At 38.2% G+C, this 115,343-nt stretch carries 109 protein-coding genes, 1 tRNA gene, 1 pseudogene and 1 other annotated feature (2 of these 112 cut by a window edge); of the genes and pseudogenes, 63 read left to right on the top strand and 48 right to left on the bottom strand.

From position 1 onward, the window contains the following. Nucleotides 1–1,027 carry the 5' portion of a hypothetical protein gene (locus F985_RS18850; protein ID WP_004703657.1) on the bottom strand. Its footprint begins 131 nt before the window's first position, so 1,027 of the gene's 1,158 nt are visible here — the first part of the coding sequence; the start codon lies at nt 1,025–1,027; its stop codon lies beyond the left edge, outside the window. Between the two features lie 207 nt (nt 1,028–1,234). Here F985_RS18850 and F985_RS18845 point away from each other — a divergent pair, with 207 nt between their 5' ends. Both F985_RS18845 and F985_RS18840 read left to right on the top strand, forming a co-directional pair. Next, on the top strand, nt 1,235–2,395 hold the full coding sequence (locus tag F985_RS18845; RefSeq protein ID WP_004703656.1) for a tyrosine-type recombinase/integrase: 1,161 nt from the start codon (nt 1,235–1,237) through the stop codon (nt 2,393–2,395). Nucleotides 2,396–2,680: 285 nt separating this feature from the next. Then, a tRNA-Pro gene (locus F985_RS18840) sits at nt 2,681–2,757 on the top strand. 150 nt (nt 2,758–2,907) lie between these two features. Here the strand turns inward: F985_RS18840 and add are convergent. Continuing rightward, nucleotides 2,908–3,903, bottom strand: a complete 996-nt coding sequence (add, locus tag F985_RS18835) for an adenosine deaminase (protein WP_004703655.1) — start codon at nt 3,901–3,903, stop codon at nt 2,908–2,910. 400 nt (nt 3,904–4,303) lie between these two features. On the opposite strand from add, the gene F985_RS18830 reads away from it, so the two are divergent. Then, nucleotides 4,304–5,479, top strand: a complete 1,176-nt coding sequence (locus tag F985_RS18830) for a zinc-binding dehydrogenase (protein ID WP_004703645.1) — start codon at nt 4,304–4,306, stop codon at nt 5,477–5,479. A gap of 87 nt (nt 5,480–5,566) precedes the next feature. Here the strand turns inward: F985_RS18830 and F985_RS18825 are convergent, their stop codons facing one another. After that, on the bottom strand, nt 5,567–6,514 hold the full coding sequence (locus tag F985_RS18825; protein WP_004703643.1) for a LysR substrate-binding domain-containing protein: 948 nt from the start codon (nt 6,512–6,514) through the stop codon (nt 5,567–5,569). 245 nt (nt 6,515–6,759) lie between these two features. On the opposite strand from F985_RS18825, the gene F985_RS18820 reads away from it, so the two are divergent. The 3 genes from F985_RS18820 (at nt 6,760) to F985_RS18810 (ending at nt 10,807) form a co-directional block, all read left to right on the top strand. Next, complete coding sequence (locus F985_RS18820; protein ID WP_004703641.1) at nt 6,760–7,980, top strand: acyl-CoA dehydrogenase; 1,221 nt, start codon at nt 6,760–6,762, stop codon at nt 7,978–7,980. 223 nt (nt 7,981–8,203) lie between these two features. Further along, nucleotides 8,204–9,526, top strand: a complete 1,323-nt coding sequence (locus F985_RS18815; protein WP_004703639.1) for an MFS transporter — start codon at nt 8,204–8,206, stop codon at nt 9,524–9,526. A 51-nt stretch (nt 9,527–9,577) separates the two neighbouring features. After that, entirely contained in the window at nt 9,578–10,807 is a 1,230-nt protein-coding gene (locus F985_RS18810) for a CaiB/BaiF CoA transferase family protein (RefSeq protein ID WP_004703636.1), read from the top strand. A gap of 86 nt (nt 10,808–10,893) precedes the next feature. On the opposite strand, the gene F985_RS18805 is transcribed toward F985_RS18810, so the two are convergent. Further along, on the bottom strand, nt 10,894–11,553 hold the full coding sequence (locus F985_RS18805) for a VOC family protein (RefSeq protein WP_004703635.1): 660 nt from the start codon (nt 11,551–11,553) through the stop codon (nt 10,894–10,896). A gap of 14 nt (nt 11,554–11,567) precedes the next feature. Next, nucleotides 11,568–12,116, bottom strand: coding sequence for a TetR/AcrR family transcriptional regulator (locus tag F985_RS18800; protein WP_004703632.1), 549 nt, complete (start codon nt 12,114–12,116; stop codon nt 11,568–11,570). 97 nt (nt 12,117–12,213) lie between these two features. Here F985_RS18800 and F985_RS18795 point away from each other — a divergent pair, with 97 nt between their 5' ends. Beyond that, nucleotides 12,214–12,747 carry an HPP family protein gene (locus F985_RS18795; RefSeq protein ID WP_004703630.1) on the top strand — a complete coding sequence of 178 codons (534 nt, stop codon included), beginning with the start codon at nt 12,214–12,216 and terminating at the stop codon, nt 12,745–12,747. A gap of 76 nt (nt 12,748–12,823) precedes the next feature. Here the strand turns inward: F985_RS18795 and tcuB are convergent, their stop codons facing one another. From tcuB to F985_RS18760, 7 genes are all read right to left on the bottom strand, one after another. After that, the gene (gene tcuB, locus F985_RS18790; RefSeq protein WP_004703629.1) at nt 12,824–13,957 is read right to left on the bottom strand and encodes a tricarballylate utilization 4Fe-4S protein TcuB; all 1,134 of its coding nucleotides are present in this window, start codon (nt 13,955–13,957) and stop codon (nt 12,824–12,826) included. Then, nucleotides 13,947–15,353: an FAD-dependent tricarballylate dehydrogenase TcuA gene (tcuA, locus tag F985_RS18785; RefSeq protein WP_004703628.1), complete on the bottom strand. Its 1,407-nt coding sequence runs from the start codon at nt 15,351–15,353 to the stop codon at nt 13,947–13,949. Before tcuA ends, tcuB begins: the two co-directional genes overlap by 11 nt. A 103-nt stretch (nt 15,354–15,456) precedes the next feature. Next, nucleotides 15,457–16,386, bottom strand: a complete 930-nt coding sequence (locus F985_RS18780; RefSeq protein WP_004703627.1) for a LysR family transcriptional regulator — start codon at nt 16,384–16,386, stop codon at nt 15,457–15,459. Nucleotides 16,387–16,517: 131 nt separating this feature from the next. Next, a complete protein-coding gene (locus F985_RS18775) occupies nt 16,518–17,312 on the bottom strand; it encodes a substrate-binding domain-containing protein (RefSeq protein WP_004703625.1) in 795 nt (264 codons plus the stop codon). 90 nt (nt 17,313–17,402) lie between these two features. Beyond that, nucleotides 17,403–18,713 (bottom strand): MFS transporter, encoded by a 1,311-nt coding sequence (gene tcuC / locus F985_RS18770; protein WP_004703623.1) that lies wholly within the window; start codon nt 18,711–18,713, stop codon nt 17,403–17,405. 278 nt (nt 18,714–18,991) lie between these two features. Further along, on the bottom strand, nt 18,992–19,921 hold the full coding sequence (locus F985_RS18765) for a LysR family transcriptional regulator (RefSeq protein WP_004703620.1): 930 nt from the start codon (nt 19,919–19,921) through the stop codon (nt 18,992–18,994). A gap of 204 nt (nt 19,922–20,125) precedes the next feature. Continuing rightward, a complete protein-coding gene (locus F985_RS18760; RefSeq protein ID WP_004703619.1) occupies nt 20,126–20,734 on the bottom strand; it encodes a LysE family translocator in 609 nt (202 codons plus the stop codon). Nucleotides 20,735–20,990: 256 nt separating this feature from the next. Here F985_RS18760 and F985_RS18755 point away from each other — a divergent pair, with 256 nt between their 5' ends. From F985_RS18755 to F985_RS18740, 4 genes are all read left to right on the top strand, one after another. Then, entirely contained in the window at nt 20,991–21,863 is an 873-nt protein-coding gene (locus F985_RS18755; RefSeq protein ID WP_004703617.1) for a LysR family transcriptional regulator, read from the top strand. Nucleotides 21,864–22,232: 369 nt separating this feature from the next. After that, on the top strand, nt 22,233–23,219 hold the full coding sequence (locus F985_RS18750) for a DUF1852 domain-containing protein (protein ID WP_004703610.1): 987 nt from the start codon (nt 22,233–22,235) through the stop codon (nt 23,217–23,219). Between the two features lie 21 nt (nt 23,220–23,240). Further along, a complete protein-coding gene (locus F985_RS18745) occupies nt 23,241–24,284 on the top strand; it encodes a methionine synthase (RefSeq protein ID WP_004703605.1) in 1,044 nt (347 codons plus the stop codon). A 186-nt stretch (nt 24,285–24,470) separates the two neighbouring features. Beyond that, nucleotides 24,471–24,962 (top strand): flavin reductase, encoded by a 492-nt coding sequence (locus tag F985_RS18740; RefSeq protein ID WP_004703604.1) that lies wholly within the window; start codon nt 24,471–24,473, stop codon nt 24,960–24,962. Nucleotides 24,963–25,014: 52 nt separating this feature from the next. On the opposite strand, the gene F985_RS26340 is transcribed toward F985_RS18740, so the two are convergent. Next, complete coding sequence (locus F985_RS26340) at nt 25,015–25,431, bottom strand: NF045616 family extracytoplasmic (lipo)protein (RefSeq protein WP_004703602.1); 417 nt, start codon at nt 25,429–25,431, stop codon at nt 25,015–25,017. Between the two features lie 697 nt (nt 25,432–26,128). On the opposite strand from F985_RS26340, the gene F985_RS18730 reads away from it, so the two are divergent. Next, the gene (locus F985_RS18730) at nt 26,129–26,683 is read left to right on the top strand and encodes a TetR/AcrR family transcriptional regulator (RefSeq protein ID WP_004703600.1); all 555 of its coding nucleotides are present in this window, start codon (nt 26,129–26,131) and stop codon (nt 26,681–26,683) included. A gap of 164 nt (nt 26,684–26,847) precedes the next feature. Beyond that, nucleotides 26,848–27,354, top strand: a complete 507-nt coding sequence (locus F985_RS18725; protein ID WP_004703599.1) for an Imm26 family immunity protein — start codon at nt 26,848–26,850, stop codon at nt 27,352–27,354. 239 nt (nt 27,355–27,593) lie between these two features. Here F985_RS18725 and F985_RS18720 read toward each other — a convergent pair. Then, nucleotides 27,594–28,753, bottom strand: a protein-coding gene (locus F985_RS18720) for an IS3 family transposase (RefSeq protein WP_085945698.1) whose coding sequence is annotated in 2 segments (ribosomal slippage) — nt 27,594–28,519 and nt 28,519–28,753 — 1,161 coding nt in all. Because the reading frame shifts where the segments join, the coding sequence is not laid out codon by codon here. 352 nt (nt 28,754–29,105) lie between these two features. On the opposite strand from F985_RS18720, the gene F985_RS18710 reads away from it, so the two are divergent. From F985_RS18710 to F985_RS18700, 3 genes are read left to right on the top strand one after another with little or no spacing between them, the layout of a single operon-like run. After that, nucleotides 29,106–29,414 carry a hypothetical protein gene (locus F985_RS18710; RefSeq protein WP_004703595.1) on the top strand — a complete coding sequence of 103 codons (309 nt, stop codon included), beginning with the start codon at nt 29,106–29,108 and terminating at the stop codon, nt 29,412–29,414. Between the two features lie 50 nt (nt 29,415–29,464). Continuing rightward, the gene (locus F985_RS18705) at nt 29,465–29,704 is read left to right on the top strand and encodes a hypothetical protein (protein WP_146162868.1); all 240 of its coding nucleotides are present in this window, start codon (nt 29,465–29,467) and stop codon (nt 29,702–29,704) included. A 15-nt stretch (nt 29,705–29,719) separates the two neighbouring features. After that, on the top strand, nt 29,720–30,127 hold the full coding sequence (locus tag F985_RS18700) for a hypothetical protein (protein WP_004703592.1): 408 nt from the start codon (nt 29,720–29,722) through the stop codon (nt 30,125–30,127). Nucleotides 30,128–30,393: 266 nt separating this feature from the next. Here F985_RS18700 and F985_RS18695 read toward each other — a convergent pair. Beyond that, nucleotides 30,394–31,326 (bottom strand): annotated as a pseudogene (locus F985_RS18695) (IS5 family transposase). Nucleotides 31,327–31,493: 167 nt separating this feature from the next. Here F985_RS18695 and F985_RS18690 point away from each other — a divergent pair. The 3 genes from F985_RS18690 to F985_RS18680 all read left to right on the top strand — a co-directional run bounded on the left by F985_RS18690 (nt 31,494) and on the right by F985_RS18680 (nt 33,273). Further along, nucleotides 31,494–31,730, top strand: coding sequence for a hypothetical protein (locus tag F985_RS18690; RefSeq protein WP_004703589.1), 237 nt, complete (start codon nt 31,494–31,496; stop codon nt 31,728–31,730). Between the two features lie 193 nt (nt 31,731–31,923). Beyond that, on the top strand, nt 31,924–32,523 hold the full coding sequence (locus F985_RS18685) for a TetR/AcrR family transcriptional regulator (protein WP_004703586.1): 600 nt from the start codon (nt 31,924–31,926) through the stop codon (nt 32,521–32,523). Between the two features lie 222 nt (nt 32,524–32,745). Next, on the top strand, nt 32,746–33,273 hold the full coding sequence (locus tag F985_RS18680) for a hypothetical protein (RefSeq protein WP_004703585.1): 528 nt from the start codon (nt 32,746–32,748) through the stop codon (nt 33,271–33,273). Between the two features lie 24 nt (nt 33,274–33,297). Here the strand turns inward: F985_RS18680 and F985_RS18675 are convergent, their stop codons facing one another. From F985_RS18675 to F985_RS18665, 3 genes are read right to left on the bottom strand one after another with little or no spacing between them, the layout of a single operon-like run. Further along, entirely contained in the window at nt 33,298–34,077 is a 780-nt protein-coding gene (locus F985_RS18675) for a tetratricopeptide repeat protein (protein WP_004703580.1), read from the bottom strand. A gap of 17 nt (nt 34,078–34,094) precedes the next feature. Continuing rightward, complete coding sequence (locus F985_RS18670; RefSeq protein ID WP_004703575.1) at nt 34,095–34,874, bottom strand: hypothetical protein; 780 nt, start codon at nt 34,872–34,874, stop codon at nt 34,095–34,097. A 33-nt stretch (nt 34,875–34,907) separates the two neighbouring features. After that, nucleotides 34,908–35,594 (bottom strand): hypothetical protein, encoded by a 687-nt coding sequence (locus F985_RS18665; RefSeq protein WP_004703573.1) that lies wholly within the window; start codon nt 35,592–35,594, stop codon nt 34,908–34,910. Nucleotides 35,595–35,688: 94 nt separating this feature from the next. Between F985_RS18665 and F985_RS18660 the strand changes: the two genes are divergently transcribed. Then, on the top strand, nt 35,689–36,390 hold the full coding sequence (locus F985_RS18660; RefSeq protein WP_004703572.1) for a hypothetical protein: 702 nt from the start codon (nt 35,689–35,691) through the stop codon (nt 36,388–36,390). A gap of 109 nt (nt 36,391–36,499) precedes the next feature. Here the strand turns inward: F985_RS18660 and F985_RS18655 are convergent, their stop codons facing one another. Continuing rightward, nucleotides 36,500–36,832 carry a darcynin family protein gene (locus tag F985_RS18655; RefSeq protein WP_004703571.1) on the bottom strand — a complete coding sequence of 111 codons (333 nt, stop codon included), beginning with the start codon at nt 36,830–36,832 and terminating at the stop codon, nt 36,500–36,502. Nucleotides 36,833–36,954: 122 nt separating this feature from the next. Here F985_RS18655 and F985_RS18650 point away from each other — a divergent pair, with 122 nt between their 5' ends. The 3 genes from F985_RS18650 (at nt 36,955) to zapE (F985_RS18640) (ending at nt 39,328) form a co-directional block, all read left to right on the top strand. Then, nucleotides 36,955–37,554 (top strand): TetR/AcrR family transcriptional regulator, encoded by a 600-nt coding sequence (locus tag F985_RS18650; RefSeq protein WP_004703570.1) that lies wholly within the window; start codon nt 36,955–36,957, stop codon nt 37,552–37,554. 216 nt (nt 37,555–37,770) lie between these two features. Next, complete coding sequence (locus F985_RS18645; RefSeq protein WP_004703568.1) at nt 37,771–38,673, top strand: ArgP/LysG family DNA-binding transcriptional regulator; 903 nt, start codon at nt 37,771–37,773, stop codon at nt 38,671–38,673. Continuing rightward, nucleotides 38,666–39,328 (top strand): cell division protein ZapE, encoded by a 663-nt coding sequence (zapE, locus tag F985_RS18640; protein ID WP_004703566.1) that lies wholly within the window; start codon nt 38,666–38,668, stop codon nt 39,326–39,328. Before F985_RS18645 ends, zapE (F985_RS18640) begins: the two co-directional genes overlap by 8 nt. Here the strand turns inward: zapE (F985_RS18640) and F985_RS18635 are convergent. Further along, a protein-coding gene (locus tag F985_RS18635; protein WP_085945696.1) for an IS3 family transposase occupies nt 39,325–40,544 on the bottom strand; the annotation gives its coding sequence in 2 pieces (ribosomal slippage) (nt 39,325–40,268 and nt 40,268–40,544; 1,221 coding nt in all). The two genes, zapE (F985_RS18640) and F985_RS18635, sit on opposite strands and share 4 nt — an antisense overlap. Continuing rightward, nucleotides 40,153–40,269: a sequence feature (AL1L pseudoknot), on the bottom strand. It overlaps the preceding gene by 117 nt. A 21-nt stretch (nt 40,545–40,565) precedes the next feature. Here F985_RS18635 and zapE (F985_RS0104590) point away from each other — a divergent pair. Next, a complete protein-coding gene (gene zapE / locus F985_RS0104590) occupies nt 40,566–41,060 on the top strand; it encodes a cell division protein ZapE (protein ID WP_025469195.1) in 495 nt (164 codons plus the stop codon). Between the two features lie 39 nt (nt 41,061–41,099). On the opposite strand, the gene F985_RS18625 is transcribed toward zapE (F985_RS0104590), so the two are convergent. The 4 genes from F985_RS18625 to F985_RS18610 are packed head-to-tail and all read right to left on the bottom strand — an operon-like array spanning nt 41,100 to nt 45,498. Continuing rightward, the gene (locus tag F985_RS18625; protein WP_004703559.1) at nt 41,100–41,627 is read right to left on the bottom strand and encodes a cupin domain-containing protein; all 528 of its coding nucleotides are present in this window, start codon (nt 41,625–41,627) and stop codon (nt 41,100–41,102) included. 20 nt (nt 41,628–41,647) lie between these two features. Further along, nucleotides 41,648–43,360, bottom strand: a complete 1,713-nt coding sequence (locus tag F985_RS18620; protein WP_004703558.1) for an FAD/NAD(P)-binding protein — start codon at nt 43,358–43,360, stop codon at nt 41,648–41,650. A gap of 49 nt (nt 43,361–43,409) precedes the next feature. Beyond that, on the bottom strand, nt 43,410–44,690 hold the full coding sequence (locus tag F985_RS18615) for a pyridoxal phosphate-dependent aminotransferase (protein WP_004703555.1): 1,281 nt from the start codon (nt 44,688–44,690) through the stop codon (nt 43,410–43,412). 25 nt (nt 44,691–44,715) lie between these two features. Then, a complete protein-coding gene (locus F985_RS18610) occupies nt 44,716–45,498 on the bottom strand; it encodes an iron-containing redox enzyme family protein (protein WP_004703554.1) in 783 nt (260 codons plus the stop codon). Between the two features lie 180 nt (nt 45,499–45,678). Here F985_RS18610 and F985_RS18605 point away from each other — a divergent pair, with 180 nt between their 5' ends. Beyond that, complete coding sequence (locus F985_RS18605; protein ID WP_004703552.1) at nt 45,679–46,437, top strand: sulfite exporter TauE/SafE family protein; 759 nt, start codon at nt 45,679–45,681, stop codon at nt 46,435–46,437. Nucleotides 46,438–46,685: 248 nt separating this feature from the next. Here F985_RS18605 and F985_RS18600 read toward each other — a convergent pair whose 3' ends face one another. From F985_RS18600 to F985_RS18570, 7 genes are all read right to left on the bottom strand, one after another. Further along, nucleotides 46,686–47,969: a ribonucleotide-diphosphate reductase subunit beta gene (locus tag F985_RS18600; protein WP_004703550.1), complete on the bottom strand. Its 1,284-nt coding sequence runs from the start codon at nt 47,967–47,969 to the stop codon at nt 46,686–46,688. Nucleotides 47,970–48,107: 138 nt separating this feature from the next. Then, nucleotides 48,108–48,242, bottom strand: a complete 135-nt coding sequence (locus tag F985_RS18595; protein ID WP_002120013.1) for a hypothetical protein — start codon at nt 48,240–48,242, stop codon at nt 48,108–48,110. Nucleotides 48,243–48,807: 565 nt separating this feature from the next. Further along, nucleotides 48,808–50,202 (bottom strand): CD-NTase-associated endodeoxyribonuclease Cap4, encoded by a 1,395-nt coding sequence (gene cap4, locus F985_RS18590; RefSeq protein ID WP_004703546.1) that lies wholly within the window; start codon nt 50,200–50,202, stop codon nt 48,808–48,810. Next, on the bottom strand, nt 50,202–50,666 hold the full coding sequence (locus F985_RS18585; protein WP_004703545.1) for a Mov34/MPN/PAD-1 family protein: 465 nt from the start codon (nt 50,664–50,666) through the stop codon (nt 50,202–50,204). The genes cap4 and F985_RS18585 overlap by 1 nt, the downstream gene beginning before the upstream one ends. Nucleotides 50,667–50,671: 5 nt before the next feature. Next, a complete protein-coding gene (locus tag F985_RS18580) occupies nt 50,672–52,384 on the bottom strand; it encodes a ThiF family adenylyltransferase (protein ID WP_004703543.1) in 1,713 nt (570 codons plus the stop codon). Next, the gene (locus F985_RS18575) at nt 52,384–53,394 is read right to left on the bottom strand and encodes an SMODS domain-containing nucleotidyltransferase (protein WP_004703539.1); all 1,011 of its coding nucleotides are present in this window, start codon (nt 53,392–53,394) and stop codon (nt 52,384–52,386) included. The genes F985_RS18580 and F985_RS18575 overlap by 1 nt, the downstream gene beginning before the upstream one ends. 462 nt (nt 53,395–53,856) lie before the next feature. Further along, nucleotides 53,857–54,096 (bottom strand): helix-turn-helix domain-containing protein, encoded by a 240-nt coding sequence (locus tag F985_RS18570; RefSeq protein ID WP_004703538.1) that lies wholly within the window; start codon nt 54,094–54,096, stop codon nt 53,857–53,859. Nucleotides 54,097–54,166: 70 nt separating this feature from the next. On the opposite strand from F985_RS18570, the gene F985_RS18565 reads away from it, so the two are divergent. Then, on the top strand, nt 54,167–54,439 hold the full coding sequence (locus F985_RS18565) for a hypothetical protein (RefSeq protein WP_004703537.1): 273 nt from the start codon (nt 54,167–54,169) through the stop codon (nt 54,437–54,439). Here F985_RS18565 and F985_RS18560 read toward each other — a convergent pair. After that, on the bottom strand, nt 54,434–55,036 hold the full coding sequence (locus F985_RS18560; protein WP_004703536.1) for an HAD family hydrolase: 603 nt from the start codon (nt 55,034–55,036) through the stop codon (nt 54,434–54,436). The two genes, F985_RS18565 and F985_RS18560, sit on opposite strands and share 6 nt — an antisense overlap. Before the next feature lie 161 nt (nt 55,037–55,197). Here F985_RS18560 and F985_RS18555 point away from each other — a divergent pair, with 161 nt between their 5' ends. The 3 genes from F985_RS18555 to F985_RS18545 are packed head-to-tail and all read left to right on the top strand — an operon-like array spanning nt 55,198 to nt 61,344. After that, nucleotides 55,198–56,679, top strand: coding sequence for a type I restriction-modification system subunit M (locus F985_RS18555; protein ID WP_004703535.1), 1,482 nt, complete (start codon nt 55,198–55,200; stop codon nt 56,677–56,679). Beyond that, complete coding sequence (locus F985_RS18550) at nt 56,676–57,872, top strand: restriction endonuclease subunit S (RefSeq protein ID WP_004703533.1); 1,197 nt, start codon at nt 56,676–56,678, stop codon at nt 57,870–57,872. The genes F985_RS18555 and F985_RS18550 overlap by 4 nt, the downstream gene beginning before the upstream one ends. Before the next feature lie 31 nt (nt 57,873–57,903). Beyond that, entirely contained in the window at nt 57,904–61,344 is a 3,441-nt protein-coding gene (locus F985_RS18545) for a DEAD/DEAH box helicase family protein (RefSeq protein ID WP_004703531.1), read from the top strand. Nucleotides 61,345–61,402: 58 nt separating this feature from the next. Here F985_RS18545 and F985_RS18540 read toward each other — a convergent pair whose 3' ends face one another. The 5 genes from F985_RS18540 to F985_RS18520 all read right to left on the bottom strand — a co-directional run bounded on the left by F985_RS18540 (nt 61,403) and on the right by F985_RS18520 (nt 69,521). Then, nucleotides 61,403–61,819, bottom strand: coding sequence for a hypothetical protein (locus F985_RS18540; protein WP_004703529.1), 417 nt, complete (start codon nt 61,817–61,819; stop codon nt 61,403–61,405). Nucleotides 61,820–61,855: 36 nt separating this feature from the next. Then, complete coding sequence (locus tag F985_RS18535) at nt 61,856–63,913, bottom strand: hypothetical protein (RefSeq protein ID WP_004703527.1); 2,058 nt, start codon at nt 63,911–63,913, stop codon at nt 61,856–61,858. Between the two features lie 3 nt (nt 63,914–63,916). Continuing rightward, a complete protein-coding gene (locus tag F985_RS18530; RefSeq protein WP_004703526.1) occupies nt 63,917–65,311 on the bottom strand; it encodes a site-specific integrase in 1,395 nt (464 codons plus the stop codon). Between the two features lie 4 nt (nt 65,312–65,315). Then, nucleotides 65,316–66,551, bottom strand: coding sequence for a tyrosine-type recombinase/integrase (locus F985_RS18525; RefSeq protein ID WP_004703521.1), 1,236 nt, complete (start codon nt 66,549–66,551; stop codon nt 65,316–65,318). 135 nt (nt 66,552–66,686) lie between these two features. Next, a complete protein-coding gene (locus F985_RS18520; RefSeq protein WP_004703519.1) occupies nt 66,687–69,521 on the bottom strand; it encodes a ribonucleoside-diphosphate reductase subunit alpha in 2,835 nt (944 codons plus the stop codon). Between the two features lie 329 nt (nt 69,522–69,850). On the opposite strand from F985_RS18520, the gene F985_RS0104585 reads away from it, so the two are divergent. The 3 genes from F985_RS0104585 to bfmS are packed head-to-tail and all read left to right on the top strand — an operon-like array spanning nt 69,851 to nt 72,452. Further along, a complete protein-coding gene (locus F985_RS0104585) occupies nt 69,851–70,057 on the top strand; it encodes a hypothetical protein (protein ID WP_019457085.1) in 207 nt (68 codons plus the stop codon). Beyond that, nucleotides 70,054–70,770: a response regulator transcription factor BfmR gene (bfmR, locus tag F985_RS18515; RefSeq protein ID WP_000076440.1), complete on the top strand. Its 717-nt coding sequence runs from the start codon at nt 70,054–70,056 to the stop codon at nt 70,768–70,770. Before F985_RS0104585 ends, bfmR begins: the two co-directional genes overlap by 4 nt. Nucleotides 70,771–70,802: 32 nt before the next feature. Then, on the top strand, nt 70,803–72,452 hold the full coding sequence (gene bfmS / locus F985_RS18510) for a sensor histidine kinase BfmS (protein ID WP_004703516.1): 1,650 nt from the start codon (nt 70,803–70,805) through the stop codon (nt 72,450–72,452). 21 nt (nt 72,453–72,473) lie between these two features. Here the strand turns inward: bfmS and F985_RS18505 are convergent, their stop codons facing one another. Continuing rightward, the gene (locus F985_RS18505) at nt 72,474–72,827 is read right to left on the bottom strand and encodes a hypothetical protein (protein ID WP_004703515.1); all 354 of its coding nucleotides are present in this window, start codon (nt 72,825–72,827) and stop codon (nt 72,474–72,476) included. Nucleotides 72,828–72,920: 93 nt separating this feature from the next. Continuing rightward, nucleotides 72,921–74,342 (bottom strand): sensor domain-containing diguanylate cyclase, encoded by a 1,422-nt coding sequence (locus tag F985_RS18500; RefSeq protein WP_004703513.1) that lies wholly within the window; start codon nt 74,340–74,342, stop codon nt 72,921–72,923. A 425-nt stretch (nt 74,343–74,767) separates the two neighbouring features. Between F985_RS18500 and ndhC the strand changes: the two genes are divergently transcribed. The 16 genes from ndhC (at nt 74,768) to F985_RS0104580 (ending at nt 91,593) form a co-directional block, all read left to right on the top strand. Next, complete coding sequence (gene ndhC / locus F985_RS18495) at nt 74,768–75,319, top strand: NADH-quinone oxidoreductase subunit A (RefSeq protein ID WP_004703510.1); 552 nt, start codon at nt 74,768–74,770, stop codon at nt 75,317–75,319. Nucleotides 75,320–75,325: 6 nt separating this feature from the next. Further along, nucleotides 75,326–76,003 (top strand): NuoB/complex I 20 kDa subunit family protein, encoded by a 678-nt coding sequence (locus tag F985_RS18490; protein ID WP_000878003.1) that lies wholly within the window; start codon nt 75,326–75,328, stop codon nt 76,001–76,003. 83 nt (nt 76,004–76,086) lie between these two features. Further along, a complete protein-coding gene (gene nuoC, locus F985_RS18485) occupies nt 76,087–77,874 on the top strand; it encodes an NADH-quinone oxidoreductase subunit C/D (RefSeq protein WP_004703507.1) in 1,788 nt (595 codons plus the stop codon). Between the two features lie 13 nt (nt 77,875–77,887). Further along, a complete protein-coding gene (gene nuoE / locus F985_RS18480) occupies nt 77,888–78,397 on the top strand; it encodes an NADH-quinone oxidoreductase subunit NuoE (RefSeq protein WP_003653477.1) in 510 nt (169 codons plus the stop codon). Then, entirely contained in the window at nt 78,394–79,725 is a 1,332-nt protein-coding gene (gene nuoF, locus F985_RS18475; protein ID WP_004703505.1) for an NADH-quinone oxidoreductase subunit NuoF, read from the top strand. The genes nuoE and nuoF overlap by 4 nt, the downstream gene beginning before the upstream one ends. Before the next feature lie 11 nt (nt 79,726–79,736). Continuing rightward, the gene (gene nuoG / locus F985_RS18470) at nt 79,737–82,421 is read left to right on the top strand and encodes an NADH-quinone oxidoreductase subunit NuoG (protein ID WP_004703501.1); all 2,685 of its coding nucleotides are present in this window, start codon (nt 79,737–79,739) and stop codon (nt 82,419–82,421) included. A 3-nt stretch (nt 82,422–82,424) separates the two neighbouring features. After that, complete coding sequence (nuoH, locus tag F985_RS18465; RefSeq protein ID WP_004703499.1) at nt 82,425–83,441, top strand: NADH-quinone oxidoreductase subunit NuoH; 1,017 nt, start codon at nt 82,425–82,427, stop codon at nt 83,439–83,441. 18 nt (nt 83,442–83,459) lie between these two features. After that, on the top strand, nt 83,460–84,002 hold the full coding sequence (nuoI, locus tag F985_RS18460) for an NADH-quinone oxidoreductase subunit NuoI (RefSeq protein ID WP_004703498.1): 543 nt from the start codon (nt 83,460–83,462) through the stop codon (nt 84,000–84,002). After that, nucleotides 84,002–84,520, top strand: a complete 519-nt coding sequence (gene nuoJ, locus F985_RS18455) for an NADH-quinone oxidoreductase subunit J (RefSeq protein WP_014205902.1) — start codon at nt 84,002–84,004, stop codon at nt 84,518–84,520. Before nuoI ends, nuoJ begins: the two co-directional genes overlap by 1 nt. Then, nucleotides 84,520–84,828, top strand: a complete 309-nt coding sequence (gene nuoK / locus F985_RS18450; protein ID WP_000529822.1) for an NADH-quinone oxidoreductase subunit NuoK — start codon at nt 84,520–84,522, stop codon at nt 84,826–84,828. Before nuoJ ends, nuoK begins: the two co-directional genes overlap by 1 nt. Then, a complete protein-coding gene (gene nuoL / locus F985_RS18445; RefSeq protein WP_004703496.1) occupies nt 84,825–86,714 on the top strand; it encodes an NADH-quinone oxidoreductase subunit L in 1,890 nt (629 codons plus the stop codon). Before nuoK ends, nuoL begins: the two co-directional genes overlap by 4 nt. A 1-nt stretch (nt 86,715) precedes the next feature. After that, nucleotides 86,716–88,314: an NADH-quinone oxidoreductase subunit M gene (nuoM, locus tag F985_RS18440; RefSeq protein ID WP_004703495.1), complete on the top strand. Its 1,599-nt coding sequence runs from the start codon at nt 86,716–86,718 to the stop codon at nt 88,312–88,314. Nucleotides 88,315–88,316: 2 nt separating this feature from the next. Continuing rightward, on the top strand, nt 88,317–89,813 hold the full coding sequence (nuoN, locus tag F985_RS18435; RefSeq protein WP_004703492.1) for an NADH-quinone oxidoreductase subunit NuoN: 1,497 nt from the start codon (nt 88,317–88,319) through the stop codon (nt 89,811–89,813). Nucleotides 89,814–89,913: 100 nt separating this feature from the next. Further along, a complete protein-coding gene (upp, locus tag F985_RS18430) occupies nt 89,914–90,549 on the top strand; it encodes a uracil phosphoribosyltransferase (RefSeq protein ID WP_004703485.1) in 636 nt (211 codons plus the stop codon). Between the two features lie 114 nt (nt 90,550–90,663). Continuing rightward, a complete protein-coding gene (locus F985_RS18425; protein ID WP_004703483.1) occupies nt 90,664–90,957 on the top strand; it encodes a cold shock domain-containing protein in 294 nt (97 codons plus the stop codon). Between the two features lie 159 nt (nt 90,958–91,116). Continuing rightward, a complete protein-coding gene (locus F985_RS0104580) occupies nt 91,117–91,593 on the top strand; it encodes an excalibur calcium-binding domain-containing protein (RefSeq protein ID WP_004703482.1) in 477 nt (158 codons plus the stop codon). Between the two features lie 11 nt (nt 91,594–91,604). On the opposite strand, the gene gigC is transcribed toward F985_RS0104580, so the two are convergent. Beyond that, nucleotides 91,605–92,492 carry a LysR family transcriptional regulator GigC gene (gigC, locus tag F985_RS18420; RefSeq protein ID WP_004703480.1) on the bottom strand — a complete coding sequence of 296 codons (888 nt, stop codon included), beginning with the start codon at nt 92,490–92,492 and terminating at the stop codon, nt 91,605–91,607. 86 nt (nt 92,493–92,578) lie between these two features. On the opposite strand from gigC, the gene F985_RS18415 reads away from it, so the two are divergent. Next, nucleotides 92,579–93,340 (top strand): ferredoxin--NADP reductase, encoded by a 762-nt coding sequence (locus F985_RS18415; RefSeq protein WP_004703479.1) that lies wholly within the window; start codon nt 92,579–92,581, stop codon nt 93,338–93,340. A 48-nt stretch (nt 93,341–93,388) separates the two neighbouring features. Here the strand turns inward: F985_RS18415 and F985_RS18410 are convergent, their stop codons facing one another. After that, entirely contained in the window at nt 93,389–93,808 is a 420-nt protein-coding gene (locus F985_RS18410) for a hypothetical protein (protein ID WP_171057774.1), read from the bottom strand. A gap of 292 nt (nt 93,809–94,100) precedes the next feature. Between F985_RS18410 and F985_RS18405 the strand changes: the two genes are divergently transcribed. The 3 genes from F985_RS18405 (at nt 94,101) to F985_RS18395 (ending at nt 96,520) form a co-directional block, all read left to right on the top strand. Further along, a complete protein-coding gene (locus F985_RS18405) occupies nt 94,101–94,328 on the top strand; it encodes a hypothetical protein (RefSeq protein ID WP_004703475.1) in 228 nt (75 codons plus the stop codon). Nucleotides 94,329–94,555: 227 nt separating this feature from the next. Further along, the gene (locus F985_RS18400) at nt 94,556–96,223 is read left to right on the top strand and encodes a mechanosensitive ion channel (protein ID WP_004703473.1); all 1,668 of its coding nucleotides are present in this window, start codon (nt 94,556–94,558) and stop codon (nt 96,221–96,223) included. Nucleotides 96,224–96,349: 126 nt separating this feature from the next. Next, complete coding sequence (locus tag F985_RS18395; protein ID WP_004703471.1) at nt 96,350–96,520, top strand: hypothetical protein; 171 nt, start codon at nt 96,350–96,352, stop codon at nt 96,518–96,520. 12 nt (nt 96,521–96,532) lie between these two features. Here F985_RS18395 and F985_RS18390 read toward each other — a convergent pair whose 3' ends face one another. From F985_RS18390 to F985_RS18370, 5 genes are all read right to left on the bottom strand, one after another. Then, the gene (locus F985_RS18390) at nt 96,533–97,732 is read right to left on the bottom strand and encodes a BaiN/RdsA family NAD(P)/FAD-dependent oxidoreductase (RefSeq protein ID WP_004703469.1); all 1,200 of its coding nucleotides are present in this window, start codon (nt 97,730–97,732) and stop codon (nt 96,533–96,535) included. Between the two features lie 115 nt (nt 97,733–97,847). Then, nucleotides 97,848–98,729, bottom strand: a complete 882-nt coding sequence (locus tag F985_RS18385) for a 1-aminocyclopropane-1-carboxylate deaminase/D-cysteine desulfhydrase (protein WP_004703468.1) — start codon at nt 98,727–98,729, stop codon at nt 97,848–97,850. A 65-nt stretch (nt 98,730–98,794) separates the two neighbouring features. After that, nucleotides 98,795–99,928, bottom strand: a complete 1,134-nt coding sequence (locus F985_RS18380) for an HlyD family secretion protein (protein WP_004703466.1) — start codon at nt 99,926–99,928, stop codon at nt 98,795–98,797. A 40-nt stretch (nt 99,929–99,968) separates the two neighbouring features. Beyond that, nucleotides 99,969–101,612, bottom strand: coding sequence for an MFS transporter (locus F985_RS18375; RefSeq protein WP_004703464.1), 1,644 nt, complete (start codon nt 101,610–101,612; stop codon nt 99,969–99,971). A 1-nt stretch (nt 101,613) separates the two neighbouring features. Further along, nucleotides 101,614–102,177 (bottom strand): TetR/AcrR family transcriptional regulator, encoded by a 564-nt coding sequence (locus F985_RS18370; protein ID WP_004703463.1) that lies wholly within the window; start codon nt 102,175–102,177, stop codon nt 101,614–101,616. Between the two features lie 179 nt (nt 102,178–102,356). Between F985_RS18370 and F985_RS18365 the strand changes: the two genes are divergently transcribed. From F985_RS18365 to F985_RS18355, 3 genes are all read left to right on the top strand, one after another. After that, entirely contained in the window at nt 102,357–102,980 is a 624-nt protein-coding gene (locus F985_RS18365; protein ID WP_004703462.1) for a LysE family translocator, read from the top strand. Between the two features lie 162 nt (nt 102,981–103,142). Continuing rightward, the gene (locus F985_RS26015; protein ID WP_004703460.1) at nt 103,143–103,331 is read left to right on the top strand and encodes an NF038215 family lipoprotein; all 189 of its coding nucleotides are present in this window, start codon (nt 103,143–103,145) and stop codon (nt 103,329–103,331) included. After that, nucleotides 103,312–103,647: an EF-hand domain-containing protein gene (locus F985_RS18355; RefSeq protein WP_025469193.1), complete on the top strand. Its 336-nt coding sequence runs from the start codon at nt 103,312–103,314 to the stop codon at nt 103,645–103,647. The genes F985_RS26015 and F985_RS18355 overlap by 20 nt, the downstream gene beginning before the upstream one ends. Before the next feature lie 81 nt (nt 103,648–103,728). Here F985_RS18355 and metG read toward each other — a convergent pair whose 3' ends face one another. After that, entirely contained in the window at nt 103,729–105,795 is a 2,067-nt protein-coding gene (metG, locus tag F985_RS18350; RefSeq protein ID WP_025469192.1) for a methionine--tRNA ligase, read from the bottom strand. A 356-nt stretch (nt 105,796–106,151) separates the two neighbouring features. On the opposite strand from metG, the gene F985_RS18345 reads away from it, so the two are divergent. From F985_RS18345 to F985_RS18335, 3 genes are all read left to right on the top strand, one after another. Next, nucleotides 106,152–106,652 carry a hypothetical protein gene (locus F985_RS18345; RefSeq protein ID WP_004703453.1) on the top strand — a complete coding sequence of 167 codons (501 nt, stop codon included), beginning with the start codon at nt 106,152–106,154 and terminating at the stop codon, nt 106,650–106,652. 146 nt (nt 106,653–106,798) lie between these two features. Next, nucleotides 106,799–108,028 (top strand): iron-sulfur cluster carrier protein ApbC, encoded by a 1,230-nt coding sequence (apbC, locus tag F985_RS18340; RefSeq protein WP_004703452.1) that lies wholly within the window; start codon nt 106,799–106,801, stop codon nt 108,026–108,028. Nucleotides 108,029–108,171: 143 nt separating this feature from the next. After that, a complete protein-coding gene (locus F985_RS18335; protein WP_004703449.1) occupies nt 108,172–109,044 on the top strand; it encodes a 5'-methylthioadenosine/S-adenosylhomocysteine nucleosidase in 873 nt (290 codons plus the stop codon). 30 nt (nt 109,045–109,074) lie between these two features. Here the strand turns inward: F985_RS18335 and F985_RS18330 are convergent, their stop codons facing one another. Next, complete coding sequence (locus tag F985_RS18330; RefSeq protein ID WP_004703446.1) at nt 109,075–109,641, bottom strand: DUF2062 domain-containing protein; 567 nt, start codon at nt 109,639–109,641, stop codon at nt 109,075–109,077. A gap of 355 nt (nt 109,642–109,996) precedes the next feature. Here F985_RS18330 and F985_RS18325 point away from each other — a divergent pair, with 355 nt between their 5' ends. The 5 genes from F985_RS18325 to F985_RS18305 all read left to right on the top strand — a co-directional run. Further along, nucleotides 109,997–110,590 (top strand): LysE family translocator, encoded by a 594-nt coding sequence (locus tag F985_RS18325; protein ID WP_004703445.1) that lies wholly within the window; start codon nt 109,997–109,999, stop codon nt 110,588–110,590. A gap of 115 nt (nt 110,591–110,705) precedes the next feature. Next, complete coding sequence (gene dcd, locus F985_RS18320; RefSeq protein WP_002120290.1) at nt 110,706–111,275, top strand: dCTP deaminase; 570 nt, start codon at nt 110,706–110,708, stop codon at nt 111,273–111,275. Between the two features lie 299 nt (nt 111,276–111,574). After that, nucleotides 111,575–112,882 (top strand): hypothetical protein, encoded by a 1,308-nt coding sequence (locus F985_RS18315; RefSeq protein ID WP_004703443.1) that lies wholly within the window; start codon nt 111,575–111,577, stop codon nt 112,880–112,882. A 224-nt stretch (nt 112,883–113,106) separates the two neighbouring features. Next, on the top strand, nt 113,107–115,239 hold the full coding sequence (locus F985_RS18310; protein ID WP_004703441.1) for a hypothetical protein: 2,133 nt from the start codon (nt 113,107–113,109) through the stop codon (nt 115,237–115,239). A gap of 15 nt (nt 115,240–115,254) precedes the next feature. After that, nucleotides 115,255–115,343: the beginning of a DUF6160 family protein gene (locus F985_RS18305; RefSeq protein WP_004703439.1), read on the top strand. Its footprint extends 637 nt past the window's final position; 89 of the gene's 726 nt are visible here — the first part of the coding sequence; the start codon lies at nt 115,255–115,257; the stop codon falls past the right edge of the window.

Below are 115,343 nucleotides of genomic sequence, written 5' to 3'. Positions count from 1 at the left end.
TACTTAGAACATATCCAATAAAATTTTCAACTATTAGCATATCATCATATATTTTTTCATATTTTACTGAGTCTAAAGATATACCAATTGATTTTTCCCAAAAGTCTTTATATGAAGTAAAAATAGGAGTTCTTTTATTAAAATAAACCTCACCGAAAGCTAACTTATTAATATTTATATTGCCATGTAATAAGTCATTTCTCTCATTTATTAAAGTATGGAAATCTTTACATTCAGGCGAATCATAATCAACGCATTCCGTAAAACCTTCACAATGTAAGTGTAAAGATTGAATACGTATATCAATTGGGTTTCTTAGGAATGAGTTAAATAACCTTTCATTCTTTTTTATTTCTGGTTGACATAATGTGAAAATCAATAAATTTATAAAGGACTCAGCCATTACGGGTAACATTGATCTTAGACCATAAATTAGACCTGTAGCAAACATGTATTTTTCGCTACGGTCATTCCAAACTCTTTTTACTTCTTCTATATCTTCACTATACTTAAATGGACTCGCGATCTTATCATTTTCTGGATCTATATTTAATTCTTCAAGTTTTCCAAAAAGAATACGTATGGTCTCTTGCAATCTAGCGAAAGGATTAATAAATTCAGTCCACTTTTCTAATTGTTTTTTAAACTCGGACATTTCTCGACCATAATTTTTAAAGTCAGATTTTATTTGATTAATAAAGTCATCTACTGTTATTCCCTTTTCTATTAAATCTTTAGTTACATGAACCTCTGTTCTAAAGTTATGTCCTTCAATATTTATATTGCCAAGATCAGAAATTAATGCCCAATCCCAATGAATTAAATTATTAGAAGTATCATTTCTTAGGAATGTTAATAATCCGTTAGGCGGTCCAAACTTTACATTTAAATAACAATATAAATCAATAGGCTTAATTTCATTAGTAAATTCCCAGACCTCTTGATTATTGTGAGGACCATTATCCTTTAGTTGCTGAAAATAAGTTAATGGTTCTATATATTTCATGTTAGTAAATATATCAATCATGATCTGACCTAAGTTACTTTTTTAAGATTGGAATTTTTTGATTATAAATCTTATTTTATGTTTAACTAGAGATAAATTTTGACCTATAACAATCACAAACTTAATTATATGTAAAGGTATATCTAATCACCTATTATTCGTCTTCGATATAAAAATCCCTCCAATAAAATTAAACCCAATAGTACCAGTACTTAATAAAGGTTTTTTATGTCAGCAGGACTCGAAATACGTGGAAAATCGTTGCGAATTTGGATGCGACCGATAGCCACAGAACCGGTAATTAAAGAAACTCTAGACTGGGAATTTACTCCAGAAAATCAAGATAGAGCCGAAAAACTAGCGAGCCTAATCAAATTGGAGATACAACTTGGCCAGTTCAGTTTGGCTAAACATTTCCCAAACTCGAAGTATTTAAAAAAGAACCAAATAAGTTATTACGCACAGCTTTATCTGAGCCAGACAATAAAAGAAGTAGCTCCAAGTACTTACGATTCTTATAAGGGCCATGTATACAATCACATAATCCCAAAGTGGGGACAAACTAACCCTAAAGACATCAATACGAATATGCTTAAAAAGTGGATTGAGCATTTAAAAGAAAATTTGAATAACAAAACTGTCAGGGAAATTGTCACTCGTTTTTCACAGATCCATTCGATTTGGCGTGATGAAAGACAAATGCCCTATAACCCTTTTGAAAATATCGTAATTCATCAGGTCGACACTCCTGAGCCAGATCCGTTTAGTAAAGTCGAAATAGCGATGATTTTAAATACTGAAACTGACTTAGATATTCAGCATTTACTTCCGTGCTTATTCTGGACGGGGCTTTCAATGTCCGAGCAAATTCCAATTGCGTGGGAAGATATCGATCTCGAAAAAGGAACCATTCAAATTTCTAGATCGTATGTCCGGGGAATTTATCGCGTCACTAAGAACAGACGTAGAAAGCGAAGAATCAAGCTACTGGAACCGGCAATAACTGCACTCAAGAAACAGTATCAAATCACCGGTAATGCCAGAGCCAAGACAATTGAAGTCCTTCAGCGGGATAACAAAACGAAGCGAACTGAAAAGGTTCGTTTTGTATGGATCAATCACGAACGGTCAAACCACTTTGAATATCATGAATTACGGTATCGCTGGAACAAGCATTTAAAGAAAGCAAAAGTTCGTAAACGAGGTATCAATCAAGGCCGCCATACATTTGCCAGCCAACTTCTAACCTCTGGCCAAGTTCCACCGGAATGGATCGCTGAGCAGCTTGGACATAGTGATACATCTATGATTTATAAACACTACGGTAAATTGATTGCTGAAGATATGCCGGACTACATTACAAAGCTAAACAACTACATCATGATGTAATAAAGCTTACTAGGGCATTACTTCAAAAATTACATCTTAATAACGTATAAGTGCTTATAAACATAAGCACTTTTTTTATTTATTACTTCATTACTTCTTTTTTAACTAAAGCCAGAAAAAGCACAGATAAAAATAAGAAAAAGAATAGAGCTATTTTTAGTTATTTTGGCCACTTTATTCCCATATCAAATACTTTTGTAGATAGAGAAACACGTAAGTTATTAATTTATATAAATCTATAGGTCAAATTGTGGTGGGTTCGAATCCCGTCATTCACCCCAATTTCGGAGCATAGCACAGCCTGGTAGTGCACCTGGTTTGGGACCAGGGGGTCGTAGGTTCGAATCCTACTGCTCCGACCATATTTAAAAGCGTTTAAGCTTTGAAAATATTCCAAATATTGAAAAGAATTTCTTCTAGTCTTAAAGATAGAAGGAATTTTTTTGTTTTTATATATTTTAATTTATACACACTCCAATATTTGAACTTATTTATATAAGCTCTGTTCTCTGTTATTGATATTTCTGCCTTAACTCATCTTTTTCTTGATCTGACAAAAATGTGATTTTAAGACCATTTTCTTGAGCTGTATAAATTTGCTCAGGGCTTAATCCTGCTAAAGGGGCAGCAGTTAAATATTCATGTTGTATCTCAATGCCCTCTACCGCTGGGTCATCTGTATTAATGGTGGCAAGCACACCATGTTCTAAAAAAGTCTTTAATGGGTGCTCTGCTAAAGAAGGTACTGTGTTGGTTTGAATATTTGAGGTGAGACAAGATTCAATACCAATCTGGTGTTTTGCTAAATAATCTAAAAGTTTTAAATCTTGAACTGCTTTAACGCCATGTCCAATTCGTTCAGCACCTAATTCTTCAATGGCTTGCCAAATACTTTCTGGGCCAGCAGCTTCGCCTGCATGTACTGTAATGTGCCAACCTGCATCACGTGCTTTTTTAAAGTGCTCAATAAATAAATTTCCCGGAAAACCAAGCTCATCTCCAGCAAGATCCAACGCTTTGATATTATTTTTATGGGCAAGCAGAGCATTTAATTCTTTTTCACAGGCTTCTTGACCAAAAGTACGACTCATAATGCCAATTAAATTCGCTTTTACCCCGTATGCCTGGCTGCCTTCTTTTACACCAGCAATCACAGCTTCTACAACGCCCTCAAGTGGAAGCTGATGTGTCATTCCCATATAACCCGGTGAAAAACGTAGTTCTACATAGTCTAGCCCTTGTTGTGCTGCGTCTTGCATGTTTTCAAAAGCAATGCGTTTGCAGGCATCTAAACTGGCTAATACTTTTACGCCCCAGTCGAGCTTAGATAAAAAACTTAATAAATCTGGTTGGTTATCCATCACTTGTACGTGCGGTCGTAAAGATTCAATGTCGTAGGCGGGTAAATCTAAATGGTATTGTTGCCCCAACTCTAAAATGGTTTGAATGCGGATGTTGCCATCAAGGTGGCGGTGTATATCTGTAAGGGGGAGCGTTTTTGTAATCATAGACTTCTTCTTATCTGTTGCTATTAATTCATCATGCCTGTTTAGGACTGCTGATAAAAGTTTGGATTTGCTATGTTTTTGTGAAAAGCGTTGAGTTGAGTTTTTTGAATTTACTATATTTGTATAAGTTTTAATTTTGATGACATTGTTCTGGCCTAAGAAGACAAAGCAGTCTGTGTAAGATACAAGTACCAAGATTTTTATTGTTTTTAATTTCGCTGAGCCTGTTTTTTTGACTCTTTAAGAGTGGATTGGCTGAAGAATGGTCATTGGTATTTTGCCTTTTAGTTGTAAAGATGAATAAAGGCTTGCTAAAGACCAAACTGATAAAGCGATTAATTTATCTGTAGAAATCTATTTCTGGTAAGTAAATGAAAAAGAAGAAATAGGAAGCACACAAATGAAGTCGGTACTTTGTCATCAAGCAAAACTACAAGTGGTGGACCAACCGAAATTAACGCCTGCAAAAGGACAAGTGTTATTAGAAGTGGTTCGATGCGGGATTTGTGGTTCAGATTTACATATGCAGCATCACTGCGACCATATGCATGATTTAGCTGCACGTGTCGGGTTTCATGGTTTAGCTAAGTCTACAGATCCATTTGTACTAGGGCATGAGTTTTGTGGCAAGGTTTTAGACTATGGCCCAAAAACACGTCACAAATTTAAAACCGACACACTGGTTTGTGCAATGCCACTTTTAAATGTAGATCAGCATGGTTATTTATCTACAGGGCTTTCTCCAAATGCTTCAGGTGGTTATGCAGAGCAAGTACTGGCTCAATCAAGTTTGATGTTTGAAGTACCCAATGGTCTAGATGTCGATAGTGCAGCTATGACTGAACCGATGGCAGTTGCATTGCATGCCGTTCGCCGTAGCCGTGTGAAAACTAATGAACCTGCTATTGTGATTGGCTGCGGTCCTGTCGGGTTAGGTGTCATATTAATGCTTAAAGCAGCGGGGGTTAAAACCGTGGTTGCCAGCGACTTTTCACCAAACCGTCGTAAGCTTGCTGAGCAATGCGGTGCCGATATAGTGGTAGATCCTAAAGAGACATCGCCATTTGCCAACTGGAAAGAATTTGGTTTGCTTGGCAATGTTTCTGACGCCATTAATATGGGCATGGGGCTGTTTGATAAGTTACAAGCGACACGCTTACCTTGGTGGCATGGATGGCGCATGATTGATAAGTTGGGTGCTTTGCCAAAACGTCCTGTTATTTTTGAGTGTGTGGGTGTACCGGGTGTTTTGCAGCAAATTATTGAAGGTGCACCTTTGTTTTCGCGAATTGTCGGGGTGGGCGTGTGCATGCAAAGTGACAAAATAGAGCCCGCACTTGCGATCAATAAAGAGTTAGAAATTCAGTTTGTATTGGGATACACGCCGCTTGAGTTCCGAGATGCCCTACACATGATTGCAGAAGGTAAAGTGAACTGCTCACCACTCATTACCGGTGTTGTTGGCCTAGAAGGTGTTACCAATGCATTTGAAGCATTACGTGATCCTGAACAGCATGCCAAAATTTTGATTGACCCGAAGCATCGTGGTTCTGATATTCAATTGATGATTCATTAATTCAAGGTCATTTATGCTTACCTAAAAGGTTGTGATCTGATTAATCACAATCTTTTTTATGCGTATAGATCGTACAAAGTGGCTCAGCTAATTTGTATTGCTTTTTAGTTGTTCTAGTTCTTGGTAAATCCACTCAACAAATTTTTGAATGGTTGGGGTTATGTCTTGGCTCGAATGGATGAGGTAATACTTTCGACTGCCTTTTAGTTTTTTATTGGAAACAATCACCAGTTCTTTTTTTTGTAGTTCAGATTCAATCAACATTTGTGGAATTAGAGCCATTCCCATGTCATGGCTAGCAGCAACCGCAAGCATTGAAAATAACTCATGGCGCTGTCCATCAAAAGGTTTTGGGTGCTGCATGTGATGGGTGATAAACCATTCTTGCCAAATACTAGGCCGAGTGGTTTGTTGTAGGAGAGGGATTTTTAATAAATCTTCTGGGCTTAAATCATAGGTATTTTCATTGATCATGACTGCATCTGGAAAATACTTTTCAATCAGTCTTGGTGAGCATACAGGTACAATTTCTTCATCCATTAAATAATGCGCTTGTATGCCAGGCCAGTGGTCAATTTGCTGCTGTGTACCTGCAAAAATCGCAGCATCAAAAATATTGTCATTAAATAAAAAAGGCTTGGTACTGGTTTCTAAGTGAACCGTAATTTCAGGGTGTTTTTGATTTAAAAGATGAAGTTTGGGTAGCAGCCAACGCGTTGCAAAGGTAGGAACCACACCTAACTTTAATGTTCCACCTAAACCTTTATGAGAAATCACATTGGCCGTACATTTCTCTAAACCCAATAAATAGGGCTTAATACTTTTAAAATATTGTTGTCCTGCAATGGTGAGTTCAACGCCATGCCGAGTACGTATAAAGAGTTCAACGCCCAAGAAATCTTCTAATTGCTGAATTTGGCGAGATACTGCACTTTGGGTAATACATAACTCTTGGGCAGCATAGGTATAACTTAGATGTTTCGCTGCACTTTCAAAGCAAATCAGGCCCTGAATGGACGGGATACTTCTTCGCATAAATAAATCCTTTTATTTGACGTCATATTTCAAAACAGCATATGACCTAAATGCAGATAGCCGAGTTTAGTATAAAAATAAGCCATTTTTAATGAAATACAACCAATTAAATATCTAGAGTTAAACCTTCTTGTTTTAAATATGCATAAGTCGCATATCTGCATGAACATTTATCGTTTGATTACTGCATTTTTCACGCATAACATCGAGTTAAATAAAGAAAATCAAATCAAGCAGAGGATGCGATGAATCACATGGTGACAACAAAAAAAGCAAAGGTTCAATTTAACTGGCAAGACCCATTTTTAATTGAGCAACAGCTTAGCCCAGATGAGCGCATGATTCGTGATGCGGCTCATGCCTATTGCCAAGAACGCCTGCAACCCCGTGTACTTGAACAATTCCGTCATGAAAAAACAGATCCTTCTATTTTTCGTGAAATGGGAGAGCTTGGCTTACTGGGCCCAACCATCCCTGAGCAATATGGCGGCGCGGGTTTGAACTATGTGAGTTACGGTTTGGTCGCACGTGAAATTGAATATGTGGACTCGGGCTATCGCTCTATGGCAAGTGTGCAAAGCTCATTGGTGATGGTTCCAATTCATGAATTTGGTACCGAAGAGCAAAAGCAAAAGTACTTACCTAAACTAGCTACTGGTGAATACATTGGTTGTTTTGGTTTGACTGAACCTGACCATGGCTCAGACCCAGGCAGTATGATTACCCGTGCTAAAAAAGTTGATGGTGGTTACCGTTTAAGTGGCGCAAAAATGTGGATTACCAACAGTCCAATTGCCGATGTATTTGTGGTCTGGGCAAAAGAGGTTTCTGCTGAAGGTAATGTTGGTGATATTCGCGGCTTTATTTTAGAAAAGGGCTGGGAAGGTCTATCTGCACCAGCAATTCATGGCAAGGTCGGTTTACGTGCATCAATTACAGGTGAAATCGTAATGGATAACGTATTTGTACCCGAAGAGAATGCATTCCCTGAAATTCGTGGTTTGAAAGGTCCATTTACCTGTCTAAATAGTGCCCGTTATGGCATTGCATGGGGTGCGATGGGTGCTGCTGAGTTCTGCTGGCATACTGCCCATCAATACACCATGGACCGTAAACAATTTGGTCGTCCGTTAGCTGCAAATCAGTTGATTCAAAAGAAACTGGCAGATATGCAAACTGAAATTGCTTTGGGTTTGCAAGTGGCTTTACGTTTTGGTCGTATGAAAGATGAAGGCATTGCGTCGGTTGAAGGTACATCTCTCATTAAGCGTAATAACTGTGGGAAAGCACTTGATATTGCCCGTATGGCACGTGACATGATGGGTGGAAATGGTATTAGTGACGAGTTTGGCGTAGCACGTCATTTGGTCAATCTTGAAGTTGTGAATACCTACGAGGGTACACATGATGTTCATGCCTTGATTTTAGGTCGTGCACAAACAGGCATCGCGGCATTTAGTAACTAATTCATTTTTAAAAGATCGAGGTGTTCTTTCGAGAGCACCTTTAGGGATTTTTACGCAAAAATTTATGGAAAATGACAAGATTCATCGTAAGGATACTCATGTAAAGATATACCTCTGTGTACTTAAAACTAAATGTAAGATGATGAAAAGTATAGAAGATTAAGTCATGCAGAAAACATAAGTATGCTACCGATGACTCATTTGGGAAAATGAGGAACTAAAGATGAACAATGACGTTCAAGTAATATCGAAAGAGTTAAGAACCACATTTCCAAGTAACCTTGGAACATACGAAAAGATCGGACCTCATACGTGGAAATGGGCGTTGTTATTTGCTTATTTTGCGATGGTGGTCGATGGCGTTGATATTATGCTGCTATCTTATAGCTTGACCAGTTTAAAGGCAGAGTTTGGTTTGAGTACCTTTCAAGCGGGTGCCTTAGGCAGTGCTTCTTTGGCGGGTATGGGTATTGGCGGTATTTTGGGTGGTTGGGCATGTGATAAGTTTGGTCGTGTACGAACCATTGCCAACTCGGTGACTTTCTTTTCTGTAGCGACCTGTTTATTGGGCTTTACGCAAAGCTTCGAGCAATTTATGGCTTTACGTTTTATTGGTGCTTTGGGTATTGGAGCACTCTATATGGCCTGTAATACCTTAATGGCTGAATATGTGCCAACCACTTACCGTACAACGGTATTGGGCACGTTACAGACGGGGCAGACGGTAGGTTATATTGCGGCAACCCTTTTAGCAGGGGCAATTATTCCAGATCATGGCTGGCGCGTTTTATTCTTCCTGACCGTGGTACCTGCTTTTATTAATATTTTCCTGCAACGATTTGTGCCAGAGCCAAAATCTTGGCAGCTCACCAAAATTGAAAGCTTACAAGGCAACAGACAACCTAAAGAAATAGTCATGGCTGAAACGCCGAAAAGTGGCAGTATTTATAAGCAAATTTTTAATAACTTTAAACACCGCAAAATGTTTTTGTTGTGGATGATCACAGCATTTTTCTTGCAGTTCGGTTATTACGGCATTAACAACTGGATGCCAAGTTATTTAGAAACAGAAGTACATATGAACTTTAAAAACTTAACCAGTTACATGGTGGGTTCATATACTGCAATGATTCTAGGCAAAATTTTAGCAGGTTATCTTGCTGACAAATTTAACCGCCGTGCTGTTTTTGTGTTTGGAACAATTGCTAGTGCCGTGTTCTTACCAATCATTATTTTCTTCAATACCCCTGACAACATTTTGTATTTATTGATCACCTTTGGCTTCTTATATGGCATTCCATACGGTGTAAATGCGACTTATATGGCTGAAAGTTTTTCAACTGATGTACGCGGAACAGCCATTGGCGGTGCTTATAACATTGGTCGTGTCGGGGCAGCGATTGCACCAGCCACCATTGGTTTCTTGGCATCGGGTGGAACTTTTGCTATGGCCTTTATTGTGATGGGTGCTGCGTATTTTGTTGCGGGTGTATTGCCAGGATTATTTATTAAAGATCGTCAGTACGATCCGCAAAAACAATCATAAACAATGACAGGGAGGTGCATTGAGTACCTTCTAAAAGATAAGGGTATCGTTATGGGTGCATTACAAGGAATTCGGGTTTTAGATTTAAGTCGTGTACTTGCCGGGCCGTGGTGTGGGCAAATCTTGGCAGATCTTGGCGCGGAAGTCATTAAAATTGAACGTCCTCGAGTAGGTGATGACACCCGTATGTGGGGGCCACCATGGATGCCCGATCAAGATGGAAACATGACCCGTGAATCTGGTTATTTTCAGTGTACTAACCGTAATAAATATTCAGTTGCGGTGGACATAACCACACCCGAAGGTCAGGCTTTAATTTATGAAATTGCCAAGACTGCCGACGTGGTAATTGAAAATTATAAGACAGGGTCTTTGGCTAAATATGGTTTGGACTATGCTTCCTTAAGTGGGCTGAACCCGAACATTGTGTATTGCTCGATTACTGGTTTTGGGCAAGATGGTCCACGTGCAGAAGAACCCGGTTATGATTTTATTATTCAGGGTATGTCTGGCTTAATGAGCATTACCGGCGAGCCTGATGCTGCTGCAGGCGGTGGTGCACAAAAGGTTGGTGTGGCTGTGGTAGATATTCAAACGGGACTGTATTCCACCATTGCCATTCAAGCGGCCTTGATTGCACGTTCGCACACAGGACGCGGTCAGTATATTGATATGTCACTCCTTGATGTGCAGGTCGCGGCACTGGCAAATCAGGGAATGAATTATTTAGCTTCAGGTAAAGCCCCACAGCGTATGGGCAATCAACACCCAAGTATTGTGCCGTATCAAACTTTTAAGGCTAGGGATAAAGAATTTATTATTGCTTGCGGTAACGACAAACAGTTTAAAGATCTGTGTATTGCAATTGGTTATTCAGAGTTACTCGAAAATGAAAAGTTTGTCCGTAACCAAGACCGCGTAAAGTATCGAGATGAACTAATTCCTTTTTTGTCGGAGCACTTTTTGCAAAAAACTGCCAAAGAATGGGTTGAGATGATTCATGCGCTTAAAGTGCCAGTAGGTGTTATCAATTCTATTGAAGAAGCTTTGGCTGAACCACAAATCGTCCATCGTAATTTGGTGGTGAATATTCCTCATCGTTTAAATGAAAACTTTCAAACCATAGGCTCACCAATCAAGCTGTCTGATACTCCAGTTGAATATCATCATGCACCGCCAGAGCTAGGTGAACATACGGCTCAAATCTTATCGAGATTTAAAACAGCAGAAGAACTGGCTGCGCTAAAAGAGAAAGGTATTATTGATGGAAAAATTGCTTAAGCTATTGCCGTTTTTAATGTGATTCAATTTAAATTAAAACTGTGATTTGCCATAAATCACAGTTTTTTTATTAAAAAATAAGACACTTAATATTTAAAAATAAGCGGCAGTTCTGGTCTGAAATCATGAATCATTCCTTGAGGTTCATGATCAAAACTAATTTCCATTAAATGCTCCGTTCCATCAGTCACTTCAAAATTATCAACTGTATTGAATTGTAATGAAGTAGGGTGCTGCTTCAGGTTTGGAATAGAAACCTTAATTGAAGTGATTTCTGATAAATCTTTGCTATGCATAAGGGGTTGTTGTTTTTCTTTCGCAGCAAGGTCTGGTCGTGAAGCAAATGAGAGGAAGAACCACATTGGCTCAGATACCACAGAGTCTTGGGCAACATTTACTTCTAAGCTGGCAGGTAAATAGCTTGGCTTGTAAACCCAATTAGGAAATTTTGCGCCGTTATCATCTTTATTTTTAGGGCGAAAACAAATACCAAAAGGGGACGCGATATTATTTTGAGCACTGAGTCGTTCAAAAAGCAGAGTCGGTTTTGTGAGATCACTTGAAGCTTCTTCTGGATTATTTAAAAAAATTAATTCGATAAAGCTATTTTTAAAGAAAAAGCGTCTGTTTTCGGTACCTTGACCCGGGTGCTTGTTGGATGAACCTTCTGTTAGACCGAATTTTTTTAAAGTTTCAGCTTCTGGAGCGCCTGATTGTACACAAATAAAAATATGGTCCACTTCCATTTTAAGTTCTCATGCTAATGTTGATGAATATTAAATAATTGATTAATAGAATTTTTCATGTTTATCGCAAGTGTTTCATCGAAACCATCGACTAAAAAGCGGCTAATTAAGCCTTCAATCACCGTATAGATCAGCTCAGATAAAGCTTCACCATTCGGTATATTGCAGTTTTCCGCAATCAACACTTTAATCCATTGTTTATGGGCTTTAGAAATAGAAATAATGTCTTGATCATCTTGGTTAGATTCAGCGACCGCTCTAACAAATAAACAGCCTTTAAAAAAATCTTGTCTAAACCAGTTGGTGTGCCAATCCAGAATTTTATTGATGGCTTCTAATCCTGTTGCATTTCCCACATAGCCCAAAAGGCTTTGCTTAAACCGTTCATCACGTGCAACGAGTACAGACTTAACTAGTTGATTTTTATTTTTATAGTACGTGTACATGGTAGTTTTAGAGCAGCCAGATTCATCGCGAATCAAGTCAACGCCAACCCCGACAAAACTATTTTCGTTAAATAACTTTTCGGCTGTATCTAATATTTTTAAGGCAGATTTTGACATAAAACTTTTCCAAAAAATAAAATAGTACAGATCTGTACTATTTGGAATTTTATCTATATGCTTTTTAAAAAGCAATGTCTGTTTAAGGAATAAAACCATGTTCTCGATCTTTTATGGCAAAGAAAAACTGGCTCCATCGCCCACTAAAGTTGATGTTTTAAGAAGCCTTATTGGGGGAACGGTCAGTATTTTTATACTTTTGTGGTTGAGTAAGCTCACACACAATATCTTCATCATGGCGCCGTTTGGTGCGACCTGTGTATTGCTCTATACCGTGTCGCAGTCACCTTTGGCACAGCCGAGAAATATTATATTTGGGCATCTTATTTCGGCTTTTGTGGGTTTGTTTTTTCTAAAATTTGTTGGTGTTTCCATTTTTACAATTGCTTTTTCAGTGGGCTGTGCAATTGCACTCATGCAAATTTTTAAGTGTATTCATCCACCTGCTGGGGCCAATCCTTTGGTTATTTTGCTTACTGCGAGCAGCATACATTATCAGTGGAGCTTTTTGATTTTCCCTGTTTTGGTCGGCGCAGTTTCTTTAGTTTTGGTGGCAATGCTGATTAATAATATTAAAGCGAGTACCAAGTGGCCGATGTATGGCTTGGGAATTTTAAATAGTAAAAAGTAGGCAAGGTATGAAGTATTTTGATCTTAAAATAATGAAGTATTCACTACGCCAAGATAGTGAATACTTTTGAATAAAATTATGACTTTTTAGAAATACGTTCTTCGATGGCAAATTTGAGTAAAGAAGCGCTGCGGTAAAAACCGTGTGCGAACTTTCCAAATGGCATGGTAATAAAAAACGTCATGACCGTAGCTAAATGGAAAATCAGTAAAAGTGCCATATACGGTGTATTGCGAAATGCCATGAGAGCTAAGCCTGAAGCACTGACTAAAATTAAAAGGAAAATAAAGCCTCGATCTACAGGTTTTTGCTCGCGGTCACCATGTAATGGATGGCGTTTAAGGTTTAAATAGAGCAAGCCAGATGGTCCAATCACTAAGCCAAACCCACCCAAAGTACCCAAAATAACAGGCAAGCTAAAGATAGGGTACGGCGCATGTAGGTTAAGGAAATAGTGATATAAAGTCGCTACACCTGTGGCTGCAAAGCAAAGCATAAAGCCATAAAAGGTGAGGTGATGGAACACACGGCGGATTTGTGTATAACGATCATCTTGTTCATTACAGCCTTTGCCATGTCCACCATCTAAATATTTAAGCGTTAATACATTTTGAGAGGCTTGAATAAGGTCGGGTTTCTCAACTTTGCCGTGAATAACTTTAGATGTTTGTCGCCAGAATTTGCTAATTCCAATGCCGAGCAGAACAACTGCAACTGTAAAGGTCGCTCCAAACAGTAGCGCTAAAAAGTTATGCGGGAAAATCGCATAGAAATTACCTTGATAGCCTGCAAACAGGTCTGTGCCTTTGTACCACACCACAGCTAACATGCATAAAAAGAAAATAGCTGATAATGCTGAGACAAAAGGAATGCCGACAGACTTATAAAGTCGGCCTAAAGGCTGAGGGGTTGCAAACTCTTGGTAAGTTTCCAAACGTACTTGCGCCATCGCTTTTGGAATGTTTACACCAAACTCATGTGGCGGGGCATATTGGCAAGCGTGTAGACATGCACCACAGTTATGACACAGGTTTGCGAGGTAATGAATATCGGCTTGATTGAATTCAAGACGCTTGGTCATGGCCGCAAATACAGCACAAAAAGACTCACAGTAACGGCAAGCATTACAAATTTGTAGGGCTCTTTGAACTTCCTGCTCATGGTCAGAGAGCTGAACAACTGGAATTAGGGCTTTAGTACTAGCATTCATGTTCAACTCCTTGTGAAAGTGCATAGTGGGCTGCATTTTTTCCGGCAATGCGTCCAAACGTTGTGCCAATCGACATGCCAACGCCTGCGGTATAACCCTGACCCAGTACGTTACCTGCCATCATTTCACCAGCGACAAACAGGTTGCGGCTGGCTTTATTGTTAAAACGCACAGCAGCATCGTCTTCGACTTTTAAGCCTAAATAGGTAAAGGTAATGCCGGGTTTAAGCGCATAGGCATAGAAGGGTGGGCGATCAAGAGGAACGGCCCAATGGGTCTTGTTGGGAACAATATTTTCGGTTGTGCAGTCGTCTAAAACCGTGTGGTTAAAGGTGCCTTGCACACAAGCTTGGTTAAATTCTTCTACGGTGTGGCATAAGGTTTTTGCATCAAGTCCGATTTTTTCGGCCAGTTCTTGAATGCTATTTGCTTTTACACCCGCAAACACAGGTGGCATAAAGCGCCCGATGGCTTTTGAGTCGATAATCGAATAGGCGATTTGCTGAGGTTGTTTGGCAACAAGACGGCCCCAAATTGCATAACGTTTTGGCCAGAAGTCTTCGCCCTCATCGTAAAAACGTTCGGCTTTGTTATTGACCACAATACCTAATGAAACGCAGTCAATACGGGTACAGATGCCGCCATCATATAACGGTGCGCGTGCATCTACAGCGACGCAATGTGATTGCGATGGGTCACCAATAATATCGGCGCCTTGATCTATCATAAATTTGAGTAAGTTGCCTTGATTAAAGCGGGTTCCGCGAATAATGAAATTATCGGCAGGCCATTCGCCGTTTTCATTTTGTCCCCATGCTTCTCTTAACCATTCTAAATTTGACTCAAAACCACCTGCGGCCAATACACAGCTTTTTGCTTTAAATACACGACCATCTTCCGCAATTGCGGCTTCGAAATGTCCTTGGTTTAACTTTAGATCTTTAATTTTTGTGTTGTATAAAATTTCAATGCCAAGTTCTTGGGCACTACGGTAATACGCATTAATGAGGGCTTTACCACCACCCATAAAAAAGGCATTAGTACGTGCAACATGCAAAGCACCCGATAGCGGTGGCTGAAAATTCACACCATGTTTACGCATCCAGTCGCGACAGGTCGCCGTGCTACGAATAACCAGACGAGCTAAGTGCTCATTGGTTTTTCCGGCAGTGACTTTAAGTAGGTCTTGCCAATATTCTTCTTCGGGATAGGCATCGACTAATACATCTTGAGGAGCATCATGCATGCAGCGAAGGTTACGGGTGTGTTGTGAGTTACCACCACGCCATTCTTTAGGTGCTGCTTCTATGACAAGCACAGAAGCGCCACGTTCTTTTGCCGTGAGCGCGGCACACAGTGCGGCATTCCCACCACCAATTACAATCACATCATGCATGGATTTCTCCCTTTCTCAGCTAAGGTTAATGTAGCTTTAAAAAGGAAGGTGAAGTGAGAGGCTAAGCTTGAATGGGTGTTTAGTAAAAATAAACACTAAGCGCTTAAGTGTTTATGAGTTCCGCACCGGGCCAGCGCTTTTCATTAATCAGGTTAGTCACACAAGCACGAATCACTACTTTGGTGGCTAAAGTAGCAGGTGAGAGCTCTTCTTCAGACAAACTAATTAAATAGTTAATGCGTTCAATGGCAGGTTCTACAACGCGTAGCAAACATAAGTCTTGCCGTGAGTTTAATGATGCACCCGCAGGCTGGATGGTTGCCATTTCGAGTTGGCTAATGCTTTCCATTAACAAGTGCAGCCCATCAATTTCATAGGCCACTTTAAGCTGATGAATTTTCTGTTCGAGCAACAAACGTAGTCCATGTCGTTGGCTCGGTAAAATCAGGGGAAGTTCTTTAAGCTGCGAATGGGTAATCGTTTGAGTGTCTATACAGCTTTCAAGATGGTACTGACTCAGCACTTCTTTAGGCGAGATTAAAAACATCTGTTCTTTGACTAAAGGCTGTATGGCCCACTGTGGATCGACATCATCACTAAAGATGATGGCAACATCGAGCTGTCTTGCATTGACTAATGCCTTGAGGTCACCCGATAAGCCTTCAATGAGACGGACTTTAATGTCGGGATAACGGTTTCTCATGAGTTTTAAAAAGTGCGTGCCAATAACCGCTGCAACACTCGGTGAAAAACCGACGGTAACGTGACCACTTAAACGTGAAGAGTGTGCAGAGTCTACCGCATGGTCTAGGTGTCTAAGCGCCAGTTGAACCTGCTGAAAAAAAGCTAAACCTGCAGGGGTGGGAACCGTTCCCAAAGCAGTACGTTGTAAAAGGCGAATAGAAAGCTCGCTTTCTAATTTTGAGATTTGCTGACTTAATGCAGAAGTTCCAATATCGAGATTTTTTGCAGCTTTACCCAAGCTTCCTGACTCGATCACCGCAATAAAATACTTTAATTGTTTGAGTTCCACGGCAAATACTACATTGTCCTTTGTTCATTATTCTACACTGGTTTGTTGCTATACATTTTGTTCTATTGTGCTGAGTAAACCGCTCAAAGAGTAAAGGCAACATCCTCTCAAAATGCTGCCTTTTAGAGCTTTTATTGTTTAACCTGCTCAAGACCCTGTTCTTCAATAATTTGTTTCGCTTGAGGCGATTTCACAAATTGAATAAGTTCTTTTGCGACTTTTGCATGTTCAGAGTTTTTACCAATGCCAGCAGCAAACACGGTGACTTTTTGATAAGGTGCAGGAATTGGGCCGACTAAATCAACTTGACCATATTGGCCAGTAAAAGGTTTGATTTCACTAATTTGCTGGAAACCAATATCAAACTGACCTTCAGCAATACGTTTTGCCACGCGGTCACCGACTACTTTTTCTGCTTTACCAGCAATCACTTTGTACTCGACAGGTGGAAAGCTTGGAAAAACATCTTTTTCAAGATGTGTACCGCTCGCACTTGCCGAATAGCCGATGTGCTTAGCATTTAATAAAACTTTTTCAAACTTTGCCGCAGAACTAATGTCTGGCTTTGGCGCACCTTTAGGTACAGCCATGCCGATGCTTGAATTGACTAAAGCGCTTTGTGAATTTGGGTCGACATAACCTTTTTCTGCAAGCTTACTGAGTTCAGGAGCAGCCAAGACCACCATGTCAAAACGTTCACCACGATCGAGACGGTTTGGAATTGCAGTCGGTGATGCACCCATAGATGAACCAGATGAAAGGTGAACCGTGTGACCAGTTTGCTTTTCAAATATTGGAATGAGTTTTTCCATAGATGAATAGAAACCGCCAGAGCTAATCACTTCGAGGGTATCTGCGTTAGCAAGGGTTGAGCCTAAGCTTGCACCAGCTAGGCAGATGGTCATGAAGATAGGGGACTTTTTCATAGTATCTCGCTTTAATGACAGGAGAGCACAGTACGGCTGCAACATGCGCCGTACTGTTCATTAAAATTTCAGGTTAAGTAGTTAGTTGTTTTAAGCGCTAACCTTTGCAGGTTCAGCAATCGCGTCAGATTTGTTCTGCTTAGAACCGCGACATAAATACAAGCTTGAGATGAGACTACATACCGCAGCAAGCATCAGCCAAAACGCTGGTGTGCTTGCATTGCCTGTGTTTTCAACAAGGTAAGTACATGCCATTGGCGTCATACCACCAAAAATAGCGGCTGCAAGACTGAACGCTAAAGAGAAGCCAACGGTACGAACACGTTTTGGCATTACTTCGGCAAGTGTTGCGACCATAGTCCCGTTGTACATACCAAAGAAGAACGAGAAGTAAGCAAGCGTGATCAGTAAGTTTGAAAAACTAATATCGCTCACCAACCAGCTTAAAACTGGATAACTGGTAAAGATGGCAAGGGTTGTAATACCGACTAAAACTGGACGACGACCAATTTTGTCTGAAAGTAAGCCACCCATTGGTAACCAGAAGAAATTCGATAAACCTACAAACACGGTTGCTAAAAGGCTATCTGTGACCGACATTTCTAAAGTACGTTTTGCATACACTGTGGTGTAAACCGTAATGAAATAGAACGTGGTTGTGGTCATGGCACTCATCATCATACCTGCAAGTACAATGCGCCAGTTACTCGCCAGTGTGCTGAAAATTTCTTTAGTTGAAGGATGAGTTTTTTGTGCTTTAAATGCTTCAGTTTCCTCTAAAGTACGACGGAATAAGAAGATTAAAGGAATGATCAAACAACCAATTAAGAACGGAATACGCCAGCCCCATTCACTCACTTGTGCATGAGTTAAAACGGTGTTGAGCCAATAACCAAATAACGCAGCAAACACCACCGCAATTTGTTGACTACCAGACTGCCAGCTTGTGATAAAACCACGGTTTTTATCGGTTGCAATCTCTGCGAGGTAAATCGACACACCGCCAGATTCAACACCTGCCGAGAAGCCCTGTAACAGACGGCCAATGACCACCAAAATTGGGGCCATAATACCGATGGTGTCATAACCCGGTACAAAGGTAATTAAGATCGTACCAATAGCCATGAGGCTTAAAGTCACAATTAAACCCTTACGGCGACCAATTCTGTCGACATAAGCACCCAAGAAAATAGCGCCGAGAGGACGCATAAGAAAGCCCGCAGCAAATACGGTAAATGTCATCATTAAAGAGACATATTCATTTTCAGAGTGGAAAAATTTTGCTGCGATATAAGTGGCATAGAAACCAAAAAGAAAAAAATCGTACTGTTCTAAAAAGTTGCCACTTGTTACATTTAATATTTTTTTAAAAGTAGCCCTACGGTTATTAACGACATCCATTGGAGACCTCCTTGGCCTGACAAAATGGAAACATTCACGATCTTCAAAGTTTGGACGTAAATTGATTCAATCAATAAACCTAAATAGGAAATGGGTTAGAGATGAGATTTAAAGGTGTCCTTGGTAGAAAATGTGATGCCTTGTTTCCAGTTAAAACTACACATCTATATTTCGATAAACAGAAAACCACTTATCATTCGTATAAAAATGTAATCTTAAAAAGCAGAGAGGAGTGAGAGGCGAAAATTAATTAGGTATTTAGAAAAATTAATGACCCTTTAAACAATAATTTCAGAACACGGCCAAATTTGGTTTTGAATCAACTCTTTCACACATGCCTTAATGGCTGACTTGGCAGCCAGTGCGGCGGGTGATAATTCTTCTTCGGCAAGGCTCACTAAGTAGTTAATTCTTTCCACTTCTGGGTCAATCACCTTAAGCAATTGCAGCTTATGTTTGTACTCTTGCAAGCAAGCACTTCCGGGACGAACACTAGCAAGGTCAAGGTGAATCAGACTGTCCATAAGTAAATGTAAGCCATCAATTTCATAGACGACATTAAGCTGTCCAATCTTGTGTTCAAGTAGCTTTCGTAAGCTATGACGCTGACGTGGCAACACTAACGGAATATCGCCAATTTGCTGAGACTGAATAATGCCGCTTTTAATGCAATCTGCTAGACCGTATTTTTCGAGCACTTCTTTGCGCGCCATTAAATACATTTGCTCGCGTACCAAGGGCTGTATCGACCATTGCTTATCAATCTCATTAGTAAAAATAATGGCAATATCAAGCTGACGCGAGTTAATGTACTGAATGAGATTACCTGACAGGGTCTCCACAATCTCTAAGCGAATGTCTGGATAGCGTTCAGACATCAGTTTCATTAAAGGGATACCAATCAAAGCGGTAATGGTCGGTGGAAAACCAAGGCTGACATGACCAGACAACCGTGCCGAATGCGCAGCATCTATGGCAAAGTTCACTTGACGCAAAATCAGTTGCGAGTGCTTTAAAAAGGCAAGGCCAGCAGGTGTTGGGGTCACGCCAAAAGCATTACGCTGTAATAAGCGAATGCTTAGCTCTTGTTCGAGCTTACTAATTTGCTGACTAATCGCCGAAGCACCGACATCAAGTTTTTGGGCAGCTTTACCAATACTACCCGATTCAACGACCGTCAAAAAATACTTTATTTGCTTGATTTCCATAATAAATGTATTCGCTCATCATCCTTGATTTATAGAGATATGAAGGATTGGAAAATCTATCATGCGTTTTCATATTAACAGCAAAAAATATGAAAGTTTCTGAAAAATTAAATAGCTCTCTTGGAAAAGTCTTATAAAAAGCCTTTTTAAAAGTACAAACTATATATGAGCATAAGCAAATTATTTTTCCATAAAATGAGCTTTTTACTGAAACTTGGTAAAAAGCAGAATCACACCTAATACACATAAAATAGAGCCAATCACCTTATTAATTTGCACTTGCTTGGCTAACATTTTTTGTCTCAACAGCATGGATGAAAACAGTACAGCCACCAGTGAAAACCATGCAAAATGAGCAAAGGACATAAAAAAGCCATAAGCTATAAGAACGCTTTCAGGTGTAGTTAAACTCACAATTTGCGTATAGGTGCTAATCACAAATAGTGTGGTTTTAGGGTTCAGGGCGTTAGTAAAAAAGCCGTATTTTATAGCTTGAAAACTGCCTATAGCGTTTGAAGCAACAGCGTCTAAAACAGGTTTTTGCGTAAAGGTTTTATAGCCAATATAGATCAGGTAAAGTGCGCCAATGTACTTCACAATATTCAAAATTTGCGGCGTATAAGTCATCACAAATGCAACGGCTACAAGTGTATAGGTTACATGTACCAACACGCCAAGCGATATGCCTAGTGAAGTGAACACACCTATTTTTCTGCCGTAAAGATAACTATTTTTGGTCACAATCGCGAAGTCAGCGCCGGGGCTAATCACCGCTAAAATTGTAATGAGAATAACCGCAATAAACTCTGCCATTATCTTGTACCCTCACTGAAAACGAGGGAGTTCATCTGTACTTTTTGGAATGTATTCGAGAGAAGGGTTGTTTTGCTGAAAGCTGTTATTCTTTTTGAGAGAAATGACAAGGTTTTAGGTTTACGAAAATAGATATGGATATTCAATATGTTTTTCATCATCTAAAATGGGGTTTAATCAAGATGATTTTTATTTTTGAACAGAAACCTACAAATAAAAATCGATAAAAACGACTATATATCTATGAGTTTTTGGAATGATTGAAAGAATATCGCTGAATTCACTAAAATTTTTCTACTTTGTGGCGAAGTATGGCAGTGTGACTTTAGCTGCAAAGAAATTATTTGTGACGCAAAGTGCGGTCAGTAAGCAAATTTATAATTTAGAAGAAGCTTTAAACACGCCTTTGTTCGAGCGAAAAAATAAAACCCTTGTGATGACTGAGCAGGGCGAAATTCTACTGAGCTGTTGCCATCAAGTGTTTGGTCAACTCGATGAATGTTTAATACAACTCAGCCAGCCTAAAACTCACAACAAGCAACTGGTCTTGTCGTGTGAACCGACTCTTTCAATGAAATGGCTCATTCCGCGGTTATCAAAATTTAAAAAGCTCGGTCATGATTTTGAGGTTGTGCTACTCACAGCAGGCGGCGTGGTCGATTTTGAAAAAGATAATATTGATATCGCGATTCGCCGAAATGACTTTGATTGGGGAGAGCATATTTATAGCGAAAAGATTGCCGATGAATATATCGCTCTACTTCAAGCAACTAAGCCCCCCGACACAAATGACTTACTCATTTCGACCTCTCGACCAAATTTTTTCAAAAGTATGAGCCGCATTGCTGAGTTAAAGCAAAATTTAAAAGGCTACAGTAAAGTTGAACTCGAACATTTTTATCTATGTTTGGAAGGCTGCTTGGCTGGACTTGGCGCAACCGTGATCTCAATTTATATGATTGAAAAAGAACTTGAGTGGAACGTAATACAAAAAATTTCACCAATCGTTCAAGATGGCTCAGCCTATTTTTTACTTTCTCATGGCGCTTTTGAGGAAGATTCTCGCAAAACTATATTTTTAGAATGGCTAAAAGCAGAGATGAGCGAGATTCAACATAAATTACTTTAGGTTTAGCTGTGCTATTTAAATAAAAATGATTTAATTGATTGAAAGTAATTATAAATTTTTAATATTTTAAGGGTGATTGGTGAGCGCCGTATTTCTCGTTTCTGCTGTCTAAAAAAACTTAAGATGAAAAATATTTAACTTCAAACTTATTTATTAAACTCCAAACATGAATTTCACTCAGTTTTGAATGAGACTAAATCATTTTTATTCATGTTGTGATTGGGGTATAAATCTATTCATGCTCTGAAGCGCTCCAGTAATTCACTTTTGATAAGACCATAAGGCACAAAACTGACAAGTCTGGAAAGTTTAAAAAGAGCAAAAAGTTTTTATTTAGGTTTTATCTCAGAAATTAGGGTACTGATCACAATGAGTAAAGAATTTACATTTACGATTAAGAGTATTTGTTTCGATGAGAACTATCGTCCAGCAGACAATACGCGTATTACCACCAACTTTGCTAACTTGGCGAGAGGGATGAGCCGCGAAGAAAATTTGCGCAACACCTTACGGATGATTGACAATCGTTTCAATGCCTTAGCTCATTGGGACAACCCTAAGGGCGACCGCTATGGCGTTGAACTTGAAATCATTTCGGTTGAAATGAATATTGATGCTCAAAATCGTGCAAGCGGGCTTCCTCTCATCGAAATATTGAAAACCAATATTGTTGATAAAAAAACCAATGAACGCATCGAAGGCATCGTGGGTAATAACTTCTCGTCTTATGTACGTGACTATGACTTTAGTGTGTTGTTGTTAGACCACAACAAAAACCAGTCGACTTTTAGCACGCCAGAAAAGTTTGGTGAATTGCACGGCAACTTGTTTAAGAGCTTTATTAACTCTGAAACTTACAGAGCCAACTTTAAAAAAGCGCCTGTGATTTGCTTAAGCGTTTCGACGACTAAAGAGTACCACCGTACTGAAAACGAACATCCAGTTTTGGGCGTGGAATACAAGCAAGAAGACTATTCACTCACTGATGAATATTTCCAAAAAATGGGCTTAAAAGTTCGCTATTTCATGCCGCCAAATAGCGTTGCGCCGTTAGCGTTCTATTTTACTGGTGATTTGCTGAGTGATTACACCAACCTTGAGTTGATCAGTACCATTAGTACGATGGAAACCTTCCAAAAGATTTACCGTCCTGAAATTTACAACGCAAATTCAGTGGCTGGAAAGTCTTATCAACCAAGCTTGAAACACGAAGATTATTCACTTACTCGAATTGTGTATGACCGTGAAGAACGTAGCCGTTTGGCTATAGAGCAGGGGAAGTTTGTTGAAGAGCAATTTATCAAACCATACCAAGCGATTCTTGAGCAGTGGTCTGCGAATTACGCTCCTAATTAATCAACATACGGGTCATTTAACATGAAAAAATTACTACCGACTTCAACTGCTGGCAGCTTACCAAAACCATCTTGGCTTGCAGAACCTGAAAAGCTTTGGTCACCTTGGAAACTCGAAAACGAAGGTCTGCTTGAAGGTAAAAAAGACGCGCTACGTTTAGCGTTGCACGAACAGCGCCTTGCTGGCATTGATATTGTCAGCGATGGTGAACAAACTCGCCAGCACTTTGTGACTACGTTTATTGAACATTTAAATGGCGTAGATTTTGAGAAGCGCGAAACAGTTCGAATTCGTGACCGTTACGATGCAAGCGTACCGTCTGTGGTTGGTGCGGTGTCTCGTCAAAAGCCTGTGTTTGTTGAAGATGCGAAGTTTCTACGTCAGCAAACTGATCAACCAATTAAGTGGGCATTACCTGGCCCAATGACCATGATTGATACGCTTTACGATGGTCACTACAAGAGCCGTGAAAAACTGGCTTGGGAATTTGCTAAAATCTTGAACCAAGAAGCGCGTGAGTTAGAAGCTGCTGGTGTAGACATTATTCAGTTTGACGAACCTGCATTTAACGTATTCTTTGACGAAGTAAATGACTGGGGCGTTGCGACTTTAGAGCGTGCAATTGAAGGTCTAAAATGTGAAACTGCGGTTCACATTTGCTATGGTTACGGCATTAAAGCCAACACTGACTGGAAAAAGACACTCGGTTCAGAATGGCGCCAGTACGAAGAAGCTTTCCCGAAACTGCAAAAATCTAACATCGATATCATTTCGTTAGAATGTCACAACTCACATGTGCCTATCGATTTACTCGAACTCATTCGCGGTAAAAAAGTGATGGTTGGCGCGATTGATGTTGCATCTAACCAAATTGAAACACCAGAAGAAGTAGCGAACACACTTCGTAAAGCGCTTCAGTTTGTAGATGCCGACAAGCTTTACCCTTGCACAAACTGCGGTATGGCACCTCTTTCACGTGAAGTGGCACGTGGCAAGCTAAATGCCTTAACAGCAGGTGCAGAAATCGTTCGCAGAGAACTAACTGGTTTTGATCTTACTGCTTAATATTTACCAATAAGTGGTATAAAGGGTTACTTTTTTGATGGCTATTGATAATCAAACAATTAACCCTCATTTTACTTACTACATGTCGCTCTAATCAGATCGCATGTCGATAGTACCTTCCTGATGGAGTTGGGCGGTATAGCAAAACACACAGGACAAGGTACGGTTCAATTTAGGAATAATGTCATGGTTCAAGCAACAGACTTTAGAAATGCAATGTCTTTACTCACAAGTGCGGTTAGCGTTGTGACCACGGCAGGCATGTCTGGCCGTTTTGGATTTACTGCCTCTGCTGTTTGTAGTGTGACTGACACACCGCCGACATTATTGGTGTGTATGAACCAATCTGCGAGCTCACATGCACATTTCCTAGATAACAAAATCTTAACTGTGAATGTTTTAGGCGCACACCACGAACATATTTCAAAAGCCTTTTCATCTAAACTTACACCAGAAGAACGCTTTAAACATGGCGCATGGATTGAGTTAGAAACGGGTTCACCTGTGTTAGACGATGCTTTGGTCAGTTTCGATTGTGAGATTGAGCAAATTCAACAAGTCGGTACACATACGATTTTTATATGTCCGATTGTAGCGATTAAACAAAGCCAGCATGACCAAAGTTTGGTTTACTTTAACCGCGCTTATCACCAAGTGGGGCAGACTGAGACTGTCTAAACCCACGCGTTTAGTTGTTTCTGAAATAGCAAATGAGGGTCTAGAAACAAGCCTATTTACAAGTTGTTTCACCGGGTTCAGGCTCTCGGATTTCTAGCTTATTGTTCTGTTCTACTACACAAATACGTGTATCGAAAGTTTTGTATATATCTAAAGTAATGTCATAAGCCACATTCTTTTCAAATGCCTTTAGAGGAATTTTTACACAATCTTTCTCTTCTATTGGCAAAGGAACATTTGAATATTCTTTCTCATAAGTGCTTTTGTAGCCGTTTGTATAGTCAGCTTTCGCCACAAAAATCAAAAATTTATTATCAAAAGAATAATGCGTTTTTTTAGGGTTATTGGTAAAGGCACATACATAATCTTGATGTAATGTAACTTCTAATGGAAGAGGGCCTTGGCTACAGCCATTTAACAAACACCCAGTTGTTAATATTAAAATGGACTTTGAAGATAGTCTTATCATTTATGTTCTCGTAAAGTTCTAAAAAATATTCAAAATCAAAAAGTAAAATTCATGCGGTTTAGCTTACCGTATCTGACTCTTTTTAAAAAATTAATAAATATAATTAAATATAATATCTAGAATAATAATTAAGTTAATCTAATGAAAAACAATAAGAAATTTAATCACTTGTCATAAAAGTGACATTGACACATCTGAACTCTCAGATTATGCTTTGCGTGCTGGCCACATTGCCAGCCGGCTTTGACAGGCTGATCTTTGAGAACATTGAAAAAACTCGTTTTTTTGATGTAGACCCACTCGTCTCCCTTTTTGTAGCGGTAGGACGGAAGGGGGACGCCTTTGTGCGTGCTGGGTTCTCGAAGCCAGTCTGTCAACCCTCTTTCGTTCTGCCACCATAAGTCCAAATAAATGCTCTGGCAGAACTCCAATAATCAGGAGTTGGCTATGCACATCCATTATTTCTTGGCACCCCGTGCCAAAAGCTATAACAACACAGCTTAAAAAATTACAGCAGCTTGAACGCCGTAGGGTTTTCAGGCTTTAAGTCATTACGACTCAAAAAAACTTGCATCAACAATAAAACTTGAGATGTGCCAAGCACCGTCTTGCGGCTTTGCTGTGCCTTTTTTTCTCCCAAAAGGGGCACAGGCTTTTATCTCATTTAGAAACAACAAGAATTTATAACGGTAAAACTATGCCAACTTTAGAAATATCTTCCAGAAAATTACAGGTTATTCAAACCGCCATACAACTCTTTACCACGTATGGATTCCATAATGCAGGGGTAGACCTCATTGTTGAAAAGGCCCAAATAACCAAAACCACCTTTTATAAATATTTTGGCTCAAAAGAACGCCTAATTGAAATGTGCATCGCCTTTCAAAAAAGCCTGCTCAGAGAACAAGTGCTTTCCATCATCTACTCAAGCCGTTACTACACGTCAAAAGATAAACTCAAAGAAATTATTGTTTTACACGTCAATTTAAACAGCCTATACCATTTGCTGCTTAAAGCAGTTTTTGAAATAAAACGGTTGTACCCGCAGGCCTACCGTATGGCAGTTGAATACCGAAAATGGCTACATCGGGAACTTTTTGACCTGATTTTTAGCGGGGAAACTCGTGAGCCAAAATTCGATGCCAACATGGTGGTAAACCTGATCGATGGTTTGCTGCTACAAGTTTTAAGCTCTAACAGTTTGGATGAACGGGATGCGGTGATGGGGAGGTTTTGGGGGAGGGGGAACTGAGGCGAAAAGTTTGAAGTTAAATTTTTATGATGGGGGTGTCTGATTAGCTAAAGTAGAGGATGTGAAGTTTAATTAATCAGTTTAGTCTTGGGTAAAATAGCAGTATGCTATTGAAAGAGAAAATTAATTAGCCCGAAATATTGGGAAAAGTTTGGAATCGAAAAATGATAAGGAAAAACACTAAGATCGGTGATGTCTTTGCTGTTGAATTAGACAATGATAAGAAAAAATATTTTCAATTAATCGCTTTTGATTTAACCCAACTCAATAGTGATGTGATCAGAAGCTTTAAAAAAGTATATCCATTGGAAGCTGATATAGATTTATTGGAAATCGTAAGCGGTGAAGTAGAGTTTTATGCTCACTGTGTGACTAAGTTTGGATTGAAAATGAATTTATGGGAAAAAGTTGGAAATATTAGTGAGCTTGGTGATATTTCTAATATTCTTTTTCGGTGTACGAATGACTATGGAGCAAAAGTAGGGGCAGAGAAGATTAAAGTATCTAAAAATTGGTATGTATGGCATATAAATGATGAAGATTTTACTCGTGTAGGGAGGTTAGAGGGAGAAAATCGTAAGGCAGAAATTGGTGTAGTTGTGAATCCTTACGATATTGTTGAGCGTATAAAAACAGGAAAATACGATTTTGTATATCCTGATTTTGAGTAGTAATTAAATAAAATAACTAGAGTTCTGGGAACTAAAATTCTAAGCAAATTCATTTATTGAACATATAGAGTTAATGATTATGTTGGATAATTTAATTTTAGTAAGTGTTCTAGGGGGAGTAGTCGGAATAGGAGTTGGTTTTTACTACAAAAAGGTATTTGTCCTAACTTTAGATAAAATAAGTGAAATATTTTATAAAATATTTTTTGTTCATAATTTTTTTAAATTGATTTCTGATCCTAGACAGTATCGTGGACAACAAATCCCTCTAAATTCTTAAAATATTTCTTCTCAAAGGCTTCAGGGCTTAACCAGCCATTTGCAGAATGTCTTCTGACCCGATTGTAATAAATCTCAATATAGTCAAACAAGACAGCATTCGCTTCTTTTCGAGTGGCAAACACACTGCCATGGACCACATGACCTTTCAATGTATGAAAGAAGCTTTCAGTCACTGCATTATCCCAACAGTTTCCACGTCTAGACATACTCTGAGTACAATCATTTGTCAGTAACAGCGCTCTAAAATCACGACTACAGTACTGTGAACCTTGGTCCGAATGAACCATAACACCAGTTGGATAACCCTGACGAGCCATTGCATAGTTAAACGTATCACACACCAACTGGCGGTCTATTCGATGGCTGGTTTGCCACCCCACGATACGACGACTAAATAGATCCAGCATCACACATAAATACAGCCAACCTTGCTTGGTACGGATATAGGTAATATCCGTTGTCCAAACCTTGTTAGGCTGAATGACTGTAAATTGACGCTCTAACAGATTGGGTGCTGTAGGCAAACGATGGTTTGAATCAGTCGTATGCTTGTATTTACGCGCAATCCTGCTGCGTAAACCCAGATTTTTCAGCATTCTTCCAACAGTGCGTTCACTCATGCTGTAACCTAAATCATGCATGTCATGTACCAATGAAGGTGCACCCAATCGTGCATGATGCTGCCAATATACGGCTTTTAAATCATTATATTTCTCTACCGTATTGGCCTGACGTTTTCGCCAGGCATAATAGCCTGAAGTGCTGACACCTAGGTATTTACAGGCAGAAGATACCGTGACTTCATTCATATCTAGATCTTGAATTACCGTGTACTTTTCTTGGCATGATCTGTTAGAAAGTACACATGCGCTTTTTTTAAGATGTCATTGGCTTCCTTGAGCTGTTTGACTTCTTTCTCTAATTCCAAGATCCGCTGTTGTTCTGGTGAAAGTTGACGTTTGCTTGAACCCACTGGATTGGTTTCACGAATCCATTTGTCTAAAGTTGAATAACCCACACCTAATTTCTGGGCGATTGCAGCTATAGGCTCGTGTGAGTTTGAAAGTGCATAATCAATTGCTTGCTGTTTAAATTCAGCACTAAAACGTTTGGCCATTTCTTGGATCTCCAAAGTTAACGTTACGTTATCTTTAGAGGGAAGTACTGTCCATTATTTTGGCTAGGATCATTCATTGCTTTTTGCATGTGTTTTTACTTTTTTATTTTTTCTAATAGGGTTGATCTTTTCACCAATTGTTTCTGATAGTTCATGGAATTATTTTTATATATCTTTCTTTATAGGAATTATGATTGGAATAAAAATTAAAAACTTTTTAAATAAATAATTTAGATCTATTTTAAATTTTATTTGGAGTGTTTTGTTAAATTAAGGAGATTAATTTTATAGATAAAGTATAAGTTAGTACTTAATGTAGAAATTTTATTATGGTATTTAAAAGGGAGTAATCATGGATATCTCATTGAACTATTTTAATGAAGTATATCTTCCTATAATTAAAGAAAATTATAAAATAACTTTTACTAGTTTTAAGGAGGGAGAGGTTTTGGTATTTGGTGATTTAGAGCGAGTTGAGGTCGAAGATAGTAAAATTTTAGGGGGAATCGAATTTTGGAGCTCAGGATGGTTGAGCATTCATTTAATTAATCTAGTGAATGATGAGGAGATATTAAATTCTTTGATTGCTCCAGATGATTGTGTGGATAAACTTGAATTATTAGAGATTTTTTGTAGAAAACTAATGGAGTTAAAAGTGTAAAGATAGTTCTTAAAAATTTATGACCTAAACCTAAAGATGGTATGAATAAAATGAATAATAAAATGTTACTTGTGATTAGAGAAATTCTTCAGTCGCGCTCATCTAATAATTTACACTTAGTTAAATGTCTGTCTGAAGGGAGTTGCACAAAAAATGAATACAAAGAGTTAATGAATTTAGTTGCGATTGAATTGTGTGATAAAGGATTTGATGATACTTCTGAACCTACAAGTTATGGACTTGAGCTTGAGAAAATAATCGATCAACTTAATCATTTAATTTGGCAATAAAATGGTGAAATAGAAATGTTTAAATTTCATTTAATAACAGATACAGATTCATATTCTGGTGTTTTAGAAGCTAAACAAAAAATTACTTCTAATAAGTTTTATAAATTAATGGAGTCCGAGTTTTATGGTAGTAGTGTTAGTGGTATAGTAGTTGTTTTGATGTGCCGTGATCCAGATAGTATTTTTAAACAACGATTACGTTTCTCTAAAAAAGAAAAAGTCTTATATATGGATATCATGCTGGATTATCATAAGTTTGTAGGCATGACGTATGAGCAACGTGTTACAGCGTTGTGTGAAAAATTATTGCAAGAAATGCCGCCGATTGTTAGAAAGTATAAGTTTGATGATTTTGATTTAGATAAATTAGAGAGTAATCTTACGACTTGGTTCGTTGAACATGGGTTTATCAATCATTTTTAATAATTTTAGATGTTTCTTATAATATCCTTATTTTTAAATTAATAGTTAAATAAAATCTTATCTTCACATCAATCGTTAAATTTATAGAAGAAATAATTGTAGGGGGGGATTATGTTGAAATTTTATAAAAAAACAAATGTAAAAAATATACATATAAGTGTTGATAAATATGTACCACTCACTGCAAATTTTTCTGACAGTATTAATTCTGAACGGCTTTGTTGCATAAAGATTTTAAAGATAGAGCTTTCCTAAGTTGCTCAAATTTAAGTGACAACTTGGGTATGAGCTCGACCTAATTCTGTAAAATTATTTAAGACGGCCACACGTGCATGGATTTCATTGACCTGACTGTCAAAACTCCTTGCACTGAGTTTATCAGCCAATAATTTGATGCAATGCATCTTAGTTTCAACCAAACTGCGCCGATGATGCCAGATCACTTTTTCCAATGCGCTTTTCCTAGACGTTTGACTGTTTTCAATAATTCATTTCTCTCTAAAGATCCCAATTTCTTATCTTTCCATGGCCTTGCATTTTTTTCTTGGAGGAATTACGGCATGTGCATGACGATCTGAAATCACTTGTCTGCACAATTTCGTGTCATATGTTCCATCGGTATATACAGAATCAATGCGTTCATCGGATGGGATTTGATACAGCAGATCACCCAAGACTTGTGAATCATTGACATTATTTGTTGTGAGCTGTACAGCTCGTATTTGCAAGGTTTTAGCATCTATACCAATATGCAGTTTACGCCATTGCCGATGATATTCAGATTGATGCTTCTTGCGTTTCCATTCACCTTCGCGTAAAAACTTTAGGCTAGTTGAGTCTACCAATAGATGTAGTCCTTCATGACTTTTTTGATAGCTGATCACAATATTAATCTGCTTTTGTCGTCTGCAAAGTGTGGAATAATCCGGTGGTGTCCAATTTAACCCACTGAGTTGAATAAGGCTTTGAACAAAGCCTGTGACCATACGCAAAGAAAGTCGAAAGATAGATTTGATCATCAAACAGCACTGAATTGTTGTATCCGAATAGGTTTGATTTCTTCCATGCTTAGCTTGTGGGTGATCATACGATTGAGTCTGAGGATCGAACCAAATTGAAATATTTCCTTGCTTGATTAGAACTAGGTTATAAGAGGACCAATTCGTTGTGCGATAGATTTTGGATGCAGGCTTCTTCATTTGGAAATTATATTGCTGATGAAGCCTTTAAGAATAACTTTGTGCAACAAAGCATATCAAAATCCAATGTTAGCCCTAATGATCTTAGCAATTTATTAAATAGAGTTAACGGTGCTAAAGCAACAAATATACGTGATATTATTATCATAAATACAGGAAGAAAATGAATGCCTGCAATTCTATGTAAGTGTGGAAATAGATTAAGCCTTGGAGCGATACCCAACCCAAATGAATGGTTAATGATATCGGATATTGAATATGATGAATTTCAAGGTGAAATAGATTCTGAAAAATTATATATGAAGTTTAAATCCCTAATCATCTGCCCAAATTGTAATAGATTAATTTTCTTTTGGAATGATTTTAATCATAATCCTATTTTTTATAAAGTTGATAATGAATGATGTTTATAATAGCTAATAAAATTTTGGAAAATAGCCTTAATAATCTTTTTAACTTATTATTTTGTATTTCTGTATCTGCGAAAAGTGTTTTTATAATATAAAAGATTACAGTTCCTAGCATTTACTTGTCATATCAAGATGACTCAGTCAGTATATGAGTGATTACTCATATTAAATACTCGCATTTCGACTCATGCCAGAAACTCTCCCAGACCCACGTAAACGTCCGCGTCAAGCACGCTCAGTGGCTACCTTTGAAGCTATTTTAGAGGCGGCTGCTCGCATTTTAGAGTCGTTAGGCTTTGCTGGATTTAACACAAATGCCGTGGCTGAACTTGCTGGCGTAAGCATTGGTAGCCTATATCAATACTTTCCATCTAAAGATGCTTTACTTGTCGAGTTAATTCGACGTGAGCGCACTAAACTCTCAAGTCGTATTGTTGAAGCCATAGAGCAAAATGATGCCTCAGACTTAAAAGAAAAACTAAAACTGATCATACAGGCTGCTGTGCAACATCAATTGAGCCGTCCACAGTTGGCACGAACTCTTGAATTTGCTTCTGAACTTATTGGAAAAGACATAGAGGAAAGTGAGCATCAACATGAGCTTGAAACCATAATTTCGGATCTATTTATACATTCTGGTATTTCACATGCACAGATAGCTGCACAAGATGTAATTGCTTTAACTAAAGGAATGATTAACGCAGCAGGCATAGCAGGGGAAAGTGATTTAAATTATTTACAGCAGCGAGTTGAAAAAGCTGTGTTTGGGTATTTGGGGCTGACTTAAATATTATTGATTTGTAGGTATGAAAATGCATAACTTTTTATGACATCTTTAATTGATTAATCAAAAAATTAAAAAGCTAATCAAGGCATAGTTTTATACATAATCTATAGGATATGTTACTAGAGGCTGCTTTAAATATAAGATATATTTAAACAGGATTTCGCTAAATTTTTACAATACTCTCTATTCTGGTTATATGATTTTAGTAAGGCTATTTTGATAATGAAATTATTTATAAAACTTCTTTTATCTTTAGTAGCCATTTTTATTATACTTTTGCTTGTCACATCATCCTTCTTTCTACAATCAAAATTTTTTGAACTTACACATTCGAACTGGATTGAAGTGAAAAATTATAAAATTATAAATTATGAAGTTTATTGTTCAAGTAAGCCTTGGCGAAGAGGGATGGATAGGAATGCTCGCGGAGATATAAAATACCAATATACGTATGATAAAAGTACTAAGGTATCAGAACAAGATGATTTCTTGATTGTATATAGATTGCTGATTTCCGAAAATTGCGAAGAGATGAAAGAGAAAAATATATCTATATTTAATGAGCTAAATAAAAATAATAAAATAAAAGTTTTTATTTCTCCAGATTTAAATGGATCAAAAATATTAATAACAAAAAAAGGTCTATCATTTAGAAATTCATGGATGATAAACCTTATTTTAGAAATCCAATTAATATTTTTAATCTTAATTGGTTTAATTATATATTTAACAGTTACTTCTAAAAAGTAAATTGTTGAACATTACAATCTAAAACTATTGAAACTGTTTTAAAGCTTCTTTTGCTGGTTCATATCCATTGTCAGCAGCTTTTTGGAACCAAAATTTAGCTTTTTCATAGTCTGAGTAAACATTCGCATACATATAGGCTAGATTGTTTTGAGCCTCAGGTATGCCTTTCTCAGCTACTTTTGTATATAACTCTAAAGCTTTTTCATTATCTTGTTTAACTAGGCTACCTTCTGAGTAAATATTTGCCAAATTATATTGAGCCTCAGAAAAATTTTGATCCGCGGCTTTCTTATATAATTCTAGAGCTAAATTAATATCTTTTTTTACTCCATTTCCTAAGAGATAAGCATTTGCTAAATTATATTGAGCTTTAGCATATCCTTGATCAGAAGATAATTTATAAAACTCTAAAGCTTTTGATCTATCTTTGTTTACATAATAGCCATTGTCATACATGAGTCCCATATTATATTGAGCTTCAGGAAAATTATTTTTTGCAGCTTTCTCATACCAATAGTAAGCTTTTTCTTCATTTTTCGGGATTCCAATTCCTTTGAAATACATTCCAGCTAAATCATTTTGTGCGATAGGTGATCCCTTTTCGGCTGCCATTTGGAAGTAGGAAAAGGCTTTTTGATAGTCTTTAGGAACACCTTTGCCTAAGAAATATTTACCACCTTGTTCATATAATTGGTTTGTTTCACCTTGATTAGTATTTTGTGATGACAGTGGTTTTGAGCAGCCTATAGTACCTAGAATAGTGAAACTTAGGAGGCTATAAATTATTAAATATTTTAAACTCATAATATATCTCTTTTAGATTAATCTGCTCCAATTATGTGCCATTCTAACATTGGTTCTCTTTTGATGGCTTCTTGCTTTGCTTTCTCGGCTGCTTTTGTTTCAACTTGATCTAATATATCTACTGCATCGAGAACGCCTTGAGCAGTTTCTATAGCAGTTTTTGTTTTCCCAACTGTATTTCCTAACTCGTCACCTTTTCCTTTTAACCAGTATTTCAAACTTATTGCAGCACCCGCACAAGTCAGACCGACAACTGTAGCCTTTCTAGGATCTAGCCGTTTTATTGCTACTTTAGTACATTTTCCTACAGCAGCAAGCCCAGCGATTTCACCTGTCTTTTCACCTGCTTTAGATAAAACTAATGTAGAAGATTTTGTTGCAAGTGCTTCAGGATTTCTGTCAACTATAGCTAATGTTAACTCTACTCCATCTGCAAAATTACCTGCTTTTGATCCTAATTTATCAACCTTGCTACCGAATTTTTTAGTATCAAAGACTTTTGTATGCTGGTTACCTTTAAAAATTCGCCCTGTCTCAGGATTTTCTTTATAAAATCGGAAGTCTTTAGCTTTTTCTAATCTCTCTTTACTAAACAACGGAGTATTTTTTGAATGAACAAGACCCCATCTAAAATTGTAATTGTCTACTACAGAGGTTCCATCTTTTAAATACCCTAATACATCTGAAGTTTTTGCAGCTACATTACCTGCAGTTTCAAGATGTTCTTTAGTAAACACTGAAACAGGCCTACCATTTTGATTTACTTTCTGTTGTAAATCTTTTTGCTCATTTGCCATCTTCATTACTCACAATACTTTTCGAACATTCAATTATTTATGATAGTTGCTTCTTAAATAATCGCCTTTCTCATTCGTTTCTTGTAATAAATCAATCTCTTTCAAAACCTTAGGACTTACTAAAATTATTTCACGGACTAAATTGTTTTCTATTCTTAATATGGGTTTAAATTCACCACTAATTAAATTTTTAACGGACAATATTGGAAAGTCATCTTTAGGACATACGAATACTGCTTCACCATCTTTATTTGTTCTACATTCCATAAGAATTTTATTATTATCATTGCTTAAGTTAAATTCTAAATTTGGTATAGGATCTCCTATAAAATCTAGGAATTTAATATAAGTATTATCCTCAATAGTTCCACCAAAACGACTAATATAGTAGTGCCATTCATCGCCACCAATTAGAACCTTAACTTTTTCTTTTTCATTAGATTTTATGCGACCAGTCCTACCATACTGGTCAAGGAAGCCAGTTTTCACTTGTCCATTTGAATGTAAAACAGAATATTTAATATTTGATGTATCTGGGAATAGATTATAAACATCTAATTTATTGCTAAAAGGGGATTGAACGTTAGGAATCTCGGGTAAAGAATAATTAGCTTTTTCACCGCTTTTAAAATGATGTTGTCCAGCTTTCGGCTCAAATTTCCCTGGTGTAATCAGGGTAATACCATCTTTATTAATAATGATTTGAGAACCACCAGCCATTAATAACCTCAATTTTTATAAAAATATTCAGAATTTTGCATTGATATAGCCTAAAATAAATGCATATCAAATGTCTCGTTATTTTACGTAAAATATGACTTTCATCATAGCTATTCAATTAAACGATAGCATTATTGTTGCAGCTGACAATAAAAAAGTAACTTTGAATAAAGATTCAAATATAGAATTTTCTACTGCGAATGATTCTAAATTATATGCTTGGGAACAAGGTATTATTACGGGTACTGGAGAATTATATGTTGTTCAGCAAACAGTTGATATATTTAAAAATATAGCAAAATCTAAACTAAAGGCTTTATCTGAATGTTTAGATATTTCTAAGAGATTACGTACCTTAGAATTAGGTCAAAACCTTGATCAAGTTCAGAATGGTAAACTACTTTGCTCTAGTTATGGTCAATCTGGTGCGCAATTATATAAAATTGAAAGATTTGATAAAGAATCTCAGCATACGCTGAAAAAAGTTTCTCCCATGGAGATTATTATTTGGTTGTTTCATCCAAATGTAGACTTGATTGCAGATAATTTGAAGAGGCTCTATTCTGATCTCAGAGATTATTCTTATTTTTCAAATCAAGTTGATTGGATCAATTATTATATCAATAGGCTTACACCAATTTATCAAAAACAAAGTGAAGTCGATCCATTTATGAGTCAAAGCTTTGATGTCTTTTTTCAAACAAAAGATGAGCATTTCTTTGGGCATATCCCTAATACACAAAATATTTCTTTAAGTTTCCAACAAGTTTTTAAAAAGAATAGCTATATTAAATAGAGATAAAAAATTCGAAATAAAGCTAGATTTTACGATGGCTATTACCTTAGGCATAGCTATAAAATTACTGGCTTAAAGCATCACTGGTTTGATAAAAAGTTATACCCGTTTACAGGAAACTTTCTTCATACTTCACATACCCATCTTCAATTGCAGGAATAATCTCTACAAACTCAAAGTAGGGCACTGTACAAAATTCAGAGTCTCGAATCGCATCAATCACAAAATAATAATCTTGCAGAGATGTAGTCTCAAACACAGCAATATCACTGGCTTTAGTACTAAACGCTTCAACGTCATACCACCGAACTTTTACAGTTGGGTACTTCTCAAAAATAGGCCCAAGCTTCTGTGCACTAAACTCAGCCCGCTTTTCACGAGCTAAAGCCAACCAAGCAGGCAAAGCTCTTAAATGAATAAAAAAAGTATAGGTTCTAGACATAACCACTCCATGACTGGACTGAGTTGTAGTTCAACTGAAAAAGACAGCATTTGCTTGTCATCTCAACATGACTCAGTCAGTATATGAGTGATTACTCACATTACATACTCGCATTTCGACACATGCCAGAAACACTTCCAGACCCACGCAAACGCCCACGTCAAGCACGTTCCTTAGCTACTTTTGAAGCTATTTTAGAGGCGGCTGCTCGCATTTTGGAGTCTTTAGGCTTTGCTGGATTTAACACAAATGCCGTGGCTGAACTTGCTGGCGTAAGCATTGGTAGCCTATATCAATACTTTCCATCTAAAGATGCTTTAATCGTCGAGTTAATTCGACGTGAGCGTGCCAAGCTTTCAAATCATATTGTTGAGGCCATAGAGCAAAATGATGCCGCAGACTTAAAAGAAAAACTAAAACTCATCATACACGCTGCTGTGCAACATCAATTGAGCCGTCCACAGTTGGCACGAACACTAGAGTTTGCTTCTGAAATCATTGGAAAAGACATTGAAGAAAGTGAACTTCAACACGAGCTTGAGGCCATAATTTCTGATCTGTTTATACGTTTTGGCATTTCACATGCGCAGACAGCCGCACAAGATGTAATTGCTTTAAGCAAAGGAATGATTAACGCAGCAGGTATAGTAGGGGAAAGTGATTTAAATCATTTACAGCAGCGCGTTGAAAAGGCTGTGTTTAGGTATTTGGATTTGAGCTAAAAAACTTTTTTATTTCCTTCCATAAGCTTGATTTAAAATAAAATAAATTTTACATCATTATTTAGATTTTCTAATTAATTGCATGTGCGATATTCATTTAACTAAAATAAATAATGATTAGTTAGCACAAGTAATACAATTGTAGTATTTCGTATTGCCATACCCATTACTATCATTAAGAAATATAACTTTAATTAATATAGATAACATTTAAAAATGCTAGACAAAATTAAATGCGACGCCTTTTCGGCCGTTGTTGAAACAGGAAGTTTCGAAAAAGCTGGTAAAAAATTATGTGTATCTCAGTCAGCAATTTCTCAAAGAGTTCGATTACTAGAGGAGAGATTAGGAAATGTATTATTAGTTAGAGAAAGACCATGTAAACCAACACCATTTGGAGCTGAGTTATTTGCTTATCTTCAACGAGTATCTTTATTAGAGAATGTTTTTTTAAAATCGGTCATCGATAATAATAAATTTAAGCCGTTACCCATTGCTGCGAGTATCGGTACATTTGAGTCATTGCTTTTCCCTATATTAGCCAAATACTGTCTGTCTGAGTCTATTACAATAGACGTAAAGATTGATACGCTTTGTAATACTATCGAACTCTTAAAAAGAGGAGAGGTTCAGGCCTGCATTACTTCCGAGTCTGAGATAATCAGAGGGTGTACAAGTGTATATTTAGGTAATATGGTTTATTGCCTAGTTGCCTCAGAGAATTTTATTAATAAATGGTTTAAAAATGGAATTAATAGAGAGAGTCTGCGTTTAGCTCCTTTAGTTTTATTTAATGAAAATGAAAGAATATATTTCGATTTTTTAGAATTTAACTTCGGACTAAAAAAATCAATGATTCCTTTTCATATTATTCCTTCGACTGACTCTTATATTTTTGGACTTGCTTGTGATATGGGCTACGGAATAATACCTATATGCAAGATGAATCAGGATTTATCGAATCAGGGCATAAAAGAAATTTCAAAAGAATATAGGATTAAGATTCCATTATACTGGCATCAGCTTTCTTATCTTTCTCCAGCAGTTTTAATAATGAATGATATTATTATTAAGCACTCAACAACAATCTTGGCTACCATAGGGAATGAAGATGCTTAAGCATGAGGGTCAAAGTCCACTCGAGATATACAACTCTATGATTGATGATGGCGTCGTTCTTGCAGATCCGTCTCAGCGACAAGCTATTGAAACATTAAATGAGATTTGGAATAAAATTGAAAACCAGTCTAGTCATTTCTTTAGTCCCCAGATTAAAGGTCTATACATGTGGGGAAGTGTAGGGACAGGCAAGACATGGATTATGGATTTATTCTATAACTCTCTTAATTTTAAAAAGAAAATGAGAGTGCATTTTCATCATTTCCTAAAAGATGTTCACAAGCAGCTTATTGCCTATCGGGGAAATAAAGATCCTTTAAAGCTGATTGCTAATGACATAGCAAGCAACTATAAGCTCATTTGCTTTGATGAGTTTTTTGTATCAAATGTTGCCGATGCAATGATACTTTCAAATCTATTTAATCTGCTATTTTCAAAGAAAGTGATATTGGTTGCTACCTCGAATATTGATCCGGAAGATCTTTATAAAGATGGTTTAAATCGCGATAGATTTTTAGAGACCATAGATCATATCAATAAGAATTGCACGGTCTTGAAAATCGGTAATCAACTCGATTACAGAACCATCAAAGAAAGCAACGCCAATGACCATGAACCGTACCGGGTTTGTCGGAGACTTTTTTATTTAAGTTAGGCCACCTGACCTAACGGGTTAATCTTATCATAGTACATTGCTTCAAACTCAAAAGGCGATACATAACCCAGTGCACTGTGTACACGCTTTTTATTGAACCAATCTACCCAGTTTAGTGTCGCAAGTTGTACATCTGCTAAACCTTGCCAATCTGCTTTTAAATATTCAATCACCTCTGTTTTGTATAAGCCATTCACCGTTTCAGCCAAAGCATTATCGTATGAATCACCAGTTGTACCGACTGATGCTCGTAAATTTGCTGCTTCCAAACGATGGGTGTAACGAATAGAAAGGTATTGCACGCCTCTGTCGGAATGATGAATTACATTCTTTGGCATACCGCGAGCATGTAACGCTTGTTCCAGTGCATCAAGGACCATGTCTGTATTCATCCGTGTTGATACTTTCCAGCCAACAATTGCCCGTGAGAAAACATCAATCATAAAGGCGGTATACACCCAGCCTGAATGGGTTTGAATATATGTGAAGTCTGCGACCCACAGCTGATCTGGATGATCAGCACTAAAATTCCGTTTCACCAAGTCGGCTGCTCGTTTTTGATCATCTCTGCTACGTGTCGTTTGTTTGTTCTTACCACGCCAAACACCTTGTATTCCTAGCTGTTGCATCAATCGAGCAACTGTACAGCGCGCAACAATATAACCTTCCCGTTTCAGTTTTTGCCAGACTTTACGTACACCATACCGACCTGAACTTTCCTGCCAAATTCGTTTAATTTGTTCAGCATGATGCAGGTCATGTAGATCTCTTTTCGCTCGATGTTCTGGATTGTCCGCAAGATCTAAAGTTCGATAATAGGTTGAAGTTGCGATTGGTAGAATTCTACAAATCGCCTCAACACCGTATAGGTCTTTATGGTTATGAATGAAATCCACCATTATTTGTGTGGGCGGTCGAGCTCCGCCTGGGCGAAAAAAGCAGCTGCTTTACGTAGAATTTCATTGGCTCGCTGCAGTTCTTTATTTTCGCGTTCAAGTTGTTTAATGCGTTCTTGGTCTGAAAGCTGCTGTACTTTAATTGGATTCTGTTGATTCAAATGCTTCTGATGCCAGGAACGTAGTGTTTCAGGAGTACAGCCAATCTTGGGAGCAATTGCTGTGATTGCAGCCCAAGTAGAAGGATAATCTTTTTCGGATTCAATCAATAATTGAACCGCTCTATCTCTGATTTCAGGGGTGTATTTTACTTTTTTCATCGGGACATTCTCTCAAGAAAAGTGGTCTCCGACAAACCCGGTACGGTTCACCATTTCTATAGATTTCCATTAAATCAAGAATCAGAACAATGGCTTCATTCGGTTTACCAGCAGCTTACAAATAACCAAAAAGAACTCAAGACGAGCATCTTAATCAACCATAGATCAGTCGAGGTTAAATCTTGCTATAAGAATGTGATTTGGTTCGACTTTGAAAACCTTTGCCGAGAAGCCAGAAGCCCAGCTGATTACATTGAGATAGCAACGCAATATGACTATGTGCTCATCAGTGGAATTGGTGATTTAACAGATAGAATTTATGATACCGTGAGACGTTTTATTTATTTGATTGATGAACTTTATGATCAAAAAATCAAACTATACTTTGCTGCTTCACAACCATTAAATCAATTATATAAAGGTGAGAGACTTAAATTTGAATTTCAAAGAACGTATTCACGATTACAGGAAATGCAAAGCATAAGTTATAACAAGGAACTTCAGGAGCCTGCTTGAATATATAACGATGCTTTGCATGACTAACACGCAGGTGGATTAAGCAAAAAAGTACGATTTCTCTGGAAATTTTGACTTATATCCATTCTGCAAAAATACTTCTAATGCTTGAATTATGTCGGCTTGTTCCTCGGTACTAATTTCCTTTTTTCTATTGTTTTTAAAGTCTTCAATAATATATTGAATGTCAGCGTTATAGTCCTTAATAAAAATATCTGAACTTAGTCGAGTTTTAGGTTCAATATTGGCAAGTAGTGGTTCTATTTCTTCAATATTTTTAAAAAATTCAATACTAAATTCTCCAATTTGAAGAATGATATAACGGCTTTCAACCTCAATATCTTTATTTGCAAATCTATGTCTAACATTGGGGGGAATTTGAAAAAAGTCACCCTGATTAACAATATATTTCTGCTGCAAATCTGGTAACTCAACCTGAATAGCGCCTTTTGAGCAGTACACAAGATCGGGGATATGAGTATGCTTATGAAACGGAAACAGGCTATCTTTTAAATTACACAGCACTATCCTAATATCGCGGTCATAACAAAACTGATGCATTTCCATTGATCATTTTCCTTGTCCGATTAACTAATTTTATAAAGTTGTTCTGGCGTAAATATGGGTTCACTGAGATGCTTTTGAAACAATTCAACCCAATCAGTCGAGACAGAATCAGCCGCATCAACAATCGCTTTGGAAAAGTTACGTTCATTCTGCCAGTATCGGGTAAGCACACCGAAAGAGTAAAAATACTCCGAGGGCTTTATAGTCCCTCTACGGTTTTCCATCAGTTTGTAGGTCTCGAAACCATCTAGCATTAAACCTCCAGTGTTATATTCATCCTCCATATTCGGGACAATATTCTTTTGCTCTAACAATGATTTAACCAATGCTGAGGGATGTTTGTAGATATCAAAGTCTTGACTGATCGTATTCACCACAAGATCAAAATCAAATGAATGCCCTAGATCATCAATGAGCTGTACATGGCTATCCATTATTTTTAGAGGTTTACTGTTATAGCCAAGTTTAAGTGATTGAAGTAGGCCAGCTTCAAATAGGCATTTCAGCTTTTGTGCATTTTCCAGTGGGATTGGTACGGCAAGGCGAATGAATAAGTGATCAAATTCTTGGTCGTAGCGTTTTTTATCATGACTGCTTAAATAGCGGTAAAACTTCATTCTTCGTACTTTAAGAATGATCATATTAATTAAGTCATTAAGCTCTTGGTGCTCCAGATCGTATTTCAACTTTTCATAAGCATTTGCAAATTTCAAGTTGCACAAATCATTGAATGACACTTCACCGTTAGTTGCATTTTTAAGCTCAAGGTCAAGCAGATGAAGAATATCATCTAGTGATAAAACCTGATTTAAGTGGTGCTGCAACTCAGGGAAAGATTCATGAGTGAAATACTTAAAGTCATAGTTAGGCTTATTGCCTCGTACTGCTGGAAAGTATCCCGAACGACTGACAACATAGGCTTTGAAGTTTTCATCTGTCACGGCCTTCTGATAGCTTGAGAAGGCTCCGTTTTCAGTTACAAATGATCCTTCGCTAAATAGAGTGATGACCGTATCAACACCACTAGGGCCCATACCGCGAACAAGAACATTTTGCTTATGATCTTGTCTCATAATGTCATTAAGTCTCATTAAGACTTTTTGAAAAGGGTAGGGTTTTACGAATAAACTTTTTTCGGAGTCTAAACGACTTGCAGTCCAGTGTCCGATAGTCAGTAACAGCTTAGAAAACCCTTTTAATTCAATGGTTCGATTTAAGTTTTGATTCTTAATAACTAAATTATAACCGCCTTTAGCCTCGTAGCCATCGATAGCTTCATAGCCATTGTAAACTTCAACTTTTATACGATTTAATTTGGCTAACTCTAAGTATTTTTTGAATCTATCATTCAGATAGATACCAAACAAAGCTCTAGGGTAAAAAGCGTTAGGATCGGGGAAGACTTGCGATTCACCAGCCAAAGATTTCTTATAAACTAGGTGGGGGTAATGAGTCATCAGATGGTTTTTATTTTCTGCCATCCAATCTACAAAGTCGTTATCCCAAAGCGACATTGAATGGGCAGGGTTATTACACAGATGACCAGCTAACAATTCGTCTTTGTCGTATGGATTCCCATGTCCCATAGATTCACGCATTTCAACAAGAGTAATAGAGCATGACTTATGATCAATCTCTTGATTTAGTAATTTTTTTACAAAGCTGATGAAGGTACACGTACCTGAGAATCCCATTCCAATGATACAGAACTTTTTCAAAGTAATATCGTCCATAAAAATGTAAATTCAGGAAGTTAAAAATTAACTTCCTGAATAATATGAGTTAGTTCAATTTCTGAAGGGCTTCTTTAATACGTGCTGCGGCTGCTTTTAGAGTCACTGGGTCACGTCCGCAATTCATGCGTATGTAATGTCGGAGGCTATCGATGTTTTCACCAAAATGCATGCCTCCAATAGAAGCAACTTTTGCTGTCTCCAAAAGATATTGATCGGCTGAATCAAATCCTAGCTTTTGGATTTTGTCGCCATACTTTGACAAGTCCAAGAATAAGAAAAATCCACCTTCAGGCTCAGTCACTTCTAAACCAGTGCAGCTTTTCAAGTCTTCAATGAATGTCTGCATGTTCTGTCTTGCCACTACCGCACGTTTCTTTGCAACGTCATCCATGTATTCTTGCATTGCTTCATGTGTCGCAATTTGGGCATAAGTCGAAGCAAATGAGTTTAAATTCACCTGTACTTTTTCCATAACTTTAATCAGTTTGTCCGAAGCACAAATATATCCAGATCGGTCGCCGTGCATTCCATAGGTTTTACCGGGACCAGTAATATAAATGGTGTAGTCCCACATAGAGTGTGTTTGGTCTTTAAACTGTTGGGTAATATTTGAAATATTTGCAGGCTTAGTATTCAAAATATGTGATTCATACGGACAATCAAAAAGCACATAGATTGGGCTTAGACCTTTTGATAAACGTTCGGAATTTGCAGTCAAAATTACTTTTGAAATCGACTCTAATTCATCACGAGTATAAATTTTGCCAGAAGGGTTTAGGCAGTCACCAAGAATGATAATTTTGGTCTTATCAGTAATGGTTTTTTCTAACTCAACTATATCAATCGCTTGGTTATAAAAGTCTTTGACATAGATTGGTTTAGCTTTACCTAAGTGCAATTCAATCATGTCTGCGTAATGAGGCCAGTTTGGTACTGGGTAAATCACTTCATCGTCTGGATTTAGAAGTGTATGAAATACCACGGTGATAGCACCCTTAATACCGCCAGGAGTGACCATGATTTCAGTATCTGGATTGAAGCTGATATCACGTAAACGCTTCACACGCTCAGCAATAGACTTTCGTAAGAAAGGGAAGCCTTTGACTGGGGCAAACTCATGGATAATTGCAGCATTATTTGAAATATAACTCTTAACTGCATCATCAATGCCGCTATTGGTCTTTTCATCCAAAGTACCAATACTTAAATCAATAACCTGATCATCTGCGCTAGACTTTTTATTTAATTCTAAAATTTTCGCCTTAGTTCCGTGTGTAATTGATTCACGTAAATTCAAGGCTGCTTGTGAAATACCTAAGTTTTGCATTATGAAATCTCAAAATCCGTTTTAATTAAAGTGATACAGCTTGATCAAACATTGCATTCCACATCTTAAGCTGGGCTTTCAATGTTTCATTTGCACCAAACTTAATCTCATCAAGGTCTTCTTGGTTATTACAGTTGTTATGTACACACTGTTTAGCATCTTGAGCGTGACGATCTTCGACGCCATTTTCGATATGGGCGTTAAAATAGACCTCAACTTTCTTAATGAATTCACTTGGATCAAGGTTTTTGTTATTGAATCGGAACGCTTCGCGGAATACGGTAAGCATCTTATCAGCATGGTTTTCTAGGGCCATGACTGCTCCTAACATGCGAGGATAACTACCCGTAATCAAACCTTGGATAGTATCTCGATACTGCAATGTCTCTGCGATGATTCGATCACTATTCTTAGCCTGTTGAACCTTCATCTCTGGAAGATTGTATTCTGCGGCGCCAAATACATTCAGCGCATTCTCCATAAAGATTTCATGGCACTTGGCTTTTTCACCCATACCAGTTTCTTCACTTAAGATGTGAGTGAATAGGACTAGAGTGTCCATATCGTTTTCAAAAGCAGATCGCGAACATACATGAGCAATCCCTTTTACGGTTAGCTCAGTACGATAGAAGAAATTGTCACGAAATAAGATATATGATTCTGGCGTCCATGAAGTAGAAGTCAAATGCTTGAAATAATTGTTTTGGAAAATTTCATGATCATCCATTTTAGTAATGAATTCATCTAACTCAGCACTAATCGTTTCTTTACAATCAACATTTCCATTGATGATTACTTTAGAGTTCATTCTTGAATTATCCTTTTATAATGAAATTTATTTTTTACAGCGAAATTTTTATAACAAAGAAATAATCAAAAAAAATCAGTATTAAATATTTTAATGTTTGATAAAATTATCTAATATTTATGTGATAATTTATATTTTAGTGTAGTTTGGCTTGGTTAAAAATCAAAAATGGAATTTTAAATGTATCTTTTAGAAGATTTTTCAGTACTGCAACTTTCAATAATGTTAATAACAATAGTATGCTCTTATATTATTTTTGGAATGGTGGGTTTTGGAACTGCATTAATTGCGAGTCCTGTATTACTTAACTTTTTGCCTCTCTCACAAATTATTCCACTATTAGCTTTACTAGATATGTTCGCTGCCATTTCAAATGTCATTAAAGATGGTAAGAAGGCAGACTTTTCTGAATTAAAATTTCTAATACCACTTATGTTTGTCGGTAGTTTTCTTGGCTTTATACTGCTGATGAGAGTTAATGCAAGTTACGCACTGCTAGCATTTGGTATATTTACTCTTTTATATGCGATTTACTCATTAAGTGGCTTTAAGCCCCAGAAAAAACTAGAGAAAAAATTTGTTTTTCCTTTTGGGCTATCTGGTGGTTTCTTAGGGGCTATGTTTGGTAGTGGTGGGTTTTTATATGCAATTTACCTCAATGGGCGAATCGAAACTCCAGAAAAAATCCGTGTCACTCAAACAACATTAATTGGATGCAGTACGGTTTTTCGAGTCATTCTATTTACTACAGCAGGTGTGTATTTTTCTGATAACTTATTGTCACTTGCACTTCTGTTTATCCCATCGATGTTGATAGGTGCATTCATTGGCAAGCGAATTACACTCAAATTGTCTAAGCAGCAATTCTTGAAAATTATTAATTTTATTGTACTACTATCTGGAATATCGATTATTGTTAAATACGCTTTAACCGTATAGATCTATTATTATTAATATCTAAACTAATTAATTTGGATATTAATAATTTCACTCTTGAATTTATTTTATTTTTTAATAATGAAGGATGAAATACATATACTGCTTTATAGAAAATATTAATCAATGCATTGATGCCTGTAGTGGAATAAAATCAATTAATTAATATCCATTTATAAATTTTAATAAATACAAGCCAAGAAAAAACCGCTAATAGATAGCGGTTTTTTCTTAATTAACTAAGTCGAAACTTACCAGCTTAACGCACCACCAGTTTGGTAGTCAGTTACGCGAGTTTCGAAGAAGTTCTTCTCTTTACGTAAGTCCATCATCTCAGACATCCATGCAAATGGATTCGTTACACCAGCAAATTGCTCTGGTAAACCTAACTGAGATAAACGACGGTTACAGATGAATTTCAAGTATTCTTCCATCATGCTTGCGTTCATACCCAATACACCACGTGGCATTGTGTCACGTGCATATTCGATTTCAAGCATTGTGCCTTCAAGAATCATTTGAATCACTTCTTGTTGGAACTCGGCAGTCCAAAGGTGAGGGTTCTCAATCTTGATTTGGTTAATCATGTCGATACCAAAGTTCAAGTGCATAGACTCATCACGCAAGATGTATTGGAACTGCTCAGCAACACCGTTCATCTTGTTACGACGGCCCATACTCAAGATTTGAGTAAAGCCACAGTAGAAGAAGATCCCTTCAAGTACGCAGTAGAATGCGATCAAGTTACGAAGTAAACGTTGGTCGTTTTCAGGAGTACCTGTGTGGAAAGTAGGGTCACTTAAAGATTGAGTGTACTTAAGGCCCCAAGATGCTTTACGCGCAACAGATGGAATCTCACGGTACATGTTGAAGACTTCGCCTTCATCCATACCTAAAGATTCGATACAGTATTGGTAAGCGTGAGTATGAATTGCTTCTTCAAATGCTTGACGCAAAATATACTGACGACATTCAGGGTTAGTAATGTGACGGTAAATCGCCAATACCAAGTTGTTCGCAACCAAAGAGTCCGCAGTCGAGAAGAAACCTAAAGAACGCATAACAATAGTGCGCTCATCTTCGGTTAAGCCATTTTCAGACTTCCAAAGAGCGATGTCATGGTTCATGTTAACTTCTTGTGGCATCCAGTGGTTTGCACACCCGTCAAGATACTTCTGCCAAGCCCATTCGTATTTAAATGGAACAAGCTGGTTCAAGTCAGCGCGACAGTTAATCATGGCTTTGTCGTCAACCTGAACGCGTTGCGCGCCCATTTCTAGCTCTTCAAGGCCAGGGGCAACGTCTAAATGTTCTAAGGCTGCAGAGGCTCTAGCCATTGTATCGGAGGCAACTGTTGGTCGCACGGAATGGGTTCCAGCGGATTGTGGAGCTGCCACGCTCGGCGATGATGGCTGCGCAGTAGATACATTCTGCGAATCTGGCGTTTTTTCCGGTTGGATGGCCGCAGACTTGTGTTCAGGTGCAGCCGGTTTTTGCGAATCATCTTCAAAATCGTCCCAACTAAGGATAGACATTTTTGTTCTCTCTTCGTTGTATATATCTATATTTGACATCTCTTAAACGAAGATGTCCCTACTATACGCTTTTAATGTGTAAACAAAATTAAGTTTTATTAATGTATGACCAAATTTTGGGCCTTTGGTCTCTACTCACTACAACTTATTTTGCTTACGCTGTTGCTTACGTATCGTAATGAATGCGTAAACCATCGGCATATAAAAGAAAATAAAGGCAAAGATTAATACTCCAACACCAAGCATATAATTATGGCTGAGATGAGAAAGCATAATCTTTACCTCTTTTAAAATTGCTCTTTAGTGAAAAAGAGCAATTTTATTAAATGTTACTGACATTCTATTTATGTTAGAAGTGTATACATAAGAATAAATCCTTTATTTACAGTAAGATAACCTGTAATCTTTAACAAAAATAGTGAAAAAATGTATACATTTCTTCATGCCAATAAATTTGATGTTGTTTCACATCTAGAAATATCGTATTACAGATACCTCAAAATTTGGTTTCATTCTATTGAACTAGGATGAATGCAATCATTATATAGATCACATTATATTGTGTATAGGTTCTTTAAAAATTCTATATCTTGTGTTTAAGGATTAATCAAAGAAGCTATTGACTTTTATAAATGCTGTCAGATTGAGGGTTTGTTAGCTCTAACAGTGACAAAAAATAGATAGGAATGGAATTTATAGATATGTATTAATGTATACGAATCAAAAAAACAATAAAAAAAGAAAAACAATCCAAAATAACGATTGTTTTATGGTTAGGGTAGTTTAGAGATATTACCCACTACTAAGGTTAGTGAGTAATATTATCTATATATCATATCTAAATATTCAGCTCGGCTGTAGGGATGTATTGCCCATCTATCCAATCGTAAAGTTGAATATCACAAATCCCATTCAAACGATGTCCTAAGACCATTGCAAATAATGAGGGGGCTTTAATAAAGAGATGCAGTTTGGACAATTGATTGTTGGATTTGAAAGAAACTAAAGCTGATTTAGCCTCTCTAACTGCAAGATTCAGAGTTTCAATACTATCAATCACATTAGTACTTTCTAAATTTAATTTAGGTAATCCCTTTATGCCAAGACTACTAGTAGATTCAATATCTCTTCCTATAGAGGTAGGGAATCCAATAGTAACAATCGCTTCAGTTTCACCTTGTTGTTCATAAGACTCTAGTTTATTAAAAAAAGTTCCGTCTTTTTTATGATGGTTATCAGTGCGGTAAAAAATGCTGTTATGTTCTATTTCAAGTAGAAAATTTCGTGTAGCACTGAATATATAACCAAGCATACAGGCGCTAGACATCCGCTGTTTACCATCAATGAGAATAGTTCGTCTTTCCCCACAATTATGGATAAACTCACCAACAGAAATTGCTTGTTGAACTAAGTTTTCCCAATCACTAGAGGTTTTTTGTAAACGATTAGGACTATTGAAATCGCTAATATTTAAGTGTAATTCTTGATACTGGATTGATGATGAAAGGTTAATTTTAATAGGATTCGATAGCCAAAGATTTTTATCTTCTTTGAGAGCAAGTAGGATAAGCTTTTCAAGTTCTTTACGATATATAGGGCTAAAGGAGGAGCGGGAAATTAGATGTTTAAACTGCTCTCTGAGGTTTTTGATATCACGAGGAAGTAGCTCGATAACAGGTAGATTTTCCGTGATTTGACCTATAAATATTGAGTCGTTGTCGTCTTCAGTGAAAGATAGAAAATCAACATGATCAAGTGCGAATTCAGCCAGTGAAGCTTCATATCCTTTTTCGGTACACCAGTTAATAATCTCTTGCCGACTAGTCTGTAAAACCACAGAATTTGCGCTGTATGAAGAGCCAACACCTCTAATTCGCTCAATATCTGCAAAGAATGGGTCAAGAGTAGATGAATAGCTAGGGCATACTAATCCAAAGCGAGTAAAATCATTCGATGGGATATCAAAAGCCTGTTTGAAGCGTGAAATTTCTTCCCAAAATTTTGCAGGGGATAAGGGGTGATTTTTAGCTTCATACATAACTCGTTGCAAAGTTTTTTCTGAAGAAAAATAGCAAGCCTCAATATCACCTATTGACTCGCTGACGAAGTGACTAAATGCACTTTGTGAAAGCCACAAAGGTAAGCTTCTCAATACAAAAGCATCTTGATACTCAAACCCTACTCGTGCAATTGCACCACCAGTAGATTGTTTTTCTAATAGACTAGCACTCATTATTGTCTCTCAAAATCTAAAATAGATTGGAAGTAAGAGCCATCAGGTAAGTAAGTATGGGCACTACCTTCAAGGTTGTTATCCTTTAAACGAAAAATTAATAAAACCACGAAGTTTGCACCAACTTTAGGATCAGATATCAATTCTCTCATTGTGTAATGGTCTTTGCTGCTAGGTTGTATGCTAAAAAGGGGATGACTATGCCATTCGCCTAAATAATTAAATCTTTGATAATTATTATTTGTTGATTTGTGAAAAAGGCGTATAGCTTTAATAGCATCTTTAATCCCTCGTACAAAGGAAGCAATAGCTCCAACTTTTTGCACAGTTAATAAGCTGACTCTAAAATGATTTATACCTATATGCTCACCCATCAAGACACCACCACATTCATGGATTCCAGATTTTAGTAGAGCTTTTATCAGCAAATCTTGTATGTCAGTAGGAATGGATATTGTAAGCATCAGAATTAATCTTCTATATGTTGAGGCTCTATGACTGAATCAATATTTTGCCTTTCTGGTTGCTGATTACCTATAAGTGTTTCTGATACTAATGCACCTGAACAGTCGATAGGATAGGTATCAAAAGGACAATTAAAGATCCAGTATTTACGAAATCCTATTAAGTATGCTGAAGCAGGGTAAGCAGAAGGTTCACTATCTTGAGGACATAAAATATCTAATATGAACTGAGTCATTGCTGCTGAAAGAGCGGTTACATCCGCATCTGATGCAATATAAACCTGATCTGGTGTTTCAAAACCGTAGTTACTGGCTTTTCCCTCTGGAATCGGTTCTTGCTTACTTAATACACCATGAATATGATTGCGGATTTCTAATGGTGGAGCATCAAGGATTGGTCGACTTCGAGCCATCATTGCTCCACCACCTCCACCAAATATTTCGCCCCATACTATTGAAATATGTTTTCTTTTTGCTATTGCAGCTAAAGTTACAAATGTATGAGCATTTGCTGTTGCATCAATAATCAAATTGCATGAGCTAATTTCATTAACTATTTGTACATTTAACAAAGGATTTTCTTGCCCTCCAATTCGCATATCATAAGATTTAATACGCATTTCAGTTGAAATACGTTTTAAGGCACGCTCAACTGCATAGGTTTTGGAGAATCCCACGTCTAACCAATTAAGTTCATTACGTACAATATTATGAGGAGCAAAGATATCATCATCCACTAAGCAAAAATCTGAACAACCTGATCTTGCTAGTGAAATTGCAATTTTACTTCCTAAAGAACCAAGACCTATGATTGCAATTTTTGTGTTATGTATATCACTGAATTCCATTGGTAATCTTTGGTTTTTATCATTAAAGAGGTCAATCTCTTCGAATTTTATAAATAATGAGGAGGCTTTGTTAACATAAAAAAAGTCCATATTACCCAGTAAATCATAGATTAAAATAACCTTTGATGAGTCTCCAAGTGTTTCTTCATTGCAGCATGAGGCATTTAAAAATATTTCAAGTGAAGAAATATCAGTCACAGAACCTTTAATGAGGTGGCAGCTATCTGTACGTATTGCCCAACCAGATATTTCATTTAGTTCATTCGCAAATGAAGCAGGTATGTCAGATAGGGGTTCGTTCTGAATTTGAGTTACTACGAATACAGCAGTTTCTTTAATTAATGAGATAGCAGCTTTAATTTCGGTTCTTTCAGCCTCCACTTCATTCAAGGTCTGTTTCAAGATCGGTGTACATAACAGTCTATTGGAGTGTTTTCTAATTTTTTGCCCAACAGTCTCTGAATGACGGGATTGTACAGGCTCAACATCAGGAGCTAGATCACTCAGAACTTCATTTAATAAGAGAAGTTGAGCGCTTTGTATTAGTCTTACTCCTTTAATATTATGGTGCCAATTATCGGGCCCATATTCTAGACATAATACTCCTGAACCTCCGTACTGATGAGAACTCCATCTTTCACCATGTTGTTGTGGCTGTATATGTGCTGGTACATCAGGAAATAGTTCTGGATAGACGAGGATGCCTAGGAAAACTTTAGTGCCTATTTTAAGTTCGAACTTTAAATGTACTTCGTTAGTATCTGTTGATATCCACTCCTGAATGGAAAATTTTTCATCTAAATGTTCTAAATCTTTTAGTAAATGTTGTTCTTCAAGCATTCGCGCTGAGAAATTAGGAAGAACAGTCATTATGCAAAACCTCCTGGTTTATTTGGATAAATAGGAGTAGAGGGAAATGTCAGTCCCAAGCCAAGAGCGGGGCGAATTAAAGAGTCGGCTATACCAGCGGAGTTGGTGCTTCTTTGTGATGCAGAACGAGGAAAGCGACTACCTAGAACCTGACGCCATAATGTTAATGCTTTATCATTATCCGTTTCATTTAATGCATTTCGTGCAATACTTGCTTGTTCTTTTATTTTTTCATGGAAGGTCTTGAACTCATCTGTTGTAACTGTAGAAAATACATTACTTTCAGGTACACCAGGGTCTTCCAAATGTGGAACTAAATTTAATGATGCATAGCCGTTATATGTCGTACTGATAGTTTCTAAAAGATGGACAAATAACTTTTCGTAATTGGACTCACTATAGTCCATATATTCAGCAACCAAGCACTCTAATATAAACCCTTTAGGGCGTCTTAATTCTGACAGATGCTCACGACGCCACCATTTGAAAAGTTTAACGAGAGGTTTAAATTTTCCATTAGTTTTTTTATTTACATCAATTGTCCATTGAGTGTGTGCAGGAGGGTTGGTAACTAGCCACTCTTCAAGATGAACATCTGGAATCAGTAAACTATCCCCATCAACAATAATAGGTACAACGTCCATATCTGCTTTTTGAAGTTGAACATTGACCGAACGACGGTTCATGGTCAGGTTCGAATAACCTATATCTTTCAAAGCTTGATGAACTGCGTCTAATACCACTTTAGGTTCATCATCTTTTGTATGGTTAGTTACAGCAATAATGTCGATATCCGGTCTCTGGGTTTCACCACCTATTGTAGTGGGACGTACAGCCGTATTTCTTTTGTAAGAGCCAGATAGGTATGTTGTAACATGAACTTGGCTAAATTCATTGTGTTCTTTTAAAGCATCTCGAAGAGTGTTATGAGCACTAGAGCAATTAGTAACTGTGGTTGTAGAAGGCTCAATGTCAGAAAGAAGATCTAAGAATTGTTGCTGAGTCGTCATGATTATTACAGCCTCTACTTAAAATTATAGCTAGAAAGAGAAATTCACATATATTGTGCTATGTTTTAAGATTAAACACAATATATAGTGTTTTTTTGGTGTTTTTTTTGAGTGGAAAGAATTTATGTGTTTGTAATAATGATGGTGGTAATGCTCTTATTATTAAGAGTAGCTAATCTCAGTAATATTTAGAGAGCCGAGAAATTACCTTAGAATATTTAATTCATATTGTAAAAAGTCTATGTCATGATTTTTTGGTTATTAAATTTTAATTAATATTGGTGGAGCTATACGAGTTAGAGGTTCAATGCCTGAGACATGTTTTAGTGAATTTATAGATGATTAAGAACCATAGGTAGATACCATTTTGGGTACTTACCTATCTTTTTTTAGGGGATATGTACCCAAAATAGAACTAACCTTTTACTAAAACATGAACAATGTGGAGGTTGTTTCTGTGGTTTAAGTGTCAATGCTAAGAGCTTCTTCTATGAAGGTAATAATAGAAATATCTAATACGCTTAGCCAATCGCCCAATTCCAAAATATCTAGTCTACGGTCTAGGTTTTCAACTTTGGCAACATAAGATTGAGGCTTTTTCAAAGATGCAGCGAGCTCTACCTGAGTTATTTTTTTTAACTCACGTATATAAATAAGTTCTTGTATTAGCCTTTTGTAGCGAGGATCGTGTATTGAGCTCATGGCTCAAGATGTTGTACTATTAATACAAATATCCCCAAATGGGATATTTTTTTATTCTTGGTGGTAGGCTTTGGAAAATATTTTTGAATATCAGTCTATTAAGGGTTATTGGGGTGCTTTCTTATCATCTTCACCTTTTAAATCTTTGACATTTAAAGAGATTAAAGAGAGTTTTTTATATGCTTATCCTCAATTTAGGGAAAAATCACTTAATAACAAAATCTATCGAGCATTTAGAGCCCTAGCGGCTGAAGGTCATGTGATTATTGATAGTGGGGGGTATCCATATAGATATACTTGTCTTATGTATTGTGTGGTGTATGAACTTAAAGGACACTCATAATAAATCACCTATTACATCCGACAGATGTTGCCCTTTAAGACGTTGAATCAATCGTGCATTCATTCCTAATGAAATCGGTTTTTCCACATCTAAAAGTGGATGATCTCCAATAAATAACATTTCTGACATTTCATAGTCGAAATGTACTTTAATGAATTCATAAATTTGCTGCTCAGGCTTTATTGATCCAACCTCATAACTAAAAACAACAACATCAAATAAACTAGGCAGAAGTGTTTTAAGTTGTTCACCATAAGGCATTGCTAAATTGGAACAAAGCGCAATTTTAAAACCATGTTTTTTTAAAGTTTGTAGCGTAGGTATCGTATCTTCATAGAGTTCAATCATATTTAACTCAAATTGAAGATCATCATTGATTTCATTTAAAAGCTGTTTAGGAATCACTTGTCCAAAATGGATAGCTAATTGTGGAATATCAAGAGCTTTTGACATGATGATAGTTGCATCGTTAGGGCTTGGTTTTCTCCCATTATCTTTTAGCCATTTCATTAATTTACGATATGGAGATCGGCTTGTACCAATTTTTACAATCGTACCGAAAGCATCAAATATTACTACTTTAGGATCATTCTTCATGCCATTTCAAAATCTAAGTTTCTGACTATTCTAGTTTAATATCATTTCTTTATAGAAACACATCCATTAGCGCCAAATCCTGTCGCAACACTTTTATTTTTCATAGCTTTTCTTCTTCAAATCTAACAGAATATGCTCAAAGAAATTTGAGAGTCATCTACGTGATTACAGGCGAAATTAAAAGCAAAATTGACCAAATTTGGAATGCATTTTGGAGTGGTGGTATTTCCAATCCTTTAGAAGTCATGGAGCAAATGACTTATTTGCTGTTTATTCGCCGCCTTGATGAAATTCAGATTACCAAAGAAAAGAAAGCCAACCGTTTAAAAAAAGAAGTTGAGCAGCCAATTTTCACCGCAGAGCAAGATCATTTACGTTGGTCGAAGTTCATTACTTTGGGTGATGCTGCAACGCTATATAACACCGTTGCCAATGAAGTCTTTCCTTTCATTAAAAACTTAGGTGCAGAAGACGAAACCACCTATAGTCATCACATGAAGGATGCTCGTTTTACCATTCCTACACCTGCGCTTTTAACCAAGGTGGTGGATTTAGTTGCCGATGTGCCGATGGATGATAAAGATACTAAGGGCGATATATACGAATATATGCTTGGCAAAATTGCATCAGCAGGTCAAAACGGTCAATTCCGTACTCCTCGTCATATCATTAAAATGATTGTGGAGCTGATGCAGCCTAAACCAACGGATACCATTTGTGACCCTGCATGTGGTACAGCAGGCTTTTTGGTGGCAGCAAGCGAATATTTAAACGATCATCACGGTACTGAGATTTTTGCCAATCCTGAAGCAGCAAAACGTTTTAGTGAAGAAACTTTCTTTGGTTATGACTTTGACAGCACTATGCTTCGTATTGGTTCGATGAACATGATGCTGCATGGTGTTGAAAATCCACGTATTGAAAACCGTGATTCGTTAAGTGAAGCGCATTCACATATTACTGAAAAATACAGTCTGATTCTTGCCAATCCTCCTTTTGCAGGTAGTTTGGACAATGAAAGCTGTGCCAAGAATATTCAGGCAGTCGTAAAGACTAAAAAGACTGAATTGCTATTTTTGGCATTGTTCTTACGTTTGTTAAAAACTGGTGGTCGTGCTGCGGTGATTGTGCCTGATGGCGTGTTATTTGGTTCATCGAAAGCGCATAAAGATTTGCGTCAAAAGATTGTGGAAGAACAAAAACTAGAAGCGATTATTTCGATGCCGTCTGGGGTATTTAAGCCGTATGCTGGCGTGTCGACTGCAATTATGATTTTCACTAAAACCATGTCGGGCGGTACGGACAAAGTTTGGTTTTATGATATGCAGGCGGATGGTTATTCGCTAGATGATAAGCGTAACGAGCTAGATGCATCTAAGCATGAAAATAACAACATTCCTGACATTATTGCTCGTTTTAAAAACCTAGAAGCTGAAAGCACTCGTAAAGCCACAGAGCAAAGCTTTATGGTGGATAAAGCCGATATTGCTGCCAATGGTTATGACTTGTCGATTAACCGTTATAAGGAAGTGGTGTATGAACAAGTGGAATATGAAGCACCAAGTAAGATTTTGGCGGATTTAGAAGTGCTTGAGCAGGATATTTTAAAAGGAATGGCTACGCTTAAGGAGCTTTTAAATTGAAAGCTAACTTAGTTGCGATTAAAGATTGTGTTGTAAAAGCTAAAACTTGGAATCCTGTTGTAGAAGCAAAAGATGAAACTATTACATATATTGATATTGCAGCAGTTGATAAAGATTTAAAAAAAATTGTAGAACCAACACTATGCTTAAGTGCAGAAGCTCCTTCACGAGCAAGACAGCTTGTTCAAACAAATGATGTGTTGGTTTCAACTGTACGTCCAAATTTGAATAGTGTAGCTGTTGTTACGGAAGAATTTAGTGGAGCGACTGCTTCTACAGGATATACGGTTTTACGCCCTTTACCTGAAGTTTTAGATACTCAGTATTTATTCCATTGGGTGAAAACGGGTCATTTTATTAACGAGATGATTAAATTAGCTACAGGACAAAGTTATCCTGCTGTTTCTGATAAGATTATTCTTAATTCTAAAATCCCACTCCCACCACTTGCAGAACAACGCCGAATTGCTTCTATTTTAGATCAAGCGGATGAGCTACGCCAAAAACGTCAGCAAGCGATTGAAAAGTTAGATCAGCTTTTACAAGCCACCTTTATTGATATGTTTGGCGATCCTGTTAGTAATCCTAAAGGATGGGATTTGGTTAACCTCGAATCACTTCTGGCTAAAAAGTTAATAAGTGGAGCCTATTTCCCAAAAGAAACATATGTAAATTTTGGGGGAACCCCAATGGTACATATGGGCGATGTCTTTTATGGCGTTGTTAAACCCGATAATTTAAAACAAGTTAATATTAGTAATGAAGAAATTGAAAAGTATAAGATCACGAATAAAGATCTCTTAATTGCTCGACGTTCATTAACTTATGATGGGGCTGCAAAAGCATGTCTTGTTGAATGTTCTAATCAGGACATGATTTTTGAATCATCATTAATTAGATTAAGTCCTAATCTTGTAAAAGTTTTGCCTGAATTTCTTTTTCATTATTTAAATAATAACGATGTTAGAAACAAATTCATCATTCCTTACATTACAAAATCTACTATTTCAGGGATTAATCAAGCAAATTTGAATAAAGTCACAGTGTTACTCCCACCTTTGGCTAAACAAGAAAAATTTATAGATATTTGTGATAAATTTAAACAACTTGGAAAAACTCTTACTCATGATTTAAACAAACTAGATGAATTGTTTAAATCATTACAAAACCAAGCATTTAACGGCACTTTATAAAATTTAATTAAAAATATGAGGGAGTATATACATGAGCAACTTTCAGTTTTTAGAACCTGAATTTAAAAGCTTGGCAGCTACGGCTAAAGAAGCCGAAAAGCTCGTGTATATTTCCCCACAATTTGCCCTTGCTGCGGCTCGTACATCACTTGAAAACCTTGTGCTGTGGCTGTATCAATACGATAAAAAACTCACTCAGCCTTATGATGCTTCACTGCATAACTTACTCAACGACCTCAAATTTAAAGACCTGATTCCGCCCTATATTTGGGACAAAATGGACAACATTCGCATGGTCGGCAACAGTGCCGTACATGGGAAAAAGTTCAAGCAACTCACCACCGAAGAAACCGTAAAACACATCAGCCATTTATTCCTGATGTATGTCTGGTTTGAGCGTAACTATGGCTCACCCTCAAAAGACCGCTCTCAGTCTATTTTATTTAACCCAAAACTAATACCAAATGCTGACAATACTCAGCAAATCACCGCCAACAAAGAACAACTGCAAAAAGAAAAAGAAGCTAAAGAAAAACAGTTTGCTGAACAACATAAAGCTTTACGGGAACGTGAACAAAAACTATTTGAACTGTCCGCAAGTTTAGAAGAGCGTGAAAAATTACTTGCAAATATAGATGCTGAACTTGCACAAAAACGTGCTGATGTTGAACAAGCCAAAATTGCCAACAGCAAAATCGAAGACCATACCGACTATAAAGAAGACGAAACCCGAAAACTTAAAATTGACCTCATGCTTGAAGAAGCAGGTTGGGAAATAGGTACATCGGTTCGAGAGGAAGTTGCTGTAACAGGTATGCCTAGCCCATCGGGTAAAGGTGCAGTGGATTATGTGCTGTATGATGCCAATGGCTTGCCTTTGGCTGTGGTTGAGGCAAAACGCACATCGACTGACCCTGATATTGGACAACAACAAGCCAAGCTCTATGCAGACTGTTTAGAGCAACAAACAGGACAACGCCCTGTCATTTTCTATACCAATGGCTACAAAACCCGAATTTGGAATGATGTACAAGGTGGCCCACCACGCTTAGTTCATGGCTTTTATACGCAGGCAGAACTCAAACGTCTGATCGAAAGACGTAAGAACAACCCTGATTTAAGTAGCTTCCCGATCAATGCCGACATTGTCGAGCGTTACTACCAAACTCGTGCCATCAAAGCCATGCTTGCAGCCTATCAGCGTAAAGAACGTGCAGGCTTACTGATTATGGCAACAGGCACAGGTAAAACACGTACTGCGATTGCACTGGTCGATGTGCTAATGAAAGCCAATGTAGTGCAAAAGGCATTATTCCTTGCAGACCGCACTTCATTGGTCAATCAGGCACACAATGCCTTTAAAGCCAATTTAAAAGATGCCTCATTCGTCAATTTACTTGAAGACAAGAACCAAGTCGGTCGAGTCTATTTCTCTACCTATCAAACCATGATCGGCTTAATTGACGAAAAAAATGCGGACGGTACACGACAATTTGGCACAGGTATGTTTGACCTGATTATTATTGATGAAGCACACCGCAGCGTTTATCAAAAATTTGGCGAGATTTTTAAATACTTCGATAGTTTGCTTGTTGGTTTAACCGCAACGCCACGAGATGAAGTAGATCGTGATACATACGCACTGTTTGGCTTGGAAAGCGGTGTTCCGACTGATTACTATGATTTAGATCAAGCCATTGCCGATGGCTATCTTGTGCCACCGAAAGCCTATTCTGTCCCGCTTAAATTTATGCGTGAAGGCGTGAAATATGACGAACTCTCTGAAGAAGAAAAACAACATTGGGATAGCCTAAATTGGGGCGATGAAGATGCACCTGAAGAAGTCTCAGCATCCAAGATTAATAAAGAGCTGTTTAATACAGGTACGATTGATTTAATGCTCAAGCACTTGATGGAAAATGGTATTAAGACCGAAGGTGGAGATCGTTTGGGTAAAACCATTATCTTTGCCGTCAATCAAAAACATGCCCAGTTTATTGCTGATCGCTTCAATGAAAACTATCCGCAATATGATGGGAAATTTGCCCGTGTCATTACCCATGCCACTAAGTATCCACAAAGCTTAATTGATGACTTTAGCAAGAAAGATTTAGCTGAGCCACAGATTGCGATTTCAGTGGATATGCTCGATACAGGGATTGATGTACCTGAAGTGGTCAACTTAGTATTCTTTAAAGCGGTTCGCTCTAAAGTCAAATTTATGCAGATGATCGGGCGTGGTACACGCCTCTGCAAAGAATTGTTTAGCCCTGAAGATGATAAAAAAGAATTTTATATCTTCGATTATTGCTCCAACTTTGAATACTTCAATGAAAATCCAGATGGTGCGCCTGTATCGACCACAGAGCCACTCGGACAACGTTTGTTTAAAGCACGTTTAAATATCCTGAGTTTACTGAATGCAAAGGACGATGACACCGAAGAGCTGAAAGCTGTACAGCAAGATATGCGTCAAAGTTTACAGACTGAAGTGAAGTCCATGAACAATGAGAATTTCATTGTGAAATCTGAACTTGAGCATGTTGAACATTTCAAAAATGATGATGCTTGGAACAACTTAGATGATCTTGCCATCGGTACATTACGAGAACACATTTCTAAATTACCAAACCAACTTGAGCCTGAAACTTTAGAAGCTAAATTGTTTGATATGATTTGCTACAACCTTGAGTTGGCAGTATTGGAAAAGAACAATACAGCGATTCAGAGTTATGCCAATCGAGTGATTGAAATTGCTTCTAAACTGGAAAGCAAAGAAAATATTCCTGTTGTTGCAGAACAGATTGCGCTCATTCAAGACATTCAAACCGTTGAATATTGGAAAGGCATTACCTTGCCAATGCTTGAGGCGATGCGTAAACGTATTCGCGGCTTGGTAAAACTGATTGAAAAATCGACCTCAACTATTGTCTACTCCATGCTTGATGATAAAATTGGAGATATGCAAGCAGTTGATATTCCAGTGGTATCAAGTGGCGTAAATCTAGCCCAGTATCGTAAACGTGTCGAAAGTTTTATTAAAGCCAATGAAAACCATATTACCATCGCAAAGTTAAAGCGTGGTTTAGCACTGACACCGACCGATCTAAGTGAGTTAGAACGCTTTGTTTTTGAAGCGCAAGAAGTTGAAAGCCGAGATAAATTTGAAGAATGCTTTGGAACAGAGAAATCCTTACCTCTCTTCATTCGTTCTCTGGTGGGATTAGAGCGTCAAGCGGTTCAGGAAGCCTTTTCAAAATATTTGCAAGGTTCAAGCTATAACGAGAAACAGATTCGTTTTGTTGAAATGTTAATTGAGCATTTGACACAAAATGGTGTGCTGGATGCTGCACAATTGTATGAACCACCATTTAATCAAATCCACTATGAAGGCATTGATGGTGTTTTTGGTGATGCGGATGCTGACAACATATTTGGGGTTGTTGAAGCGTTTAATGAAGCGGTGGCTTAAATTTTTAAAGGTAAGGAATGCTTGATTACCTTCTTATCCTCTCAAAAAGGTTGTGAAATTATCTAAAATTTTTCCTTGTATGGGAGGGGATTGCTCTATCTAAATCTTCTAAAGATAGACCTCTATTCGTAGCATTTGTTGCCCATACTACAAACTTTTCAGTCAGCAGATTATTTTCATTTTCAAGGCGTTCAATTGTAGCTTCTAGCTTTTCAATTTTTTCTAAAGCTGTTTGTAATCCATGATTGCCAAAACCTTTTGCTATATTTCTATCAGGATTTTCATTCCACCGTCTTTTATCCCAAGCATCTTTGAATTTTGGATGTCTTAATAAAGCAGCTTTTGTATATTTGTGTCCTATATCTAATTCGAGCAATGCTAAATAGCGAGACCAAGTTAATTTTCCAGTCCACCCATCTAGAAGTTTGAGAGCAATTTCTATTCTATCGTTTGTGAGTCTTGGTGCAGTTGCCATACATTATCCTAATTCAAATTAAATGGGAGAAAACAGTTAATTTTTTAATTCTCGTATTGAATATGCAAAACCGACTTTAGTTTGATGTTGTTCTGTTGGGTCAGATAAAGTAAACATCGTATGGCTAGGAATGGATTCATCCTCTAAAAAAGCTTTAATCTTCTTCCAGCGCTCATGTTTGGGTTCGTTTAGCTCAATCCATTTTCGTGCACCTGGATGACCATCTTTTTCTGCTTGTTTGGCATCTAAAAGCGCTTTTGAAAGCAATAGGACTTGTTGATTGGCCTTTGTTAAATGTGCTTCATTACCTTTCATTACTGAAAACTCACTACAATTTCCACAATCCTTATCTTTAGGGCAAGGTGTTAGCGAGTAATCATGTCTACAGATGCCATACTGAGTGATATGAATTGATCCTAGTTCAATTTTTAAAGCCTCGTCGTAATTAATTGGGTTGAGGTGTATAATTTTTTTTATTTTTTTGTCTAAATAGCCAGTTTGGGGGATTTGGGCGACTTTATCTTCTATGTTAGTGTAAGCCTCAATATAAGCATCTTGAGAGATATGGTTGTAAACATCATTTTGTTTAATGCTTTTTCTACCCGACCAAAATGCAATTAGTTCCTGTGGTAGAGCTTTTAATTGTGCCAAAGTATTGAGTAAGTGCCTAAATTGATGAGTAGTGATATACATATCTTTTTTACCATCAGAGGTTTGTAGAAACTTTTCATTCCTTGTGAAAATTGTTTTACCACCTGGATTGCTTCCTAATTGTTTATTAATTTGGTTAATATCAATAGGCTCAGGAACATTGAAAAGAGTGTCGGCAGTAGGGCTTAGTACATTCTTGGGTAATACAAATAATGATTCATGCCAAGACTGTTGTGTTGCACCATTTAATATTGGAAATGTTTGAGGGAGTTTTGAAACGATAAATTTTTCAAGCTCTTCAAAGTAATATAGGTTAACCCAGGAGCTTTCCGGATTAAAAATTCTTCCTTTATCAGTGGTATTTCCTATACTTTTTGAAAAACCATATCTAAAAGCATGACATCCTTTTATAGGGTTTTCTTTTCCTAAAATTTGTGCAACTTCCCAAAGGGTAATAGGTTGATTTCTGAGGTGAGTTAAATGCTCTGGTAGATATAGGCTTCGAGGGTTTTCACTGTACCATTTTGCTGCTATACGTGCAGAAGCCCCAAGTTCTGTTAAATAGTTAATCGAATTTGATGCTATTTCATCCCATTCAGGACTAATGCTAAATTTAGTAATAGGATCACCTCCTTTTAATGGAGTCCATTTTAATCCCATAATTTCTTGCTTTCCTATAGAGGCGAATGTCCTGCAATCTGTAGATAATGTGAGGATTTCAGTTGCTCTATTAGGTGCAAACATGGCTAGTGCTACAAAGGACGTCACGATTTTGTCTGGGATATGGTCACTCGAATGGTGAATGTCTGCGAGTGCTATAATTTCTTGTAAATGTGGAAGTTTAGATTTATTTTGGTTGATATGTTCTTTTTGTGTGCGGTCACTTCTTGTAGGTGCTGTGTACTGGATGCTTGTTGACCAATGATAAATACCTGTATTTAGCTTTTTAGAAATAATAAAGTTATTAATAATGTTCTCTAAGTTTTTAGCAACATTCCAAGGGTCTTTAAATCTTGACAGAAGATAGGCTTCAGCTAAATTTAGAGTTTCAATATTTATTTCGGTTACGCAAATTTCATGGCCTTGCTGATGTAATGCATGTTCCAAGGCTTGGAATGCGTAGATTATACGTTTATATTCTAGTAATTTTTTAACCAGCATAATTTCGCAAAATGCTGCTTTTACAAAATCTATAAGTGGTTTAGAAATGGGAATATCAATGGACGTTTTGTTTTCAGAGTTATCTATATAAGATCTGAAATATACTTTTTTTGATTTGTGATTTTTAATCTTTGTTTTTAAAAAGTTTGTAATGTCCCAAATAGAATCATTCCACTGATTGTCAGGGAATATAAAATTATTTTGATACTTTAAAATATATGCATTTAAATTTTCCTTTGCTTGTAGTTTTGCAGTCTCATTAAAGTTTATAACTTGATGCATTTGTTAAATCTCCTTAATGAGTGACATAATTTCTTTTACTGCTTCAATAGCCTGAGTGCTAATTTCTTTTATTCTTTCTTCTTGTTCTTTAGCTTGGTCATCTAGTAAATGATCTAGAAGGCTACTCCATGGAGCATCAATTAGAGGTTCAAAATAAGGACAAGTCAAACATGAAATAGGGGCATTTTGATAGCATTTGGCTTGAGTACCACAAGAGCCAATATTTTTTCCTGCTAATCGAAAGAAATCGGCAATAGCAGAGTTTTTGAATGTTGCATCATTAAGAGAGGTGATAATTTTTCCTCTGAATGCATGAGCAAAAAAACTCATTTCCTCTGCCAAAGCATCTTGTATTGGTTTCTGCAGCTCAGGTAATGATGCACGATAATATCGAATACAACTTAGAGAACGATGTGTAAGTAATCGAGCAACTTCATGGTCTGAAGCACCATTTGCCAAGGCTCTGGTTGCAAGGGTATATCTAAAGCGATATGCATTGACAGGAATTTTTCCCTCTAATCTCGAAGAGTAGGTATCTAAATTTTCAAAAATTACTTTTATTCTCTTACTAATTTCAGTGGGATTTAAATCAAAAAGGGGGGTGTCTATATTTTTCTGAGTAAATTTGGAAATGTATCTAATAAGACAATCCGCTAATATTGTTGGGGCTTTTCTTAAAAAAAAGCCTTGATCAATTATACCTTCGCCTTTCGCTAATGGCATTTTGATCATGACATCATTTTGAATGATATTTATATCGTTGAATTTTAACCTTGAAAGTTGGACAGGTCTTGCACCTGTTGCAATAAAAAACCATGCCAGCGTGTAATCAAACTGATTTAATTTTTTTTGGCTAAAAGCTAAGTTTAAATTGTTATGCAGGTTTTCAAGTTCTTGTGTCGTAAATACGCCTTTTTCAGGATCATTTACAATCAATTTGAAATAGGCAGGATTTCTTTCCTCCCATTTAACCGTATTTTTTAAAAAATCTATCAGATCTTCTGATATTAAATCTTTGTGCAGTACACTTAACTTTCTTAAAACTGGGATTATGAAAGGTTGATAGCTAGGGTTAACGTTACTTAGTGTTTCTAAGCAATCAATATCTAGGTAGTATTGCTGAGATATATTTGAATTAAACCATTTTTGAAAGGCCCTTGTTGTGGTTGCAACATAAGTTATTGATTTGGTTTGTAACATATCAATAATTAGATTTGATAAGGCGGTGTGTAGTGGATTGTCCTTGTCAAAAATATGTAAGTTCAGTGTGAATTGTTGATTATCATGATTAATTATCTTGTACTTTTTGAAAAGAGGAATGTTTAATAACTGTCCATCCAAAGAAATAATCTGTCGTGCTGGGAAAGAAGGGTTATAAAGATCTAAACTATATTGCACTATTTTATCCTTTGTTTTGAGCAATTGAATTTGCTAGTAATTCACCTAATTCATCAGCCTTTTCTCTGATTGATCGTCTGCTATATCTGCTACTCATTTCAGAAATTGAACTCCAGCCCATTAACCTATTTCTAATTTGTTTCTCTTGCTCTTGGTTTGGCCTTTGATCTGCTGGAAGGCTATCAATGAGCAGACTGAAGTTATCATTCCATGTTCTCCTCATTGTATGAGGTGTAATATATGTTGAAATATCAGCTTGTTTTTGTAGGGTTTTAAAAATTAAATTGATCGCATCATTAGACAGGTGTTGGCCTGTTTCCGTTGTAAATAGATATCCATGTTTTCTATTTTTGAAAGGTATTTTAGTGATATGCCGAGTAATGAATTGATGAAACAATTCGCAGGTATTGGATGAGCATGGAACAGTTCGTTCTTTAGTTTTGGATACACGAATATGGATTTGGCGTGTTCTAAAATCAATATCTTCAATTTTTAAGAATCTAAGCTCACTGCGTCTCATTCCAGTACTTAAAAAAATCTCATAAATTAGTTGATTGCGATGTTTAAGAAAGGTACTTCTAAATGGATTGTTTGGATGGGTAGGTTGAATGATTTCGGTAATAATATTTTGCTCTGATTTGTTAAGGCCCTCTAGTACATCTTGATCACCATTGTTCTTATCTTTGGGTGCAAGTGAGTTGAAGTAGATAAGGTTTTGTTCAAAACTATCAATTGTATCTTTATTAAAGCGGTGCTTAGATCTTTGCAATAAAAACTTAAAATATTGATAAACAGCTTTAATTCGAAAAGCACCCTCTGTCGCAGTCGTCGTGGTTTTTTGGATGGAGGACTCTGTGGGCATATAAATTATATTTTCAATTTTTTTGGCAATTTGTTTTGGGTTTAACGGTTGAGATTCTATTTTTTGTATCAGTAGTTCATTTTGTTTCTTTCTTTTTAATCTTAGAAAAAAAGCTAAATCTTGAAGTTGTTCAATAGTTAAAAACTTAGCATTTAAAATTGCATATTCCAAGTCAATATTATGAATAGTTGCCCACAGGTGGGCCATACCAATACAGTAGAGGTTTTTTTCTGTAGTACTAACTTGACGACCTAAAGTTCGAAACTTTGTCATGGCATAAATATTAGGATGAAATAGAGGGATTCTATTTTCATCTATGAGAACAACCATAGGTTGACCATCACTTGCAATAAAATTCTTTATGCTACGTTTTATCATTAATATATACGTTTTCTAATTATCATCTACCTTGTATTTTATTAAATACAAAAATATACCCCTTGTAAAGAGCTTAAATATAAGATTTACAAGGGGTATATAGGAATATTGTATACTATTTAAAGTATATCAACCCTATTGGCAAGCTTCGCAATCAGGGTTGTCGATTGAGCAAGCCATTGGTACAGGAGCTGCTTGGGTGAAGCCTTCTTCTTCAACCACTGCTTCTGGTTTCTTCGCTTCTACAACAGGGGCAGCAACTGGAGCTGCTTCAACAGTCGCAGGTTTAACTGCGTTTAAAGCACCTGTGTTAATTGTAGATTTTTCAGCAGAAGTCGCACCTAAAGCTCGGAGGTAATAAGTCGTCTTAAGACCACGTAACCATGCCATCTTGTATGTAATGTCAAGTTTCTTACCGTTTGCACCAGAGATGTAAAGGTTAAGTGACTGAGCTTGATCAATCCATTTTTGACGACGTGATGCAGCATCAACGATCCAACGTGTATCTACTTCAAACGCAGTAGCAAAGATTGCTTTTAATTCTTCAGGAATACGTGCAATTTTTTGTACTGAACCTTCAAAGTGTTTAAGGTCGTTAACCATTACTGTGTCCCAAAGACTACGGTCTTTCAATGCACGAACAAGGTAAGGGTTAATAACAGTGAACTCACCAGACAAGTTAGATTTCACATATAAGTTTTGGAATGTTGGCTCAATAGACTGAGAAACACCACAAATGTTCGAGATGGTCGCTGTTGGAGCAATCGCCATCACGTTTGAGTTACGCATACCGTCTTTTTGAACTTTGGCACGTAACGTGTCCCAGTCTAAACGTTGAGTACGGTCAACTTCGAACATGCGCTCTGGACGAGATTTCGAAACAATTTCTAAAGAGTCGATTGGAAGGATACCTTGATCCCACAATGAACCTTTGAATGTTGAGTAAGAACCACGTTCAACAGCCAAGTTGCTTGAAGTTTCAATCGCGTAGTAGCTAATCACTTCCATTGATTCATCTGCAAAATCAACAGCAGCGTCTGAACCGTAAGCAATACCCATCTCGTATAGCGCATCTTGGAAGCCCATGATACCCATACCTACAGGACGGTGTTTCAAGTTAGAGTTTTTCGCTTGTGGTACAGCATAGTAGTTAATGTCGATAACGTTATCGAGCATACGTACTGCTGTTTTAATTGTGCGAGCTAACTTCTCACGGTCTAACACACCACCTTGAACGTGTTGTACAAGGTTAATCGAACCCAAGTTACATACCGCAATTTCGTCTTGATTTGTATTCAAGGTAATTTCAGTACATAAGTTAGATGAGTGAACTACACCAACGTGTTGTTGAGGTGAACGTAAGTTACATACATCTTTGAACGTGATCCAAGGGTGACCAGTTTCAAACAACATAGAAAGCATTTTGCGCCATAAGTCTTTAGCACGTACTTTCTTGTGTAGCATGTTAGTTTCTTTCGCTACAGACTCATAGTAAGCATAACGCTCAGCAAATTCAGCACCAGTTAAGTCGTGCAAGTCTGGAGTTTCAGAAGGGGTAAAGAGTGTCCATTCACCATCTTCAAATACACGTTGCATAAACAAGTCTGGAACCCAGTTCGCAGTGTTCATGTCGTGTGTACGGCGACGGTCATCACCAGTGTTTTTACGAAGCTCTAAGAACTCTTCGATGTCTAAGTGCCAAGTTTCTAGGTATGCACATACAGCACCTTTACGCTTACCACCTTGGTTTACGGCAACAGCAGTATCGTTCGCAACTTTCAAGAATGGAACAACACCCTGAGACTTACCATTTGTACCTTTAATATAAGAGTTCAAGGCACGTACAGGTGTCCAGTCATTACCTAAACCGCCAGCCCATTTAGAAAGCATCGCGTTATCACGCATTGCACCATAAATGTCATAAAGGTCATCGCCAATTGTTGTTAAGTAACAACTTGAAAGCTGTGGACGTAATGTACCTGAGTTAAACAGGGTAGGCGTAGAAGCCATATAGTCGAAGCTAGACAATAAGTTATAGAACTCGATTGCACGCTCTTCTTTATCTTGCTCATTGAGTGCAAGACCCATTGACACACGCATGAAGAATAATTGTGGTAATTCGAAGCGAACGCCGTTTGAGTGAATGAAGTAACGGTCAAATAGAGTTTGTAAACCTAAGTAGGTAAACTGATTAGAGCGTTCTGGTTGAATTGCTGCTGCTAATTTTTCTAAGTCGAAGTCAAGCAAGTCAGGTGAAAGCAAATCAAGCTCTACACCTTTTTTCAAGAATGCTTCGAGTGCATTGTTTTCAGCAGTATCAGTTGGTAGACCTAAGAAAGCTAAACCTGTACCCACTAATTCATTACAGAGCAAACGTGCAGTTACGTAAGTGTAGTTTGGTTCTTGTTCAATACGGGTACGTGTTGCCATCATCATGGTCGTAGCAATATCGCTTTCTTTTACGCCGTTATATAAGTTTTTAACGGTTTCATCCACGATCGCTTGAACGTCAATACCTTCCAAACCTTCAGCTGCTTTAGAAACTGTAGCTTGTAATGCACTTAAATCAAGTGGCTGAAGCTGACCGTTCGCGTCAGTAACTTGTAAAGTAGGGTGGTGGTTTGAGTTTGTTTGCTGACGAGCGTTAGCGCGCTGTTCACGGTAAATCACATAAGCGCGGGCAACTTTTTGTTCCCCAGTACGCATTAAAGCAAGTTCTACTTGATCTTGAATTTCTTCAATGTGGATCGTACCGCCCGATGGTAAACGGCGAGTAAATGTATTTAAAACCATTTCCGTCAACTGGGTAATACGGTCGTGAATACGGCTAGAATCCGAACTCTGTTGACCTTCCACAGCAAGAAAAGCTTTACCAATCGCAACAGAAATTTTATCTGCATCAAATGCAGCAACATCTCCAGTGCGTTTAATCACCTGAATTTGACCGGGAGTCGAAGTAATTACGCTCATGCCAGCATAGCTCCATTGTCACTTTTGTTATGTTCATAGACCGTTTGAACCGAGCAAAAAACATGCCACGATATTTGAGGGATAAACACAAGACTTAGTAGTTAAAGTTTATTTTCAACACAAGATACGGGATTTTTTAAGCTAGATCAATCTTGACTTTTTAGTAATTTTTTATCTGTATGATTTGTCGGGAGATAGCATAGCAAAGCTATTAAAAAACGCTTATAGATAACTTTGTGGATAACTCAAAAAACAAGCACTTGAATGAATTTAAATTCCGCCAAGAAATAATTTGTTTAATATTCATACATAGGAAATATGAATAGATTATGACTTTTAATAACAATAAACAGATATTAAAAATACTTGGAAATTCAAAGATTAATAAAATGCAACAAAACATGGTTGTCATGTATCAGTTTGGTGAACGCCTACTTGTTTACAATGTAAACGTGTGTATATTGCAAATGATAAACGAATGTATCTGCAAGATTTTTAAGATGCATGTAATGAGATTTATAGGGGCAATGATATGAGCCAAGAAGAAAAGTTACCAAAGATTCTGATCGTTGAAGATGACGAGCGTTTAGCACGATTAACTCAAGAATACTTAATCCGCAACGGCTTGGAAGTTGGTGTGGAAACTGATGGTAACCGTGCAATTCGTCGTATTATTAGTGAACAACCAGATCTTGTGGTCTTGGATGTCATGTTGCCGGGTGCCGATGGTTTAACCGTTTGTCGTGAAGTTCGTCCACATTACCATCAACCTATTTTAATGTTGACTGCACGTACTGAAGACATGGACCAAGTACTTGGTCTGGAAATGGGTGCTGACGATTATGTCGCTAAACCAGTTCAGCCACGTGTATTGTTAGCGCGCATTCGTGCACTATTACGTCGCACGGATAAAACTGTTGAAGATGAAGTTGCACAACGTATTGAGTTTGACGACCTTGTCATCGACAATGGCGGCCGCTCTGTAACGTTAAACGGTGAACTTGTTGACTTTACAAGTGCTGAATATGACTTGTTATGGTTGCTTGCATCAAACGCTGGTCGTATCTTATCGCGCGAAGATATCTTCGAACGTTTACGTGGTATCGAATACGATGGTCAAGACCGTTCAATCGATGTACGTATTTCGCGTATTCGTCCAAAAATTGGCGATGATCCTGAAAATCCAAAACGTATTAAAACTGTACGTAGTAAAGGTTACTTGTTTGTTAAAGAAACCAATGGATTGTAAAATCTGATTAAACTTCCTATAAGGTTGGTCGAGTGTTTAAACACAGTATATTCCTGCGAATATATGCGGGGCTGGTAATTCTTGTTGTTTTGGTGGCTGTTTTTGGGTATTTACTGGTACAAATTATCAACTACCAACGCGCGCAAGAATACCGAGAATCTTTAACTGATGGTATTTCTTATATCATTAGTGAAGGGGTCGCTCGACAACCTGGGAAGCAGCAAAAGATAGATTGGATTTCTGATGCATCTGATTTGCTCGAACTTCCAATTTACTATACCGATGCAAGTAAGGTTGAACTGTCTCGAACCGAGAAAAAGCGGATCGAAGCACAAAAATCTGTAGTTCGTTACGATGCAAGTAATAGTATTGCTTATGTGATTATTGGCTTGCGTGACGACCCGCAGCATTATCTATCTATAAAAGTCGACAAAATTAGTGAACGCCAAATGAAGGCTCTTCCTATTTTTGTACTTGACTATCTCATGTTTTATCCGGGTCAGGAACAAGAGTATCTTGCCAAGATTCAAAAACATTTCTCATATCCAATCAATATTCAAAACATTCAAGATATAAATCTGGATTCTGAACAGATTGGACGTTTACGCCAAGATCAAAGTGTCATGTTGTACAAAGATAGTGCAACAGTACGTGGTACCACTATTTCGATTGTCTCTCCAATTCCGAACCACCCTACGCAAGTTTTGGTGTTAGGCCCTGTTCCAATGTTTAACTGGATGCCTTTACAGCTTTCTGCGGGTATTACCTTATTTAGCTTGTTCTTATTAAGTTTAGGTGTCTATGGTTTGATTTTGCCGTTAGAGCGCAAAATTCGACAAGTGCGTTATGCATTAAACCGTATGAAATCGGGTGATTTGTCATTGCGTGTTCCTATTGAAGGAAGTGATGAAATGGCAAACTTGGCTTCAAGCTATAACAATATGTCTGATCATATTCAGCGTTTAATTGAAGCTCAACGTGAGTTAATGCGTGCCGTGTCTCATGAACTGAGAACGCCAGTAGCACGTATACGCTTTGGTACGGAAATGTTGGCCGAAGAAGATGACTACAATCATCGTATGCATCAGGTCGACATGATTGATAAAGATATTGAAGCACTCAATACCTTGATTGATGAAATTATGACTTATGCAAAACTAGAGCAGGGCACACCTTCGTTAGATTTTGCAGAAATTGTGCTGTTTGAAGTGTTGGATCAGGTTGCTGTTGAAACTGAAGCTTTAAAAACGCAGAAAGAGATTGAGCTCGTTCCACCACCTTTATATGTCAAGGTGGATGCAGAGCGTCGTTACCTTCATCGTGTTGTACAAAATTTGGTCGGAAATGCGGTTCGTTATTGTGATAATAAAGTGCGTATTACTGGTGGTATTCACAGTGATGGCATGGCTTTTGTCTGTGTTGAAGATGATGGGCCGGGTATCCCTGAACAAGACCGTAAGCGAGTATTTGAAGCCTTTGCGCGTTTAGATGACAGCCGTACGCGTGCCTCTGGTGGTTATGGTCTGGGACTTTCAATTGTAAGTCGTATTGCTTACTGGTTTGGTGGCGAAATTAAAGTTGATGAAAGCCCAAGTTTGGGTGGGGCACGTTTTATTATGACTTGGCCTGCACATCGATTTAAACAACCCCCATTAAAAGCCAATAAAAAAGCACCTGCATAAGGTGCTTTTTTATTGGTTGATTTATAGTTGAGTCGCGTCAGGCTCCAAAATCGGTTTGCCGCTTCTTAGACTGTTGAGAGCATCGGTATTAAAGTCAATTAACAGCGAATTATTTTTAGCATCAATTTGATATTTTTGAATAAGAGGTTGGTCTCCATTCAAAGTTTCAACTTTATATGAATCTGCAATATGTAAAATGCCTTCTAGGTTTGTCGTGGTTGACGCGAAATCTTGTCTAAAAATTTCATAGACATCTCTCAAGTCAAAAATGGCATTATCTGCATCTGGATGTTTTTGAATATAGCTTTCTATATGTCGCACGAGTAATTGCGCGAACAAGTAATAGTCTGGTTTATGCGTATATTCTAGATTCATACATTTTTCTCCTTATTATCTGTTATTAGCATACATGGCAAAAACAGAAGTTATTGTATAAAATTCATTACACTAGATGATGACTTTAAAATATTACAAAGAAATAAAAACCCGATTACGTCCTTGGCGTTTAGCTTGATAGAGTGCGTCATCGGCTTCTTTAAACAGGCTTTCAATAGAGCGATGGTGATTTGGTGAATATAGACTTATACCAATACTGACCTGTACAAAAATAGGTAATTTCCCATAAACATAAATCGGTTGCTGACTAATCTTGGTACGTATTCTTTCAGCGAGTTCAAAAGCTGCTTCTTTATTAGTATCAGGAATAAAAATTGCGAACTCTTCGCCACCAAAACGTCCTAGTAAATCATGAGGATGCAAAATATTTTGTATAGTGGTTACACAGGTTTGTAAGGCTCTATCTCCAATTAAGTGGCCATAACTATCATTTACCTTCTTAAAATGATCGACATCCAGCATAAAAAAAGCAGATGTTTTATTTTCCTTTTGAACTTTTTCTTGAAGTATACGAACTGATTGTAAAAATTGGCGTCGAGTTAAACTAGATGTGAGCTCATCATGGGCAATAGCATGTTGAAGTTTTTGAATTAACTCAGAATGAAGTGCACTAATACTAGAAACAGTGAGTGGCGCAAGCGTCATCATAATTAAGCCAATACGAATTGAAATGGTATTGCTCAGGTAATCTTCTGGATAAAGTAATAAATAATGCCCAGAGACATGGTAAATAATATAAGCACTGGTAAATGAGGTAATTAGGGCGACTACAATAGGTTTGTAGCGTATAGCACACCAAACTAAAGCAGCGATTGGGTAGAGTAAAGAACCTGGCCCAGAGTCGTAATAACTTACTGTAATTGAAATTAATACAGCTAAAAAAGGCAATAAGTCGATAATACTTATATGCTCCCGATGACCATTAAAATAACGTTTTATCTGGGAGTAAGCAGGGATATTGAGCAGTATAGGAAGTAAGAGTAGGGCATTTTGTAGTTCTGATGTCATCCAGTAACCAAACTCGGCCCAAAAGCTGCCAAGCATAAACTTGGTATTAAACATAGGCACAAAAGTCGCGGCAAATAAAGCGCCAACTAAACTGCCTATGCCACATAACCCGAATAAAAAAAGGTAAGAATAACCACGATGAGCAGATCTAATGTGTTGACTTAAACATAGATACAGCACTAAAGAAGTAACAATATAAATAAAGTTAGATGTTGTTAGGATAATAGTCAGTAAAAATGGTGTGCCTTGAATAAGGTCGGCAATAACATATCCAGTATATGCGCCAAGAAAAGTACCGAGTTTACGTGTTTGAGGATAGCGAACCAGTAATCCTAATAAAACTGAATTGGCCGGCCAGAAAAAAGCCAGAAAACTAAGGGGCCGAGATGCAATTCCAATAAAGCAGCATATCGAAATAATAATCGTAAATAGAATGAAAAATTTCAGGAAGGAAGAAAATGAAAGTTCACGAAGTGAGTATGGCATCAGCTGCCCTTAATGATAAATACCCTTATCCAAGAGTAATAAATATTATGCATGATTAAACATTCATCATAATTCAGAGCAGAAGATGAATACAATAAAAAACCACTTAATATTATAAAAAAGTAAGTTGTTTAATTTGACCAAATGAGCGATTGTTCAAATAATATTAAAAATCAAAAAATGAAAAAAATCATCACAAGCATAAAAACTATCAAATAAACCGATTATGAACGGTGAAACCCCCTTTACAAGACATAGATGAATACTTTTGATTAGAAAATCATCCAAAAGACTAAGACGCTTCAACTAGCATGCGAAATTAGAAATCAGGTACAATTGGCGGGATTAATTTTGTGTTTGGTGTATTCAAAGGCCAATACATACATTCTTTGTTAAATAATAGGCCTGCCAGGAGTTATCCCCGCATGAGTGCCATTACTCCATACGACTGGGCGATTATCGCCTTCGTGATCGGCGTTACATTTCTTTGCGTCTTTATGCTCACAGTTCCCTTACTCCTCGGGGGAAAATCGTGGGGACGTGCTAAGCAAGAGCAGTTTGAATCAGGTGTCGTGAGTGCTGGTGGCGCTCGCATTCGCCTGTCTGCTAAGTTCTATTTAGTTGCAATTTTCTTTGTTGTATTCGACTTAGAGGCACTTTACCTCTATGCATGGTCTACTTCTGTGCGTGAAGTAGGGTGGTTGGGATATACCACTGTTGTGATCTTTGTCGTTGATCTATTGATTGCGCTTGTTTATGCCTTCTCTGTAGGTGCCTTAAGTTGGTCACCAGCAGATCGCCGTAAATCAGCAGGTGAAAAGATCAAAGTTGGTTCACCAACAATGAATATTGCTGAAATTACACGCTTTAACTCTATTGAAGAGCTCGTAACTGACCCTACAGGCCAGATTCCAGCCCAATCATCAGGTCGTGTTAAGTCAAAAACTACACCTGCATTGTCATCTGAAAAGGAGTAAGTCGGGATGAAATATACTCTGACCCGCGCGAATCCGGATGCTGATCAATACCCATTGCAAGACCGTCAAATTGTGACTGATCCGCTTGAAGAGGAAGTGAATAAGAATGTATTCATGACTCGTTTAGAGGATGTCTTGCATACAGCAGTAAACTGGGGACGTAAAAACTCTTTGTGGCCATTTAACTTTGGTACCTCATGTTGTTACGTTGAATATGCAACGACTTTAACAGGCGTGCATGACTTGTCCCGTTTCGGTGCAGAGGTTATTCGTGCTTCACCTCGTCAGGCTGACTTGATGATTGTTGCAGGTACCTGCTTTGTCAAAATGGCTCCGGTTATTCAACGTTTGTACGAACAAATGTTAGAACCTAAGTGGGTTATTTCAATGGGTGCTTGTGCAAACTCTGGAGGTATGTACGACATCTATTCAGTAGTACAAGGTGTAGACAAAATTATTCCTGTTGACGTGTACGTCCCAGGTTGTCCACCTCGTCCTGAAGCATTAATTCAAGCATTAATGCTTTTGCAAGACCAGATTCAATTAGAGCGACGCCCGCTTTCTGCCGTGATTGGTGATGATCTTCAGCCAGTGTATAAGCCAAAGATGATGCCAGAACGTGATCGTAAGAATGCGCAGCGTATTGCCGTTAAAAACTTACGCTCTATGGATGAGATTAAATAATTTTTGACGGTGTTTTGACATGTCTGACCGATATGTTCATCGAGAAAATTGACAGAATTTGTATTAAATAGGAAGCCAAGCCAATGGCTGAAACTGACATTGCTATGCCAGAGTCAACACCAGTTGATTCACGCCCAGCATTTGCAATCGTAGAAGAGCTCAAAACCAAATTTGGTGAGAACTTCTATGTGCAGGCGACTTTTGAAGAGTTTCCAACAGTCTGGGTTGAGCGCGCACGCGTGCAAGAAGTCCTCATGTTCCTGCGTAAAGTGGAACGTCCTTATGTAATGCTGTTTGACTTATCAGCGATGGATGAGCGTTTACGTCAACATCGTGATGGTTTACCAGCATCTGACTTCACTGTGTTCTATCATTTATTATCGCTTGAGCGTAATAGTGACATTCGTATCAAGGTTGCCTTGAACGAAAATGATCTTAACCTCCCGACAGCGACAAATATCTGGCCAAATGCCAACTGGTATGAACGTGAAGCTTACGATATGTTCGGTATCAATTTCGAAGGGCATCCAATGCTCCGTCGTATTTTGTTGCCAACTTATTGGGAAGGTCACCCGCTTCGTAAAGAATATTCAGCACGTGCGACAGAATATACGCCGTACATGCAAGACAAAGCGAAGCAAGATTTCGAACAGGAACACTTACGCTTTGTACCTGAAGATTGGGGTCTTAAGCGTGGTAACGCTGACGAAGACTTCATGTTCTTGAACTTGGGTCCTAACCATCCATCTGCGCACGGTGCGTTCCGTGTTGTATTGCAGTTAGATGGCGAAGAAGTGAAGGACTGTGTACCTGATATCGGTTATCACCACCGTGGTGTGGAAAAGATGGCTGAACGTCAAACATGGCATTCTTTCATTCCTTATACTGACCGTGTTGACTACTTAGGTGGTTGTGCTCAAAACATGCCGTATGTAATGGCTGTAGAGCAAATGGCAGGTATTAAAGTTCCTGAACGTGCGCAAGTGATTCGTGTCATGTTGAACGAATTGTTCCGTATTAATAACCACTTGTTATTCTGTGGTACGGCAATTCAGGATGCCGGTGGTATGACACCAGTATTCTATATGTTCGCAGACCGTCAAAAAGTTTACGACATTGTTGAGGCAATCACGGGTTACCGTATGCACCCAGCATGGTTCCGTATTGGTGGTACAGCACACGACCTTCCAAACAACTGGCAAAAACTTGTTAAAGAGTTGCTAGAGTGGATGCCTAAACGTTTAAACGAATACTACACAGCTGCACTTAAAAACTCTGTGTTTATTGGTCGTACACGTAATGTTGCTCAATACGATGCAAAATCTGCGCTTGCATGGGGTGTAACTGGTACTGGTTTACGTGCAACAGGTATTGATTTCGACGTACGTAAATATCGTCCATACAGTGGCTATGAAAACTTTGATTTTGATGTGCCAGTTGAGTATGAAGGCGATGCATACGCTCGTGTACTTGTTCACTTCCGTGAAATTACTGAGTCACTCAAAATTATCAAACAGTGTTTGGATAACATGCCTTCTGGTCCATATAAAGCGGATCACCCATTGGCTGTGCCACCACCAAAAGATAAGACATTACAAGACATTGAAACCTTGATTACGCACTTCTTGAGCGTGTCATGGGGTCCTGTTATGCCTGCTGGTGAATCATCATTCATGACCGAAGTTGTGAAAGGTGCAAGTACTTATTACTTGACTTCAGATAAAGCGACCATGAGTTATCGTACTCGTATTCGTACACCGACGTTTACTCACTTACAGCAAATGCCTTCAGTGATTAACGGAAGTTTAGTATCTGACTTAATCATTTATCTGGCGACCATTGACGTGGTTATGGCTGACGTGGATCGCTAAGAGGTAACACATAATGATGATTTTGACTGATAAAAAACCACGTGTGAATGTTGAAGGAATTTTGACTGCGGAAGAAATTCACGACATCGAACATCACATTGGTCACTATCCGTACCCACGTGCAGCCTCTTTGGATGCTTTGAAGTGCGTACAGCGCCGTAATGGTTGGGTAGATGACGCTCAAATGAATGCCATCGCACAGTTGTTGTCGATGAGTGTTGCTGATTTGGAAGGTGTTGCAACATTTTACAACCGTATCTATCGCCATCCGGTAGGTCGTCACGTAATTTTGCTTTGTGACTCAATTGCTTGCTTCTTAATGGGTGCTGAAACACTTGCTGAAGCATTCCAGCGTGAATTAGGTATTCAGTATGGTCAGACGACACCAGATGGTCGTTTTACACTGTTACCAATTTGCTGCCTAGGCAACTGTGACAAAGGCCCAACGTTAATGATTGATGAAGATACTCACGGTTTAGTGGAAGTGACATCAATCAAACAGTTATTGGAGAAGTATGTATGAATACCGAACCAAAACCAATTTATGGCGACGGTAATCCGGAAACTCATCCACTGACTTGGCGTTTAAGCAAACAAGAAGCAGTACGTAGCGCTGACGATTACGAAGCACTTGAAGGTTATGCAGGCTTTAAAAAAGCATTAGGTATGAAGCCTGCTGAAGTGTTAGATGTCATTAAAGCTGCAACTGTAAAAGGTCGTGGTGGTGCAGGCTTCCCAGCAGGGATCAAATGGTCTCTTATGGCACCAAATGATGGTGGCCCACGTTACTTAATCTGTAACGCCGATGAGATGGAACCGGGTACCTTTAAAGACCGTTTGTTGATGGAAAAACTTCCTCACCAATTGATCGAAGGTATGTTGATTGCAGGTTATACCTTAGAAGCAACTCAAGGTTATATCTTTATTCGTGGCGAATACATCGAGGCTGCTCAATACCTAAATGAAGCGCTTGAGCAAATTCGCGCTAAAGGTTACTTGGGTGACAACATTTTAGGTTCTGGCTGGAACTTCGAGTTACACGTGCATACAGGTGCAGGTCGTTATATCTGCGGTGAAGAAACTGCATTGATTAACTCACTTGAAGGCCGCCGTGCTAACCCACGTACGAAACCACCATTCCCGCAAGTTGCTGGTGCATGGGGTCGTCCTACGATTGTGAACAACGTTGAAACTTATAACAACTTGCCAGCAATCATGCTTCGTGGTCCAGAGTGGTATATCGGTTTATCAGCTGGTAAATCAAAAGATCCAGGCACTAAGATTTATGGTGCGTCAGGTAAAGTTAAATTCCCTGGTCTTTGGGAACTTCCATTTGGTACGACTGCTCGTGAAGTAATTGAAGATCATGCTGGCGGTATGCGTGAAGGCTTAAAGCTTAAAGCATGGTTACCAGGTGGTGCGTCTACTGACTTTTTACCTGCAGACACTATTGATTTACCAATGGATGCAGACACTATTATGAAAGCAGGTTCTCGTTTGGGAACATGTTTGTTGATGGTGGTAGATGAAACTCAATGTATGGTATCGCTCACTCGTAACTTAGAAGAGTTCTTTGCGCGCGAATCATGCGGTTTCTGTACACCATGCCGTGATGGTTTGCCATGGGCTGTTAAAGCGCTTAAAGCACTTGAGACAGGTGAAGGTAAGAAAGAAGATATCGATCATTTACAAGAGTTAACTCGTAAATTGTGGATTGGTAAAACTTTCTGTGCCCACGCACCAGGTGCGATGGAGCCGCTTATGGGCGCACTCAAACATTTCCGTGGTGAGTTTGAAGCGAAAGTGACGAATCGTCCTGTCGTGCAAACCAGCAACGTAGAACAAGCTTAAGGAATTCGACTATGGCTACAATTCATGTCGATGGAAAATCGTATGAAGTCAACGGCTCGGAAAACTTGCTACAAGCATGTTTGAGTCTGGGCATCGACATCCCATATTTTTGTTGGCATCCATCCTTAGGTTCGGTTGGTTCTTGCCGTCAATGTGCCGTAACTCAGTATGCAAATCCTGAAGATACGCGCGGACGTCTTGTGATGTCATGTATGACGCCAGCATCTGACAATACCTATATCTCGATTGAAGACAAAGAAGCTACGGATTTCCGTGCGTCTATTGTTGAATTCTTAATGACGAATCACCCACACGACTGTCCAGTATGTGAAGAGGGTGGTCACTGTCATTTACAAGATATGACTGTAATGACAGGTCACGACCGTCGTCGCTATCGTTTTACGAAGCGTACACACTACAATCAAGAACTCGGCTCATTCATCGCTCATGAAATGAACCGTTGTATTGCTTGTTACCGTTGCGTTCGTTACTACAAAGACTATGCGGGTGGTACAGACTTTGGTGTATATGCCAATGCGTCACGTGTTTACTTTGGTCGCCCAGAATCAGGTACTTTAGAGTCTGAATTCTCAGGTAACTTGACTGAAGTATGTCCAACAGGTGTATTTACCGACAAAACTCATTCAGAACGCTATAACCGTAAATGGGATATGCAATATGCACCAAGCGTGTGTCATGGTTGTTCTTCGGGTTGTAACATTTCTCCGGGTGAACGTTATGGCGAAATCCGTCGTGTAGAAAACCGCTTCAATGGTTCGGTTAACCAATACTTCCTTTGTGACAAAGGTCGTTTTGGCACAGGTTATGTCAACCGTGCAGATCGTCCGCGTCAACCTCAATTCCGCAATGGTGAAACAGTAGCAACTGTTTCAGTTGACCAAGCTTTAGATCAGGCAATTGCGAAACTTGAAGGCAAAAAGGTTTTAGGTATCGGTTCACCACGTGCAAGTTTAGAATCAAACTACGCATTACGTGAACTTGTAGGTCAGGCAAACTATTCAACAGGTGTTGCACAAAAAGAGCAAAATCTTGTTGAGCTTGCAGCTTCAATCATGCAAACAGAGGGTATTTACAACCCGAACATGCGTGAAATTGAAGGCTATGATGCAGTATTAATTTTGGGTGAAGATTTAACTCAAACTGCACCTCGTATGGCATTGTCTGTTCGCCAAGCTGCGAAAAACAAAGCTCGCGAAATGGCTGCAAAAACACGTACGCCAGATTGGTTGGCTGAGCCTGTACAACGTATTGGTCAGGAAGCGAAGTCTCCGATCTATATCTTGGCTGCAACTCAAACTCGTCTTGCCGATGTTGCAACTGGTGAAGTGGTTGCATCTCCAAACGACATCGCGCGTTTAGGCTTTGCAGTTGCTGCAGCAGTTAAAGGTGAAGTTGTAAGTGGTTTAGATGACGATGCAAAAGCATTTGCACAAACTATTGCCGACACTTTAAAAGCAGCAAACAAACCGTTAATTATTGCGGGTACGAGCTTGCAAGATGCTTCAATTATGGAAGCTGCGGCAGAGTTAACGCAAAACCTTGGTTCAAAAGCTGGTTTAAGCCTTGTTGTTCCTGAAGTGAACTCTATGGGCTTGGCATTGTTTGGCGGTTTAAGCCTTGAACAAGCATTTGCTCAAGACTACGACACACTTGTGATTGTTGAAAATGACTTGTTCCGTCGCTTACCGGCCGCTCAAGTTAAAGCAGCACTTGATAAAGCTGAAACAGTAATTGTGCTTGATCACAGTGAAACAGAAACTGTGAAACAGGCGGATATTGTACTTTCAGCATCAAGCTTTGCTGAAGGTGATGGTACTGTTGTAAGCCAAGAAGGTCGTGCACAGCGCTTCTACCAAGTTTACGATCCAAGCTACTACAAGCCTGAATACGCGATTAAAGAATCTTGGCGTTGGTTGCATGCCATTGAAACTGGTCTTAAAGGTAAGCCAGTTGATTGGACATTGCTTGATGACGTTATCGAAACTATCGTTAAAAATGTTCCTGTGCTTGAAGCAATTCAAGACGTTGCACCAGATGCAGGCTACCGTGTACATGGTTTGAAAATTGCGCGTGAACCACGTCGTTATTCTGGTCGTACAGCAATTCGTGCACCTTTATCGGTTCATGAACCTAAACAGCCAACAGATCCAGACTCAGCATTAACATTCTCTATGGAAGGTTATGTTGGTCCACAAAATGCATCTTCACTTGTACCATTTGCGTGGGCTCCGGGTTGGAATTCTCCACAATCTTGGAACAAATACCAAGATGAAGTGGGCGGTCACTTAAAAGGTGGTGATTCGGGCGTTCGTTTATTCGATCGTTTAGCAAAACGTCCAGCACGTAGCTATGTTGCTCCAACTGCTGTAGTTGCAAACCCTGAAAGCTTCCGTCTTGTACCAATGCACCACATCTTTGGTTCTGGTGAATTCACGATTAAAACACCTGCAATGGAAACTCGTATTCCAGAAGCTATGTTTGCAGTTGGTGAGCAAGATGCAACGCGTTTGAATTTGCAAGAAGGCCAACGCATTACAGTTAAAGCAGGCGAAACTACAGTGAGCTTGCCTGTACAAGTAATTGAATACTTACCTACAGGTTATATCGGTTACCCAGTTGGTTTAGCACCAACAGTATCGTTAGCTGAGCCTGTTTCAGTGGCATTAGGAGTGTAATTCATGAATCAAGAAATTATACGTCAAACGCCACTTTGGGCTGAGAACTGGCCAATTGCTTATGCAGTTGTTCAAGCAGTTGTGATTTTGCTTGTTGTTGTTCTTGTTGCTGCGTTGATGTCTTTTATTGAGCGTCGTTTACTTGCTTGGTGGCAAGACCGTTATGGTCCAAACCGTGTTGGTCCTGGTGGTATGTTCCAGATCGTTGCCGACATGCTCAAGATCATGTTCAAAGAAGACTGGACACCAAAATTTGCTGATAAATTAACTTTCCGTTTAGCTCCGGCAGTTGCGATGGCAACTGCGGTGCTTTCGTTCATGGTTATCCCGGTGAGTCCTTCACTGGGTGTTGCCGACATGAGCATCGGTTTGTTGTTCTTTATGGCAATGGCTGGTATTGCAGTCTATGCAGTCTTATTTGGTGGCTGGGCTTCAAATAACAAATACTCATTGCTTGGTGGCTTACGTTCAGCTGCTCAAACCATTTCTTATGAAGTGTTCTTGGGTATCTCGTTAATGGGTGTGGTTGCAATTGCAGGTTCATTCAACCTTCGTGAAATTGTTGAAGCACAACGCGATGTTTGGTTCGTTATTCCACAATTCTTAGGTTTCTTGATTTTTGTGGTTGCTGGTGTTGCGGTAACTCACCGTCATCCATTTGACCAACCAGAAGCAGAACAAGAATTGGCTGAAGGTTACCATGTTGAATATGGCGGTATGAAATGGGGTATGTTCTTCGTTGCTGAATATGTCAACGTTGTACTTATCTCTGCATTGATCGTGACTTTATTCTTTGGTGGCTGGTTAGCGCCATTCAATTTAGAAATTCCATTTGTTCCACCAGTATTCTGGTTTGTGATTAAAACAGCATTCTTTGTAATGATGTTTGTATTGGCACGTGGTTCTTTAATGCGTCCACGTTATGACCAAGTCATGAACTTTGGTTGGAAAATTTGTTTGCCATTGGCGTTGGTCAACTTGTTAGTGACTGGTGCTGTGATTCTGATGAATCAGGCCTAGGACAGCAGGGAGTACAAAATGTATAAATTTCTAGCTGGATTCGGATCAATTGTACGTTCGTTGTTTATGGTATTTAGCCATGCAACGCGTAAACGTGACACGATTTTATATCCAGAAGTACCGGCTGAACAAATTGTGCCGCCACGCTTTCGTGGTCGTATCGTATTAACGCGTGACCCAGATGGGGAAGAACGTTGTGTGGCATGTAACCTTTGTGCGGTTGCATGTCCAGTTGGCTGTATTTCACTACAAAAAGCAGAAAAAGAAGATGGGCGTTGGTATCCGGAGTTTTTCCGTATCAACTTCTCTCGTTGTATTTTCTGCGGTATGTGTGAAGAAGCATGTCCAACGACAGCGATTCAAATGACTCCAGATTTCGAGTTGGGCGAATACGTACGTCAAGACCTTGTATATGAGAAAGAAAACTTACTCATTTCAGGTCCAGGTAAATACCCAGACTACAACTTCTACCGTGTAACTGGTATGGCTGTTAGCGGTAAAGAGAAAGGTCAAGCACAAAAAGAAAGTGCACCAATCGATGTACGGAGTCTATTACCATGATGTGGCCGTTTTATTTGATGGCGCTCGTGGCCATCGTTTCTACGGTTCGTGTAGTTACTAACACGAACCCTGTACATGCATTGCTTAGTCTGATTGTTTCATTACTTGCAGTTGCTGGTATTTTCATGATCGTAGGTGCGCCGTTTGCTGGCGCCCTCGAAATCATTGTTTATGCTGGTGCAATTATGGTCTTGTTCGTATTCGTGGTGATGATGCTTAACTTAGGGCAACACACTGTAGAACAAGAGCGTAAATGGCTTTCTTCAGATGCTTGGGCATATCCAGCACTCATGAGCTTTTTACTTGGCTTACTTTTAGTTTGGATGCTTGGTGGTGAATATACAACCATCTCTGCACCACTTGGAGCACAAGTAATTGGACCAAAAGTTGTTGGTCAAGCGCTCTTTACTCACTACTTATTATTGGTTGAAGTTGCCGCGATGTTATTGCTAGCAGCCCTTGTTGCAGCATACCACTTAGGTAAACGTGAACCAGGTGCAGAAGAGGAAAAAGAATAATGGGCCAGATCCCTTTAGAACATGGTTTGATTGTTGCAACCATTCTTTTTGCACTCGGTTTTTACGGTGTAATGGTGCGACGCAACCTACTATTTATGTTAATGAGCCTTGAAATCATGATGAATGCTGCTGCGTTAGCATTCGTTCTTGCGGGTAGCGTATGGGCACAACCAGATGGACAAGTGATGTTCATTCTGATTTTAACCCTTGCTGCGGCAGAGGCGTGTATCGGTCTTGCGATTGTCCTTCAGTTCTATCATCGCTTCCATCATTTGGATGTGGATGCTGCTAGTGAGATGCGCGGATGAGTTATTTATATCTAACAGTATTATTTCCGCTAATCGGTTTTATTTTATTGGCGGCAGGGCGTGATAAGCTCTCTGAAAATGTTTCAGCAATTATTGGTGTGGGTTCTGTAGGTTTATCTGCATTATTTGCATTGATTGCTGGTATGGCATTTACAAGTAGCGGCCAGCAGGTTTTTGTTCAAAACCTTTGGACATGGTTCAATGTTGGTAGTTTCGCTCCTGGCATTAGCTTACATTTAGATGGCTTATCTTTACTTATGATGGGCATGATCACTGGTGTTGGTTTCCTAATCCACATCTTTGCATCATGGTACATGCGTGGTGAAGAAGGTTATGCGCGTTTCTTTTCTTATTTCAACCTATTCGTTGCAAGCATGCTTGTGCTTGTATTGGGTGACAACTTAGCGTTGCTATTCTTAGGTTGGGAAGGCGTAGGTCTTTGCTCTTACTTGCTCATCGGTTTCTATTATGCAAACCCTGCAAATGGTTGGGCGGCGATCAAAGCATTTACAGTTACCCGCGTAGGTGACGTATTCTTACTTATCGCTTTATTCTTGCTTTACCAACAATTTGGTACGCTTAATACTCAGTACATCGTTGAACATGCAGCAGAAGTAATGACGAAGAGTTCGTCACTTACCATCTGGACTGCATTAATGTTGTTCTTGGGTGCTGCTGGTAAATCTGCTCAAATTCCATTGCAAACATGGTTGGCAGATGCGATGGCAGGTCCAACACCTGTTTCTGCATTAATCCACGCAGCAACAATGGTAACGGCTGGTGTGTACTTATGCTGTCGTCTATTCAGCGTATTTGAGCTTGCACCTGAAGTGATGCAATTCATTTCGGTAACAGGTGCTGTAACTTTATTAGTTGCAGGTTTTGCTGCTCTTGTGCAAACAGACATCAAACGTATTTTGGCTTACTCAACAATGAGTCAGCTTGGTTATATGTTTATGGCTGTTGGTGCAGAAGCTTACCAAGCTGGCTTGTTCCACATGTTGGCTCACGCATTCTTCAAAGCATTATTATTCTTGTCTTCTGGTGCAGTTATTCTTGCTTACCATCACGAACAAAATATTTTCAAAATGGGCGGTTTGTTCTACAAAAACAAATTCCTATTTGCATGTTTCGCGATTGGTGGCGGTGCATTAGCAGCGATTCCATTCTTAACAATCGGCTTCTTCTCAAAAGATGCGATTCTTGGTGAAGTTTGGGTTCAAGGTCAATCAGTTGCTCTATACCACACCTTATATTGGGCTGGTGTAGCAGGTGCGTTCCTGACTTCAATCTATACCTTCCGTTTAATCTGGGTTGTATTCTTCGGTAAAGAAAATACACATTACCATGAGATTAAAGGTGCAACTTACTGGGCGCCATTAGGTATCTTGGCAGTATTGTCTACTTTTGTGGGCGCTGCACTAAAAGGTCCTGTAGCTGGTATTTTAAATACAGCGAAAATTCCTGAATTCCACGTTGCTGAACAGTTTGTAGAAGGCATGCATGGAGCAGAGCATTTAGCTGTAGGTATCGCGCTTGTTGGTTTAGCAGTTGGTATTGGTCTGTTTGCTTTTGCTTACGGTGCAGTAAAATCGTTTGCTCAAACAAGTCTTGGTGCTGGCTTAGCTCATATCTGTCGTACTGCATTTGGTTTCGATGCGTTGTATGACATCGTTTTTGTTAAACCTTATTTATTCTTCGCCAAACTATTTGGTCGTGATCCAATTGATAGCTTGTGGCTTGTGCTTCCTGCACTTGTTAAAGGCGGAAACAGTTTTACAAGCTCACGTCAAACAGGTTCATTGCGTGAATACGCATCAAGCATGTCACTCGGTGTAGTGGTGTTATTGATGATCTTGATCGTTATTCAGGTAGTGGGGAAATAAAATGGAAAACAATTTAATTTTACCCGCGCTGATCCTTGTTCCGTTCATTGCAGGTTTTGCTTGTTGGTTAGTCGATAAACTCGACAAAACTTTGCCACGCTGGATTGCCCTAATCGGTATGCTCATTACTTTGGGCTTAGGTCTTGCACTTTGGCAAAGTGGTACTTATACATACGAGTTGGGCTCAAAAGTCCCAACTTGGTCAGCTGAGTTCTATTTACCGTGGATTAAATCTCTCGGTATTGGCATTCACTTAGCAGTGGATGGCTTATCTTTACTCATGGTGTTGTTAACAGCTTTACTTGGTGTACTTGCTGTTGGTTGCTCATGGGGCGAGATTCAAAAGAACGTTGGTTTCTTCCACTTAAACTTATTATGGAGTTTAGGTGGCGTTATTGGCGTGTTCTTGGCAATCGATTTGTTCCTATTCTTCTTCTTCTGGGAGATGATGCTTGTACCAATCTACTTCTTGATTGCGTTATGGGGTCATAAAGGTTCAAACGGCCGTTCACGTGTTTACGCTGCAACTAAGTTCTTCTTATATACGCAAATCGCTGGTTTAGTGATGTTAATCGGTATCCTTGGCCTTGTGGTCTATGGCTACATGATGACTGGTATGATCGGTTTTGATTACAACTATTTATTAGCTGTAGCGAATCGTTTACCTGCTGGCTTCGCGTATGGTTTCATGATCTGCTTCTTTATTGGTTTTGCAGTGAAGTTACCAGTTTTCCCATTGCACGGCTGGTTACCAGATGCGCATGCTCAAGCTCCTACAGCGGGTTCTGTAGACTTGGCTGGTATCTTGATTAAGACAGCAGCGTACGGTTTGCTCCGTTTTGTAATTCCATTCTTCCCAGCAGCTTCTGCACAGTTTGCAGATATTGCGATTATTTTCGGTTTGATTGGTATTTTCTACGGCGCTTGGTGTGCTTACCAGCAAACTGACATGAAACGTTTACTTGCGTATACGTCGATTTCACACATGGGCTTCATTTTACTTGCAATCTATGCAGGTAATATTTTGACCTTCCAAGGTTTAATGATCATGATGTTGGCACATGGTTTGTCATCTGCTGCATTGTTCATTATGTCTGGTCAAATCTACGAGCGCTTGCATACACGTGATTTGCGTTTGATGGGTGGTCTTCGTGGTCAACTCCAATACTTACCATTCTTCTTAATGTTCTTCGTAGCTGCTCTTGTTGGTGTGCCAGGTTTAGGTAACTTTATTGGTGAATTCCTGATTTTGATGGGTTCATTTAATAAATATCCTGCCTTCACGATTCTTGCTTCTATCAGCCTTGTATTTGCAGGTTTATATGGTTTGATCTTGATTCACCGTGCTTTATTTGGTGAGCCAAACCCTGAACAAAAGCAACACTACACTAATCCATTAAAAGACTTATCTGCTCGTGAAGTTGTTATTTTGATGATTTGTGCGATTGGTCTCGTTTGGCTTGGTATCTTCCCACAAACATTCTTGGATGTATCTCATTCAAGTATGCAGTGGTTGGTCAATAGTTATGTGCCAGTACAAGAAGTCGTTGAAACTGTTCAGCAAACAGCTACTCAACTTGACCATGTGGAGATCCAATAATCATGAACTTCACAGTATCATTCTCTACGATTATGCCATTAGCGCCTGTGATGATTGTTGCGTTGACAACAGTCGTCGTCATGTTGCTCATTGCAATTAAGCGTAACCATAATTTAATCGCAACAACTTCTGTTGTCGGTTTAAACCTTGCTGCACTTTATATCTTGCTAGAACTATTTGGCGGTAAATTTGTACCGGCAAATGTGATGGGCATGTTTATGGTTGATCCATTTACATTGTTCTATCAGTTCATGATTTTAGTTGCATCATTGGCGTGTTGTACTTTGTCTCATGCTTATATCGAGACTTATAAAGACAACCGTGAAGAACTCTATCTTTTGTTACTTGCTTCTGTAGCAGGTGCAATGTTGATGGTTGCAAGTTCTCACTATGCATCTTTCTTTATTAGCCTTGAGTTAATGTCGATTCCTGTATACGGCTTACTTGCTTATACATATCAACGTAGCCAATCGCTTGAAGCGGGTATTAAGTATCTTGTACTTTCTGCAACAGCTTCTGCGATGTTGTTGATGGGTATGGCGTATATCTACGCTTACACTGGTTCGCTTTCATTCTATGATTCTGTTCAAGCTTTATTTGGCGCAATCAAACAGCCAATGGTGTTATTAGGTTTAGCACTTATTATTTTCGCTGTTGCATTCAAATTATCGCTTGCACCGTTCCACAAATGGACACCAGATGTATATGCAGGTGCTCCAGCTCCAATGGCAACTTTCTTAGCGACTGCTGCTAAGGTTGCAACTATTGGTTTGTTCGTACGTTATTTGCTTGCTTCTGGCGCAATCATGGTGAACTCGCTAGTGACTGTTTTGACAATCATTGCTGTATTGTCAATTTTAGTCGGTAACTTGCTCGCTGTTCGTCAAGTGAACTTAAAACGTATTTTGGGTTATTCATCTATTGCTCACTTTGGTTATTTGTTAATTGCTTTAATTAGCATGACATATGCGAGCTTAGGTAGCGTAACTGTGTATGTGGTGACTTATGTATTAACAACTATTGGTGCCTTTGGTGCAGTAGCGTTAATGTCTAGCCCATATAACAACGTAGATGAAGCTCAAAGCCTTGCAGACTACCGTGGTTTGTTCTGGCGCCGTCCAGTACTTACAGCAACATTAACAGTCATGATGTTATCTTTGGCTGGTATTCCATTAACAGCAGGCTTCATTGGTAAGTTCTTGGTTGTTATGGCTGCTGTAACGACTCAACATTGGTTCTTAGCTGCAATGATTATTGTGGGTAGTGGTATTGGTTTGTATTACTACTTACGTGTGATGGTTGTGATGTATATGACTCCACCTGAAACTCCTCGTATTGATGCTGATGCACATTGGGGACAAAAAGTGGGTGGTTTGATGGTATTAGCTGCTGCTGCATTAGTGATTATTTTGGGTGTATATCCAGATCCAATGATTAATTTGGCATTAAAAGCAGAAATTTTATCTCCATTACATTTCATGCTTTCGCAACAACAATAATTCTTGTGTACAAAAAAGCCTCCAAATATGGAGGCTTTTTTTTATTGATAGTTAAAAAAAGATTATAATAAATACGTTTTTATATTTTTAGGTAACATCTGTGGCCATTCAAGAAATTCGTCACCCACTTATTCGTCATAAATTAGGTTTATTACGTCGTGCTGACATCAGTACTAAGAATTTCCGTGAGCTTGCTCAAGAAGTGACTATGTTATTGACATATGAAGCAACGAAAGATTTACCAGTTGTGGATTGCGAAATTGATGGATGGGCTGGAACTGTTACTACTCAGCGTATTGCTGGTAAAAAAATAACGATTGTACCGATTTTACGTGCTGGTATTGGTATGCTTGATGGCGTGCTTAATCTGATTCCAAGTGCAAAAGTAAGTGTGTTAGGTCTTGAGCGTAACGAAGAGACTTTGGAAGTACGTACTTACTATAAAAAGCTAGTTCCAGATGTGGCTAACCGTATTGCAATGATTATCGATCCTATGCTGGCAACAGGTAACTCTTTGGTTGCTGCAATTGATGTGTTAAAGGCAAGTGGATGTAAAGATATTCGTGTTATGGTATTGGTTGCAGCTCCTGAAGGAATTGCAAAAGTTGAGGCAGCACATCCTGACATTCAGCTTTATACTGCATCTATTGATGACGGCTTAAATGAACAAGGTTATATCGTTCCTGGTTTAGGCGATGCTGGCGACAAGATTTTTGGTAGTGTTCAAAAAGATTAATTTTTGAAATAGTCATAAAAAAGAGACTTCATCAAACCGTATTTTTTAACAGCGGAATTGAAAGTCTCTTTTTATTTACAGCAACGATTGGATGGGAAAAGTAGGGGAAAGATCATGAAACAAGAGTTTTATATTGGAAGAGTAAAACAATATAACGCCGATAAGGGGTTTGGTTTTATTTCAACCACTGAAGGTGATATTTTCTTTCATATTTCTGACTTTCCTGCATCAGAAGGTGAGCCGAAAAGAAATGAGAAAGTGAGATTTCTTGCGGCTGACAATCAAGGGAAATTTAAAGCGATCAAAATTGAGCGTGTTGACACGAATCCTGCGAAAACCAAAAAAAATAAAATTGCGGATCACAATAAAGCGATCACGAGTGAGTTATTGTCAAATTTCCGACGTTAATAATGAGCTAAATGTAATATATTAAAAACACTTAAATAATGAATGTATTAGACAAGTGTTTTGATGCGTTCAGAAAGATTAAGTGATTTAGAATTAAGGGAGATATTAATTTCCCTTAATTTTCTTAAAAATGAATAATAAGATAAAGAATGGGGAAATATGGTTCAACGGGGAAAAATTAAACGCAGCAAATTCAAGCTGAGTTCACGTGAGTACATCAGTATATTTATCGTTGGCATCTTGGTTGTTGTTGCGTGTGTGACTTTTATTGTATTGCACTATCGTCAACAGGCTCAGCAGCGTGCATCACATGAAAAAGTACAATTATTAATAGAGCAACAGAAGCAGATTATTAAGGAACAGCGCGCAGCTTTGGGTAAATTGCCAGATATACAACTTTCTGAGAAAACGAAAAAGGCTTTAGTATTTACTCCTCAAACAGTTGCTTCTCAAACAGCTCCAGCCCCGGAACGAGTAAATAATGAAACATCGGCTTTTCATTGTGATGGGCGTGAGTATTGTACGCAAATGCATTCTTTAGAAGAGGCACGTTGGTTTGTAAGAAATTGCCCGAACACTAAAATGGATGGAGATCATGACGGTGAGCCATGTGAAAATGACTCACGATGGCATTAGAAAATCAGGCTTTAAGCCTGATCTTCATCGCAGAATTTTAAAAATGCTTTAAGACCTGGGCCTTGATATTTTTGGCGATGTACCAGCATATAAAGCGGACGGGTCAGTTGCCAAAATGGTGTATCTAAAATAACGAGTTGACCTTTCTCACTTAAAGGTTCAATCGCTAATCTAGAAATACAAGACATCCCTAAACCACCTGCCACTATTTTCAAGATTGCTTCATTATGACCAAGAGTTAAGCGAATGTTTGCATCTGGTAGATCTTGCAAAATTGCATTATCAAAGACTTCACGCGTACCGGATCCTTCTTCACGTAAAATCCATTCTACATCATGAAAATCTTGAGGCGTAAGTGGACGATTTAAACGAGTTAAAGGATGATCTGGTGAACAGCATACTGCTAACTCATCATCACGCCAATGAATACATTGGAGTTGAGGTAAGTGACAAGAACCTTCAATTAAAGCTAAATCTAATTGGAACTGATTTACTGCTTCAATCATTTGGCGTGTATTGCCCACTTGAAGTTGTAAATGTGCTTGCGGATGACGTTGTAAAAAGTTAGCCATTAAATCAGGCATTAAATAGTCGCTAATGGTTAAAGTCGCACCGATACGTAAATCGATACTTTGTAATTCACCCTTGGCAGCTTGTTCAAACGCTTCACAACGTCCTAATATTTCTAATGCTTGAGGAAGTAAAAAACGTCCAAGATCATTAAGCTGTAAGCGCTTACCTAAACGATCAAATAAAGGAGCACCTAAGCCGTCTTCTAAATCGGCTAAAGCCATACTAGCTGCACTTTGCGTCAGTCTGACCGCATCACTGGCTTTAGTAACGGTTCCTTCTTGGGCGACTGCTACAAAAACAGCCAACTGGCGTAATGTCATCCGCATGTTTAAAAAGCCTTAACGTTTAAAAGTATTCATTATTTCGGCTGTCATGCTAACATGAGCGCACTATTTCATGCCACGTTGAAATCATGTCAATTGAAAAATTTAGCGTAGAAAAAGTTTTATCAGTTCATCGTTGGACCCCAACACTTTTCAGCTTTACCATGACTCGCCCTTCGCATTTTAAATTTACCGCAGGTCAGTTTGCGCGTATAGGTTTAAAGGTAGGTGACGAACTGGTTGTTCGTGCTTATTCAGTGGTGTCTTCTCCATTTGATGAAACGCTAGAGTTCTTCTCAATTGTTGTACCAGACGGTGCTTTCACTTCGAATCTACAGCATTTGAAAGTCGGTGATGAGCTTTATTTGGAAAAAATTCCATATGGCTATCTGACTTTGGCGCGTTATCAGCAACCTTTGCCGCATGATTTATGGTTGTTGGCAACAGGTACAGGTCTAGCTCCATTTTTGTCGATGCTACAAGACTTTGAGACTTGGTCTAATTATCAAAAGATTAATTTGGTTTATAGCGTCCGTACGTCAGATGAATTGGCATATGTCAATCGTATTCAAGAGATTGCTGAAACGTTTGGGGAAGGGCATAACGGCTTTAAATTTACTCCTATTATTACCCGAGACTCATCAGCGCCGTTGCATGAGCGCTTACCGGTTTTAATCGAAAGTGGTGAGTTAGAAAAAGCAGCAGGTCTGGAACTTAATTCAGCAACCAGTCACGTTATGTTATGTGGAAACCCACAAATGGTAGATGACACCAAAGAAGCTTTAAAACGCCGTGGTTTGACGATGAATCGTCGTGGTGAAGGAAATATTGCGGTAGAAAATTATTGGTAAAAATCGAAAATAAAATATTTTTAAGAAAACTTTTTATGGATATGTTTATTAATGGACAAACATATCCATAAATTCACGAATTTCTGAAATCGCGCTGTCGACATCTGTTGAAAGCCAAGTTGGTTCAAACAGACCTGCATAATATTCAAGACGATCTTGAGGAACAACCAAGCGAACAGGGCAGTCTTCTTCAAGTAAACGCCACGGTAAAATCGGGACTTCATTGTCCAGAAATACATTGATATTACGAATATCAACAATCATCGCATTAACACATTCAGGGAATGGCATGACCGAGAACTCTTCGGTACGGCGACGGAAATACTCAAGATCACCCCATTTTAACTGAAAGCTTGGTTTATTAAATTCAATAATACCAATGAGATGCTCATCTCTTGTTTGATGCAAATAACATTGATGTGTGACGTCAGTGTCGAGATCAAGAGTTACGCTTTGCTGACGATACATCATAAAATTGAGTAGCTTTAAAACAAGGGGGCTTATTATAGCCTATTTTATAAAAAGTAAGCGCTAAAACATATTGTATTACAAATCGAGTTTTGAAGAAGGTGATGAATAAAATGAGATTATATTTTTAATAGTCAAAATTAATGTGGCTAAATTTTATACTAAATTTATTATTTTAAAAGTAGAGTTTTGCAAACCTAGTCACCTACGCATAATGCTTTTTCACACAATGCAACAAATCAAATTGTTATGATGATTATAAAGTTAATGATAATAGAAGAGGGGAAAGAAGATGCATGATTTTTCAAAACCACCTCATGTGACGAGTCCTGAAGAAACTGCGAAAAAAAGAAGATTGCCAGTTTATATTTTAATTATTGTTGGGCTTTTTCTTATTGCACTCATCGTCTACATGGTTGCTGATCATAGCAAAACGCCTAAAGAAGAAGGAGCTTTTCAACATGAGACCACACCACATGTCATGATGGGTAGTCCTGATTTGAAAACTTACAAAGGATAGTAAGCCCAACAGTATATCTTGATAGAAAGCCTTTAGGATGTGCCCTGAAGGCTTTTTTTGCAATCTTTTGCATCAATTTGTTGTATTTATGCAGAAGGTTGTTGATTGAAAAATATTCAAAACATAAGGTGACATAGACCGCATTTATCGTCATTTTTTACAACGAACTGGTGTTTTTCATTTATTGATAACACTGAAAAGAACATAACAATTGAGGACATAACAATATGAATGAATTTTTTAATGGGCCTCGCGGCGCTCAGTTTGATGCGATGTATTACTGGGATCAGTTTCATCCTATTTTGGCTGCAATTGTCATCTTACTGGTTGGCTGGATAATCGCTTTAGTGGTAGCAGCAGGGGTAAAAAAACTTCTGCAAAAATTAAATACCAATGCCAAATTATCTTCAGCTACAGGGCGTACTCCCAATATAGAAGGTCTCGTCTCCAAAGTCATATTTTGGTTTATTTTGATTCTTGCCGTTGTTGCTGCTTTAAATGTACTCAACATTAGTGGAGTAAGTGGTCCATTTAGCAATATGGTGAATCAGGTACTTGTTTACATTCCAAATATTATAGCTGCGGTGGTGGTGGGCTTTATTGGCTGGATTGTTGCTCGACTGGTGCGAGCAGGGATCACCAATGTGCTGTCTAGAACGCAACTTGATGATAAATTAAGTAGTGAAGTAGGTGTAGGAGGAATCAGTCAGAATATCGGTGAAATTCTTTACTGGCTTGTACTATTACTTTTCCTTCCGATTGTTCTCTCAATCTTGGGATTAACAGGTTTACTTATTCCTGTTCAAAACATGGTGAATGAGGCGATTGCCTTCTTACCCAATATCTTCATTGCTGGCGTTATCGTTTTTGTTGGTTATATCTTGGCAAAAATTGTACGCGGTATTGTTGAAGGTCTAATCAATAGCTTAGGTGTTCAAGCTCAAGCTGAAAAAATTGGTCTTTTCAAAAATTCAAATGTAGGCAAATTCTTAGGTTCATTTGTTTTTGCCATTATTATCATTACGACATTGATTGTGGCATTTGAAGCTTTGGGTATTCAGACCATTTCTCAACCAGCGACAGCAATGCTGAATGAAATCTTGCAAGCGATTCCGAATATTATTGCTGCTGGTTTAATTCTACTTGTTGCTTATATTGTTTCTCGATTTGTTGGACGCTTGGTTGCTGAACTTATTGCAGGAACAGGTGTTGATGAAATTCCAGCAAAATTAGATGTACAACGCTTTTTAGGTCAAACTAAAGTCTCTGGTGCTGTTGGCTGGTTAATTGTGTTCTTTACGATGCTCTTTGCAGTTTCTGAAGCTGCTGACCGTCTTGGTTTTGAACAGATTAGTGGTCTAATTGCAATGTTTATCCATTTCGGTGCAAACATTCTATTGGGCGCTGTGATTTTGGTGATTGGTTTCTGGCTTGCAAATGTTGTAGCGAACGTAGTTCAACGTGGTGAATATAATAGTTCGCGTTGGTTAGGTAGTTTGGTTCGTGTCTTGATTATCGGCTTAGTTCTTGCGCTTGGTTTAAAAGCGATGGGTATTGCTGATTCGATTGTGAACCTTGCATTTGGTTTAACTCTAGGCGCAGTTGCAGTTGCTTTCGCACTTGCATTTGGTTTGGGTGGCCGCCAACCAGCAGAAAGATTGCTATCTGATTTGCTTGATAAAGCGAAAAAAGAAGCAAATCATCCAAATCCTTTATATCAACCACCTACTACAACAGCAGCGAGTACGTCTTCAACTCCAACTTCATCAACCACGACAACTCCACCATCAACGGTTCCATCTGATGCAAAACCAGCAGATTCTGCACAGGTAAACCCAGCACAACCACCTGTAAATAAACCATTTGGCTCTACGGGGGAAAATGATGAAATTTAGTGAGTGAACTAATTTTCAGATAAACCGTACAAAAAATCTTTGATTTTTGTGATAAGTTCGACCACTCTATATGAGTGGTCGTTCTGTCTTTGACAGCTATAAAAACAAATAAGTGAGGAAAATACGATGAAAAAACCTGGTCGTTTTTTAGCACCTGTTGTAATTGCTGGGATTACCGTTGGTTTTTTAGCAAGTGCTTATAAATTTGTATTTAGCAAATCTGACTCATCAAAACAGGCAACAACGCATACACGTGATGCTGAAAAATCATCAAGTGAGTCTAAAGCAGCAAATTAGCTTATTCCGTATTTAAACATATTGTGCTGCTGCATAAGCAGAAGACCAAGCCCATTGGAAGTTATAACCTCCTAAATGGCCGGTTACATCAAGTACTTCTCCAATAAAGAACAGTCCTTTCTGCTTTTTGCTTTCGAGTGTTTTAGATGAAACTTCGGTTGTATCAATTCCACCTAAGGTCACTTCGGCAGTACGGTATCCTTCAGTGCCTGATGGTTTAACCGAAAAACCATGTAACTGCTCGGCAATATGCTCTAGCTGTGCATCACTAATATTACCAATTGCCGTTTCGCTATGCTCTGTCCATATGAGTTGTTGTAGCTCTTGTACAATACTTTTCGCGGTAAATTCATTCAGAAGGGTACGCAATAAAACTTTCGGCTGTGCTTTCTTTTTGTCTTTTAAATAAGTTGTTAAATCTTGGCTTGGGAAAAAGTCAATTTTAAAACTTTCTCCAGTATTCCAATAGTTAGAAAGCTGTAAGGAACTTGGTCCACTTAAACCACGATGGGTAAATAATAACGCTTCAGTAAAGCTATTTTTTGAGTTGCTTAACGTAACATCTAAAGCATTACCACTTAAGCGTGTGGTGACTTCTTTAATATGATCTGAAAAAGTAAATGGAACTAAACCAGCACGGGTTGGGAAAACTGTATGTCCAAATTTTTGTGCCAATTCATAGCCAAAACCAGAGCCACCCAAAGTCGGAATAGATAAGCCTCCTGTAGCAACAACTAATGACTCACAGCTAAAACGACCTTGATTGGTGTGTACAGAAAAACCGCCTTGTTCTAATGGGTCGATCTGTCCAACTTCACAATGGGTTTGGACTTCAACATTGTTGGTTTTATTACACTCACTCACCAACATCTCTAAAATTTCTTTAGCGCCGTTTAACGTAAATAATTGCCCGTGTTTACGTTCTTCATAGGCAATTCCATAATCACACACCAGACCAATAAAGTCCCAGTTGCTATAGCGTGACAGGGCAGAAATGACAAAGTGCGGATTATGAGAAATATAGTTATCAGGCTCTACATAGAGGTTGGTAAAGTTACACTTGCCTCCGCCCGACATTAAAATCTTTTTACCAATTTTGTTGGCTTTTTCTAAAATTAAAACCGAGCGCCCTCGTTTAGCAGCATGTGCAGCCAACATGAGTCCAGAAGCGCCTGCACCTAAGACAATGACATCGACATGACTGTTAGACATAAGAGATTCTCGATTAATCGTGAAAATTAAAAAGGGGCATATACTACCATGTCAGCACTTACTCGTGCTAAAGACATTTATTGCCGTAGAGAAAACCTTAACTAAAATGAGTAAATTATTGGTGCGATTTATTTCTTTTATCTGCCTGTAAACCACCAGAATGAATAGCCAAAATACGAGTTCCTTCAGAAAAGTAATTATTCTTTATAAGGTCAAACAGACCGAACATCATTTTTCCCGTATAGATCGGTTCAAGAGGCACGGTATATTGCTTTTCAAAACCTTCAATAAATGCAAATAGTTCAGGTGACGTTTTCGCATAGCCACCGCAACAATAAGCATCAGTGAGCGACCAATTCTGTTTTTTAGTCCACTGCTGAATCTCTTGTTGTAAAAAGTCACCTTTTAAAGCCGAAAATCCTAAAACTTTTTGATGTGTTGAACTTTTTTCAATGAGCCCTGAAATCGTTCCTCCAGTTCCAACTGCACAACAAATGACATCATAGTTTTGTAAATCACTTTGACTGAGAATTTCCTGACATCCTTGTACTGCTAGCTCATTAGAACCACCTTCAGGAATAATGAAAGTTTCAGGAAATTGATTGTGTAATTGTTGAAGGTAGTTTGCATCATCCCTCAAGCGATATTCATTGCGTGAGACAAAATGTAGCTGCATTCCCAAACTTTGGGCTTTTGCTAAAGTGGGGTTAAGAGGCTTACTCGCTAACTCTTCACCACGAATAATTCCAATACTATTTAAGCCAAAAATATGAGCTGCATAAGCCGTTGCAGCAATATGGTTTGAATAAGCGCCACCAAAAGTCAAAATATTTGATAGTCCTTGTTGTTTTGCGGCAAGCAGATTGTATTTTAGTTTGAAAAATTTATTGCCCGAAATTTGAGGATGAATTAGATCTATCCTTTTAATGTCGAGATGAACAGATGAGGGGAGTTCAATGTGCTGATAGGAAATAGGCTGGGCAATGTGATCAAACATTAGAAATTGAGAAAAATAATGAATGATCACATTGTAACTTTTTAAAGAGAACTTTAAAAAGCTGATTAAGAGCTTGTGTCGACAGAAGTAATCACTGACATACCAGGACGTAAGTGTTCCATTCCTTCCTGATTCGGGTCTATGGTGATGCGTACAGCTATGCGTTGCACAACTTTAGTAAAGTTACCTGTCGCATTGTCTGGCTTTAACACACTGAACTCTGAACCTGCAGCAGGTGAGATTTGCTCAACATGGCCTGTAAATTTTTTGTGGTTCATGGCATCGACAGTAAACGATGCTTTTTGACCAATTCGCATATTGGCAATTTGGGTTTCTTTAAAGTTAGCAATCACCCAAGTTTGCTGTGGAATTAAGTAGAGTAACTGTGAGCCTGCCGCGACATATTGTCCAACACGAGGGTTTACTTCACCCAGTTGACCATCCATTGGAGTAACAATAACGCTATAGTCTTTGGTGGTCTGTGCTTGGTCTAACTGTGCTTTAGCACTTGAAACTTGTGCTTCTAAGCCAGCTTCTGCGACCTGTGCGGTTTTCAAAGCCTCTTTAGCAACTAAAACATTCGCTTCTGCCTGTTTCAGTGCAGCAAGGTTATTTTCAGCATCGGCCGCGGCTTTATCTTGCTCAGATTTAGAGGCTGCACCACTATTTCCTAGCTGTTGGTAACGTCTAAGCTGAGCTAAAGAGAGTTCGTATTGAGCTTTTGCTTGATCGACTTTAGCTTGCGCCGCCACAATATCAGCTTGCTTCTGAGCAATGGATTGGGTTTGGTTGGCTAAAGTATTTTTAGCTTGTTCAACCCCAGAAGCTGCCTGAGTTACTTTTTGGTCATAAGTGGTTGCATCAATGTGCATTAACACTTGACCCTTTTTAACATGATCAAAGTCTTTGACTAATACATCTTTAACGTAGCCATTAATTTGTGAAGATAAAATCGTAGTTTTACCTTTGACATAACTATTGTCAGTTTGCTGGACACTCGTTGCAAAAGGACCAATTCTCCATGCCCATAGAATTACTAAAATACCGATAATAAGGACTCCCAACATCCAGAACAGAGTTGAGCTTTTTGTCGGAATCAATTTACTTGCAGGTGCAGGTGCAGGTGCAGGTGCAGGTGTTGGCTCGTTGGCAGGAACCTGAGCAGGTGATTGTTCCGGTTTGTTTTGATCATCTGACATATATCAATCTCAATTTCTATTTCATCAATAACAAAAGCCTTTAAGGACGGCTAATTCCTCTACGTTGTAGATATTTACTACGCGCAATGTTAAATCCACCCCATAAGAGCAATGCGATAGCAAAAATACCGTTTAACGCAATAACATCATTGTAGGCACGCACTTGTGCTTCACGGGTGACTACTTGATTGAGTGTGCGCATGGCCTGAGTCGTTTGTAATGCTGGGTCATTTGTTGTGATGGCTGCACTACGTTGATAGGTGGAGAGCCTTTGAGAAACTAACGGATCTGATTGTTCTAAATCTTTAATAATCTCGACTTGATAGTTTTGTGTGCGGTGTTGTTGATAGGTCGAGAAGAAAGAAGACCCGACAAGGCCACCAAAGGTTTGAGTTGCAGAGAACAGCACAATAAAAGTCACTACATACGAAGGACCTTTAGCCAAAGTCTGTGCGAAACCAATAAGCAGTAACGGCCCAATAAATAAACCACCTGCGAAACCTACTAGGAACTGACTTGCAAAGAAGTTCACTGGTCGAACATCACTGGTTAAGTGATAATCTAGTCCACAGGCAACCAGAATGAGGAACTCTGCAAAAAGTAAGTGGAAGATAATTCGTTCACGTGAAAAAGTCAGTGCACTAAACAGCGTTCCGCTTAAAATCCCGATGAATATCACCACATAAAGAGGTACAAACTGATCAGGCCCCATTCCCATAGCTTTTAAGAAATTAACCGCAGCATAGCTTTGCTCTGACATTAGAAGTCGAATAGCAAAAGCACCAAAAATAAAGCGTAAGGTCGAAGCAGTACCTAGCCAACGTGTCATAATTAATGGATTGGCTCGATAGTGTTCATAGAGCAAACCAAGAACCACTAGGCTAAAACCTGCGATTAATACATAGGCCAACCACTCACTGTTGAACCACCACAGAATTGGGCCTTGTGTAAGCACAATACATAAGCATGCAAAACCGGGAGCTAGTAAAGCAAAGGTAAAGAAATCCTGCTTCTCAAATACATAAATACGTAAGCTTCGTGGTAGTTTCAATGAAACGACCATGGCTAAACAACAAAGTGCTAAACCTAGCTCAAAGGTGTAAAGAACAGACCAACTGTCTGTACTGACAAGAAATGGAGAAATAATCCAAGCGACGGGAACCCCTAATTGTTGAAAACCGAAAGCGATATAGATGCCTTTTGCCATATCTGCTTTTTTAAAAGCTTGCATGGTGTAATACATACCTAAAGAGCTTAGAGGTGCTCCCGCTAAACCCGCTACAACTCTTGCAAATAGGGCCATTTCGTAGGTATGCACAAAAATATGTAAAACCAGCACGGCAATAAAAATAACCAGTCCTATTTCCGAAAATACTCTCAGACCATACTGTTGCCGGGCTTTAAACAAAATCAGGTTTGAGCTGACATTTGCCATGACATAAGCAGCAGGTAGCCAAGCAGCTTCGGAAGGAGTCAGTCCATATTCACCTTGAATTAAAGGTAAATTCGCCGTAATAAAACCATTACTTAAACTTGCCGAAAGGGCTATAAATAAACCAATAAAAAAGTAAATAAACCGCTTAGGTACAGAGTGTGCAATTGCTGCTGGTGAACCAGGCAAAGTCGGTTGCTCGTCTGGTGTCCAGTCGGGTGGTGTTTCTAAATAACGAGGCGTTTTACTCATTCTATCCCTCGAATTTTTGTACTTGAATACCATTAAATAGTAATTCAATTGCTCGTTTTGCTAAGCGAGTCTGTTCTTCTGGCTCATGTCCTTGAAATGAAGAACCTAACATTGCAGTGACCATAGCATAGTCATTGGCAGTGAGATCAGCTCGACACAGTTTTTGTTCTATGGCATTTTCAATCAGTGGTTTAAGTGCATTATTTCGCCGTTCATAAATTTTTAACATAATTGGATCTTGTCGATCAATCACTCTCCAAAAATCTTGCAAAATTGCAAGTTTAGGAAGTTGTGCAATATGTCCTTCAATTAAACGAAATAAACCATCTTCGAATTGTTGAAAATGAGCTGCTTTTTGCTCTAGCTGTGTAATTGCACGCTCTAAAAGGGCGCTAATTAAAGCCTTACGATCACAAAAGTTGCGGTAAAAAGTTGCTCTACCTACACCTGCATGGTCAATCACAACCTGTAAGGGGACATTAATACCATGAATACGAAAACATTCTTCGGCAGCATTGAGTAATTCATCCCGATTATGGGCAGCAATTTTTTGGCGGGTACTCATGTTCTTGGATTGAGAGTTTTAAAGACCAATATATTTAACGGACATTTTTGTCCGTTGTGAAGATATAAATTGTAAAAACATGAAAATTCAATTTTCATCATTTATATGTTTTCCATTTTTATATGTGACATAAAAAGCTGTTAGAATACCGCGCAATTGCGTGATGTTAGGTCAATACAATGTTTGAGTCCCTTATTCCTCTTTTTTCAATTGCGATGGCATTGATGCTTGGAGCAATAAGTCCTGGGCCAAGCTTTATTTACGTAGCACAAAATTCAATTTCTAAATCACGTAAACATGGTTTGTTTACAGCTTTAGGTACAGGTACAGGCGCAGCTCTTTTTGGTTTTCTAGCTGTTATGGGGTTGCAGGCAGTTTTATTAGCAGTGCCTTCCGCTTATTTAATCTTAAAAATTGGTGGTGGGCTGTATTTGCTTTGGCTGGCTTTTAAAATTATTAAACACGCTAAAGAACCAATTGCCATGGAAAATGATGGCAAATCAAAAATGACCTATAAACAGGCATATCGTTATGGCCTGATTACCCAGTTAAGCAACCCGAAAATTGCAGTCGTTCTAGCGAGTGTATTTACTGCTTTATTGCCAAAAGAAATTCCAAATTACTACTACGTTGCATTGCCAGTGATTTGTTTTATGATTGATGCAGGGTGGTATTCATGTGTTGCAATGCTGCTCTCTTCAGAGAAGCCTAGAACAATGTACTTAAAAGCAAAAACTGGCGTTGATCGAGTAGCTGGAAGCATTGTGAGTGTATTAGGCTTAAAATTAATTTTCTTCAAATGATAAGCCTTTAATTAAAATATCTAAAAAATCCAAAGCCAGCTATTTATAGTCTGGCTTTATTTTTGAGTAAAATATATACAAATTGAAATATCTTTTTTAGTACTTAAACATTTAAAAAGTGGTAACTTAATAAATAAAACAAAAAGAAATGAGGGTCACGTTATGAAAAAACTAATGGTGAGCATTTCTGTAGTTTTTCTCATCTTAACTACAGGGTGTGAGATGAAAACAATGAGTAAGCCACAACCAGCAAATGAGCGGACCATGAGCATTGTTGGTACAGCTGTTCATGAAAAAGATTACAAGATTTCCGATTTACAAGCCAATAATCATGAGCAATCCAACTATTAAGTTACTCATAGCTTGCATCACTTACTGCATGTTAAATGTGGTAAGTGCATGTGAGCCTGCATCCTTGGATTGGAAGCTTTTTCAGGAAAAATATGATTTAAATCATGATGGAATGTACAGCTTAAAAGAATTTGAACGTGTCCAAGATTTCTACCCGTATAACTGGTTTACGGATAAGCGTTTTCAGGGAGACAATAAACAAGCAGAGCTATTTCATTATTTAGATGAAAATAAGAATGGCTATTTAACAAATGAAGAGTTGGGTAATATACACGTTTTATTTAGTAACCCTTGCGAAGGGCGGCCTTGGTTATAATTTAAGCCTTCTTATAGATGTTTCTTGAAAATTTATAGTTAAAAAAGCTCCCTAAATTGAGAGCTTTTTTATTAAGACAAATTAAGAAACTTTATCGCCAGGTTTTGCACCGCTATCTGGTGAAATAATGAAAATACCTTCACCATTTCCAGCAGCAAGTACCATACCGTTTGAAATACCAAAACGCATTTTACGTGGCGCAAGATTTGCAACCATAACAACCAATTTACCTTTTAGGTCTTCTGGCGCATATTGACTGCGAATACCACTAAATACGTTACGTGGTTCAGCTTCACCAACATCTAACGTCAATTGAAGTAATTTATCTGAACCTTCAACTGTACCTGCTTCAAGTACTTGAGCAACACGTAAGTCAACTTTTAAGAAATCTTCAATACCGATAATTTCAGCTTCACCCACTGCTGGTGTAGGAGTTGCTTTTTTCTCAGCTGCTTTGTCTTTTTTCGCTGCCGCTTTTGTTGCTTCTGGAGCAGGAGCACCTAAAGACTCTTTAGAAGCATCAACCATAGCTGCAACAGCTTTTGGATCAACACGCTGCATGAGAGGTTGGAACTGTGCAATCTCATGACTTACAAGAATTTGTTTACGTGACTCGAAATCGAAGCTTTCAAGTTTTAAGAAATCTTGAACTTGCTTTGCCAAAGTTGGAAGAACTGGAGCCAAGTACACCGCGAGTTGACGGAATAAGTTGATACCCACAGAACATACATCAAGAACTTGTTGCTCTTGACCTTCTTGTTTCGCAAGTGCCCAAGGTTTTTTCTCATCAATATATTGGTTTGCACGGTCAGCAAGCGCCATAATTTCACGGATCGCCGTAGAGAATTCCCGTGCTTCATATGCTTTAGCAATTGAATCGCCTGCATCAATAAAGCTTTGTACTAACTCAGATTCTGTACATTCAGCAGATAAAGTATTGTTAAAGCTACTATTGACGAATTTTGCACAGCGGCTAGCAATATTAACGACTTTACCGACTAAATCTGAGTTTACTTTTTGAACAAAGTCATCAAGGTTCAAGTCAGAGTCTTCAACTTTATCTGAAAGTTTAGAAGCGAAGTAGTAACGTAAATATTCTGGGTTTAAATGCTGTAAATAAGTCTCGGCCTTAATGAAAGTACCGCGAGATTTAGACATTTTTTGTCCATTTACAGTCAAGAAACCATTTACAAACAAGCCTGTTGGAGTGCGATAGTTCGCACCTTCAAGCATTGCGGGCCAGAATAACGCATGGAAATAAACAATGTCTTTACCAATAAAATGATAGACATCGTTTTGGCTATCTTTTTTCCAGAAATCGTCAAAGTTTAAATCTGGGCGTTTAGTTTTAATGTAGTTTTCAAAACTAGACATATAACCAATTGGTGCATCTACCCACACGTAGAAATATTTATTTGGTGCGTCTGGAATTTCAAAACCGAAATACGGTGCATCACGAGAAATATCCCAGTCTGCTAAACCAGCTTCAAACCACTCATCTAACTTGTTCGCAATTGAAAGTGGTAAGCGACCTTCATCACGCGTCCATTTTTGTAAATATTCAGAGAAGTTTGGAAGTTTGAAGAAATAATGGTCTGATGATTTTTCAACTGGTGTTGCACCACTTAAAGTTGAACGCGGGTTAAGTAACTCTGTTGCATTATAAGTTGTACCACACACTTCACATGAGTCGCCGTATTGATCTTCTGACTTACATTTCGGGCAGGTACCCTTAATGAAACGGTCAGATAAGAACATCCCTTTTTCTGGGTCAAATAATTGAGTTACAGGGCGAACTGCAATATTTCCAGCTTCACGGTTTTTAATGTAGATATCTGTTGAGCGTGCTTTGTTTGCATCGCTATGTGTTGAATCGTAATGATCGAAATGAACGCCAAATCCGTCAAAATCACGAATGTGTTCTTTTTGAACATTCGCAATTTGCTCTTCTGGGCTAATACCATTCGCTTCAGCACGTAGCATAATCGCTGTACCATGAGCATCGTCCGCACACACATAAGTCACATCATGACCCATTGCCCGCATGGCACGAACCCAGATATCTGCCTGGATGTAACCGAGTAAATGACCCATATGAATTGGACCATTCGCATAAGGGAGGGCATTAGTGACTAAAATTTTACGCACGGATCTCATTCTCTCATTCGTATTTATAAGGTGGAAGATTTTAACTGATGAGTGAAGAAAAACAAAGCATGAGAAGGATTGCTTCATAAGGGGGGCGAGTGCAAGACAAGAGCTAAGCTTGAGTAGTTGGATAAGCAAAGATTAATAATCTTTGGCTAGAAGCAAGGGGAAGCAAAACATATTTTAAGTTAAAAGTTATTTCTCTTTAGAAAAGATAAACAAATCAAAAAATATTTGAATCTTCCTGTATTGTCTTTGTTTCAAATTGCAGTTACGGTCAGAAAATAAGTCATAACGATGTATAACTATTAACTTACTTCAGGTAATTTTTTTAATTAACGATGAGGATAACAACGATGACTACTGAAAATAAATTAGATGAATTAAAGGCAAAAGCGGCAGATGCAAAAGTAAAGGGTGAGAAAGCTTTGGACGACCTAAAGGAAAATGTTAAAGAGAAACAGGCCGCTGCAAAAGATGCTGTTGAAGATAAAGTAGATGAATTAAAGTCAAAGGCAGCAGATGCAAAAGCACAAGGTGAAAAAGCCTTGGATGATTTGAAGGACAATGTAAAAGAAAAACAGGCTTCTGCAAAAGATGCTGTTGAAGATAAAGCCACTGATTTGAAAGGCAAACTTGATGATGCTCAGCATAGTCTGCAAGATAAGTTTGATCACTTACGTACTGAAGCGGCCCATAAGCTTGATGATGCTAAAGCCAAAGCCGCAGAATTGAAGGAAGAAGCTGCATCAAAACTTGATGAGTTAAAAACCCAAGCAACTGCAAAGTTTGATGAATTGAAGAAAACAGCAACAGACAAACTGAATAAGTTAAAAAATCACGATTCTGCTGAATAAGCTGATTTAAACTAAAATCCGTGCTGCTCACTCAAATGTTGAGGCTTTAAAATTAGCAATTATTCATTTCGAGTTGAGCGAGTACGGACCAATACTGTTACACTAGCTCCAACAAGCTGTAATGATCTGTTTTTGGAGTAAACAATATGTCTTGGCTTTCTTCATTAAAGTCTGTTTTTTCACCGGCACAAGAAGTGAAAGAAGATGAAATCCAAACCGTACTCCAAAATTATTTGCTACCCCATTCCAAAGATGCCTTAAAAGAGCGCATTAGTCAGCTTCAGGTGCAAGGTCGAGTTCTACAACTCACCATTAATACATTTCCTGATGAAAAAGAGCATCTGCAGCAAATTCATGATGAATTAGCCGATGCCTTAGAAAAGTGTGGTATTGAAGAACTTAATTTGCATGTAGTTCAGCAAAAGCGCCCAGCACAAGAAAGCGCAGGTCAAGGTTGTTCATCTAAAGCACCGAAAGAAAATTCAAACTTACCACCAGTAGTTGATGCCTCAACTAAATCTGAACCTGATCCAAACAATCCACCGATTCAAAAAGCTGCTCCTCAACAAAGAGATGTTCCAGCTCATCCTCGAATTAAGAACGTTATTTTGGTTTCATCTGGTAAAGGTGGTGTTGGTAAATCGACCACTACGGTCAATTTAGCGCTTGCCTTACAAAAAATGGGACTCAAGGTTGGGGTGTTAGATGCCGATATCTATGGCCCAAGTATTCCAACCATGTTAGGTAATGCTGGCAAAACACCTCTTATTGAAAGTGAAAATTTTGTACCTTTAGATGCATATGGTATGGCTGTACTTTCTATTGGACATCTCACTGGTGATAACAATACACCTGTCGCATGGCGTGGACCGAAGGCAACAGGTGCTCTAATGCAATTGTTTAATCAAACACTTTGGCCAGATTTAGATGTATTGATGATTGATATGCCGCCGGGTACAGGTGATATCCAACTCACACTTGCACAGCGTATTCCTGTGACTGGCTCAATTATTGTGACGACTCCGCAAAATGTTGCTTTATTGGATGCCACCAAAGGAATTGAGTTGTTTAATAAAGTTGGTATACCAGTATTAGGCGTCGTCGAGAACATGTCGACTCATATTTGCTCGAATTGTGGGCACGAAGAACAAATTTTTGGTATTGGTGGCGGTGATAAGCTTTCCGAACAATACCATATTCCATTATTAGGTCGTTTACCTTTAAATGCTCAAATACGTGAGCATGCAGATGAAGGTAAGCCGAGTGTCGTAGTAATGGATGATGCGGCTGATAGTTATATTGAGATTGCTAAAGCAGTCTGGCAACAGATTGAAAAAATCCCTCAACGCACACGTGATGATAAGCGAATCTTTTGATTCATTTGACCCGACTTTAAGTCGGGTTTTTTTATTGTTCGGTTAAAAGTAAAATTTAAATTACTGAATCTAAATAACAAAGCTTATCTTGAAATTGGCATGTAGATTGCTAGTTTATGCTTTTAAAAAGAAATAGGTGAAAAATGCAATTTAAATATACTTTGGGCGTCATCAGTTTATGTAGTGCGGTATTTTTAATGGGATGTAATGATGACAACTCAACTGTTTCGCAAACATCGACAGTTGAAGAGCAGAAACAGAAACTACAGCCGATTATTATTCAAGGTGCTCTACCTGTAGAATCGCAACAGATGGCAGCTAAATTACAGAATGTGACTGTTGAAAATGTTGGTGGATGGACCTTTTGGAAAGGAACACACAATGGTTATCCAATGATTATATCCAAAACACGTATGGGCATGAGTAACTCTGCTGCTGCAACAGCTTTAGCCATTGAGCGTTATAAGCCGATTGCAATTATTAATCAGGGGACATCAGGTGGACATGACCCAGATCTACATGTTTACGATATTGTTTTAGGAAAGTACGCAACTAATATTGGTGCATTTAGAACCCCTAAACAACCATTAGGAGCTGGATCAAACTCACTCACTTGGGTTGAAGCATTTGATGTTTTACCAACCGATGAGTCTGATCCCGAACCAATTGCAATTCGCAAATTTGAAGCCGATAAAGAGTTATTAATGGCGGCCCATAAAGTTCGTTATGACAAAGGTCAAGTAGTTGAAGGAACGATTGGATCAGCAGATGTTTGGAATAATGAATTGGATCGTATTCAATTTTTCCATCAACGTTATGGTACCTCGGTTGAGGAAATGGAAGCAGCATCAGTTGCACAAATTGCAAGCCAGTTTAATGTTCCTTTCTTAGGAATTCGAATTTTATCTAATAATATTACCAATAATGGCGCATATGACCCAGGTACTGGAGAGGCTTGCCAAGACTATGTGCTTAATGTGGCAGAAGAATATATGAAATCTAAACTAGCAAAATAATAATTTAACTCTATGCAAGAAGATGAGTTCTTAAAGGGCATCTTCTTGTTTCTTATAACCAGCTCGACTTTTCCAATTTCGAATGACCATCCAACGCCAAAAAACTTCAGTCACTATATAAAGTATGATTGCAAATACAAATGCTTCAACTACAAGCCCTGACATTAAAATTTTGGCGAGACTGAAATCTATATGCCCATGACCAAAGTGAGTAATCCACCTAGAAATTTGATGCAGTACACCTAAAAGCATCTTTTTATTGATCATATGTACATGATAAATGTGCGAACCAAACCAGAATCCAGTATATAAAATGGGAACTAAGGTGAGAGGATTACTGAGCCAAGCAAGCATTAGACTAATAGGCAAATTCACTTCAAATAGCAATACTGCCATCACAATAAAGACGCTATGAAATGGAATAGGCAGTAAACCGAAAAATGTTCCTACAAAAACGGCTCTTGTAATTGATTTACGGTTGACATACCAAAGCACAGGATTAAGGGTTTTTTTCCCAAAAATCCTTAAAAATTTCATATTTGAAACTTTCTCTGGAGAAGGAAGCCAAGACTGAAAAAATTGCTTTGCCATAATCATAGGATAGTAGAGTCTAGAGACTCATATAAACACAAAAAAACAATATATTAATTGAAACTTATTGAAAGCTTAAAAATTAAACTTACTGCAGTAATAATTCATTATAGATCTTTTCTAGGTAAAAATAGATTTTAAATAAAAATACTTATATTACTTAATACAATTTGGTACGCAAAGTTCAACAACTGACTGCTAAGTTTTTTAGATTAAAATTTTTAAAAATTACCTATCTTATTGTTTAATATTAATTTTAAAATATTGAATGTTAACTTTTTAAAAAATTGTCTTACAATTAGATTTTGCCTTGGCAAAAAATATCTATTAATCTGAAATGACTACATTGTGAGGTCATTCAATGATTTCATGGCTATTTATTGGCTTAGTTGCCACAATTTTACTTACCCCAGGCCCAACCAATACTTTACTCGCATCGTCAGGAGTACAAGTAGGTCTTAAGAAGTCTGCGAAATTAATTCCGGCAGAAGTTCTTGGATATGTAATTTCTATTTCAGCTTGGGGAATGTTAATTGGGAAGGTATCCGCAACGCTTCCTTTCTTACCTCCTATGCTTAAATTGCTAAGTGCTTGTTACATCATTTTCTTAGCTATTAAATTATGGCATACAGCCAATCAGCAATTTGAGTTAGATCAGCCAACTATTCGCCCGCGTGAATTGTTCTGTGCAACTTTACTCAACCCTAAAGCATTACTTTTTGCTTCAGCGATTTTCCCTGTTACCGCATGGACTGATTTTCATATTTATCTCATTCATATGCTGGCTTATTTAGCGTTAATTACACCGATTGCATTGTTCTGGATTTTCTTGGGTTCAATTTTGGCAGGCAATAAGGTACGGTGGTTAAATCAATCGAATTTACAAAAAACAGCCTCGCTGATCTTAGTGAGTTTCTCAATTCCGATTAGCTATTCTGCTTTATTAAACCTTTAAAAGTTTTACTGAGCTATTCTTATCGAGAAGAGTAGCTCAAGCATTGTTTTCATAATTGCATTTTTACGTTAAAGTACGTCGCAATCAATGAAATTACCTTTTGGATAGAAAATACATGGCTATTAAGTCTGATCGTTGGATTCGCGAAATGAGCGAAAAACACGGCATGATTGAACCTTATGCAGAGAATCAAGTCCGTTTTGATAAGAATGGCGAAAAATTGATTTCTTACGGGGTCTCTAGCTATGGTTATGACGTGCGCTGTGCCCGCGAATTTAAAGTTTTCACTAACGTACATTCTGCAATTGTTGATCCGAAAAATTTTGATGATAAAAGTTTTATCGACATTGAATCTGATGTTTGTATTATTCCGCCAAACTCATTTGCTTTAGCACGTACAATTGAATATTTCCGTATTCCGCGTAATGTTTTGACTGTATGTCTTGGTAAATCGACTTATGCACGCTGCGGTATTATTGTCAATGTGACACCTTTAGAACCAGAATGGGAAGGTCACGTTACTTTAGAGTTTTCAAATACTACGAATTTACCTGCACGTATTTATGCTGGTGAAGGTGTAGCGCAAATGTTGTTTTTTGAAAGTGATGAAGTTTGTGAAACATCTTATAAAGACCGTGGTGGTAAGTACCAAGGTCAAACTGGTGTGACACTTCCTAAAACCTAAGTTGTTTTTAATTTAGATTAAATTCTAAAAATGGGTCACTTTAAGTGGCCTATTTTTGTTGAAAAGTAAAGAAACTGGCGTTCATCGGAATATTAATAAATGAACGTTTTCTTTTGTAAAAAATGATATAAAATGATCAATAATTGATTTGTTTCTTTGAGTTGTATCACACAAATTAAAAGAAACTAGATCGTAAATATCGGCGTTTTCTTTATGTATTTAATTTAAGGTTAAAGCAAGAGAAGCCAAATAAAAAGAAATCAGATTAGATTATGCCCCCAAGGATACGGAGGTCGGTCATGCGACAGTTTAAGTCCCTTCATGTAGCTATTCTAGCACTTGGAAGTTTATGCTTTTCTTCTGCTTATGCTGGTTCTACCTTAGTTCCAATGTCAGATGCTGAGTTGTCAGCTACTCGTGGCCAAGCCTTGATGAGTATGTCTTATATTGCGCCTACCGATGCTGCAAGTAATTCAAGTACTAACGGAAACATGGGATTCTATCGACTTGCTCTAGATGCTCAATTAGAACTGAATGCCAACATTAAAAAATTACAATTAGGTTGTGGTGGTGTTAATGGAGCAGGGGCATGCGATATCGATATTGATTACTTGAGCTTAAGTGGTGGTACTGTCGATAGTACTAGTGCAGAGCGAGCTGCGTCATCTGCTGTTATTACTAATCCATTTTTAGAGTTCGCGGTTAAAAACCCAAATTCAGCTTCTACACGTGAAATACAGGGTTTCCGACTAAGTGCTAAATCTCTTTCTGGTTTGCTCACTTTTGGTTTACAAAATGGTGATGCGGCGAGTGGTATTAATTCATTGAGTGGATACTTGGTGACGAAACCAACAGGGGGAACAGTAACCACAAATCCTTACTACGGTATTACTCAAGATGAAACAAATACTGCAATTACTGGTCGAGCAACTGTTTTAGGACAAGGGGTAACGGTTCCATTTACTTCTACTGGTTATAATTTAAATTTAGGTGTAGGTACTGGTACGTTGTCGATGGGGCAGCAAATCATTACTGGTAAACGTATAAATACAGCTAATCTAAATGCGACTGCACGCGTTGGAGGTTTGGCTATTACAGGAACTTTAGATGCAACCGCTTCTGTATTAGGTGTACCACTTCCTATTTCAGGAAATGTAACTGGTTCTGTGGATAATCTAGATGTTAACGTAGCGATCAAACAAAGTTTGGGTTATTTCCATGCGGCGCAACTAAATGGTTCTGCTGGTTATTTATCTGTACAAGGTGTGAATATATTGTGGCCAGAGGCTGCATCGACTGCCCAAACAGGGTGGTGGCTAGAGCTTACAAACCCAATTGATATTGGTCAAATTACACCAACAGGAAGCGTGGATATTGCCCTTTCTACCATCGTTGATGCCTTAGGACAAGTGAGTTCTTATTTAAATAGCTCAGGTCATGCGGTAGAATGTGGAATTTTAGCGGCTAATTGTTTAATTGCAGGAAATCTTCCTGTTGGAACGGTTGATTTGACTGGTAAAACACCAGCTTCGATGGCTTTAACTAATGTAGTGTTACAAAAACAGAGTTTTTCTTCTAACTGTTATGGTTCTTTAAAATTCTGTTAATAGCGGCAATGCCACTTGTTATTTTTCATTCATCGGAAAAATGTATTTTTTCTCATTTCATTTTGCATTTGACCAAATATTCAGCATAATGGAAATGTGGAAAGGTTGGCAATTTTGAAGTTTGCCTCTGAGAGATGAAAAAGGAAATAATTTCATCTCACATCAAGGACTGTTAAAGAAAAAGAAATATGGTGCACGGCATCGTATAAAACAGGAAGGTCACGATGACTACACTTAATTATACGGTCAGTTTTCAAAAAACCGTTTTAGCAAGTTTAATTGGACTTTGTTTAAGTCAATCAAGTTTTGCTCTTGAAGAACTTTCTGATGCTGGTTTAAGTGAAACTACGGGTGAGGGTATTGCAATATTACCCCAAAATGCATTTATGGTATTCCGTGGTACTGGCCCCAATGAATCTGTAAATCAAATTATTACCGACCGTAGTAAAGATACCGGCTACATTAACTATGTACCTGTTGGGCCTTTGAGTGTGGCAGCTGCTGATACCAGTGGTAATGGCTCTGTTGGACCTGAAGATAAGGCAGTTGGAAAAGCAGATATCTTTCTTTATGGCTTAGCTCTTTCTAAGTCAGATGGTGATGCAAACTCGCGTATTGCCAACACTGCAACAGCAGCTGCGATTTCAAGTTGGGGAACAGGTGCGAACCCGTGGGTATTTAAAGTAAAAACTGCGAATAATATTCCTAACTTTAGCACTACAGATAGTGGTGGTTATCCTGTTACCTATTTATCTTTAGAGGCTCCTCTATACCAGCCTACAATTGATGGTGCAGCAGGAGCAGATGCATATAATTTAAAATTAGGTTTATGGGCTGATGCATTTGTAAGAAACCCTAATATTGTGGCAACTACAAATGGTTCTTTAGCACAATTTCAATATGGCGATAGTAATGGATTAATTGGTACCAGCATTGATACAAGTCGTGCGAACCGTTTACGGTTACAAGGTATTCTAAATGGTTTTAGTCTAAATGGTAGCCAGATTAGTATGTTCCAAACGCTAGGGGGAGCAACTACTGCGGGTGGAATGAGTCCTTTTTATAATAATACTTTGGGAATGTCTGGCTTAGTACGCTTAAATACAGGCGATAGTAAGAATACAAGCATTGTGACTGAAAATGTTACGAGTCAAACCCAAACTTATGCAACGAGCGCGAATAATGGTTGGCAAACAGTACATGCTGGTGCAAATTCAACCTTAAGTACAAGTAGCAGTGGAGATTGTGGTAATAGTAGTACAGGAAGCTTTAGCACATCACGTGGCTGTCGCTACTATGTAGAAAACCGCACCAGAACAGATACAAAAACCTCAAGTAAAACTCGAAGCGCTTTTAATGATACTAGTAAAGTCTTACGATTTAGCACCCGTGAAACCTCAGATTCACCAAACGCATCCAATAATTTATATACACCAGCATTAGACTCTAGTGGTGCTATAGCACCAAAGTTTGCAGACACTGAAGGTTTATATTTATACAATCCAAATATTAACTTGGTCTTAGGTAATTTATATCAACCTCTTATTTTAGGTTCTGACGGTAAAAACTTTAGTATAGAAATCGCACGAATTGCGAATAAGCCGGAAATATATAAACAGATCTACACCGATTACACTGGCGCTGATACTACATATAAAGGCTCTACTTGTAATGTTTATTCTTGTGCTAGCCCTACGCACAGTAGTATCGCAATTGGGACAGTTTACAGTCCTGATAATGGGAAAACCTTATTAGCAGATACAAGTGAAGGTGCAATAGGAGTTTCATTTGGTCGCTTAATTTCAACAGGTACACAGGTTTCTGGAACTTCTGCTGGTAGTCTAGTGTCATTGACTAACTCTGTGTCTGGAACGACCTCTGCAACCATGACAGAAGTCCGTTTCAAACAAAGACAACAGAATACTCAAACATGGAATCAAACCTATAGTTGTGGTTTGTTTAATACAAATTGTGGTTATAAAACAGCTGGTTATTTATATCAGTGGGAATATAACCAAGGTACAGGTACTTGGGTTATTACAAATCCAACTGCTAAACCAGCTGATGCGGCGAAATGTTCTGGTGCATTAGGATGTACGAGTACATCAGGTTCAACTCCAATCTACGGAACGGTTTCAAACCGCGACTGGAGTAATGCATCTATTCCTTGGTTGACTTCACGAAATGCTGTAGTCAACGATTTAATTGGAAGTAGTAATGGTACGACTGGCTATGTAATTCCAACTGCGAATCAGGCCCCTGCATTAAACAACATTACTCCTCTGAACAATTTAGGTTCTGCTGTGGTAGATGGCTTACTCATTCAACATTTAAAACTCACCACAAAAGGTCTATAAGAGGAGGATAGTGCTATGAAAAAAATAACTGCTTTACTCCTTACTCTGTGTGCAACTGCGACTCATGCAGAGTTACAAACCTTGGATAATGATGCTTTACAGGC

The organism is Acinetobacter seifertii (assembly GCF_000368065.1).
Classification (GTDB): domain Bacteria; phylum Pseudomonadota; class Gammaproteobacteria; order Pseudomonadales; family Moraxellaceae; genus Acinetobacter; species Acinetobacter seifertii.
This window is presented reverse-complemented; position numbering and strand designations above follow the sequence as displayed.

Bases quoted from the DNA above. Each gene is read 5' to 3' on its own strand.
- F985_RS18810 (WP_004703636.1), top strand. From the start codon at position 9,578: ATGGGTGCATTACAAGGAATTCGGGTTTTAGATTTAAGTCGTGTACTT.
- F985_RS18755 (WP_004703617.1), top strand. From the start codon at position 20,991: ATGATTGAAAGAATATCGCTGAATTCACTAAAATTTTTCTACTTTGTG.
- F985_RS18760 (WP_004703619.1), bottom strand. From the start codon at position 20,734: ATGGCAGAGTTTATTGCGGTTATTCTCATTACAATTTTAGCGGTGATT.
- F985_RS18575 (WP_004703539.1), bottom strand. From the start codon at position 53,394: ATGACGACTCAGCAACAATTCTTAGATCTTCTTTCTGACATTGAGCCT.
- F985_RS18395 (WP_004703471.1), top strand. From the start codon at position 96,350: ATGAAAAAACCTGGTCGTTTTTTAGCACCTGTTGTAATTGCTGGGATT.
- F985_RS18520 (WP_004703519.1), bottom strand. From the start codon at position 69,521: ATGAGCGTAATTACTTCGACTCCCGGTCAAATTCAGGTGATTAAACGC.
- F985_RS18355 (WP_025469193.1), top strand. From the start codon at position 103,312: ATGAGCAATCCAACTATTAAGTTACTCATAGCTTGCATCACTTACTGC.
- F985_RS18410 (WP_171057774.1), bottom strand. From the start codon at position 93,808: ATGTATCGTCAGCAAAGCGTAACTCTTGATCTCGACACTGACGTCACA.
- F985_RS18680 (WP_004703585.1), top strand. From the start codon at position 32,746: ATGAAATTATTTATAAAACTTCTTTTATCTTTAGTAGCCATTTTTATT.
- zapE (WP_004703566.1), top strand. From the start codon at position 38,666: ATGCTTAAGCATGAGGGTCAAAGTCCACTCGAGATATACAACTCTATG.
- F985_RS18620 (WP_004703558.1), bottom strand. From the start codon at position 43,360: ATGGACGATATTACTTTGAAAAAGTTCTGTATCATTGGAATGGGATTC.
- F985_RS18830 (WP_004703645.1), top strand. From the start codon at position 4,304: ATGAAGTCGGTACTTTGTCATCAAGCAAAACTACAAGTGGTGGACCAA.
- F985_RS18415 (WP_004703479.1), top strand. From the start codon at position 92,579: ATGTCAATTGAAAAATTTAGCGTAGAAAAAGTTTTATCAGTTCATCGT.
- F985_RS18705 (WP_146162868.1), top strand. From the start codon at position 29,465: ATGAATAATAAAATGTTACTTGTGATTAGAGAAATTCTTCAGTCGCGC.
- F985_RS18825 (WP_004703643.1), bottom strand. From the start codon at position 6,514: ATGCGAAGAAGTATCCCGTCCATTCAGGGCCTGATTTGCTTTGAAAGT.
- F985_RS0104585 (WP_019457085.1), top strand. From the start codon at position 69,851: ATGACTTTTAATAACAATAAACAGATATTAAAAATACTTGGAAATTCA.
- F985_RS18580 (WP_004703543.1), bottom strand. From the start codon at position 52,384: ATGACTGTTCTTCCTAATTTCTCAGCGCGAATGCTTGAAGAACAACAT.
- F985_RS18315 (WP_004703443.1), top strand. From the start codon at position 111,575: ATGCGACAGTTTAAGTCCCTTCATGTAGCTATTCTAGCACTTGGAAGT.
- F985_RS18560 (WP_004703536.1), bottom strand. From the start codon at position 55,036: ATGAAGAATGATCCTAAAGTAGTAATATTTGATGCTTTCGGTACGATT.
- cap4 (WP_004703546.1), bottom strand. From the start codon at position 50,202: ATGAGTGCTAGTCTATTAGAAAAACAATCTACTGGTGGTGCAATTGCA.
- apbC (WP_004703452.1), top strand. From the start codon at position 106,799: ATGTCTTGGCTTTCTTCATTAAAGTCTGTTTTTTCACCGGCACAAGAA.
- F985_RS18335 (WP_004703449.1), top strand. From the start codon at position 108,172: ATGCAATTTAAATATACTTTGGGCGTCATCAGTTTATGTAGTGCGGTA.
- F985_RS18690 (WP_004703589.1), top strand. From the start codon at position 31,494: ATGCCTGCAATTCTATGTAAGTGTGGAAATAGATTAAGCCTTGGAGCG.
- F985_RS18490 (WP_000878003.1), top strand. From the start codon at position 75,326: ATGAAATATACTCTGACCCGCGCGAATCCGGATGCTGATCAATACCCA.
- F985_RS18615 (WP_004703555.1), bottom strand. From the start codon at position 44,690: ATGCAAAACTTAGGTATTTCACAAGCAGCCTTGAATTTACGTGAATCA.
- tcuA (WP_004703628.1), bottom strand. From the start codon at position 15,353: ATGCATGATGTGATTGTAATTGGTGGTGGGAATGCCGCACTGTGTGCC.
- F985_RS18815 (WP_004703639.1), top strand. From the start codon at position 8,204: ATGAACAATGACGTTCAAGTAATATCGAAAGAGTTAAGAACCACATTT.
- F985_RS18750 (WP_004703610.1), top strand. From the start codon at position 22,233: ATGAGTAAAGAATTTACATTTACGATTAAGAGTATTTGTTTCGATGAG.
- F985_RS18800 (WP_004703632.1), bottom strand. From the start codon at position 12,116: ATGTCAAAATCTGCCTTAAAAATATTAGATACAGCCGAAAAGTTATTT.
- bfmR (WP_000076440.1), top strand. From the start codon at position 70,054: ATGAGCCAAGAAGAAAAGTTACCAAAGATTCTGATCGTTGAAGATGAC.
- F985_RS18380 (WP_004703466.1), bottom strand. From the start codon at position 99,928: ATGTCAGATGATCAAAACAAACCGGAACAATCACCTGCTCAGGTTCCT.
- nuoG (WP_004703501.1), top strand. From the start codon at position 79,737: ATGGCTACAATTCATGTCGATGGAAAATCGTATGAAGTCAACGGCTCG.
- tcuC (WP_004703623.1), bottom strand. From the start codon at position 18,713: ATGGATGTCGTTAATAACCGTAGGGCTACTTTTAAAAAAATATTAAAT.
- nuoH (WP_004703499.1), top strand. From the start codon at position 82,425: ATGAATCAAGAAATTATACGTCAAACGCCACTTTGGGCTGAGAACTGG.
- F985_RS18545 (WP_004703531.1), top strand. From the start codon at position 57,904: ATGAGCAACTTTCAGTTTTTAGAACCTGAATTTAAAAGCTTGGCAGCT.
- F985_RS26015 (WP_004703460.1), top strand. From the start codon at position 103,143: ATGAAAAAACTAATGGTGAGCATTTCTGTAGTTTTTCTCATCTTAACT.
- F985_RS18375 (WP_004703464.1), bottom strand. From the start codon at position 101,612: ATGAGTAAAACGCCTCGTTATTTAGAAACACCACCCGACTGGACACCA.
- nuoM (WP_004703495.1), top strand. From the start codon at position 86,716: ATGGAAAACAATTTAATTTTACCCGCGCTGATCCTTGTTCCGTTCATT.
- nuoN (WP_004703492.1), top strand. From the start codon at position 88,317: ATGAACTTCACAGTATCATTCTCTACGATTATGCCATTAGCGCCTGTG.
- F985_RS18345 (WP_004703453.1), top strand. From the start codon at position 106,152: ATGACTACTGAAAATAAATTAGATGAATTAAAGGCAAAAGCGGCAGAT.
- F985_RS18710 (WP_004703595.1), top strand. From the start codon at position 29,106: ATGGATATCTCATTGAACTATTTTAATGAAGTATATCTTCCTATAATT.
- F985_RS18675 (WP_004703580.1), bottom strand. From the start codon at position 34,077: ATGAGTTTAAAATATTTAATAATTTATAGCCTCCTAAGTTTCACTATT.
- nuoK (WP_000529822.1), top strand. From the start codon at position 84,520: ATGGGCCAGATCCCTTTAGAACATGGTTTGATTGTTGCAACCATTCTT.
- F985_RS18540 (WP_004703529.1), bottom strand. From the start codon at position 61,819: ATGGCAACTGCACCAAGACTCACAAACGATAGAATAGAAATTGCTCTC.
- nuoI (WP_004703498.1), top strand. From the start codon at position 83,460: ATGTATAAATTTCTAGCTGGATTCGGATCAATTGTACGTTCGTTGTTT.
- nuoL (WP_004703496.1), top strand. From the start codon at position 84,825: ATGAGTTATTTATATCTAACAGTATTATTTCCGCTAATCGGTTTTATT.
- F985_RS18610 (WP_004703554.1), bottom strand. From the start codon at position 45,498: ATGAACTCTAAAGTAATCATCAATGGAAATGTTGATTGTAAAGAAACG.
- F985_RS18390 (WP_004703469.1), bottom strand. From the start codon at position 97,732: ATGTCTAACAGTCATGTCGATGTCATTGTCTTAGGTGCAGGCGCTTCT.
- F985_RS18365 (WP_004703462.1), top strand. From the start codon at position 102,357: ATGTTTGAGTCCCTTATTCCTCTTTTTTCAATTGCGATGGCATTGATG.
- F985_RS18795 (WP_004703630.1), top strand. From the start codon at position 12,214: ATGTTCTCGATCTTTTATGGCAAAGAAAAACTGGCTCCATCGCCCACT.
- add (WP_004703655.1), bottom strand. From the start codon at position 3,903: ATGATTACAAAAACGCTCCCCCTTACAGATATACACCGCCACCTTGAT.
- F985_RS18400 (WP_004703473.1), top strand. From the start codon at position 94,556: ATGAATGAATTTTTTAATGGGCCTCGCGGCGCTCAGTTTGATGCGATG.
- F985_RS18385 (WP_004703468.1), bottom strand. From the start codon at position 98,729: ATGTTTGATCACATTGCCCAGCCTATTTCCTATCAGCACATTGAACTC.
- dcd (WP_002120290.1), top strand. From the start codon at position 110,706: ATGGCTATTAAGTCTGATCGTTGGATTCGCGAAATGAGCGAAAAACAC.
- F985_RS18370 (WP_004703463.1), bottom strand. From the start codon at position 102,177: ATGAGTACCCGCCAAAAAATTGCTGCCCATAATCGGGATGAATTACTC.
- F985_RS18405 (WP_004703475.1), top strand. From the start codon at position 94,101: ATGCATGATTTTTCAAAACCACCTCATGTGACGAGTCCTGAAGAAACT.
- F985_RS18730 (WP_004703600.1), top strand. From the start codon at position 26,129: ATGCCAACTTTAGAAATATCTTCCAGAAAATTACAGGTTATTCAAACC.
- F985_RS18605 (WP_004703552.1), top strand. From the start codon at position 45,679: ATGTATCTTTTAGAAGATTTTTCAGTACTGCAACTTTCAATAATGTTA.
- F985_RS18805 (WP_004703635.1), bottom strand. From the start codon at position 11,553: ATGGAAGTGGACCATATTTTTATTTGTGTACAATCAGGCGCTCCAGAA.
- F985_RS18535 (WP_004703527.1), bottom strand. From the start codon at position 63,913: ATGCATCAAGTTATAAACTTTAATGAGACTGCAAAACTACAAGCAAAG.
- nuoC (WP_004703507.1), top strand. From the start codon at position 76,087: ATGGCTGAAACTGACATTGCTATGCCAGAGTCAACACCAGTTGATTCA.
- ndhC (WP_004703510.1), top strand. From the start codon at position 74,768: ATGAGTGCCATTACTCCATACGACTGGGCGATTATCGCCTTCGTGATC.
- F985_RS26340 (WP_004703602.1), bottom strand. From the start codon at position 25,431: ATGATAAGACTATCTTCAAAGTCCATTTTAATATTAACAACTGGGTGT.
- F985_RS18655 (WP_004703571.1), bottom strand. From the start codon at position 36,832: ATGTCTAGAACCTATACTTTTTTTATTCATTTAAGAGCTTTGCCTGCT.
- F985_RS18585 (WP_004703545.1), bottom strand. From the start codon at position 50,666: ATGCTTACAATATCCATTCCTACTGACATACAAGATTTGCTGATAAAA.
- F985_RS18745 (WP_004703605.1), top strand. From the start codon at position 23,241: ATGAAAAAATTACTACCGACTTCAACTGCTGGCAGCTTACCAAAACCA.
- F985_RS18685 (WP_004703586.1), top strand. From the start codon at position 31,924: ATGCCAGAAACTCTCCCAGACCCACGTAAACGTCCGCGTCAAGCACGC.
- F985_RS18505 (WP_004703515.1), bottom strand. From the start codon at position 72,827: ATGAATCTAGAATATACGCATAAACCAGACTATTACTTGTTCGCGCAA.
- F985_RS18310 (WP_004703441.1), top strand. From the start codon at position 113,107: ATGACTACACTTAATTATACGGTCAGTTTTCAAAAAACCGTTTTAGCA.
- F985_RS18600 (WP_004703550.1), bottom strand. From the start codon at position 47,969: ATGTCTATCCTTAGTTGGGACGATTTTGAAGATGATTCGCAAAAACCG.
- nuoJ (WP_014205902.1), top strand. From the start codon at position 84,002: ATGTGGCCGTTTTATTTGATGGCGCTCGTGGCCATCGTTTCTACGGTT.
- tcuB (WP_004703629.1), bottom strand. From the start codon at position 13,957: ATGAATGCTAGTACTAAAGCCCTAATTCCAGTTGTTCAGCTCTCTGAC.
- F985_RS18670 (WP_004703575.1), bottom strand. From the start codon at position 34,874: ATGGCAAATGAGCAAAAAGATTTACAACAGAAAGTAAATCAAAATGGT.
- gigC (WP_004703480.1), bottom strand. From the start codon at position 92,492: ATGCGGATGACATTACGCCAGTTGGCTGTTTTTGTAGCAGTCGCCCAA.
- F985_RS18660 (WP_004703572.1), top strand. From the start codon at position 35,689: ATGACTTTCATCATAGCTATTCAATTAAACGATAGCATTATTGTTGCA.
- F985_RS18820 (WP_004703641.1), top strand. From the start codon at position 6,760: ATGAATCACATGGTGACAACAAAAAAAGCAAAGGTTCAATTTAACTGG.
- F985_RS18330 (WP_004703446.1), bottom strand. From the start codon at position 109,641: ATGATTATGGCAAAGCAATTTTTTCAGTCTTGGCTTCCTTCTCCAGAG.
- F985_RS18595 (WP_002120013.1), bottom strand. From the start codon at position 48,242: ATGCTTTCTCATCTCAGCCATAATTATATGCTTGGTGTTGGAGTATTA.
- F985_RS18665 (WP_004703573.1), bottom strand. From the start codon at position 35,594: ATGGCTGGTGGTTCTCAAATCATTATTAATAAAGATGGTATTACCCTG.
- F985_RS18845 (WP_004703656.1), top strand. From the start codon at position 1,235: ATGTCAGCAGGACTCGAAATACGTGGAAAATCGTTGCGAATTTGGATG.
- nuoF (WP_004703505.1), top strand. From the start codon at position 78,394: ATGAATACCGAACCAAAACCAATTTATGGCGACGGTAATCCGGAAACT.
- F985_RS18765 (WP_004703620.1), bottom strand. From the start codon at position 19,921: ATGGAAATCAAGCAAATAAAGTATTTTTTGACGGTCGTTGAATCGGGT.
- nuoE (WP_003653477.1), top strand. From the start codon at position 77,888: ATGATGATTTTGACTGATAAAAAACCACGTGTGAATGTTGAAGGAATT.
- F985_RS18650 (WP_004703570.1), top strand. From the start codon at position 36,955: ATGCCAGAAACACTTCCAGACCCACGCAAACGCCCACGTCAAGCACGT.
- F985_RS18525 (WP_004703521.1), bottom strand. From the start codon at position 66,551: ATGATAAAACGTAGCATAAAGAATTTTATTGCAAGTGATGGTCAACCT.
- F985_RS0104580 (WP_004703482.1), top strand. From the start codon at position 91,117: ATGGTTCAACGGGGAAAAATTAAACGCAGCAAATTCAAGCTGAGTTCA.
- F985_RS18740 (WP_004703604.1), top strand. From the start codon at position 24,471: ATGGTTCAAGCAACAGACTTTAGAAATGCAATGTCTTTACTCACAAGT.
- F985_RS18625 (WP_004703559.1), bottom strand. From the start codon at position 41,627: ATGGAAATGCATCAGTTTTGTTATGACCGCGATATTAGGATAGTGCTG.
- F985_RS18645 (WP_004703568.1), top strand. From the start codon at position 37,771: ATGCTAGACAAAATTAAATGCGACGCCTTTTCGGCCGTTGTTGAAACA.
- F985_RS18700 (WP_004703592.1), top strand. From the start codon at position 29,720: ATGTTTAAATTTCATTTAATAACAGATACAGATTCATATTCTGGTGTT.
- F985_RS18775 (WP_004703625.1), bottom strand. From the start codon at position 17,312: ATGAAAAAGTCCCCTATCTTCATGACCATCTGCCTAGCTGGTGCAAGC.
- F985_RS18500 (WP_004703513.1), bottom strand. From the start codon at position 74,342: ATGCCATACTCACTTCGTGAACTTTCATTTTCTTCCTTCCTGAAATTT.
- F985_RS18425 (WP_004703483.1), top strand. From the start codon at position 90,664: ATGAAACAAGAGTTTTATATTGGAAGAGTAAAACAATATAACGCCGAT.
- F985_RS18725 (WP_004703599.1), top strand. From the start codon at position 26,848: ATGATAAGGAAAAACACTAAGATCGGTGATGTCTTTGCTGTTGAATTA.
- F985_RS18325 (WP_004703445.1), top strand. From the start codon at position 109,997: ATGATTTCATGGCTATTTATTGGCTTAGTTGCCACAATTTTACTTACC.
- F985_RS18570 (WP_004703538.1), bottom strand. From the start codon at position 54,096: ATGAGCTCAATACACGATCCTCGCTACAAAAGGCTAATACAAGAACTT.